Origin of the sequence: Microbacterium sp. lyk4-40-TSB-66, assembly GCF_030209475.1 — a bacterium.
Lineage (GTDB): Bacteria > Actinomycetota > Actinomycetes > Actinomycetales > Microbacteriaceae > Microbacterium.
This window is the reverse complement of record NZ_JARVRW010000002.1, coordinates 169,807-284,110: the sequence shown is the minus strand read 5'-3', so window position 1 is coordinate 284,110 and position 114,304 is coordinate 169,807. Positions and strand designations below refer to the sequence as shown.

At 71.1% G+C, this 114,304-nt stretch carries 102 protein-coding genes, 3 tRNA genes and 1 other RNA gene (2 of these 106 running past the window's edge); 72 read left to right on the top strand and 34 right to left on the bottom strand.

Annotation, left to right across the window (positions count from 1 at the left end; translation table 11 throughout):
* Positions 1-372, bottom strand: the 5' portion of a protein-coding gene (locus QRO03_RS03440) for an Hsp20/alpha crystallin family protein (protein WP_285136120.1). Its footprint begins 84 nt before the window's first position; only the first 372 of its 456 coding nucleotides appear in the window; the start codon lies at positions 370-372; the stop codon falls past the left edge of the window.
* 284 nt (positions 373-656) lie between these two features.
* Here QRO03_RS03440 and QRO03_RS03435 point away from each other — a divergent pair, with 284 nt between their 5' ends.
* Entirely contained in the window at positions 657-1,217 is a 561-nt protein-coding gene (locus tag QRO03_RS03435; RefSeq protein ID WP_285136119.1) for a DUF2231 domain-containing protein, read from the top strand.
* A 152-nt stretch (positions 1,218-1,369) separates the two neighbouring features.
* Here the strand turns inward: QRO03_RS03435 and QRO03_RS03430 are convergent, their stop codons facing one another.
* Positions 1,370-2,305, bottom strand: coding sequence for an SDR family NAD(P)-dependent oxidoreductase (locus QRO03_RS03430; protein WP_285136118.1), 936 nt, complete (start codon positions 2,303-2,305; stop codon positions 1,370-1,372).
* A gap of 171 nt (positions 2,306-2,476) precedes the next feature.
* Here QRO03_RS03430 and QRO03_RS03425 point away from each other — a divergent pair, with 171 nt between their 5' ends.
* Positions 2,477-3,334 (top strand): UbiA family prenyltransferase, encoded by an 858-nt coding sequence (locus tag QRO03_RS03425; RefSeq protein ID WP_285136117.1) that lies wholly within the window; start codon positions 2,477-2,479, stop codon positions 3,332-3,334.
* A gap of 114 nt (positions 3,335-3,448) precedes the next feature.
* Here the strand turns inward: QRO03_RS03425 and QRO03_RS03420 are convergent, their stop codons facing one another.
* Genes QRO03_RS03420 through QRO03_RS03395 form a run of 6 tightly spaced genes read right to left on the bottom strand, consistent with a single transcriptional unit; the run spans position 3,449 to position 8,440 of the window.
* Positions 3,449-4,204 carry an SDR family NAD(P)-dependent oxidoreductase gene (locus QRO03_RS03420; protein ID WP_285136116.1) on the bottom strand — a complete coding sequence of 252 codons (756 nt, stop codon included), beginning with the start codon at positions 4,202-4,204 and terminating at the stop codon, positions 3,449-3,451.
* A complete protein-coding gene (locus QRO03_RS03415; RefSeq protein ID WP_285136115.1) occupies positions 4,201-5,052 on the bottom strand; it encodes a fumarylacetoacetate hydrolase family protein in 852 nt (283 codons plus the stop codon). The genes QRO03_RS03420 and QRO03_RS03415 overlap by 4 nt, the downstream gene beginning before the upstream one ends.
* Positions 5,053-5,074: 22 nt before the next feature.
* The gene (locus QRO03_RS03410; protein WP_285136114.1) at positions 5,075-6,016 is read right to left on the bottom strand and encodes a sugar kinase; all 942 of its coding nucleotides are present in this window, start codon (positions 6,014-6,016) and stop codon (positions 5,075-5,077) included.
* A complete protein-coding gene (locus QRO03_RS03405) occupies positions 6,013-6,657 on the bottom strand; it encodes a bifunctional 4-hydroxy-2-oxoglutarate aldolase/2-dehydro-3-deoxy-phosphogluconate aldolase (protein ID WP_285136113.1) in 645 nt (214 codons plus the stop codon). The genes QRO03_RS03410 and QRO03_RS03405 overlap by 4 nt, the downstream gene beginning before the upstream one ends.
* Before the next feature lie 5 nt (positions 6,658-6,662).
* Positions 6,663-7,421, bottom strand: a complete 759-nt coding sequence (locus QRO03_RS03400) for an SDR family oxidoreductase (protein WP_285136112.1) — start codon at positions 7,419-7,421, stop codon at positions 6,663-6,665.
* Positions 7,418-8,440: a zinc-dependent alcohol dehydrogenase gene (locus QRO03_RS03395; RefSeq protein WP_285136111.1), complete on the bottom strand. Its 1,023-nt coding sequence runs from the start codon at positions 8,438-8,440 to the stop codon at positions 7,418-7,420. The genes QRO03_RS03400 and QRO03_RS03395 overlap by 4 nt, the downstream gene beginning before the upstream one ends.
* A 158-nt stretch (positions 8,441-8,598) precedes the next feature.
* On the opposite strand from QRO03_RS03395, the gene QRO03_RS03390 reads away from it, so the two are divergent.
* From QRO03_RS03390 to QRO03_RS03365, 6 genes are all read left to right on the top strand, one after another.
* Positions 8,599-9,822, top strand: coding sequence for a CaiB/BaiF CoA transferase family protein (locus QRO03_RS03390; protein WP_285136110.1), 1,224 nt, complete (start codon positions 8,599-8,601; stop codon positions 9,820-9,822).
* Positions 9,819-10,952 (top strand): extracellular solute-binding protein, encoded by a 1,134-nt coding sequence (locus tag QRO03_RS03385; RefSeq protein WP_285136109.1) that lies wholly within the window; start codon positions 9,819-9,821, stop codon positions 10,950-10,952. Before QRO03_RS03390 ends, QRO03_RS03385 begins: the two co-directional genes overlap by 4 nt.
* Positions 10,949-11,422: a MaoC family dehydratase gene (locus tag QRO03_RS03380; protein ID WP_285136108.1), complete on the top strand. Its 474-nt coding sequence runs from the start codon at positions 10,949-10,951 to the stop codon at positions 11,420-11,422. The genes QRO03_RS03385 and QRO03_RS03380 overlap by 4 nt, the downstream gene beginning before the upstream one ends.
* Before the next feature lie 45 nt (positions 11,423-11,467).
* Entirely contained in the window at positions 11,468-12,484 is a 1,017-nt protein-coding gene (locus tag QRO03_RS03375; RefSeq protein ID WP_285136107.1) for a LacI family DNA-binding transcriptional regulator, read from the top strand.
* A 101-nt stretch (positions 12,485-12,585) separates the two neighbouring features.
* Positions 12,586-13,563: an aldo/keto reductase gene (locus QRO03_RS03370; RefSeq protein ID WP_285136106.1), complete on the top strand. Its 978-nt coding sequence runs from the start codon at positions 12,586-12,588 to the stop codon at positions 13,561-13,563.
* Positions 13,560-14,861 carry an L-fuconate dehydratase gene (locus tag QRO03_RS03365; protein WP_285136105.1) on the top strand — a complete coding sequence of 434 codons (1,302 nt, stop codon included), beginning with the start codon at positions 13,560-13,562 and terminating at the stop codon, positions 14,859-14,861. The genes QRO03_RS03370 and QRO03_RS03365 overlap by 4 nt, the downstream gene beginning before the upstream one ends.
* Positions 14,862-14,864: 3 nt before the next feature.
* Here QRO03_RS03365 and QRO03_RS03360 read toward each other — a convergent pair whose 3' ends face one another.
* Positions 14,865-15,602, bottom strand: a complete 738-nt coding sequence (locus QRO03_RS03360; RefSeq protein WP_285136104.1) for a FadR/GntR family transcriptional regulator — start codon at positions 15,600-15,602, stop codon at positions 14,865-14,867.
* A 120-nt stretch (positions 15,603-15,722) separates the two neighbouring features.
* On the opposite strand from QRO03_RS03360, the gene QRO03_RS03355 reads away from it, so the two are divergent.
* From QRO03_RS03355 to QRO03_RS03330, 6 genes are all read left to right on the top strand, one after another.
* Positions 15,723-16,595 (top strand): amidohydrolase family protein, encoded by an 873-nt coding sequence (locus QRO03_RS03355; protein WP_285136103.1) that lies wholly within the window; start codon positions 15,723-15,725, stop codon positions 16,593-16,595.
* 200 nt (positions 16,596-16,795) lie between these two features.
* Positions 16,796-18,109, top strand: a complete 1,314-nt coding sequence (locus QRO03_RS03350) for an ABC transporter substrate-binding protein (RefSeq protein ID WP_285136102.1) — start codon at positions 16,796-16,798, stop codon at positions 18,107-18,109.
* A gap of 78 nt (positions 18,110-18,187) precedes the next feature.
* Positions 18,188-19,165, top strand: a complete 978-nt coding sequence (locus QRO03_RS03345; protein ID WP_285136101.1) for a carbohydrate ABC transporter permease — start codon at positions 18,188-18,190, stop codon at positions 19,163-19,165.
* Entirely contained in the window at positions 19,162-20,103 is a 942-nt protein-coding gene (locus QRO03_RS03340) for a carbohydrate ABC transporter permease (RefSeq protein ID WP_285136100.1), read from the top strand. Before QRO03_RS03345 ends, QRO03_RS03340 begins: the two co-directional genes overlap by 4 nt.
* A 3-nt stretch (positions 20,104-20,106) precedes the next feature.
* Positions 20,107-21,219 (top strand): Gfo/Idh/MocA family protein, encoded by a 1,113-nt coding sequence (locus tag QRO03_RS03335; RefSeq protein WP_285136099.1) that lies wholly within the window; start codon positions 20,107-20,109, stop codon positions 21,217-21,219.
* A complete protein-coding gene (locus QRO03_RS03330) occupies positions 21,216-21,539 on the top strand; it encodes an L-rhamnose mutarotase (RefSeq protein ID WP_285136098.1) in 324 nt (107 codons plus the stop codon). Before QRO03_RS03335 ends, QRO03_RS03330 begins: the two co-directional genes overlap by 4 nt.
* 30 nt (positions 21,540-21,569) lie before the next feature.
* On the opposite strand, the gene QRO03_RS03325 is transcribed toward QRO03_RS03330, so the two are convergent.
* The 4 genes from QRO03_RS03325 to QRO03_RS03310 all read right to left on the bottom strand — a co-directional run bounded on the left by QRO03_RS03325 (position 21,570) and on the right by QRO03_RS03310 (position 25,624).
* Positions 21,570-22,691 carry an FAD-dependent oxidoreductase gene (locus tag QRO03_RS03325; RefSeq protein ID WP_285136097.1) on the bottom strand — a complete coding sequence of 374 codons (1,122 nt, stop codon included), beginning with the start codon at positions 22,689-22,691 and terminating at the stop codon, positions 21,570-21,572.
* Positions 22,684-23,463, bottom strand: a complete 780-nt coding sequence (locus QRO03_RS03320; protein WP_285136096.1) for a methyltransferase domain-containing protein — start codon at positions 23,461-23,463, stop codon at positions 22,684-22,686. Before QRO03_RS03320 ends, QRO03_RS03325 begins: the two co-directional genes overlap by 8 nt.
* Positions 23,460-24,554, bottom strand: a complete 1,095-nt coding sequence (locus QRO03_RS03315; RefSeq protein ID WP_285136095.1) for a type III polyketide synthase — start codon at positions 24,552-24,554, stop codon at positions 23,460-23,462. Before QRO03_RS03315 ends, QRO03_RS03320 begins: the two co-directional genes overlap by 4 nt.
* Before the next feature lie 62 nt (positions 24,555-24,616).
* Positions 24,617-25,624, bottom strand: a complete 1,008-nt coding sequence (locus QRO03_RS03310; RefSeq protein WP_285136094.1) for a hypothetical protein — start codon at positions 25,622-25,624, stop codon at positions 24,617-24,619.
* 205 nt (positions 25,625-25,829) lie between these two features.
* Here QRO03_RS03310 and QRO03_RS03305 point away from each other — a divergent pair, with 205 nt between their 5' ends.
* Both QRO03_RS03305 and QRO03_RS03300 read left to right on the top strand, forming a co-directional pair.
* The gene (locus QRO03_RS03305) at positions 25,830-26,243 is read left to right on the top strand and encodes a nuclear transport factor 2 family protein (RefSeq protein ID WP_285136093.1); all 414 of its coding nucleotides are present in this window, start codon (positions 25,830-25,832) and stop codon (positions 26,241-26,243) included.
* Positions 26,244-26,349: 106 nt separating this feature from the next.
* A complete protein-coding gene (locus QRO03_RS03300) occupies positions 26,350-27,546 on the top strand; it encodes an MFS transporter (RefSeq protein WP_285136092.1) in 1,197 nt (398 codons plus the stop codon).
* A gap of 48 nt (positions 27,547-27,594) precedes the next feature.
* Here the strand turns inward: QRO03_RS03300 and QRO03_RS03295 are convergent, their stop codons facing one another.
* Positions 27,595-28,791, bottom strand: coding sequence for a glycosyltransferase (locus tag QRO03_RS03295; RefSeq protein ID WP_285136091.1), 1,197 nt, complete (start codon positions 28,789-28,791; stop codon positions 27,595-27,597).
* Positions 28,792-29,106: 315 nt separating this feature from the next.
* Here QRO03_RS03295 and QRO03_RS03290 point away from each other — a divergent pair, with 315 nt between their 5' ends.
* Complete coding sequence (locus tag QRO03_RS03290) at positions 29,107-29,991, top strand: alpha/beta hydrolase fold domain-containing protein (RefSeq protein WP_285136090.1); 885 nt, start codon at positions 29,107-29,109, stop codon at positions 29,989-29,991.
* A gap of 126 nt (positions 29,992-30,117) precedes the next feature.
* Here QRO03_RS03290 and QRO03_RS03285 read toward each other — a convergent pair whose 3' ends face one another.
* Positions 30,118-30,303, bottom strand: a complete 186-nt coding sequence (locus QRO03_RS03285; protein ID WP_285136089.1) for a hypothetical protein — start codon at positions 30,301-30,303, stop codon at positions 30,118-30,120.
* A 228-nt stretch (positions 30,304-30,531) separates the two neighbouring features.
* Between QRO03_RS03285 and QRO03_RS03280 the strand changes: the two genes are divergently transcribed.
* A complete protein-coding gene (locus tag QRO03_RS03280) occupies positions 30,532-30,984 on the top strand; it encodes a MarR family transcriptional regulator (protein WP_285136088.1) in 453 nt (150 codons plus the stop codon).
* Between the two features lie 113 nt (positions 30,985-31,097).
* Here QRO03_RS03280 and QRO03_RS03275 read toward each other — a convergent pair whose 3' ends face one another.
* Positions 31,098-31,445: a hypothetical protein gene (locus tag QRO03_RS03275; protein ID WP_285136087.1), complete on the bottom strand. Its 348-nt coding sequence runs from the start codon at positions 31,443-31,445 to the stop codon at positions 31,098-31,100.
* A gap of 419 nt (positions 31,446-31,864) precedes the next feature.
* Here QRO03_RS03275 and QRO03_RS03270 point away from each other — a divergent pair, with 419 nt between their 5' ends.
* Positions 31,865-32,800: an AraC family transcriptional regulator gene (locus QRO03_RS03270; RefSeq protein ID WP_285136086.1), complete on the top strand. Its 936-nt coding sequence runs from the start codon at positions 31,865-31,867 to the stop codon at positions 32,798-32,800.
* A gap of 270 nt (positions 32,801-33,070) precedes the next feature.
* Here the strand turns inward: QRO03_RS03270 and QRO03_RS03265 are convergent, their stop codons facing one another.
* Positions 33,071-34,564, bottom strand: a complete 1,494-nt coding sequence (locus QRO03_RS03265; RefSeq protein ID WP_285136085.1) for a SulP family inorganic anion transporter — start codon at positions 34,562-34,564, stop codon at positions 33,071-33,073.
* A 116-nt stretch (positions 34,565-34,680) separates the two neighbouring features.
* On the opposite strand from QRO03_RS03265, the gene QRO03_RS03260 reads away from it, so the two are divergent.
* From QRO03_RS03260 to QRO03_RS03245, 4 genes are all read left to right on the top strand, one after another.
* The gene (locus QRO03_RS03260; protein WP_285136084.1) at positions 34,681-35,052 is read left to right on the top strand and encodes a MerR family transcriptional regulator; all 372 of its coding nucleotides are present in this window, start codon (positions 34,681-34,683) and stop codon (positions 35,050-35,052) included.
* On the top strand, positions 35,049-35,621 hold the full coding sequence (locus tag QRO03_RS03255; RefSeq protein ID WP_285136083.1) for a GNAT family N-acetyltransferase: 573 nt from the start codon (positions 35,049-35,051) through the stop codon (positions 35,619-35,621). Before QRO03_RS03260 ends, QRO03_RS03255 begins: the two co-directional genes overlap by 4 nt.
* A 206-nt stretch (positions 35,622-35,827) precedes the next feature.
* Entirely contained in the window at positions 35,828-36,304 is a 477-nt protein-coding gene (locus tag QRO03_RS03250) for an NUDIX hydrolase (RefSeq protein ID WP_285136082.1), read from the top strand.
* A gap of 56 nt (positions 36,305-36,360) precedes the next feature.
* A tRNA-Ser gene (locus QRO03_RS03245) sits at positions 36,361-36,452 on the top strand.
* Between the two features lie 78 nt (positions 36,453-36,530).
* Here QRO03_RS03245 and QRO03_RS03240 read toward each other — a convergent pair.
* From QRO03_RS03240 to QRO03_RS03230, 3 genes are read right to left on the bottom strand one after another with little or no spacing between them, the layout of a single operon-like run.
* Positions 36,531-38,831, bottom strand: a complete 2,301-nt coding sequence (locus QRO03_RS03240) for a transglutaminase TgpA family protein (RefSeq protein ID WP_285136081.1) — start codon at positions 38,829-38,831, stop codon at positions 36,531-36,533.
* Positions 38,818-40,074, bottom strand: coding sequence for a DUF58 domain-containing protein (locus tag QRO03_RS03235; RefSeq protein ID WP_285136080.1), 1,257 nt, complete (start codon positions 40,072-40,074; stop codon positions 38,818-38,820). Before QRO03_RS03235 ends, QRO03_RS03240 begins: the two co-directional genes overlap by 14 nt.
* On the bottom strand, positions 40,071-41,117 hold the full coding sequence (locus QRO03_RS03230; RefSeq protein ID WP_285136079.1) for an AAA family ATPase: 1,047 nt from the start codon (positions 41,115-41,117) through the stop codon (positions 40,071-40,073). Before QRO03_RS03230 ends, QRO03_RS03235 begins: the two co-directional genes overlap by 4 nt.
* Positions 41,118-41,301: 184 nt before the next feature.
* Here QRO03_RS03230 and QRO03_RS03225 point away from each other — a divergent pair, with 184 nt between their 5' ends.
* The 6 genes from QRO03_RS03225 (at position 41,302) to QRO03_RS03200 (ending at position 49,929) form a co-directional block, all read left to right on the top strand.
* Positions 41,302-42,234 (top strand): ROK family protein, encoded by a 933-nt coding sequence (locus QRO03_RS03225; protein ID WP_285136078.1) that lies wholly within the window; start codon positions 41,302-41,304, stop codon positions 42,232-42,234.
* Between the two features lie 96 nt (positions 42,235-42,330).
* Complete coding sequence (locus tag QRO03_RS03220) at positions 42,331-43,536, top strand: ROK family transcriptional regulator (protein ID WP_350224117.1); 1,206 nt, start codon at positions 42,331-42,333, stop codon at positions 43,534-43,536.
* Between the two features lie 137 nt (positions 43,537-43,673).
* Entirely contained in the window at positions 43,674-45,032 is a 1,359-nt protein-coding gene (locus QRO03_RS03215; protein ID WP_285136077.1) for an extracellular solute-binding protein, read from the top strand.
* 2 nt (positions 45,033-45,034) lie between these two features.
* Positions 45,035-45,967, top strand: coding sequence for a carbohydrate ABC transporter permease (locus QRO03_RS03210; RefSeq protein WP_285136076.1), 933 nt, complete (start codon positions 45,035-45,037; stop codon positions 45,965-45,967).
* Positions 45,964-46,872: a carbohydrate ABC transporter permease gene (locus QRO03_RS03205; RefSeq protein WP_285136075.1), complete on the top strand. Its 909-nt coding sequence runs from the start codon at positions 45,964-45,966 to the stop codon at positions 46,870-46,872. The genes QRO03_RS03210 and QRO03_RS03205 overlap by 4 nt, the downstream gene beginning before the upstream one ends.
* 30 nt (positions 46,873-46,902) lie before the next feature.
* Complete coding sequence (locus QRO03_RS03200) at positions 46,903-49,929, top strand: alpha-mannosidase (RefSeq protein WP_285136074.1); 3,027 nt, start codon at positions 46,903-46,905, stop codon at positions 49,927-49,929.
* A 292-nt stretch (positions 49,930-50,221) separates the two neighbouring features.
* Here the strand turns inward: QRO03_RS03200 and QRO03_RS03195 are convergent, their stop codons facing one another.
* The 3 genes from QRO03_RS03195 to QRO03_RS03185 form a co-directional block, all read right to left on the bottom strand.
* Positions 50,222-50,710, bottom strand: coding sequence for a hypothetical protein (locus QRO03_RS03195; protein WP_285136073.1), 489 nt, complete (start codon positions 50,708-50,710; stop codon positions 50,222-50,224).
* Between the two features lie 4 nt (positions 50,711-50,714).
* Positions 50,715-52,703 carry a primary-amine oxidase gene (locus QRO03_RS03190; RefSeq protein ID WP_285136072.1) on the bottom strand — a complete coding sequence of 663 codons (1,989 nt, stop codon included), beginning with the start codon at positions 52,701-52,703 and terminating at the stop codon, positions 50,715-50,717.
* A gap of 112 nt (positions 52,704-52,815) precedes the next feature.
* Entirely contained in the window at positions 52,816-54,288 is a 1,473-nt protein-coding gene (locus tag QRO03_RS03185; RefSeq protein WP_285136071.1) for an APC family permease, read from the bottom strand.
* Between the two features lie 201 nt (positions 54,289-54,489).
* Here QRO03_RS03185 and QRO03_RS03180 point away from each other — a divergent pair, with 201 nt between their 5' ends.
* The 3 genes from QRO03_RS03180 to ffs all read left to right on the top strand — a co-directional run bounded on the left by QRO03_RS03180 (position 54,490) and on the right by ffs (position 57,063).
* Positions 54,490-55,989, top strand: a complete 1,500-nt coding sequence (locus tag QRO03_RS03180) for an APC family permease (protein WP_285136070.1) — start codon at positions 54,490-54,492, stop codon at positions 55,987-55,989.
* Complete coding sequence (locus tag QRO03_RS03175; RefSeq protein WP_285136069.1) at positions 55,982-56,686, top strand: helix-turn-helix domain-containing protein; 705 nt, start codon at positions 55,982-55,984, stop codon at positions 56,684-56,686. The genes QRO03_RS03180 and QRO03_RS03175 overlap by 8 nt, the downstream gene beginning before the upstream one ends.
* Before the next feature lie 280 nt (positions 56,687-56,966).
* Positions 56,967-57,063, top strand: an RNA gene (ffs, locus tag QRO03_RS03170) — signal recognition particle sRNA small type.
* A 45-nt stretch (positions 57,064-57,108) separates the two neighbouring features.
* Here the strand turns inward: ffs and QRO03_RS03165 are convergent.
* Entirely contained in the window at positions 57,109-58,155 is a 1,047-nt protein-coding gene (locus QRO03_RS03165; RefSeq protein ID WP_285136068.1) for a LacI family DNA-binding transcriptional regulator, read from the bottom strand.
* 124 nt (positions 58,156-58,279) lie between these two features.
* Here QRO03_RS03165 and QRO03_RS03160 point away from each other — a divergent pair, with 124 nt between their 5' ends.
* From QRO03_RS03160 to QRO03_RS03140, 5 genes are all read left to right on the top strand, one after another.
* Positions 58,280-59,389: a substrate-binding domain-containing protein gene (locus QRO03_RS03160; protein ID WP_285136067.1), complete on the top strand. Its 1,110-nt coding sequence runs from the start codon at positions 58,280-58,282 to the stop codon at positions 59,387-59,389.
* A gap of 62 nt (positions 59,390-59,451) precedes the next feature.
* A complete protein-coding gene (locus tag QRO03_RS03155; RefSeq protein ID WP_285136066.1) occupies positions 59,452-60,501 on the top strand; it encodes an ABC transporter permease in 1,050 nt (349 codons plus the stop codon).
* A complete protein-coding gene (locus tag QRO03_RS03150) occupies positions 60,498-61,277 on the top strand; it encodes an ATP-binding cassette domain-containing protein (RefSeq protein ID WP_285136065.1) in 780 nt (259 codons plus the stop codon). Before QRO03_RS03155 ends, QRO03_RS03150 begins: the two co-directional genes overlap by 4 nt.
* Positions 61,274-61,570 (top strand): putative quinol monooxygenase, encoded by a 297-nt coding sequence (locus QRO03_RS03145; protein WP_285136064.1) that lies wholly within the window; start codon positions 61,274-61,276, stop codon positions 61,568-61,570. The genes QRO03_RS03150 and QRO03_RS03145 overlap by 4 nt, the downstream gene beginning before the upstream one ends.
* Entirely contained in the window at positions 61,567-62,511 is a 945-nt protein-coding gene (locus QRO03_RS03140; protein WP_285136063.1) for a carbohydrate kinase family protein, read from the top strand. Before QRO03_RS03145 ends, QRO03_RS03140 begins: the two co-directional genes overlap by 4 nt.
* Before the next feature lie 108 nt (positions 62,512-62,619).
* Here the strand turns inward: QRO03_RS03140 and QRO03_RS03135 are convergent, their stop codons facing one another.
* Entirely contained in the window at positions 62,620-63,237 is a 618-nt protein-coding gene (locus QRO03_RS03135; protein ID WP_285136062.1) for an NUDIX domain-containing protein, read from the bottom strand.
* Positions 63,238-63,280: 43 nt separating this feature from the next.
* Here QRO03_RS03135 and QRO03_RS03130 point away from each other — a divergent pair, with 43 nt between their 5' ends.
* The 3 genes from QRO03_RS03130 to QRO03_RS03120 are packed head-to-tail and all read left to right on the top strand — an operon-like array spanning position 63,281 to position 67,532.
* Entirely contained in the window at positions 63,281-64,039 is a 759-nt protein-coding gene (locus tag QRO03_RS03130; protein WP_285136440.1) for a DeoR/GlpR family DNA-binding transcription regulator, read from the top strand.
* Between the two features lie 59 nt (positions 64,040-64,098).
* The gene (gene pta, locus QRO03_RS03125) at positions 64,099-66,285 is read left to right on the top strand and encodes a phosphate acetyltransferase (RefSeq protein WP_285136061.1); all 2,187 of its coding nucleotides are present in this window, start codon (positions 64,099-64,101) and stop codon (positions 66,283-66,285) included.
* Complete coding sequence (locus tag QRO03_RS03120) at positions 66,282-67,532, top strand: acetate/propionate family kinase (protein WP_285136060.1); 1,251 nt, start codon at positions 66,282-66,284, stop codon at positions 67,530-67,532. The genes pta and QRO03_RS03120 overlap by 4 nt, the downstream gene beginning before the upstream one ends.
* Positions 67,533-67,541: 9 nt before the next feature.
* On the opposite strand, the gene QRO03_RS03115 is transcribed toward QRO03_RS03120, so the two are convergent.
* Positions 67,542-68,291 (bottom strand): GntR family transcriptional regulator, encoded by a 750-nt coding sequence (locus QRO03_RS03115; RefSeq protein WP_285136059.1) that lies wholly within the window; start codon positions 68,289-68,291, stop codon positions 67,542-67,544.
* Positions 68,292-68,462: 171 nt separating this feature from the next.
* Between QRO03_RS03115 and QRO03_RS03110 the strand changes: the two genes are divergently transcribed.
* From QRO03_RS03110 to recR, 8 genes are all read left to right on the top strand, one after another.
* On the top strand, positions 68,463-68,912 hold the full coding sequence (locus QRO03_RS03110) for a PTS sugar transporter subunit IIA (RefSeq protein ID WP_285136058.1): 450 nt from the start codon (positions 68,463-68,465) through the stop codon (positions 68,910-68,912).
* Positions 68,913-68,944: 32 nt separating this feature from the next.
* Positions 68,945-70,519 (top strand): PTS transporter subunit EIIC, encoded by a 1,575-nt coding sequence (locus QRO03_RS03105; RefSeq protein WP_285136057.1) that lies wholly within the window; start codon positions 68,945-68,947, stop codon positions 70,517-70,519.
* Positions 70,519-71,304, top strand: a complete 786-nt coding sequence (locus QRO03_RS03100) for a glucosamine-6-phosphate deaminase (protein WP_285136056.1) — start codon at positions 70,519-70,521, stop codon at positions 71,302-71,304. The genes QRO03_RS03105 and QRO03_RS03100 overlap by 1 nt, the downstream gene beginning before the upstream one ends.
* Positions 71,304-72,461: an N-acetylglucosamine-6-phosphate deacetylase gene (locus QRO03_RS03095; RefSeq protein WP_285136055.1), complete on the top strand. Its 1,158-nt coding sequence runs from the start codon at positions 71,304-71,306 to the stop codon at positions 72,459-72,461. The genes QRO03_RS03100 and QRO03_RS03095 overlap by 1 nt, the downstream gene beginning before the upstream one ends.
* A gap of 83 nt (positions 72,462-72,544) precedes the next feature.
* A complete protein-coding gene (locus tag QRO03_RS03090; RefSeq protein WP_285136054.1) occupies positions 72,545-73,279 on the top strand; it encodes an HAD family hydrolase in 735 nt (244 codons plus the stop codon).
* Positions 73,280-73,400: 121 nt separating this feature from the next.
* Complete coding sequence (locus QRO03_RS03085; protein ID WP_285136053.1) at positions 73,401-75,938, top strand: glycoside hydrolase family 65 protein; 2,538 nt, start codon at positions 73,401-73,403, stop codon at positions 75,936-75,938.
* 246 nt (positions 75,939-76,184) lie between these two features.
* Positions 76,185-79,220, top strand: coding sequence for a DNA polymerase III subunit gamma and tau (locus QRO03_RS03080; RefSeq protein WP_285136052.1), 3,036 nt, complete (start codon positions 76,185-76,187; stop codon positions 79,218-79,220).
* Positions 79,220-79,813: a recombination mediator RecR gene (recR, locus tag QRO03_RS03075; RefSeq protein ID WP_192014194.1), complete on the top strand. Its 594-nt coding sequence runs from the start codon at positions 79,220-79,222 to the stop codon at positions 79,811-79,813. Before QRO03_RS03080 ends, recR begins: the two co-directional genes overlap by 1 nt.
* Before the next feature lie 308 nt (positions 79,814-80,121).
* On the opposite strand, the gene QRO03_RS03070 is transcribed toward recR, so the two are convergent.
* Complete coding sequence (locus tag QRO03_RS03070; RefSeq protein ID WP_285136051.1) at positions 80,122-81,519, bottom strand: threonine/serine exporter family protein; 1,398 nt, start codon at positions 81,517-81,519, stop codon at positions 80,122-80,124.
* Between the two features lie 211 nt (positions 81,520-81,730).
* On the opposite strand from QRO03_RS03070, the gene QRO03_RS03065 reads away from it, so the two are divergent.
* The 7 genes from QRO03_RS03065 (at position 81,731) to QRO03_RS03035 (ending at position 89,223) form a co-directional block, all read left to right on the top strand.
* Positions 81,731-83,017: an aspartate kinase gene (locus tag QRO03_RS03065; protein WP_285136050.1), complete on the top strand. Its 1,287-nt coding sequence runs from the start codon at positions 81,731-81,733 to the stop codon at positions 83,015-83,017.
* 220 nt (positions 83,018-83,237) lie between these two features.
* Positions 83,238-84,308, top strand: a complete 1,071-nt coding sequence (locus tag QRO03_RS03060; RefSeq protein ID WP_285136049.1) for an aspartate-semialdehyde dehydrogenase — start codon at positions 83,238-83,240, stop codon at positions 84,306-84,308.
* A gap of 102 nt (positions 84,309-84,410) precedes the next feature.
* Positions 84,411-85,883, top strand: coding sequence for a malate:quinone oxidoreductase (locus tag QRO03_RS03055; RefSeq protein WP_285136048.1), 1,473 nt, complete (start codon positions 84,411-84,413; stop codon positions 85,881-85,883).
* Positions 85,884-85,890: 7 nt separating this feature from the next.
* Positions 85,891-86,496 (top strand): thymidine kinase, encoded by a 606-nt coding sequence (locus tag QRO03_RS03050; protein WP_285136047.1) that lies wholly within the window; start codon positions 85,891-85,893, stop codon positions 86,494-86,496.
* Between the two features lie 69 nt (positions 86,497-86,565).
* Positions 86,566-87,594, top strand: coding sequence for a UDP-glucose 4-epimerase GalE (gene galE / locus QRO03_RS03045; RefSeq protein ID WP_285136046.1), 1,029 nt, complete (start codon positions 86,566-86,568; stop codon positions 87,592-87,594).
* Between the two features lie 62 nt (positions 87,595-87,656).
* Complete coding sequence (locus tag QRO03_RS03040) at positions 87,657-88,391, top strand: FadR/GntR family transcriptional regulator (RefSeq protein ID WP_285136045.1); 735 nt, start codon at positions 87,657-87,659, stop codon at positions 88,389-88,391.
* 10 nt (positions 88,392-88,401) lie between these two features.
* Positions 88,402-89,223, top strand: a complete 822-nt coding sequence (locus QRO03_RS03035; RefSeq protein ID WP_285136044.1) for a siderophore-interacting protein — start codon at positions 88,402-88,404, stop codon at positions 89,221-89,223.
* 271 nt (positions 89,224-89,494) lie between these two features.
* On the opposite strand, the gene QRO03_RS03030 is transcribed toward QRO03_RS03035, so the two are convergent.
* The 5 genes from QRO03_RS03030 to QRO03_RS03010 all read right to left on the bottom strand — a co-directional run bounded on the left by QRO03_RS03030 (position 89,495) and on the right by QRO03_RS03010 (position 96,158).
* A complete protein-coding gene (locus tag QRO03_RS03030) occupies positions 89,495-90,274 on the bottom strand; it encodes an HAD-IIB family hydrolase (RefSeq protein ID WP_285136043.1) in 780 nt (259 codons plus the stop codon).
* Between the two features lie 309 nt (positions 90,275-90,583).
* Positions 90,584-90,660 (bottom strand) — tRNA-Pro (locus tag QRO03_RS03025).
* Positions 90,661-90,910: 250 nt separating this feature from the next.
* Complete coding sequence (locus tag QRO03_RS03020; protein WP_285136042.1) at positions 90,911-92,419, bottom strand: hypothetical protein; 1,509 nt, start codon at positions 92,417-92,419, stop codon at positions 90,911-90,913.
* Positions 92,420-92,535: 116 nt separating this feature from the next.
* Positions 92,536-93,465 (bottom strand): metallophosphoesterase, encoded by a 930-nt coding sequence (locus QRO03_RS03015; RefSeq protein WP_285136041.1) that lies wholly within the window; start codon positions 93,463-93,465, stop codon positions 92,536-92,538.
* Complete coding sequence (locus QRO03_RS03010) at positions 93,456-96,158, bottom strand: transglycosylase domain-containing protein (RefSeq protein ID WP_285136040.1); 2,703 nt, start codon at positions 96,156-96,158, stop codon at positions 93,456-93,458. The genes QRO03_RS03015 and QRO03_RS03010 overlap by 10 nt, the downstream gene beginning before the upstream one ends.
* 119 nt (positions 96,159-96,277) lie before the next feature.
* Between QRO03_RS03010 and sp36 the strand changes: the two genes are divergently transcribed.
* The 3 genes from sp36 to QRO03_RS02995 all read left to right on the top strand — a co-directional run bounded on the left by sp36 (position 96,278) and on the right by QRO03_RS02995 (position 97,935).
* Positions 96,278-96,496, top strand: coding sequence for a Sp36 family protein (gene sp36, locus QRO03_RS03005; RefSeq protein WP_285136039.1), 219 nt, complete (start codon positions 96,278-96,280; stop codon positions 96,494-96,496).
* Positions 96,493-96,960: a RidA family protein gene (locus QRO03_RS03000; protein ID WP_285136038.1), complete on the top strand. Its 468-nt coding sequence runs from the start codon at positions 96,493-96,495 to the stop codon at positions 96,958-96,960. Before sp36 ends, QRO03_RS03000 begins: the two co-directional genes overlap by 4 nt.
* A gap of 159 nt (positions 96,961-97,119) precedes the next feature.
* Positions 97,120-97,935, top strand: a complete 816-nt coding sequence (locus QRO03_RS02995) for a hypothetical protein (RefSeq protein WP_285136037.1) — start codon at positions 97,120-97,122, stop codon at positions 97,933-97,935.
* Positions 97,936-98,053: 118 nt separating this feature from the next.
* Here the strand turns inward: QRO03_RS02995 and acs are convergent, their stop codons facing one another.
* Positions 98,054-100,021: an acetate--CoA ligase gene (gene acs / locus QRO03_RS02990; RefSeq protein WP_285136036.1), complete on the bottom strand. Its 1,968-nt coding sequence runs from the start codon at positions 100,019-100,021 to the stop codon at positions 98,054-98,056.
* 441 nt (positions 100,022-100,462) lie between these two features.
* Here acs and QRO03_RS02985 point away from each other — a divergent pair, with 441 nt between their 5' ends.
* The 14 genes from QRO03_RS02985 to QRO03_RS02920 all read left to right on the top strand — a co-directional run bounded on the left by QRO03_RS02985 (position 100,463) and on the right by QRO03_RS02920 (position 114,288).
* Positions 100,463-101,446, top strand: coding sequence for a TadA family conjugal transfer-associated ATPase (locus tag QRO03_RS02985; protein ID WP_285136035.1), 984 nt, complete (start codon positions 100,463-100,465; stop codon positions 101,444-101,446).
* A gap of 56 nt (positions 101,447-101,502) precedes the next feature.
* Positions 101,503-102,342, top strand: a complete 840-nt coding sequence (locus QRO03_RS02980; RefSeq protein WP_285136034.1) for a type II secretion system F family protein — start codon at positions 101,503-101,505, stop codon at positions 102,340-102,342.
* 95 nt (positions 102,343-102,437) lie between these two features.
* On the top strand, positions 102,438-102,674 hold the full coding sequence (locus QRO03_RS02975; protein ID WP_285136033.1) for a DUF4244 domain-containing protein: 237 nt from the start codon (positions 102,438-102,440) through the stop codon (positions 102,672-102,674).
* On the top strand, positions 102,671-103,000 hold the full coding sequence (locus tag QRO03_RS02970; RefSeq protein WP_285136032.1) for a TadE family type IV pilus minor pilin: 330 nt from the start codon (positions 102,671-102,673) through the stop codon (positions 102,998-103,000). Before QRO03_RS02975 ends, QRO03_RS02970 begins: the two co-directional genes overlap by 4 nt.
* A complete protein-coding gene (locus QRO03_RS02965; RefSeq protein ID WP_285136031.1) occupies positions 103,000-103,329 on the top strand; it encodes an Rv3654c family TadE-like protein in 330 nt (109 codons plus the stop codon). The genes QRO03_RS02970 and QRO03_RS02965 overlap by 1 nt, the downstream gene beginning before the upstream one ends.
* 60 nt (positions 103,330-103,389) lie before the next feature.
* Positions 103,390-106,281 (top strand): type I DNA topoisomerase, encoded by a 2,892-nt coding sequence (gene topA, locus QRO03_RS02960; protein ID WP_285136030.1) that lies wholly within the window; start codon positions 103,390-103,392, stop codon positions 106,279-106,281.
* Complete coding sequence (gene tmk / locus QRO03_RS02955; protein WP_285136029.1) at positions 106,278-106,952, top strand: dTMP kinase; 675 nt, start codon at positions 106,278-106,280, stop codon at positions 106,950-106,952. Before topA ends, tmk begins: the two co-directional genes overlap by 4 nt.
* 228 nt (positions 106,953-107,180) lie before the next feature.
* Positions 107,181-108,359, top strand: coding sequence for a DNA polymerase III subunit delta' (locus tag QRO03_RS02950; RefSeq protein WP_285136028.1), 1,179 nt, complete (start codon positions 107,181-107,183; stop codon positions 108,357-108,359).
* A 14-nt stretch (positions 108,360-108,373) separates the two neighbouring features.
* Positions 108,374-109,897, top strand: coding sequence for an alpha/beta hydrolase (locus QRO03_RS02945; RefSeq protein WP_285136027.1), 1,524 nt, complete (start codon positions 108,374-108,376; stop codon positions 109,895-109,897).
* Positions 109,898-109,941: 44 nt separating this feature from the next.
* Positions 109,942-110,613 (top strand): deoxyribose-phosphate aldolase, encoded by a 672-nt coding sequence (deoC, locus tag QRO03_RS02940; protein ID WP_285136026.1) that lies wholly within the window; start codon positions 109,942-109,944, stop codon positions 110,611-110,613.
* Between the two features lie 77 nt (positions 110,614-110,690).
* Positions 110,691-110,763, top strand: a tRNA-Thr gene (locus tag QRO03_RS02935).
* Between the two features lie 224 nt (positions 110,764-110,987).
* Positions 110,988-111,383, top strand: coding sequence for a hypothetical protein (locus QRO03_RS02930; protein WP_285136025.1), 396 nt, complete (start codon positions 110,988-110,990; stop codon positions 111,381-111,383).
* 41 nt (positions 111,384-111,424) lie between these two features.
* Complete coding sequence (locus QRO03_RS02925; protein WP_285136024.1) at positions 111,425-113,713, top strand: MMPL family transporter; 2,289 nt, start codon at positions 111,425-111,427, stop codon at positions 113,711-113,713.
* On the top strand, positions 113,710-114,288 hold the full coding sequence (locus QRO03_RS02920; RefSeq protein ID WP_285136023.1) for an isochorismatase family protein: 579 nt from the start codon (positions 113,710-113,712) through the stop codon (positions 114,286-114,288). The genes QRO03_RS02925 and QRO03_RS02920 overlap by 4 nt, the downstream gene beginning before the upstream one ends.
* Before the next feature lie 7 nt (positions 114,289-114,295).
* On the opposite strand, the gene QRO03_RS02915 is transcribed toward QRO03_RS02920, so the two are convergent.
* Positions 114,296-114,304, bottom strand: the 3' portion of a protein-coding gene (locus tag QRO03_RS02915; protein WP_285136022.1) for an ATP-binding protein. It continues 1,092 nt past the right edge of the window; the window shows 9 of its 1,101 coding nt (coding positions 1,093-1,101); its start codon lies off the right edge, out of view; the stop codon is at positions 114,296-114,298.

The window sequence follows — 114,304 nt, the reverse complement described above, 5'->3', positions numbered from 1 at the left end:
CTTCGCCTTCTCGCTGACCGGGATCGTCACGCTCAACACGCCGTTGCGGTACGACGCGCTGATGCGCTCGGTGTCGATGCCCTGGCCGAGGTTGAGCTGGCGGACGAAGGATGCCGTCTCGCGCTCCCGCGTGATCCACTTCACGCCGTCGCCGGAACCCAGCGTGCGTTCGGCGCGGATCGTCAGCAGCTGGCCGTCGACGTCGATGTCGACCGAACCGGGGTCGACGCCGGGCAGATCGGCGGCGAGGACGTAGTGGTCGCCGTCACGGTAGAGGTCCATCGGCATGCGCCGAGGTCCGCCGCCGCGGCGCGCGTCGAGAAGGGTCGACGCCAGACGGTCGAGGTCGCGGAAGGGGTCGTAAGTGGCCATTGTCGTTCTCCTTGTCGATCGGTCGGGATGCGGCATCCCGGATGTTCGATGAAGTTGAGTCATGTCGGCTCAACCGCGATCAGATTAGCACTCGGGTATCGAGAGTGCCAAGGGCCGACGTGCGATTGTGGTGCTCGGGGGAGCAAGGCGCAACCCCCGTGCAGACCCGTGCGACCGGGCCTTACGTGTGACCGACGCACCGCCGCGGTCGACCGACCGCTCACCGGTGCGACGCCGTGAGGAGACACGATGACCTTCCACCCGACACGACCCCGGAGCCGGCGATGAGCGGGGCTGACGCCGCGACTCCCGGTCCGGGCACGGCTGTGCACAGCGGGGCGAGCTTCCCCGCGATGCGTCACGCGAAGGTTCCGCGTTCGATCATCGCGGGGCCGTACGGGCACCCGTTCCATCCCGTCGCGGTGACGATCCCGATCGGGGCGTGGTCGTCGAGTCTCGTGTTCGACCTGCTCGGAATCGCGTCCGACGACCCCAGATCGTTCGCGACCGGGTCGCGCTGGCTCATCGCGATCGGTCTCGGCGGAGCCGTCGGCGCGTCGGCGCTCGGCCTGCTCGACATGTCGCGCATCCCTCGCGGGACGCCCGCGCGACGAACGGCCGTGGCGCACCTCGTGATCAACGTCACGGCCATGGTGCTCTTCTCCCTCAGCCTCGTGCTGCGGATGCTCGATCTCGCCCGCGTGCCGGTCGTCGCCTTCGGGCTGAGCCTCGTGGCATCCGTGGGTCTGAGCGTGTCGGGCTGGCTCGGCGGCAAGCTCGCGTACCGCTGGGGCGTGCGCGTGGCCGACGAGAACACGCAGCGCGAGGGCTTCGAGACGGCGTGATCGTCCGGGCCCCTGCCGTCCGGGGCGGTGCTGAGGTGGCATCCACGCATGAACGCGATCCGTGTCGATGAACGCGCCGACAGCGTGTTTCTGCGCAGGAATCGTGTAATGCGTGCGGTCACACAGGTCAGCGGGGTGCCGAATCACACGGGTCAGCGGGGTGCCGCGGCCCTCGGGCCGACGGTGTCGGCGCGGCCCCGGCGCGGCCACCGGAGCGGGATGCGGGGCCAGCCACCGCTGACCGCGCCGGGGTCGTGCTGTGCGTCGAGCACGGCGCCCGGTGTGGGCGCGTTCGGCCGGCGGCGCAGACCGAGCACGTGCTGCAGCGTGCGGATGAACCGGTCGTACACGCGCGGCGCGAAGAACTGCAGCGGTCTCGTGAGGAATTGCGCGGCCCCCACCCCCACCTCGTGGCGGGGCCCGCGGGCGACTTGCACGATGGCCCGCGCGACGCGGTCGGCGGCGACCACGGGCGGGAGGGGAAACGCGGTGCGGCCGGTGTAGTTCGCTGCGCGCTGATAGATCGGAGTGTCGATGCTGGCAGGCAGGACGATCGTGATCCGGATGCCCCGGTGCGCGAGCATCTCCTGACGCAGCGACCGGGTGAAGCCCAGCAACCCGTGCTTCGCTGCCACGTACGACGACACGTACGGCCCTGCGACCTGCGAGTAGAGCGAACCGACGAACACGATGGTTCCGTGGCCGCGTGCACGGAAGTGGGGGATGACGGCTCGGGCCGCGCGCATGTGACCGACGAGGTTGGTCTGGATGACCCGATCGCGCACCGCGTCCGGGGTGTCCTCGACCGAGCCGTAGGAGAAGACGGACGCCGACGCCACCCACACATCGATGCGACCGAATCGTCCGACCACCGCGCCGACCGCACGCTCCGGTCCGTCGGGGAGGGCGAGGTCGATCGAGAGTGTGAGCACCTCGGCGCCGAGCGCACGGCAGTCGGCCGCGGCGGACGCGAGGGCGACCTCGTCGCGGGCGACGAGGACGATGTCGGCGCCCTCCGCGGCGAAGCGCAGCGCAGCGGCGCGGCCGATGCCGCGCGAGCCTCCGGTGACGACGACGACTTGGCGCATGCGGTTCCTTTCGATGGTTCCCCGGCGAGCGAGGACGCGAGGGACGCTATGCGCGCGCACGGGGGGCGCGACGGGGGTTGACGCCGGGCTGGAGCGAGCGATCGACGGATCGGCGGTGCCGACTGCGGCCCGCACGGGCGGACGCGGGACCGAGCGCGGTAGCGTCATCGGGTGACGGATGCCGCGGCGAAGCCGCCCCTCGCCCCCGCGCCCCGTGGGCGGGCGGGTGTCGTCGGGGCGTTGTGGGAGTCGACCCACCCCGGACCCACGCTCGTCGTCACCGTCCTGTCGCTCGCGCTCGGCATCGCCGCCGGTGTCGATCCGGGACGCCTCGTGCTGCTGGTGGCCGCCGTCTTCGCGGGGCAGGTGTCGGTGGGGCTCTCGAACGACGCCATCGACGGAGCGCGCGACGCCGCGGTCGGGCGCACCGACAAGCCGATCGCCGGGGGAGCGGTGACCGCGGGCAGGGCGCTCGCCGTGGCGGTGGGCGCCGTCGTCGTCGCCCTCGCCCTCTCGGTGCCGCTGGGGCCGGGTCTGGTCGCGGCCCACGCGATCGCCCTCGCCTCGGCCTGGGCCTACAACGCGGGGCTGAAGTCGACGCCGCTCTCGATCGTCCCGTTCCTGGTGAGCTTCGGTCTGTTCCCCTCGTTCGCGACCCTCTCGACCGCGGCCCCCGCGCTCGCCGCGGTGTGGGCGACGGTCGCGGGCGCCGCGTTGGGGGCGGCCGTGCACCTGACGAACGTCGTCCGCGACCTCGACGACGATCGGCGGACCGGAGTGCGGGGTCTGCCGCACCGCCTCGGGGCGCGCGCGTCGGTCGTCCTCGCCGCCGCGGGGATCGTCGTCGGGGCGGTGGCGGTGCTGCTCGGAACGGATGCCACGGTCGTCGGGCTGGTCTTCTCCGTCGCCGTCGCGGCGGTCGCGGTCGCGGCCGTCGTCCTGGTGCTCCTGCGCCCCCCGGGGCGCGCGGTGTTCCAGTTGACGATGCTCGCCGCCCTGCTGCTCGCCGCGCAACTCGTCGTGACGTGACGCGCCGCGTCGAGATCACCCGTGCGTGACGAACGCACACGCTCCGCGGAGGCGGGAGCGTGTGCGTTCGAACCGGCCGTGCGATCTCGACGATCGGATGCCGTCGGACGGCCCCTACTGCGGCCGCACGCGCAGGTGGGTGACGCCCCCGTCGACCTCGAGGGCGGTGCCCGTGGTGGAGCCGGCACTCGGGCTCGCGAGGTAGAGGATGGCCCCGGCGACCTCGTCGGGCGTCACCATGCGGCCCGTCGCCTGGCGCGCGTCGAGAGCCGCGCGCTCGGCCACCGGGTCGGGGAAGTTCTGCAGCATGCGTTCGACGAAGGGGGTCGAGACCGTGCCCGGGCTCACGCAGTTCACCCGGACGCCTTCGCGGACGTGATCCGTCGCCATCGCGTAGGTGAGCGACAGGATCGCGCCCTTCGACGCGTTGTAGACCGCGCGCTGCGGGAGCCCGTTGAGGGCCCCGATCGAGCAGACGTTCACGATCGCCGCGTGCGCAGACCCCTTCAGGTGGGGGAGGGCGGCCGCGCACGCGCGCGCCGTCCCGCGCACGTTGATGTTCAGCACGCGCTCCCAGTCGGCCTCGGTCGCCTCCTCGACCGTGCCCACGCAGCTGACCCCGGCGCTGTTGACGAGCACGTCCAGGCCGCCGAAGCGTTCCGCGACGGCCGCCATCGCGGCATCCACCGAGTCCCGGTCGGTCACATCGGCGCGGAACCCCTCCAGGCCGTCGGCGAGACCGTCGGTGACGAGGTCGAGGACCGCCACCCGGGCACCGCGCGCGGCGAACGCGCTCGCCGTCGCGAGACCGATCCCCGATGCCCCGCCGGTGACCGCGACGACGAGGCCGTCGAACTCACCGGCGCTCATGCCTGCACCATCGTCTGACGCGCGCGACCGAGGCCGTCGATCTCGAGCTCGACCACGTCGCCGGCCCGGAGGTACGGCTTGTCGGGCAGCCCGAGGGCCACCCCCGCGGGCGTCCCGGTGTTCACCAGATCGCCCGGGCGCAGCACCATGAACTGCGAGAGGTACCACACCACGTGCGCGACGGAGAAGATCTGCGAGGCGGTCGTCCCGTTCTGCCGCTCGACCCCGTTCACCCACAGGCGCAGGCCCAGGGCCTGCGGGTCGGCGACCTCCGCGGCGGGCACGAGGTCGGGACCGAGGGGGTTGAACGTCTCACAGCTCTTGCCCTTGTCCCACTGCCCCCCGCGCTCGAGCTGGAACTCGCGCTCCGACACGTCGTGCGAGAGGACGAAGCCGGCCACGTGGGCGAGCGCCTCCTCGGGGGAGGAGAGGTAGCGCGCGGTCGCGCCGATGACGACGCCGAGCTCGACCTCCCAGTCGGTCTTGGTCGAGGATCGCGGGATGAGCACGTCGTCGAACGGGCCCACGATCGTCGAGGGGTCCTTCATGAAGACGACGGGCTCCGCCGGCACGGCGGCGCCGGTCTCGGCGGCGTGGTCGTGGTAGTTCAACCCGATGCACACGATCTTGCCGGGGGCGGCGATCGGTGCTCCCACGCGCCGTGAACCGGCGTCGGCGAGCGGGGTCAGCTCCCCTCGTTCCGCGGCGGCCCGGGCGCGGGCGAGCCCGTCGGCGGAGAGGAAGGCGCCGTCGATGTCGGCGGTGAGCGGGCGCAGGTCGTACACCGTGTCGCCGTGCCGGAACACGGGGATCTCGGAACCGGGGGCGCCGAGGCGGGCGAAGGTCATGGGGTCTCCTCAGGGTGGAAGGTCAGCGGGTCACGGGGTCGGTGGATCCGGCGCTCGCGAGCTCGGATCGACGGATGCCGCCCTGCCAGTCGCCGGGATGCAGGCAGGCGTAGGCGCCGGCGACGGCGGCAGTGCGCATCCTGGTCGCGGCGCTGGCGGCGACGAGGCGCTCGGACAGATATCCGGCGGCGAAGGCATCGCCCGCGCCGACGGTGTCGACGGGGGTGATGGGCAGGGCCGCCACCCGGTGCACCTCGCCGTCGATGACGGCGACCGCACCGTCGCCCCCGAGGGTGACGATCGCTTCGGCCGGGCCGGTGGACGACAGTGCGCGGGCGAGGTCCTCGGGGTCGACGTGGGGGTGCATCATCCGCGCCTCGTCGTCGCTGGCGAAGAGGATGTCGGTGCGCTCGATCACGTGCGCGTAGGCGGCGACGGCCTCGGCATGGCCCCACAGACGGCTGCGGTGATTGATCGCGAACGACACGAGCGCGCCGACCTCCCGTGCACGGTCGACGGCGGCGACGACCGCCTCGCGCGCCGAGGCCGACAGGGCGAGCGTCACACCCGTGACGTGGAGGATGTCGCCGGCCGAGAGTGGCAGGTCGTCGAGATCGGCGCGATGGAGCCGGCTCCCGGCGCTTCCCCGACGGTAGTAATCCACGGTCGTCGCACCGGCGCGGGGGGTCGACTTCAGCATGAGCCCGGTCGGCGCCTCTGCGTCTGTGTGCGCGCGCACGTCGACGCCCTCCGCGCGCAGGTCGCCCACGACGCGTCGTCCGAGGGCGTCGTCGCCGACCCGCCCGATCCAGGTCACGTCGACGCCGAGGCGGGAGAGCCCGATGGCGGTGTTGCCCTCGGCTCCGCCGGTGACCACACGGGCGTGGTGCTGGTTCTCCCAGCCCCCGACGCCGTCGCCGAGGATCAGCCCCATGCTCTCGCCGAGGGTGACGACGCGGCTCATCGTGCGGCCCGTGCGGCGTCGCGGATCCGCGCGCATTCCGCCGCGGCGGCGGCGATCGTGTCGAAGTCGCCGCGCGCGATCGCGTCTCGCGGCACCATCCAGCTCCCGCTCGCCGCGAGGACCCAGGAGCGGCGCAGGTAATCGCCGAGGTTGTCCGGTGCGACCCCGCCGCTCGGGATGAACCGCATGTCGGGAAACGGCCCGTGCAGGGCGTCGAGGTAGCCCGCGCCGCCGAGGTGGCTCGCCGGAAAGACCTTCACATCGTGGAACCCGTCACCGAGGGCGCGCTGGACCTCGGTCGGGGTCGCCACCCCGGGAACGACCGTGACCCCGCCCGCTCGGAGGCGGTCGGCGACGGCGGGGTCGTATCCCGGTGTGACGGCGAACCGGGCGCCCGCGTCGACGGCGGCATCCGCCTGTGCGACGGTCAGGACGGTGCCCGCCCCCGCCAGAAACCCGTCGACCGCGGCGGCCGCGGCGATCGCCGCGAGCCCGGCGGGCGTGCGCAGCGTGAATTCCGCGCATCCCACACCGCCCTCGCGGAGCGCTACGGCGAGGTCGCGCGCTCGACCCGCGTCGTCGAGCACGACGACCGGGACGATGCCGACCTCGGCGATCAGGGTCGGGATCTCGGATGCCACGGCCGTCATCGTCCGAGCCATCCCCCGTCGACCGGGAGGGTGATGCCCGAGACGTAATCCGACGCGCGCGAGGCGAGGAAGACCGTCGCCCCGGCGAGATCGGACGCCTCCCCCCAGCGGCCCGCGGGGATGCGGTCGAGGATGGCCGAGGAACGAGCGGAGTCCGCGCGCAGCGCCTCGGTGTTGTCGGTGGCGATGTAGCCCGGCGCGATCGCGTTGACGTTGACGCCCTTCGCCGCCCACTCGTTCGCGAGGGCCTTGGTGAGACCGGCGATGCCGGACTTGGCCGCCGTGTACCCGGGCACGTTGATCCCGCCCTGGAAGCTCAGCAGAGAGGCGGTGAAGATGATCTTGCCGCGACCGCGCTCGATCATCTGCGGGGCCACGGCGCGGGTCAGGCGGAACGGGCTGCTGAGGTTGATCTGCACCACCCGATCCCAGGCGTCGAGCGGGTGGACGTCGGCGGGGGCGCGCTCGATGGTTCCGGCGTTGTTCACGAGGACGTCGATGCGGCGAGCGGCCAGGTCGGTGCCGAGGGCGTCGACGGCGGCGGGATCGCCGAAGTCGCACGCGATGCCGGTGAAGGAGCGACCGGCGGCCGTGACGGCATCCTCGATCTCGCTCCCCGAGGTCGTCTGCGACGCGCTCACGCCGATGATGTCGGCCCCGGCCCGGGCGAGGCCGAGGGCCATCGCGAAGCCGATGCCGCGGCGCGCGCCGGTGACGACGGCCGTGGTGCCCTCGAGGGAGAAGAGGTCGCTCACGCCTGGCCCCCCACATCGACGAGGATCTTCATGGCGCGGCCGGCCTCGAGGTCGGCGAAGGCCTCGGCCGTGGCGCTCAGCGGCACGATGCGCGTGATGAGGAGGTCCGTGGGGATGACGCCGTCGGCCACGAGGTCGACGGCGGTCTCGAAGTCGGGGCGCTGGTAGACGCGCGCGCCGAGCAGGCGCAGCTCGCGCCAGAACATGCGCTGCAGGTCGATCTCGCGGGGCGTGGGGTGGATGGCGACGACGACGATCGTGCCGCGGACCTTCGCCAGCCCGGTGGCGCCGCGGACCGCCGCGGCGGCCCCCGAGACCTCGAAGACCACGTCGGCCCCGGCGCCCTGGGTCCAGTCCTCGACGACCGCGACCTGGTCGGCCTCGCGCGGGTCGAGGGTCGGGAAGCCGAGTTCCTCGATCTGCGCGCGACGCTTCTCGTCGAGCTCGATGACGAGCACCTCGGCGCCGACGTGGCGCGCGACGCAGGCGATCAGTACGCCGATCGGCCCGCCGCCGATGACGACGGCCTTGTCGCCGGGGGCGAGTTCGGCTCGTCGCACGTCGTGGACGGCGACGGCGACCGGCTCCACGAGGGCGGCGTGGTCGAGCGCGATGCCCTCGGGGAGGCGCACGAGCGTCTCGGCCGGGACGCTCCACAGGCCCTGGAGCGAGCCGGGGGAGTCGATGCCGATGAAGTCGAGGTTCTGGCAGATGTGCTCGTTGCCGGCGCGGCACGCGGGACACGTGCCGTCCCATGCGAGGGGCATGACGGTGACGCCGTCGCCGACGGTCCATCCCTCGACGCCGTCGCCGAGGGCGGCGACCGTGCCGCTCATCTCGTGCCCGAAGACGAGCGGGGTCGACACCCGGGCGTCCATGGATCCGTGCAGGATGTGCAGGTCGGTTCCGCACAGGCCCGTGTAGGCCACGCGGATCTGCACCTGGCCCGGTGCGGGAGGCGCGGCCTCCGCTTCCACCACGTCGATCGTGCGATCGCCCACGTAGGTCGCTGTCAGCATTGACTCTCCCAAAGGTCTGATGAATTCTTCGTCCATCATGCCTCAGAACGCCGCAGATGTCTCGGTTGCGCTCGAGGAGCCTGCTCGGTACGGTGAGCAAACGATTGATCATGGCGTCTTCGGGCGTTTCCACCCTCGACGTGAAAGTGTGCAGCCGCATGGCACAAGAGATCATCAGACCCCTGGAGGGCCTCCTCGTTCTGGACTTCAGCCAGTTCCTCGCCGGACCCGTCGCCGCGCTCCGCCTCGCCGATCTGGGCGCGCGCGTCATCAAGATCGAGCGTCCCGGTGTCGGCGACATCGGGCGGACGCTGGCGTTCGCGGGTCGCGCCCTCGACGGCGACACGGTGTCGTTCCACGCGATGAACCGCAACAAGGAGTCCGTCACGGCCGATCTGAAGAACCCCGACGACCTGGCCTACGTGCGCGAACTCGTCGCGCGGGCCGACGTCGTCATCCAGAACTTCCGCCCCGGGGTGATGGAGCGGATCGGTCTCGACTACGCCTCCGTCAAGGAGCTCAACCCGTCGATCGTCTACGCGAGCGCGAGCGGATACGGCGACGAGGGGCCGTGGCGGGATCGCCCCGGTCAGGACCTGCTCGCGCAGTCGATCGCGGGGCTGCCCTGGCTCAGCGGGTCGCGCCACGATGGCCCCGTCCCCCTCGGCCTCTCGATCGCCGACCACCTGCTGAGCTGCCACATCGCCCAGGGGGTGACCGCCCTCCTCGTTCGGCGGTTCCGCACGGGGAAGGGGGGCCTCGTGCAGTCGAGCCTGCTCGAAGCCGTGCTCGACCTGCAGTTCGAGCTGCTCAGCACCAAGCTCAACGACGACACGATCCAGGTGCAGCGCCACGGCGAGCACTCCGCCCACGCCTTCCTCGCCGCCCCCTACGGCACCTACCCGACGAGCGACGGACACCTGGCCCTCGCCATGAATCCGATCCCCGAACTCGGTCGGCTCCTCGAACTCCCCGCGCTGGAGGCCCTCACCGATCCGCAGGACGCGTGGGACCGCCAGGAGGAGATCGAGGGGATCCTCGCCGCCCGCTTCGCCACCGGCACCACGGCGCACTGGCTCGGCATCCTGGACGCGGCCGACGTCTGGTGCGCACCGGTCCTGACCCTCGACGAACTGCTGGCCTCCGAGGGATTCGCCGCGATCGACATGACGCAGGAGGTCGCCCGCCGCGGGACGACGGTCGCGACCACGAGGAGCCCCCTGCGCATCGACGGCCAGGTGCTGCGCAGCGAGAAGGCCGCGCCGCTGCTCGGCGAGGACGACGACCGCATCCGGGCCGAGTTCCCGCCCCGCTCCGCCGGCGCGCCGCTCGAGGCCGTCGCCGCGGCGGGCGTCGACGGCGACGTCGGGGTGCGCGCGTGAGCGTCGTCCTGCGGGGGATGACGTGGGAGCACGCCCGCGGGTACGGCAGCGTGTCCGCCGCGGCGGCCGCCTATCGCGCCGTGGCCCCCGACGTCGAGGTGCACTGGGACCAGCGCTCGCTGCAGGCGTTCGCCGATCAGCCGCTCGAAGAGCTCGTGCGCGAGTACGACCTGCTCGTCATCGATCATCCGCACATCCCCCAGGCGGCGGAGGAGGGCCTGTTCGCGCGGCTCGACGGCGCCGGCCACGACGACGAGCTCGCCCTCCTCGCCGAGCAGTCCGTCGGCCGGTCGCACGCCTCTTACGCGCACGCCGGGGGGCAGTGGGGCCTCGCGACGGACGCGGCCGCCCAGGTCGCCGCCTACCGACCCGACCTCCTGCCCGAACCTCCCCGCGACTGGGCGGGTGTGCTGGCGCTCGCCGAGGAGGGGCGGGTGCTCTGGCCGTACAAGCCCGTCGACGCGTACTCGAGCCTCATCACCGTCGCCGCCGGAAACGGGGAGGACGCCCTGCGCGCACCCGGGGTCTTCCTCTCGCGCGCCGCGCTGGGCGAGGCGATGCAGACGCTCCGGGCGCTGGCTCGGGCCGTCCCCGCGTCGTGCGCCGGGTGGAACCCCATCCAGACGGCGGACGCCCTGAGCGAGGGCGACCGCTTCTGCTACGCGCCTCTGCTGTTCGGCTACACGAATTACAGCCGCGCGGGCTTCCGGCCGCACCGGCTGCGCTACGTCGACATCCCGGCGTCGCGCCGCGGGGTCGACGGGTCGCTGCTGGGCGGGGCGGGCGTCGTGGTCTCGGCGCAGACGGAGCACCCCGACGAAGCCATCGCGCACGCCTTCTGGCTCGCTTCCGCCGAGGTGCAGGCGGGTGCCTACTTCGACGGCGGGGGGCAGCCCGGCAACGCCGTCGCCTGGGATGACGAGCGCACCAACGCCGACACCCTCGACTTCTTCCGCGCGACCCGCGCGACCCTCGAGGGAGCGTACGTCCGGCCCCGGTGGACGAACTACATCGACGTGCAGAACGCCCTGTCGCCGCTGGTGACGGCGGCGCTGCGCGGCGACCTGGACGACGACGAGCTGCGCGCGCGGCTCGATGCGGGCGTGCGCGCCCACGAGGAGGGGAAATGAAGACGACCGAGCGGTGGTACGAGGACCACGAGGTGGGCGAGCTCCGCGAGACCACCGGTCGCACGATCACCGAGGCCGACATCGTGCTCCATGCCGGACAGACCGGTGATTTCTTCCCGCACCACATGGACGCCGAGTGGATGGCCACCCAGCCCGCCGGTCAGCGGATCGCGCACGGAACGCTTGTGCTCTCGGTCGCCGTGGGGATGACCGCCGGCGACATCAACCCGCAGTCCATGAGCTACGGCTACGACCGGATCCGTTTCATCCGCCCGGTCTTCATCGGCGACACGCTCAGGGTGACCGCCGAGATCGTCGCCCTGCGTCCGCACGTGAAGGTCCCGGATGCCGCGGGCTACATCGACGAACTCGTCACCGCGCGCAATCAGCGCGGTGAGACGGTCATGGTCCTCACCCACGTGTACCTCGTGAACCGTCGCGCGGCCGACGCCGAGGCTCCGCCGTCGTGAGTTCGTCGCGCCGACGGTGACCCGCGGCATCCCTACACTGGGCGGATGGTCAGGCTCAGCGACGTCGCCGCGCGCGCCGGGGTGTCGGTGTCGGCCGTCTCGCGCGTGCTCCGCGACGCTCCGCACACGCGGGTCAGCGAGAGCACCCGCGTACGCATCCAGGAGGCCGCCGCCGAGCTGGGCTACCGCCCCAACTTCGCCGCGCGCGCGCTGAAGTCGGCGCGGACGAACGTCGTCGGTCTCGTGGTCCCCGACGTCACGAACGCGATCTTCACCGATCTGCTGCGCGGCGTCGAGGACGAGGCCTACCGGCAGGGGTACGTCGTGCTGCTGGCCCGCGCCGACGGCCTCCCCGACGGCGTGGACGTCATCGGTCGTCTGATCGGCGAGGGGCGCGTCGACGGACTCCTCGTCCAGGTGGGCGACACGAGCGACGCGAACGACATCGACCGACTGATCGCCTCCCGGCTGCCGGTGGTCTTCGTCAACTCCATCCATCCCGAGGGCGTCGGCTCCGTGGTGCTGGACGACGAGGAGGGAACCCGCATCGCGACCGCCCACCTCATCGGCCTCGGTCACCGCCGCATCGCGCTGATCAACGGGGTGGCATCCTCCGACACCGCACGACGACGCGAGGCGGGCTTCCGTCGTGCGTCGGCGGACTCGGGCCTCTCGGTCGACGACGACCTCATCACTCGCCGGGGCTACGAACCGCGGCAGGGCGCGGAGGCGCTGGGCGCGCTCTGGGAGCGGCCCGAGCGACCGACGGCCGTGGTCGTCGCCAACATCAACGCGTCCTACGGGGTGCTCGCCGAAGCGCGTCGCCTCGGGGTCGATGTGCCGGCCGACCTGTCGGTGGTGGCGATCCACGACGCGTGGACGGCCGATCACGCCTGGCCACCCCTCACGACGGTGCGGATGCCGTTGCGCGAGCTGGGGGCGACGGCGCTACGGGCGGTGGTCGAGAACATCTCCTCCGGCGTGACGGTGGACGCGGTGGTGCGCGATCCCGCTCCCGTCCTCGTCGAGCGCTCGTCGACGGCACCACCGCGAAAGACCTGATCTTTTCCGGCCCAGTAGGGCTGAGACGTAAGAAAAATCCCCTTCCATCTCCTAGTCATCAGATGAATCTGTTGTAGGCTGGCCGGGAAGAAGGAGGCTCCATGCGCGCTCGTGCACTGCGGCACGGGCTGCGGCTCACCGAGATCGGTCTCGGCGCGGCGCAGCTCGGCAACCTCTACCGCGAGACCACCGAAGTCGAGGTCGACGAGACGGTCGACGCCGCCTGGGACGGCGGCATCCGCTATTTCGACACGGCCCCCCACTACGGCGTGGGTCTCTCCGAGCGGCGACTGGGAGCGCGCCTGCGCACCCGCCCGCGCGACGAGATCGTCGTCTCGACGAAGGTCGGCCGCGTGCTCGAGGCGAGCCCCGAGACCGCTCACCTGCGTGACCCCGACGGATTCGACGTGCCGCGCGACGTCGTGCGGCGATGGGATTTCAGTCGCGACGGCATCCTGCGTTCCGTCGAGGACTCCCTCCGGCGCACGGGGCTCGACCGCTTCGACATCCTCTACCTCCACGACCCCGACGACCATTTCGCCCAGGCGTCGGGCGAGGGGATCGGCGCGCTCATCGAGCTGCGCGAACAGGGCGTCGTCGCAGCCGTCGGGGCCGGAATGAACGCGGCCGATCCGCTCGCCGAGCTCATCCGGCGAGCGGATGTCGACGTCGTGATGTGCGCCGGGCGTCACACGCTGCTCGACGACTCGGCGGCCACCGACCTGTTGCCGCTCGCGCTCGAGCGCGGGGTGGGCGTGGTCGCCGCGGGTGTCTTCAACTCCGGCTTGCTGAGCAGGCCACGGCCCCCGGCCGACGCGACCTACGACTATCGGCCCGCCCCTCCCGCGTTGCTCGCCCGCGCGCACGCGATCGCCGACGTCAGCGAGCGCCACGGCGTGACCCTGCCCGACGTGGCCGTCGCCTTCGCGCTGCGTCACCCCGCCGTCGTGTCGGTCGTCCTCGGCGGGCGAGGCCATCGCCAGGTGACGCAGAACCTCGAACGCGCCCACACTCCCATCCCCGACGACCTCTGGCGCGACCTCGCCGAGAACGACCTGATCTCCAAGGAAGACGCATGACCACCATCACCGCTGTCACCGCGCACGACGTGCGCTTCCCCACGTCGCTGAGCATGGACGGCTCGGATGCCATGAACAAGGACGGCGACTACTCCGCCGCCTACGTCGTGGTGCACACCGACGACCCCGAGCTCAAGGGTTACGGGTTCACGTTCACGATCGGCCGCGGCAACGACCTCTGCGTTGAGGCGGCGCGTCAACGTGGACTGCCGCTCGTCGGACGCTCGGTCGAAGACGCCGTCGCCGATCTGGGCGGGGTGTACCGCGACCTCGCGTCCGACTCGCAGCTGCGCTGGCTCGGTCCCGAGAAGGGCGTCGTACACCTCGGCATGGCGGCGGTCATGAACGCCATGTGGGACCTCGCCGCCCGCGTCGCGCAGAAGCCGCTGTGGCGCCTGCTCGCCGACATGACGCCCGAGCAGCTCGTCGACGTCGCCGATCTGCGGTACCTCTCCGACGCTCTCACGCGCGAGGAGGCCATCGGCATCCTGACCGAGCTCGCCCCCACGCGCGCCGCGCGCATCGCCGAACTCGAGCAACGCGGGGGCTACCCCTGTTACACCACGAGCGCCGGATGGCTCGGCTACAGCGACGACAAGCTTCGCCGTCTGCTGCAGGAGGCCGTCGACGAGGGCTACCGTCACGTCAAGTTGAAGGTCGGGGCGAGCCTCGACGACGACATCCGGCGCCTGCGGATCGCGCGAGAGGTGATCGGGTGGGATGCCAACCTGATGATCGATGCGAACCAGGTGTGGGACGTGCCGGAGGCCATCGAATGGATGGGCCACCTCGCCGAGTTCAAGCCGCTGTGGATCGAGGAGCCGACGAGCCCCGACGACGTGCTCGGCCACGCGGCGGTGCGTCGCGCCGTCGCCCCGATCGGCGTTGCCACCGGTGAGCACGGCATGAACCGCGTGCTCTTCAAGCAGATGTTCCAGGCCGAGGCGATCGACTTCTGCCAGCTCGACTCCGCTCGCCTGGCGAGCGTGAACGAGATCATCGCCGTCTACCTGATGGCGGCGAAATTCGGCGTGCCGGTGTGCCCTCACGCGGGAGGCGTGGGGCTGTGCGAGCTCGTCCAGCACCTGTCGATCTTCGACTTCGTCTGCGTCTCGGGGACGCTCGAGAACCGTGTCACCGAGTTCGTCGATCACCTGCACGAGCACTTCGTCGACCCGTGCATCGTCGAGAACGGCGCGTACGTCCTGCCGTCGATGCCCGGCTACAGCGCGGAGATGCACGATGGCTCGCTCGCCGAGTTCAGCTTCCCCGGGGGGACGTACTGGGCGGGTCGGTGACGACTACTGGGCCTCGGGGTCTTCGTCGGCGTGCGCGGCGCTGAACTCCTCGACGCCCAGGAGGTGCACCTGCATGCGGATGCGAGCCCGGGCGGGATCGCGACGGACGAGTTCGTCGAGGATCGCCCGGTGCTCCGCCTGCGTCTCGCGCACCGAACCGCGGTGCGTGATCGCGCGCCAGAGCCGGGCGCGGAACGTGCGTCCGACCAGGGTGTCGATGATGGCCGCGAGCGCGGGGTTGCCGCTGGCCCGGGCGATGATCCGGTGGAACTCGGTGTCGGCGTCGATGAAGCCTTCGAGGTCCATGTCGGGGTCGTTCTGCAGGATCGTGTCGACGACCCCGAGCGTACGGTCCAGTTGGGCGAGCTCCTCGTCGGTGAGACGGGTGGCGGCGAGCGACACCGTCTCGGCCTCGAGCATCCGCCGGACCGCGAGCAGATCGGCCGCGTGCGCGGGCTGTTGGAGGTCGGCGAGGAAACCCAGGGGACTGAGCAGGGTTCGCGGGTCGAGGGCCGTGACGTACGTCCCGTCTCCCTGACGCGTCTCGAGGACGCCCAGGGTGGCGAGGGCGCGAACACCCTCGCGAAGCGATCCGCGCGAGACGCCGAGCTGCGCGGCCAGGTCCTTCTCGATGGGGAGACGCGAACCGGGGCCCAGTTCGCCGCGGGTCAGCATCGCCTTGATCCCGCCGATGACGACGTCCGTCTGGGAGCGCGGCACGGAGACGAAGTCGTCGATCATGGCGGTCAGTCTACGGACTGCCATCATTCATCGGAGGAATCACCGGGATTCGACCGATTCCCTCGTCATCCGGGGCGGAGACCTCCGATGATGAAGACCACACCCCCTCAGGAGGCCCGCATGACCTTTCCCGTGATCGACGCCCACCAGCACGTGTGGGACCCGACCCGCGCGGAGTACGACTGGCTCGGTCCGGAGTCCGCCCCCATCGACGGGGTCATGACCTTCGCCGACGTCGCACCCGAGCTGCGCGCCGCCGGCGTCGACTTCACCGTGCAGGTGCAGTCGGCCGACAACGCCGAGGACACCGGGCTCATGCGCGAGTCCGCGGCCGCGCACCGCGAGGTGGCCGGCATCGTCGGTTACGCCCCCCTCCACGATCCCGCCGCCACGGAGCGCACGCTCGCATCGTGGGAGGGCGATCCCCTCCTTGTCGGGGTGCGCACGCTCATCCACAATCAGCCGGACCCCGACTGGCTGCTGCGACCCGAGGTGAACGCCTCGCTGGGGCTGCTGGAGGAGAGGGACCTCCCCTTCGACGTGGTCGCGGTCCTCCCGCGTCACGTCGAGATCATCCCGCTCGTCGCGGAGCGCCACCCTCGCCTTCGCATGGTGATCGACCACCTGGCGAAGCCTCCGATCGGCGTGGGCGACGGTGCGCAGTGGAGTCGTCTGATGAGTGCGGCGGCCCGGAGCGAGAACGTGTTCGCCAAGGTGAGCGGGCTCTATTCGGCGGCGGACGACAGCTCGGCGTGGACCACCGAGCAGATCCGGCCGTTCCTCGACCGGGCGCTGGAGATGTTCGGTCCCGCGCGACTGATGTACGGCGGTGACTGGCCGATCTCGGTGCTCTCCGGCGGATACACCCGCGTGTGGCGGGGGCTGCAGCCGCTCTTCGACGAACTGGATCCCGACGCGCGGGAGCGCGTCCTGGGGCGGACGGCGGCGGAGTTCTACCGCCTCGACCCGCGCCGTCTCGCGCTGTCCGACTGAGCGGGGGGAGTTTCCGCAGAATTCGCTGGAATCTGCAATTCGTCTGATGTATTCTCGGGGAGAGCCTGGCGCTCTTAGATCAGATACCCAAGCAAACGTTTGATCAAAGAGAGATCTCGGGATAACGTTTGACCAATCCGACCGGGTCGTCACAGCTCCCGATCCGCCGTCGGAGCGGCCGTCCACACGAAGGAGTGTCAATGAAGACCACACGCATCCTCGCGGCGAGTGCGGCCGTCGCCGTCGCCGCGCTCGCCCTCGCCGGGTGTTCCGGCGACGCGACGGGCGGGGCCCCGCAGGCGCAGACCGACTCGGGGGGAAAGATCACCGTCTGGGTCGACCCGCCGCGCGTCCCCGCGGCCGAGGCTTTCCAGCAGGCGTACCCCGACATCCCGATCGACGTCGTCCAGATCGACGGCACGGTCGGCGGCAAGACCGTCAAGCAGTCGTTCGCGAACTTCGACGCCGCCGGCTCCGGCTGGCCCGACGCGATCTTCTTCCCCTCGAACGACGACATCGCGTGGGCCACGAACTCGACGAGCAACTACGCCGCCGACCTGACCGACATCATGGCCGACACCATCGAGGGCTACGACCCGGCCGTACTGTCGTTCTGCGACATCGACGGCAAGATCCGCTGCCTGCGCAACGACGCCGCACCCGACGTGTTCTGGTACAACAAGGCCTTCTTCGACGAGAACGGCTACACCCTGCCCACCACGTGGGAGGAGTACGGCGACCTCGCCGTCAAGATCGCGGCCGAGCACCCGGGCAAGATCAGCGGCTTCCTCGGCGACGCCTACGCGATCAACCGCTACCTGCAGTCCTCGGGCTGCCCGACCAACGATCGCGTCTCCGAGAGCGAGGCGCACATCGACCTCGCCGATGCGACCTGCACCCGGGCGACCGACCTGCTCGACAAGATGTACGCGGGCAAGGCGCTCAGCACGCAGGGCATCTTCGACGGCGACGCCGCCGCCGAGGGCCAGAACCTCGTGATGAGCCCCGGAGCCGTGTGGTGGGGCAACTACCTCTTCCGTGACACCTGGAAGATCCCCGCCGGGCAGATGACCGCGGCGGCTCCGCTGCCCTGGGACGGCGAGTCGGAGCCCTCCACCGGCAACGAGGGTGGCGGCCTGTGGGGTGCGTCCTCGCACATCACCGGCAAGCAGCTCGAGAACACGCTGACGTTCATGAAGTTCGTCAACACCGACCCGCGCTGGCAGGTCGACCTGAGCACGGGCCTGCCCGGCTACGGCCCCGTGCAGGACCAGTGGCTCGAGAAGCTCCAGGCCGACGCGTACTTCGCCGACGTGGCGACGACGCAGGAGTCCTTCAAGTCCGCCCTGTCGGTCGTGCAGCCGTACTCGTACATGCTCTACGACACCGGTTCGGTCTGGACCGAGACGGTCAGCCCGACGCTCATCTCGGGCGGCAACGTGACCGATGCGATCACCAAGTTCGGCGACGAGCTGGTGAACCAGGCCAAGTCGGTCGGCTACACCGTCCAGTGAACCCGTGGCCAGGGCGTCGGTGAGAACCGACGCCCTGGCCCGTGCTCTCCCCGGAACCCGATTCCCCAGGAAGAAGTCATGACCGTCACCGCCACAGAAACGCTCACCACGGCCGAGCGACGCGGGGCCGCGCCCCGCCGCGTCTCGGGGCGTCGACGTGCGCCCCATCGTGTCGAGGCCCGCGGGGCCTGGATCCTCATGGCGCCCTACGCGATCCTCTTCCTCGTCGCCGCGGCCATCCCGATCGGGTACGCCTTCTGGATCTCGCTCCAGCGGGCACCGACGATGGTCAATCCTGCATCCGGTTTCGGTGGTCTCGACGCCTACATCACCGCGGTCTCCGACTACCGCTTCTTCGACACCTTCATCAACATCTTCACCGTCATGATCGTGTGGTTGCCGTTGATGATCGTCGGCATCGTCGGTCTCGCCCTCCTCGTGCACGCCAGCCCCGGTCGCTTCGGCGGCGCGATGCGCTTCGTCTACTTCCTCCCCGGGGCCCTCGCCGGCATCGCCAACTTCGTGCTCTGGGTGTACTTGCTCAATCCCTCGATCTCGCCGATCGCCTTCCTCTGGCAAGGCTTGGGCGTCACCAACCTCAAAGAGGTCACGACCACCGAGAACCTGCCGTTGATCCTGACCGCGATGCTGTTCTTCCAGGGCGTCGGCACGTGGATCGTCATCGTCAACGGCGGTTTGAACGGCATCGCCGAAGAGGTCTTCGAGGCCGCGAAGATCGACGGCGCGAACGCCTGGCAGCTGGCCTGGAACATCAAGCTGCCCCTCATCCGGCCGTGGATCGGGTACGCCGCGCTGATGAACCTCGCGTACGGCTTCCAGCTCTTCCTCGAGCCATATCTGCTCCGGCAGATCTCCTCGGGATCCGTGGATGCCGAGTGGGCACCCACCCAACTCGGATACGCCTTCGCCTTCACCAACCGCAACTTCCCCGCCGCGGCGGCGATGTCGATCATCCTCCTGGTGATCACGCTCGCGATCGGCATGTTCATCGTGTTCAAGAGCGGCCTGTTCGGCGAAGAGGAGAAGTCCAAGTGAGCGTCGCGACCCGCACCCCGTCCGGCAACAAGTCCACGTCGACACGGTGGAGCGTCGGACGCGTCTCACGTGTGACCGTGATGCTCGTGGTGGCCGCGATGTTCGTCATCCCCATCGTCGGCTTCATCGCCATGGCCTTCCGCGACCAGGACAACGTCGCCGCCGGCACCGACGGCTTCCTCGGCCTCGGCGGGCTGTCGTGGGACCACGCGGTCTACAGCTGGTCGCAGATCACCGGTTTCGGACCGTCGGGTGGCGGGCTCTTCCAGAAGTGGATCCTGAACTCCCTCATCCTCGCGGTGGCCGGCGGCATCCTGGCCCTGGCCGCGGCGCTGCCCGCGGGCTACGCCCTCGCCCGGCTGCGCTTCCGCTGGCGCAAGGCCTGGCTGTTCGCGACGCTGTTGGCGATGGTCATGCCCAACACGGTGCTGGTCATCCCGCTGTTCCTCGAGGTCAACGCGATCGGGGCGGTGGGTCAGCTGTGGCCCGTCGCGGTCATCATGGGCTTCTTCCCGTTCGGGGTGTACCTCAGTTACATCCACTTCATGACGACGATGCCGCCCGAGCTCGTGGAGGCCGCCCGCATCGACGGTCTCGGTGAGCTGGCGATCTTCTTCAAGATCGGCCTGCCCATCTCGAAGCAGGCGATCGCCCTCGTGGCGTTCTTCTCCTTCGTGGCGAACTGGACGAACTTCTTCCTGCCCCTCGCCCTGCTGACCTCGAATCAGCAGAACAAGACGATCTCGATCGGCATCCAGGAGCTCATCGGCGCCAGCCCGCTGTTCAACGCGACGGTCGCCGCCGGTCTCGACGTGAAGCTGTACATGCCCCAGCTCGCCCTGGCCACCGTCATCTCGATGATCCCGTTGCTGGTCGTGTTCATCGGCGCGCAGCGCTTCCTGGTGCGCGGACAGACCGTCGGCGCGGTCAAGGGCTAGCGCATGGAGGACCGGCCCGAGTCTCACCCCGCCGCGGCGTACACCGTCCGCCCGGTGGAGCATCCGCGACCCATCGTGATCATCGGCACCGGCGGCATCGTCAAGGACGCCCACCTGCCGGCGTACCGCAAGGCGGGACTGCCCGTGTGGGGGCTCGTGAACCGGACGGTCTCGCGCGCCCAGGCGCTCGCCGACGAGTACGGCATCGACCACGTCTTCGCCACGGTGGCCGAGGCCGTCGCGAGCGCACCCGTCGACGCGGTGTACGACATCGCGCTGATGCCCGAGCAGTACCTCGACGCGCTCGAGGCGCTGCCCGACGGAGCGCCGGTGCTCATCCAGAAGCCGCTCGGTCACTCCCTGAGCGAGGGCGTCGCGCTGCGCGAGGTCTGCCGACGCAAGGGCCTCGTCGCCGCCGTCAACACGCAACTGCGTTTCGCCCCGTACATCGCCGAGGCCCGGCGCCTGATCGCCGAGGGCGCGATCGGCGAGGTCTACGACATGCAGGTGCGTGTCGCGGTCGACACCCCGTGGCACCTGTTCCCGCACGTCTTCGGTCTCGATCGTCTCGAGATCACGATGCACAGCGTGCACTACCTCGACCTGGTGCGCTCGTTCTTCGGCGACCCCGACGCGGTCAGCGCCGTGACGGTGCGGCATCCGGAGAAGACGGACGTCGCCACCACGCGCTCGACGATCCTGCTCCGCTACCGCGATCGGCCCCTGCGCGTCACGGTCAGCACCAATCACGACCACGCCTTCGGACCCGGCCACGAAGAGAGCTTCGTGCAGTGGGAGGGCACGCGGGGTGCCATCCGCGCGCAGATGGGTCTGCTGCTGGACTACCCCGACGGCGGGCCCGACCGGCTCGAGATGGTGCTGCTCGACGACAAGGCGGCGGGATGGCAGCCGGTTCCCTTCGAGGGATCGTGGTTCCCCGACGCGTTCATCGGGTCGATGGGCGCCGTGCAGCGCTTCGTCGACGGGACCGTGCCCACCCTGCCGACATCGGTCGAAGACGTGCTGCACACCATGGCCGTCGTGGAGGCCGCCTACGCCTCCGAGGATCACGAGGGCGTCCCCGTGACCGCGCCCGACCCGCAGGAGGGCGAATGAGAAGGTTCGCGTCCGTCATCGGCGTCTCACCCGAGAATCGCGAGGAGTACGAGCGCTATCACGCCGCGGTGTGGCCGGGGGTGCTCGAGCAGATCACGCGCAGCAACATCCGCAACTACTCGATCTACCGCTACGGGGAGCTGTTGTTCTCGTACTACGAGTACGTCGGAGACGACTACGAGGCCGATATGGCCGCGATGGCCGCGGACCCCGAGACCCAGCGTTGGTGGTCGGTTCAGGAGCCGCTGCAGAGCCCCGTGCCGGACCGGCGCGAGGGCGAGTGGTGGCACGATCTGCCCGAGATCTTCCACCTCGACTGACCCGCGCCGTCCGTCTCGCCGTCCGCGCGGTCAGGTGCCCCGCGCCGCCCGATCGAACCGCATCGCGTAGGCGCGGGTGAAGGCCGCACCGCCGGGTCCTCGCAGCAGTGTCCGCAGCGCACCCGTCCGCACGGCGTGCGCCGTCGGGCCCGCCGCGCGCCCGAGCAGGGTGTTGAGGAACGCCAGCCGTGCCGCGTGCCGGGCGGATGAGAGGCGGTCGCGTTCCCAGCGAGCGAGACCGGCGTCGTCGCCTCGGCGCACCCACGGCGCGAGCAGCGGTGACAGGGTCAGCGCGTCGAGCAGACCGAGGTTCATCCCCTGCCCACCTATCGGACTCACCTCGTGCCCGGCATCGCCCACGACGACGATGCGCCCGCGCCGCAGGGCCGGGGCGACGGCACGGCGCACACCGAAGGTCGAGGCGCCGGCGACGTCGATCTCGATCCCGGTACGGGCGGCGACCGCCTCGCGCAGGAAGGCGTCGGCATCGCCCACCTCGTCCGATCCGGCCCACGCGACGAGCCTCCGGCGCCCGCCGGGCAGCGGGAACGACTCCACCACACCGCCGCGTTCGAGATGCACGCGGGCGACCGGACCCCCGGATGCCACGACGTCGGCCATGACGTAGCGGTCGGGGTAGTGGTGCGTGCGGACGGCACCGTGGCGGTACACGAGCTCGCGTCCCGCCCACCCGGACGCCACCACGACGACCGCGGCCCGGATCTCGCGCCGGCCGTCCGGCCCCGACACCTCGGCCCGCACGCCGGCGCCGTCGTGCCGCAGCGCGTGGACCGCGGTTCCGTTCCGGACCGTCGGGGCCAGGGCGGTGAGCACGCGCATCGTGTCGTGCTGGGGGAGCGCGGCGACATAGGGATGCCGGGCGCGCAGACTCTCGAACCGGATCTCGGCGAGCACCCGTCCGTCGGCCCGCGCTTGACCACGGTCGATCCTCACGGCCTCGGCCCGGATGCCGTCGGTCGCGCCGCACGCCTCGAGCAGCGTCAGGGCGGGGGAGTGGATGCCGATGGCCCGCGTCCCCCCGCCGACGTCGACGCGTCGCTCTACAACCTCGACGTCGACGCCCCGCGCATCCAGGTCGGCGGCGAGGGCGAGGCCCACGGGCCCCGCGCCGACGACGAGCACCTCAGGCATCGGCATCCGTTCCGGCTGTCGCCGCCCTCCCGGCGGGCACGGCGCCGGCCGCGGCGTCGTCCGCTCGTCCTCGCGCGACCGCGAGCACGCGGAACGGGGCGGGCGACTCCACGCTCCACGGGGAGCCGAGCGCGGCGGAGAGCTCGGGCGCGCGGTAGCTCCGCCGAATGGAGCGCAGCCCGTCGACGCGCAGGAAGGTACCGGGCGAGAGAGGGGTGATGCCCACGGCGTACAGGGCGTACGCCCGTCGCCCGCGTGCGATGTCGGCGTGCAGCACCGTGCCGCGGGAGAGGGCGAGCGAGTCGTCGGCGAACGAGCGGAGGCCCTCGGCATCGAGATGGTGCAGCACGTGGTTGCTCACGACGAGGTCGAAGCTCTCGCCCGCCGCGAGCAGCTCGCGCGAGCCCGCCGCGACGAACCGCACCCCCGATCGCCGTCGCGCGCGGGCGGCGTCGTGCGCCCGGGGGTCGGGGTCGGCGCCCACCCACTCGACATCGAGACCGTCGCGTGCGGCCAGGGCGGCCAGGCGGACGACGACATCGCCGCCGCCGGAGCCGAGGTCGAGCACACGCGCGGGGCGACCGAGCGCGCGGAGCTCGGGAGCCAGGCGCGTGCGGTAGACCCGCCCCCACGCCGACACGAGACGGTTGACCACGCCGAACCGGCGGTAGGTGGCGGCCAGGGCCCGCGGATCGCAGTCGGGGTCGTCCATGAGCTCGGTGAGCTCCGTGTCGCGCCGAGCGAGTCCGCGCGGGCGCACGGCGCGGTTCACGCCCCCGGGCGGCGCACGGTGATCTTCGCCGCCTCGACAGTGAGACCCGGGCCGAAGGCCAGGGCAGCGACCCGGTCGCCCTCGACGCGGTCGGCGTCGGCGAGCAGGTCGCGGAGGATGAACATCAGTGTCGCGCTCGACATGTTGCCGTGGCGGCGCAGCACGTCGCGCGAGGCGGCGAGGGCCGTGGCATCCAGGCCGAGGGCGTTCTCGACCCGATCGAGGATGCTCCGCCCTCCCGGGTGCACGGCCCACGCGTCGACGTCGGCGAGGTCGCCGACCACATCGGCGGCGATGGCCGAGATCTCGCGTCCGATGATGCGCGGCACCTCGGGGGTCAGGGTCATCTGGAATCCCGAATCGCCCACGGTCCAGGCCATGTCCTTCTCGCCCTCGTCGGTGACGTGGGTGGCGAAATCGTCGAGGTCGAGACCGTCGTGCGAAGAGTCTCCGGATGCCACGACCGCGGCGCCCGCGCCGTCGGCGAACACGGAGGCGGCGACGATCTGGTCGGGGTGCGACGAGGTCTGCCAGTGCAGCGAGCACAGCTCCGCACAGGCGACGAGCACGACCGCCGACGGGTCGGCGCCGACGATGCGCGCCGCCAGCCGCAGCGCGGGGATGGCCGCGGCGCACCCGATGAAGCCCAGGTGATAGCGCTCGACCGTCGGCGAGAGACCGAGATCGCGCACGAGGTGATAGTCGGGGCCGGGAGCGAACATGCCGGTGCACGAGACCGTCACGACGTGCGTCACGGCAGCCTCGTCGTAGCCCGATCCGGCGATCGCGACGCGAGAGGCCTCCGCGAACAGGGCCGGTGCGGTGCGGCGGTACTCGTCATTGCGGGCACCGGTGGACGGCATGAGCAGCGTGTCGCCCTCGCGCACGCCGAGGCCGTCGCCGTCGCGTCCGGCCAGCTGCGGCAGCACCACATGGCGGGTGTCGATCGCGGCGGCGTCGAACGCCGCTCCCACGAGTCGTCGGCTCATGCGGTCGAATCCGGGTTGGGCCGCGAACAGGTCGCGCAGGCCGGACTGCTCGACGCGCGTATCGGGGAGGGCCGTGCCGATCGAGAGGATGCGCGCGGTCATGTCTCACCTTAGGCACGGTGCCGGGCACCCGGCGCGGGGATGGCGCACCATGTGAACGGCGTCTATGGTGCGGCGGGGCCGGGGAGCGGCGGGGGCGAGGCGGTGCCGTGACCGCTTCCCGCCGCGGCGGTGCCGTCCGCGCCCGCGGCCGCCCACGCGGAGGCGAGTTCGAACAGGGTCCTGGTCTCGTAGTGATCCATCGCGGCGGCCACCCGGCGGCGACCCGTCCGGGCGTTGATGCCGAGGTGGTAGGAGGCCCCGTCGAGGGTGTGCCCCTCGCGCATGAGCTGCAGGATCGAGGTCCAGGGTTCCTGTTTCGCCCCCACGGGTGTGGCCCGTCGCCAGAGCTCGTCGAAGAACGCGCGCATCAGGTTCGCCAGTCCCGCATGCCGCACGCCGAGCACGCCCGTCGGAGTGGCCTCGCCCCACGTGTGCGGGAGCGCGACGAAGTCGCCGTGCACCCAGAACCACCCCGGCACGTCGCTCAGCGACCGGTACTGCAGCCCGACGCGGCCGTAGAGGGTCATCCGCTCGCGCCGGAGGGGATCGGTGGCCGCGGAGGTGGGGACGATGACGCGCACCGCGTCGCCCTCACTGAGCGATTCGCTGAAGCGCGCCGCGCGTTCGGCCGGTGCGTCCACCAGGTGATCGATGCTCGTGAAGACCGCGACGAGGTCGCCCGACGGTCGCCCGGAGAGCTCCCACCGCAGATCCTCCGACGCGTACGGGCCGTAGCGCACCACCATGTAGACCTCGTCGGTCGCCGCCTCGCCGACCGCCCAGGCGCGCAGCGCGGTGGGCAGGGCGTCGAGGATCGTCTCGATGCTCGTCAGCGCCTCCTCGGTGGCGGCGCGCAGCTGCCGGGTGTGCGCCGCCACGGCCTCGGTCGCCCATCCGGCCGGAGCGGGGTAGGTCAGGGTGTCGCCGTCGCCGCCGACGAGTCCGCGCTCCCGGAACCCCCGGATCTTGGCGGCCGCCTGCGCGACGTCGAGACGCACCGCGGATGCCGCGGCGGCGACGCTCGTCGGACGCTCCCTCAGGAGGATCTCGAGCAGGACGTCGTCATCCATTCGTCCCTCCGGGTTCGATCATCACGGAGGCGCCCGAACCGACCCGTTCTGGGGGCGGGGAGGGCCGGTCCGGGTGTGCTCCCGGTACGAACGTAGGACCCCGGGCGCGTCCGAGTACGGACATGTCCGCAAGCGGGCGTCGCCGCTCGCGTTCCGCGACGGATTTCACGCCGACATCCGGCCCCGCCGGTGCCATAGTTCACTCATGAGCGACTCCACCCGCGACGACGGCTTCAGCGACATGACCCCCGACATCCTGGCGGCGTTCAGCGACGCCTGGACCCGCCGCGATCTCGACGCATTGATGAGTCACGTCACCGACGACTGCGTCTACAGTGCTTCGGTCGGGCCCGAGCCGGGGCGCACCTGGACGGGGAGAGAGCAGGTGCGCGAGGGATTCGCGCTCATGCTGGCCTTCGACACCGGACAGGAACGGCACGAAGAGGAGCACCCGATCATCGCGGGACGCCGGGGAGCGGCCACCTGGTCGTTCACCGGACCCGGCCCCGACGGGACGATCCTCACCACGCGCGGCTGCGACATCTACGAGTTCCGCGGCGGCAAGATCGCGCGCAAGGACGCGTTCCGCAAGGTCCACCAGCCCGACACCCAGGACTGACCGCCCGGCGACCGCCGGGCGGGCGCGGGTGCGTCGATCGCGCCCGACCGCGCCGGCGCAGGGCGACGCCCCGCGGCATACGCCGCACACACGCGAGAGAGGCCCCGTGACCGACGTCCGTCCCACCCGGTCGTGGCTCCTCGTCGCCCCGGCCCTGATCGTCCTGGGCTGGGGCGGCAACCACTTCCTGCCGCTCATGCAGTACTACCGGCTCGTGCAGGGGTTCTCCCAGGTGCAGGTCGACATCCTGCTCGGTGCCTACGTCTTCGGGATCGTGCCCGGATTCGCGCTGTCGGGCGCCTGGTCCGACCGGTACGGTCGGCGCCCGGTGCTGCTGGCGGGTCTGGTGCTCGGCATCCTCGGGAGCATCGTCCTCGCCTGCTCCAGCTCGAGCTTCGCCGGACTCTGCGTCGGTCGCTTCATCTGCGGACTCAGTGTCGCGGCCGGCATGGTCGTCGGCACCTCGTGGATCAAGGAGCTGTCGATCGCGGAGGGACGCTCGACCGCGGGCGCCCGCCGCGCGGCGGGCATGCTCACCATCGGCTTCGGGGGCGGGGCCGGCATCGGGGGAGCCCTCGCCCAATGGGCGCCCTTGCCCGCGGTGCTGCCGTACCTCGTGCAGATCGCCGCCTGCGTGGTCGCGTTCCTGGTGGTGCTGCGCGCGTCGGAGACACGCCCGCCCGACCGCGGCGTGACGCGGCTCCTCGGCAACCTCCGGGTGCCGCGCACGGCACGATCGACGTTCTTCCAGGTCGTTCTCCCTCTCGCGCCCTGGGTGTTCGCGGCGCCGGCGCTGTCGTTCGCGGTCGGCCCGAGCCTCGTGAGCGATCGCATCCCGGGGTTCACCGTCGGCTTCGCCACCGTCGTGACGGTCATCACCCTCGGCGTCGGCTGGGTGACGCAGTTCTTCTCCGGTCACCTCGCGACCCTCCTGCGCGGGAGGATGGGCCTCGTCGGAGGGCCGCTCATCGCCACGGGCGCTCTCCTGCTGCTCGTCGTCGCCTCCTCGCAGCAGGTGTGGATCGTGCTCGTCGCCGCGCCCGTCTTCGGCGCGGGCTACGGGCTCGCGATGGTCTTCGGCCTGTCCACCACCCAGTCCTTGGCGTCACCTCAGGATCTCGCGGGCATCACGGCGGCGTACTACTCGCTGACCTACCTCGGATTCCTCCTGCCGGCCGCGCTCGCCGCCCTCAGCGCGTTCGCGCCGATGTGGGTGCTGCTCGGCGCGACGGCCGCCGTCTGCGCGCTCTGCACCGCGGTGGCGGCGCGCGGCATCCGCCGCGCCGGCGCGCCGACCCCGTGATGCCGTCCCGCGCTGTGGGTGTGGCCGACCCGGGGGCCGGACGGGGACTCAGGCGGCCAGGGCGGCGGGCTGGAGCAGGCCCGTGATCGCCCCGCGGTAGTCGTCGATCATGCGGCGCCGGTCGAGACGCCCGCGCGCGGCGAGCGCTGCCGCGCGCAGCGTCGACCGTCGCTCCAGCACGTCGTCCCATGCCGCGACGATCGCTCCCTCGTCACGCGCGGTGACCACGCCGAAGCCGGCGACCACGCGCGCGGCGTCGCCGACGTCGGTGGTCACCGGAACGGCTCCGGATGCCGCGCCTTCGACGAGGCACAGGGGCGAGGCCTCACCGTATGCACTGGTGAGGGCGACGATGTCGGCGGCGCGGAACAGCTCGGGCACGTCGTCGCGCAGACCCAGGGCGTGGACGGGCACGTCCGGTCCGACACCGCTCTCGGCCCGCAGCGCGAGGAAGGCGGGGTTGTCGGACGTCATGCCCGCCCCGCACACGACGTAGTGCGCCTCGGGGGTGCGCCGCGCGTGCTGCGCGACGGCCCGCAGGAACAGCCCCGGATCCTTCATCGCGTCGAACCGCGCGGCCAGGACGATCACGGGCGCCGATTCCGGGATGCCGAGCCCGGCGCGGATGCGGGCGCGTTCGGCGCGCGTCCCGGGACGGAAACGCCGGGTGTCGATGCCGTTGTCGATGACCCATGAGGTCGCGGCGGCGACTCCGGCGCGCGAGTACGCGATCGAGGTGGACTCGGCGCACGCGATCGTGGCCGTCACGGCGCCGGAGGCGGCCGAATCGGCCAGCCACCCGAGGGCCGGGCCGGAGTGGGTCGGGTCGGAGCGGTGCAGGCACGCCGCGATCGGACGGTCGGGCAGCAGGCCCGCACGCCGCAGCGCGACGACGAGACTGAGCGGCTGCTCCTTCAGCGAGAGCACCACGTCGGCCTCGGCGAAGAGCGACGCCGCGTGGGCCAGTTCGGCGTCGGTGAAGTCCTCGGGTGCGAGGGGGCGGTCCCCGGCGACGCGATCGAACGTGTCGATCCCCACGCCCGCGGTGCGCAGGCGTCGGAAGCGGCCGTCGTCACGAGCGAGCTGGAGAGACGCGTCGCGGCGCGCGGCCGAGGTCAGCGAGAGCACGCGGTGCTGCTGCGACCCGTCGCGGGTCAGGCCCGCCACGACGTCGGAGTGCAGGATGCGCGCCCCTCCGGCGAAGAAGCCCTCGTACAGCGACAGCACACGGACGGGTCGGGTCATCGGGTCGCCTCCGGGTCGGGATGCCAGCACCGCGGTCGCGGTCGTCCCATGCTGAAGGGTCCGACCCGGGTCGTGGGTTACGCACGAGCGACCATCGAATGAACGCCCGCGCACGCGGATCCGGACGCCGTCCTCCCGCCGACCGCCCGAGCAGACGGTCGCCGGCCGCCCGTCCGCCGCGGCCGATCGACCGCGCCGCACGGCGCCCGGACCACGTGGCGGGTGATCCGGGCCGACGTCTGACACAATCAGCGCACGCTCACGTCCCCCGCGTTCCCCGGGGCCGACCTGTCACCCCCGACGAAGGAGACGGCGATGTACCTTCCCGAGACGATCATCCCCGCCTTCCTGCGACTCACCCATGCGAACCGGCCGTTCCGCACCGTCGAGGGTGCTCACGAGGCCATCCGCGAGCGAGCGCTCCGACCCGCCGCCTACGGCCCGCCCGCGCGGATCCCACCCGACGTGTCGGTCACCGTCTACCGCGACGGAGCGACGCCGGTGTACACCGTGTCGCCCACGTCGGGCGGCTCTTCGGGTCACGTCGTCTACACCCACGGCGGCGGGTGGATCAACACCATCCGCTCACAGCACTGGGCCCTGATCTTCCAGATCGCGGCCGAGGCCGGTGTCACCGTGACCGTGCCCATCTGGCGTCTGCTCCCGTACGGCGACGCACGGGAGGCGAACGCGCTCGTGCGTCGCCTGCATACGGACCTGCGGCGGTCGGGAAAGCCCGTGCATCTCGCCGGGGACTCCGCCGGGGGCCAGATCGCCCTCTCGGCCGCACTCGCCCTGCGAGACGCCGGCGTCTCGGGGATCCGCACGGTCCTCATCGCTCCGGCCCTCGACCTCACGATCTCGAACCCGCGCATCCCGGATGTCCTGCCGACCGACCCCTGGCTGGGTGTCGACGGGTGCCGCGTGCTCGCGGAGAAGTGGGCGGGCGACCTCCCCCTCACCGACCCCGTCGTGAGCCCGCTCTTCGGCGAATTGCACGACCTCGGTCCCCTGCTGATCGCGTCGGGCACACGCGACATCCTGAACCCCGACGCCCATCTGCTGGTCGAGAAGGCGCGGGCGGCAGCGGTCGAGGTCACCTTCCTCGAGCGCGCGGGTGCCGTACACGATTACCCGCTTCTTCCGACCCGGGTGGGGGCGATCGCGCGCTCGCGCATCGTCGATGCCCTGCGCGGATAGGCGCTCACACCGCGGGTGAGACGTCGGGGATCCCGGCGGTGCGCGCTCGATCCCCTCGCAACGAGCCGACGCGCCGACTCCACGGGGGGTGGGAGCCGACGCGCCGGGGGGATGGGGCTGCGGTCTTCAGGCGCGGGGCGCTGCCTCCGACGCCGTGCCCGCGTCGCGCATGCGCGACCAGGGCCAGCGCGCCGCGGTGCGCCCCCGGGGCTCTTCCGTCGAACGCGGGACGATGCCGCTGCCCATGGCGGCCGACATGGCGGTGCTCCACCCTGAGCGTGCCTGCTGTCCGCCGTGCTGTCCGTAGATCATGGTGTTCTCCTCGCTCCCGTCTCCCGACGGGATGTCCGCCCGTCTCCCGACGGGTCGAGCCCCCGTCTCGTCGCGGGGTGCTGTTGGACACAGTCATATCCCCGCCCATCTCCGCCCGCGGCCCGCTTGACATCGGCGACGAGCTGCGCAGGGGGCCCATCGCTCCCCGCGACGCGCGGAAGGCGAGGACGCACGCGAACATCGGGGAACTGGGTACGATCGTGGGTCGTGCAGACCTCATCCGAGACCTCCTCGTCGCCCCTGACCGGGTCGGCGCTCGGTCGATCCCTGCTGGCCTACGGCGAAGCGCGACGAACGGCCGCGGCCGCGGCGCGTCGCGCGTTGGGCGTGAACGAACTCGACGCGCGCGCTCTGCTGTTCGTCGCGGAGAATCCGGGAGCTCGACCCTCGCACGTCCGCGATCACCTCGGCATCACCTCGGCGGGGGTGACGACCCTCATCGACCGCCTCGTGCAGCGAGGCGCCGTACGTCGCGACCTCGACGACGACGACCGCCGCGTCAACCACATCACGGCGACCGTCGACCTCGATGCGCCGCCGTGGTCGTCGTTGCGGGCGTTCGACGCAGAAATCGAGTCCGCGATCGCCGCGGTCGATCCGGCCGAGGCTCGACGCGCGGCGCAGCTGCTCGAGCGCATCGTCGCCGCGGTCGCGGGCTGAACCGCCGGACATCCATCGCAGACTGCACGTCGACGGGGCCCCCGACCGGCTGCCTTCATCCTGCCGTCGTGCCCCCTGGCCGCTCGCTTGTCGCCGGCAGCAGCCGCGCGGACTCAGGCGTCGCGGGCGGCGACGAAGGCCTCGGACCGCGCCTGCAAGAAGGAGCACAGCGCCGCGAGTGTCGCCAGCTCGCCCGACAGGGCCATGACGCGACCGGCGGGAAGGGGGGCCGCGTCTTCGCGCGGCTCGAAGGTCACCGCCCACTCGGTCGACCCTTCGGCGGCGCCCGGTGCGACGTAGAACGTCGTCGACACGCTGCGAAGGCGGGCCGCGATCAATCCCGCGTCCTCGCTCTCCCCGACGTCCTGCGGAATGACGCGAAGAATGTCGGCGTCGTCGTACCCGAGGGCGCGAAAATCATCGACCCAGGACTGCAGCGTCGTCATGGTGCGAAACGGCATCCGGCATCCCTTCGAGAATGGGCGCCGAAAGGCGACCCCCCTCATTATGGCGGGCGTCGAGCGTCTCGGCGCGGGGTCACGAGCTCCGCGCCGAGACGACGTGCGACCACCCACGCCGGGGAACGACGACGGTGCGGTGCCCGGCAGCTCCGCTGCCTGCGAAAGCCTCCTCCTCCGACCCGCGCACGCAAATATCGCGAACGGACAGTGCGTCTGGCGGATGAAACGGCGCGCGTTGCGGCCGAACATGCGAAATGCGCACCACAGCCATTTCAAAGGTTACGGTGGAGTGCGGGTGCGGGGGCATCGATGTCGATCGCTGGCCGTTTCGCCGACCACGTGAGAGCGTTCCCATATGTCCTCGGGTCGGACGGCGCAATGGTCTTGCCGCACATTCTCGGACGATTTAGGAAGCACTCGTGGAGCACACCAACATCGAAACCCGTGACGCGGAGACCGTCGAGCACCTCTGGCAGACGATCGTCCCGGGTGCGCGGATCGCGCGCGCCGAGGCCATTCAGCCGGCGCTCGCCTGGCATGCCGCGTCCGAACCCGGTTTCGGGTTCTGCGACTACACCATGGGGTCCACGATGATGGTCGAGTCCGACCCGCTCGATCAGGTCGTGGTCGGCCGTATCGCGGGTCCCCGCGTGACGGGCACGTACCGACGCGAACGCATCGACACCGCGGTGCCGTTCATGGTGGTCGACCGCCCGATCGAGTTCGCGTTCACCGGTCGTATCGCCGGCACCGCCGTGTCCTTCGCCCGGTCGGAGTTCGACGAGGCCGCGCGTCGACTCTCCGGCGACGACACGCTGCGCGTCCGGGCCACCGGCTACGCGCCGGTCAACGAGCAGCGCCTGCGCTACTGGACGCGCACCTGGGAGTACACCCGCGACGTGCTGCTGCGCTCGCCCGAGCGCACCCCGATCATCGAGCAGCAGGCCCGCACGCTCATGCTCGAGGCGTCGCTGCTGGCCTTCCCCACCACCTTCACCGATGCGCTCGCCGCGGGCCGTCCGGCGCGCCCGCTGCCCGCCCCGGTCCGCCGCGCGAAGGCCTACGTCGAAGCGCACGCCGCCGAGCCCGTCGTGCTGGCCGACATCGCCCAGGCGGCGCGGTTGTCCCCGCGGGGTCTGCAGTACGCCTTCCGCGCGGCGACCGGACGCACGCCGATGCAGTACCTGCGTCGGGTGCGCCTCGATGCCGCGCGCGCGGAGTTGCGCAGCGCCGACCCGTCGGTCGAGACGGTCGCCGCCATCGCCGCGCGCTGGGGCTTCTCGAACCTCGGACGCTTCGCCGCGATGTACCGCGGCGAGTTCGGCGAGACGCCCTCCACCACGCTGCGCTCCTGACACCGCCGCGGCACCCGCCCGCGCGGGCGCGGCGACGCGGAGCGGAGGGGATCCGGTGAGCGGAGGACGCTGGCGGGCAACGGCATCCTCCCGTCCCGGTATCTCCTCCCGTCGCCGGCCGCGGCGCGGCGGACGCGGAGCGGAGGGGATCCGGCGAGCGGAGGACGCTGCCGGGTGCCGGCGTCCTCCCGTCCCGGTATCTCCTCCCGCCGCCGACCTGTCCGGCGTCGGTCGGCGGGCTCACGCAGGGTCGCGCGCGACGCGTCGCGGTCAGTGGCCCGCGCCGAGCCCTCCGGTGAGGCGCCCGTGGAAGCGGCGGGCGGCGGCGTTCATGCCCTCGAGCTCCACGGCCGTGCCCAGGTGCGCGTACTTCGTCTGCACGGCATCCAGCGCCGCCACCGTCGAGGCGTCCCACACGTGCGAGCGCGACAGGTCGATGACGACCCGCGCCGGGTCGCGGTGATAGGCGAACTTCGTGGTCAGGTCGTTGCTCGAGGCGAAGAAGAGCTCGCCCTCCACGACGTAGCGGGCGGTGTCGCCCTCGACGGAGCGGGTGACGCTCGTGAGGCTCGCCACGCGCCGGGCGAACAGCACGGCCGCGGCGATCACGCCCACGCCCACCCCGATGGCGAGGTTGTGCGTCCAGACCGTGACCGCCACCGTCAGCACCATCACGACCGTCTCGCTCAACGGCATCCGGCGCAAGGTCGACGGGCGGATGCTGTGCCAGTCGAAGGTCGCGACGGACACGACGATCATCACGGCCACGAGCACCGCCATCGGGATGACGGCCACGACGTCGCCGAACGCCAGCACGAGCACGAGCAGGAAGACGCCGGCGAGGAAGGTCGAGATGCGGGTGCGGGCGCCCGACGCCTTGACGTTGATCATCGTCTGGCCGATCATCGCGCAGCCGCCCATCCCTCCGAAGAGGCCCGACAGCACGTTGGCCGCGCCCTGGCCGAGCGATTCCCGCGTCTTCGACGAGGGGGTGTCGGTGATGTCGTCGACGAGTGCCGCGGTCATCAGCGACTCGAGCAGCCCCACGATCGCCATCGCGACCGCGAACGGGAAGATGATGCCGAGGGTGTCGAGGGTGAAGGGCACGTTCGGGATCAACAGGTTCGGAAGACTTTCGGGCAGCGCTCCCTGATCGCCGACCGTCGGTACGGAGATGCCGAAGACGACGACGGCGCCGGTGAGGAGCACGATCGCCACCAATGGCGCGGGGACGACCCGGGTGAGGCGGGGGAGCAGGTACATGATCAGCAGTCCCGCCGCGGCGATCGGGTACACGGCCCACGGCACACCGATGAGCTGCGGCACCTGGGCGGTGAAGATGAGGATCGCCAGCGCGTTGACGAAGCCGACCATGACGCTGCGAGGGATGTAGCGCATGAGCTTGGCGACACCGAGGAGTCCGAGGGCCACCTGCAGGATGCCGCCGAGGATCACCGTCGCGAGAAGGTAGTCGACGCCGTGCTCGCGGGCGACCGGGGCGATCACGAGGGCGATCGCGCCGGTGGCGGCGGAGATCATCGCGGGGCGCCCGCCGAGGAACGCGATGGCGACGGCCATCACGAACGACGAGAACAATCCGAGGCGCGGGTCGACGCCGGCGATGATCGAGAACGCGATGGCCTCGGGGATGAGTGCGATGGCCACGACGAGGCCGGCGAGCACCTCGCGTGTGAGCAGTCGTGGCGAACGCAGGGCCTGCAGCACGGTCGGTTCGGGGCGCGGGCGCGCGAGGACATCGGTCATGGAGGTGCTCCGAGAGAGAGGAGGGAACCCGCGTCGGTACGGGGAAGAATAGAGGGGTCGCGATCGCGACCGCTACGAACTCTACCGTAACGAGAGGGTTGCGGAACGGGGATGCCATGAAAGCCCACCGACCGATGCAGATCGGCGAACTCGCCGAGCGCACCGGGCTGTCGATCCGCACCCTCCGCCACTACGACGAGATCGGCCTGCTGCGGCCCTCGGCGCGCAGCGACGGCGGCTTCCGCCTCTACACCGCCGACGACGAGTCGCGGCTCCTGCTCATCCGCCGCATGAAGCCGCTGGGGTACTCGCTCGAGCAGATGGGGGAGCTGCTCGCCGTCGTCGACGGGCTCGACGCCGACCCCGCCGACGCGGCGCTCTCCGCGCGCCTGGGCGACATCCGCGACGAGGCCCGCACGCGGCGTGACGACCTGCGACGCAAGCTCGCCGCCGCCGACGAGTTCGTCGCGCAGCTGGAGGCACGGTGACCGCCCACGACCTCGAGCTCGAGGGCCACGGCATCCGTCTCACCCCCGCGCATCCCGACGACGCCGCCGAGGCGTGGGCGCTCACCGACGCCGCGCTCTGGGGCGGGATGACGACGCCCTGGCCCGACTCGACGCAGGCCTACGCCGACCGTGTCGCGCAGCAGCGCGAGACGCCGGGGATGTTCGCGTTCACCGTCCGGGATGCCGAGACCGGCGGCATCCGCGGATCGACGACCTTCTACGACTATGCGCCGGCGCAGGGGCGGGTCGAGGTCGGGACGACGTGGTACGGCCGTGCCTTTCAGGGCGGGCGGACGAACCCCGCGACGAAGCTGCTGCTTTTCGGACAGGCCTTCGACGCGTGGGGTCTGAACCGCGTGGCGCTGCGGTGCGACGCGCGCAACGCGCGCAGCGCCCGGGCCATCGAGCGTCTCGGTGCCACGCCCGAGGGGCGGTTGCGTCACCACCGGATCGCATCCGACGGCAGTGTCGGCGACACGCTGTACTTCTCGATCCTCCGCGGCGAGTGGCCGGCCGTTCGCGCGGGTCTCGAGGAGCGCCTGGACTGACCCCGCCGGGCCGCGGCCGCGCGGGGCGTCGTGACTGACTCCGCCGGGCCGGGTCGCGTCCCCGGCCGGGAGGAGATCCGGTGAGCGGAGGATGCCGCGGACTCGATCGGTCCTCCTTTCGCAGATCCTCCTCCCGTCGAGCCGCGACCGTGGCATCGGGGTAGCTTCCGGGACCGTTCCCCCGCGCGCTCTGGGAGACTTCTGAGGTGAGCGATGACACGACGGCGGGCGAGCCGAAGACCCGCAGAACGGCCCGCATCCTCGTCTTCGACGACGACGGAGCCCTGCTGCTCATGAAGCAGCACTGGGGGCGGCGCGTGCGGCCCGCGCGATGGCTGACGGTCGGCGGCGGGATCGACCCGGGGGAGGATGCCGAGACCGCCGCGATCCGCGAGCTCTTCGAGGAGACGGGCCTGCGCGCGCCGGCGCTCGGCGCTCCGGTCGCCTACCGCGAGATCGACCTGCCGCCGGCCGAGGAGTACGAGCGTCGAACCGCCTCGTACTTCGTGCTGCGCACCGCACGCTTCGAGATCGCCCGCGACGCGTGGACCGAGACCGAGCGCGACGACATCGTCGACGTGCGTTGGTTCTCGCCGGCCGAGCTCGCCGCCTCCACCGACGCCTTCGATCCCGAAGACGTCCGGAGCATCGTGGCCGGGCTCGCGCCGACCGATTCCGTCTGACGCCACCGCCCGGCCGCGGCGGGGGAGCGGTCCGTCGCCGTGTAAGCTTTCCTGTTGGAAGTGTGTCCGAGCGGCCTAAGGAGCATGGCTGGAATCCATGTAGGCGGGGTAACTCGCCTCGCAGGTTCAAATCCTGTCACTTCCGCCACCGGATGAGCCTCACCCCTTAGGGGTGGGGCTCATCGTCTTTCCGGCTGACATCGGCGACGTGCTTCGGAGGACGCCGTCAGCCGGCGACGGTCTCGCGCTCCGCGTCGACCGCGCCCGAGCGCACGACCAGCGAGCGCGGGAACAGGCTCGCCAGGAGGCGACGCGCGGGTGAGGCACCCGACCGCAGGCGTGCGCGGATCCTCTCGACCGCGGACACCAGCGCGGGCCCGCTCGCGGGGTCCACGGCGTCCTCGGCGTAGCTGACGCGTTCCACCGCGGCCCGCAGCAGACCGACGTCATCGGCGTCGACACCGTGATCGCCCATCAGACGCGCAGCGAACGCGCGGGGCGACTCGGCTCCGGAGGCCGGGATGCCGAGGTCCACCGCCTCCTCCTGCAGAGCGCGCCAGGCCGCGACCGGGTCGCCCGCGCCCGCGGCCGCGAGCCGGCGCCGTCGGCGCACCACCCGCACGACCGAGGGCACGAAGACCAGCAGCGCCAGGGCGAGGGCGATCAGAGCGGGCGCGACCCACGTCGTCGACGACCGCTGTCCGGCGGAGACGCCGGGGCCGTTCTGCTCGCCCAGGTCGGGGCGGCCGGCCTGCGACGGCGCCGTCGAGGGCTGCGCGTCGGGGGAGGCGGCATTCTGATCCGGGGCGTCGGTCGCCGCCGACCCGCCCGAACCCGATCCCGACGCGAAGTTCGTCGGCACGCCGAGACTGTTGGTGGGCTCGAAGGGCACCCATCCGATGCCCTCGAACGACACCTCGGGCCACGCGTGCAACTGGCTGGAGCTCACCGTGTACTCGGTGCCGCCCTGCTGCGCGGTGCTCGACGCGGTTCCCGGCAGGTAGCCGATGACGATGCGCGCGGGGATGCCGAGCGAGCGCGCCATCACCGCGAAGGCGGAGGCGTAGTGCACGCAGTAGCCCGCGCGCACCTCGAGGAAGTCGGCGACGGCATCCACTCCCGCGCCGTCGAAGCCCGACTCCACGGGGGCGTCGAGCGAGTAGCGGAACTCGCTGCTGCGGAACCACGTCTGCAGCGCCAGCAGTTGGTCGTAGGGCGACTGAGCGCCCGCGGTCACCTCGCGTGCGGTGTCGCCGATGACGGCGGGCACGTCGTCGGGCAACGACGTCAAAGACGGGTCGAGGTTGGGTCCCCCCACCGCGCTCGAGCGGATCTGCTCGAGCGTCGGCCGCGGCACGTCGGCCTGCACCTGATAGACCTGCTCGCGGGTGGACCCCGCGCGGGTGACGACCGTGCGGTTCTGCGGCATCCCGAGCCAGTCGCCGGTGAGCCCGGTCACGGTGGACGCGGGGTAAGGCACCGGCAGCCACGGGCTGTCGAGCTGGTCGACGGTCACCGTGGTGTCGTAGTCCGCGACGGTGACGCCCTCGGCGACGGTGACCGGATCGAAGACGGCGCCCTCGGCGGGGACGGGCACGGTGTCGGAGCTGTCGGGCTGCCACACGGCGCCGTCGAAACGCGAGAGGGTCACCGCGCGCAGGTACGGGGCCGTGGGTGCCGTGGTGCGCACCGAGAGCACCTCGACCTCGCGCGGTTGGCGCAGGTCGTTGCCGAGCTCGAGGTTGGGGTTGATGGTCGTGCCGATGCCGCCGGTGCCACCTGTCGCGAAGCGCAGGTCCGGTTGGGGGAGCAGCGGGGTGGCGACCACCGCGACGATCACGGCGACCGCGGCGACACCCAGAGCGGTGGCCGAGACGCCCCGCACAGGCGGCGCCTCGTCGCGCGACGACGAGGTCGCCGTGCGGGCGCGCGTGTCGACGCGCAGGAGGAACATCAGCGCCGCCGCCAACAGCACGAACCCCACGATGTCGATGTCGGAGGGGATGGCGATCGTGGGGATCAACGACACAGCGACGAGACCGACGCCGGCGAGCAGCGGCATCCTCGCGGTCAGGACGACGTGATCGAGCACTACCGCGAGGCCGGCGATGGCGGCGACCAGCAGGAACGACAGGCCCGTCTGCGCGTCGACGGGAGCGACACCCGTGCGGATCTCCTCGGATGCCGCGGCGAGCAGATCGGGGACCGACGCGAAGGTCGCCGGTGTCGGGATGACCCCGAGCAGGGCGGTCGGTCGGCCGAAGATGGCTGTCAGCAGCACGATGGCCACCGCGACCTCGACGACGCTGGCGAGGACCGCCGGCAGTCGCCCGACGCGCACGATGAGCCCCGCGCCCAGCACGGCGGCGGTGACGAAGACGGCCCCCACGACCCACGGCCCCGGGGCGATGACCGAGGACACCGGCAGCATGGCGCTCGCGATCGCGGCGAACAGCCCGACGGTCAGCAGCGTCGCATCGCGCCGGCGCCGTGGCGTGCGCAGCACCGTCACATCAGCGGTCGACACGGGCGTGCCCCTGTTCCATCGCGTCGTCCCACGCGGCGGCGACGTCGCCCCCGGGCCACAGGACGGCGGCCCTCCATCCACCGGCCCGCAGGCCCTGGATCTCGGCCCGCTCGGCCACCACGAGCAGCACCGGCAGCGCCGAGTGGTGGGCCACGGCCCCCAGTGCGGTGCGGTCGTCGGGCTCCAGCGCGCCCGTGATCACCACGACGGGCCCGGACAGGGCGGCGGCGGATGCCGGCACCACGCGGCGCGCGGGATCATCGGCGCGTGCACGCAGGGTGGCGAAACCGGCCGCGGCGGCCCGCGCCTCCCCGTCGTCGCCGCCCTCGACCGGGTCGATCAGCAGACTGCCGTCGCTGTCGACGACGTCGACGGTGTACCCCTCGTGCACGAGGCGCGCGATCACGGAGACGCAGGCGGTCACCGCTGTCTCGAACGCCTCATCGGCACCCGGGGCGCCGGCAGCGTTCGGGGTCCACCGCGAGAGCGCGCGGTCGAGCACCACGGTGGCCGCCGGGCTCGACTCCTGCTCCTCCTGACGCACCATGAGCGTGTCGCGGTGGGCGGTCGCGCGCCAGTGGATGCGACGCATCGAGTCGCCCGGGGCGTACGGGCGCGCGACGAGGTTGTCGGACCCCTGCCCCAGCTGCAGCGTGGTCGTCTGGCGACTGCCGCCGGCCTCACCCGAGGCGCGGGGGAGCGGGGCGAGGTCGACGATCGCCGGTGCGACGGTCACGGGCGTCGTGCGCCCCAGTGCGAGACGTCGCCGCAGCAGCCCGAACGGATCGGTGGTCGTCACCTCGAGGGGCCCCAGAGCATGGATGCCACGCGTCACGCCGACCATGTCGTAGTGCACCTGCACGGCGGCTCCGGTTCCCGACAGCGCCGACCCGGTGGCCGGAGAGGTGCCCTCGGCTCGACCCGTGACGCCCGGGGGGAGGGAATCGGACCACCGGCCGGGGCCGCTGGGCAGGGCGCTGCGCAGGCCCGCCCGCACGGTCACCGACGCGGTGCCGCCCACCTCGGGCACGTCGGGGGAGACGACGCGGGTGACGGTGCCCGCCCCCCGCGTCAGCAGGAGCGCGATCGCCGCGGCCACCAGGAGCGCCGCCAGCAGGGTCGCGAAGTACAGCAGTTCGGGGATGCCGGCCCTTTCGGCGATCACGAACGCCGCGGCCGTGAGCAGCAGCGCCCCCGTCCCGCGCAGGGTGAAGGGCCACCGCCGTCGCACCGCCGACCTCACGGGCGCGACGCGAGGGGCACCCGCACGCTCGCGGCGATGCGCTCGAGCGCATCGACCACGACGGCGGCCCCGGCCCGCCCGCCCGCGGCGGACCGGTTCGGGATCAGGCGGTGCGCGAACACCGGCGACAGCAGCTCGGTGATGTCATCGGGGATCACGTACGAGCGGGCGTCGAGGGCCGCGCGCACCTTCGCGGCGCGCACCAGCTGCAGGGTCGCGCGCGGGCTCGCGCCGAGGCGGATGTCGGGGTGGCTGCGCGTGGCCTGCGCGAGGGCCACGACGTACTCCTCGAGCGCGGGGGCGACGTGCACGCCGCGCGCCCAGGCGATCATCGCGGTGACCTCGCGCGCCGAGGCGACCGGGGTCAGGCCGTCGAGCGGGTTGACCGCGTCGCGCTGGCGGAGCATGAGCGCTTCCGCCGCGGCATCCGGATACCCCATCGAGATGCGCATGAGGAACCGGTCGCGCTGCGCCTCGGGGAGGGCGTAGGTGCCCTCCATCTCGTACGGGTTCTGGGTCGCCACGACGAGGAAGGGCGAGGGCAGCACGTGCGTGCGACCGTCGACGGTCACCTGACGCTCCTCCATCGCCTCGAGCAGCGAGGACTGCGTCTTGGGGGAGGAGCGGTTGATCTCGTCGGCGATGACGATGTGCGCGAACACCGCGCCGGGCGTGAACTCGAAGTGCCGCTGCACCGGATTGAACACCGACACGCCGGTGATGTCGCCCGGCAGCAGATCGGGGGTGAATTGGATGCGGCGGACGTCGGCGTCGATCGTGGCCGCCAGCGCCCGGGCGAGCATCGTCTTGCCGACCCCCGGCACGTCTTCGATGAGCAGGTGTCCCTCGGCCAGGAGGGCGATGAGGGCGCTGCGCACGGCGTGCGGCTTGCCGTCGATGACCCGGCCGACCGAGGCGAGGATCTTCCCGGTCAGGCGTGCGAAATCGTCCGCGTCCAGCGGGGCGTCGAGCACCGCTCGGGCGGGGGCGGAGTCTCCGCGGCGCAACCGCGATGCCGCCTCGGGCGTGACCGTCTCGTCCATGGCATCCCTTGTCTCGCGGGGCAGAGGTGTGTCGCGGGTAGAGGCGCATCCTCGCCGCCGTGACCTGATCGTAACCCGCGCCACGGGTAGCGGGGCTCGATTCCGCGGGACCTTCAGGGGTCACTCGGCGGATGCACCGGCCCCTAGGATCGGGGAGCGTTGGTCCACCCGAGGAGCCCCGCGCATGTCCGATGCCACCCCGTCCCTTCCCGCGTCCACCCACGTGCTCGCCGTCGACATCGGCGGGACCAAGGTCGACGCGGCCCTCGTGTCCCTCGACGGCGAGGTCGTCCGCGAGAGCGTCTCGCGGCGGACGACCGGACGCCACGCCGACCGCGACGAGGTGGCGCGTCACGTGCGCGAGGCCGCGATCGCGGCCCTCGCCGCAGCCCCCGACGCCCGCGTCGGTGCGATCGGCGTCGGCAGCGCCGGTCCGGTCGACCTGCCCTCGCGCTCGGTGTCGCCGCTGAACCTCCCCCTGGCCGCGGGCCTCGCGATCGACGACGTGCTCGAGGGCCTCGTCGACGGTCCGATCCACCTCGCCCTCGACGGCACGTGCATCGCGCTCGCCGAGCACTGGCGCGGGGCCCTCGTCGGCTGCGACGACGCCATGGCGATCGTGGTGTCCACGGGAGTGGGCGGCGGGTTCGTCATGGGCGGCCGGCCCGTCACGGGCGCGAGCGGCAACGCCGGTCACCTGGGCCAGATCTTCGTGCGCACCATCGAGGACGACGAGGTCGTGGCATCCACTCTCGAGGCCGTCGCGGCCGGCCCCGGCACCGTCGCGTGGGCCCGCACGCAGGGCTGGGAGGGCGAGACGGGCCTCGATCTCGCGGCCTCGCACGCGGCCGGCGACCCCGTCGCCGTCGCCGCCGTGTCGCGCTCGGCCACCGCGGTCGGCCAGGCCATCGCCGCGGCGGCGACCCTGTGCGACCTCGAGGCCGTCGCCATCGCCGGCGGCTTCTCGCACGTGGCGCCCGACTACATCGATCAGGTGCGGGCCGCTGCCCAGGCGGCGTCGTTGCACGCGTACGCGCGTCGATGCCGCGTGGTCGGTTCCGGCCTCGACGGCGACGGGCCGCTGCTGGGGGCCGCGGCCCTCGCGCTGCAGTCCTGACGCGGCGCCCCGCCGAGCGGCCCGGAGCCCGCGCGGGGCGGGCGTACGCTGAACGGCGAGGGCCGCGCCGCGGGCCGGCGAACGAAGGCGGGGGCCATGCGTACGGGATCCAACCTGCCCGCGGTGGGTGAGTACAACCAGACGCTGGTGCTCGACCTGATCCGCCGCTCGCCCGAGGGGCTCAGCCGCGTGGAACTCTCGGCGCGCACGGGCCTGAGCGCCCAGACGCTGAGCAACGTCACCCGGCGCCTCGCCGACGAGGGGCTCATCGTCGAGGCGGGCAAGGTCATCTCCGGCCCCGGCAAGCCCCGGACGCTGCTGAAGCTCGACCCCCGCTCCCGTTTCGCCGTGGGCGTGCACCTCGATCCCGTGGTCGACACGATCGTCGTCGTCGACATGGCGGGAGAGGTCATCGTGCACGACGAGATCCCGCGCGCACCTCACGCCACCCCCGCCGAACTGGTGGATGCCGTGGGTGCCGCCGTCGACACGATCGTCGAGCGCGCGGGCATCTCGCGCGACCTCGTGCTCGGTGTGGGCGTCGCCGCCCCCGGTCCCTTCGACGCCCGAGGCGGACGCCTGCTCGATCCGCCGCTGCTTCCGCAGTGGCACAACGTCAATGTGCGCGAAGACCTCGGCGCGGTGACCGGCCTGCCGGTCCTCGTCGAGAAGGACGTCACCGCGGCGATGGTCGGCGAGATGTGGTTCGACCGCTCCGACCGGCTGACCGACGCGATGTTCCTGTACTACGGCGCCGGTGTGGGTCTCGGCGTGGCCATCGCCGGTGCGCCGGTGCGCGGGCGCACCGGCAACGCCGGCGGCATCGCCCATGTCGTGGTCGACCCCGACGGACCGCGATGCGAGTGCGGCTCTCGCGGGTGCCTCGGTGTGTCGATCGAACCGCGCGTGCTCCTCGCCGAAGCCGGGGTCGATCCGGGAGATGCGGGCGACACGCGCCCCCACCTCGACCGTCTCGTCGCCGACGCGCGCCGCGGCGACCCGCGGGCCATGGCGGTGCTCGAGCGCGCGGGGGAGCGGATCGCGCGTGCCCTGGTGGTGACCAACAACCTCCTCGACGTCGACGAGGTCGTGCTCGGCGGCCCCGTCTGGGAGCGACTCGCGGAGGTGCTCGGCGACACCGTCGCAGCCCGGGTGGCGAGTGATCCGGTGTCGACGTCGACGCGGGCGATCGTCGTCCGCCGTTCCCTCGTCGGCGTCGACGTGGCCGCGGTGGGAGCCGCGTGCCTCCTGCTCGACGGTGCTTTCGCCGCGCGGCCCGCCCGCATGATGATCGCCCTCTGAGGCGGTTTTCCGCGGTTCACAGCGGTCCGTGGCTGGATCGTTACCGAGAGGACCACACCCGGACTTGCCGAGTTAGTCCATTTGATTTATAAAAGTTCCTGGCGACGCGGTGTCTCCACCCGAGCAAGGGAGCTTCCATGAAGAAACTGACGATGGCGACCGGTCTTCTGACCGCCACCGCCCTGACCGTGGCTCTGGCCGGCTGCTCCGGCGGCAGCGCCGACGCGGGCGACAGCACGACCATCCGAGTGGCCTACCAGACCACGGCGACCTTCAACGCGATGCAGACGCTGATGGAGACGGCGAAGGAGCAGTACGAGGCCGCCCACGAGGGCATGACCGTCGAGCTCGTCCCGATCCAGGCCGAGGGTGCCGACTACTACACGAAGCTCGCGCTGATGAACAAGTCGGCCAGCACCGCTCCCGACGTGCAGTACGAAGACACGTTCAAGATCCAGTCCGACGCGGCCGCCGGCTACCTGCTGCCCCTCGACGACTATCTCGCGAAGTGGGAGGACTGGTCGCAGTTCGCCGAGGGTGCCAAGCAGGCCGGCCTCGGCCCCGACGGCAAGACCTACGGCGTCTCTCTCGGAACCGACACCCGCGGCCTCTGGTACAACAAGGCCGTCTTCAGCGCCGCCGGCATCCCGGTGCCGTGGCAGCCCGAGACCTGGGACGACGTGCTCTCCGCCGCCGAGAAGGTCAAGGCGTCCACCCCCGACGTCATCCCCCTCAACGTCTACTCGGGGAAGACGGCCGGTGAGGCCGCGTCCATGCAGGGCCTCGAGATGCTGCTCTACGGCACCGAGGACACCCTCTACGACACCGACAGCAAGAAGTGGGTCGTCGGCAGCCAGGGCTTCAAGGACTCGCTGCAGTTCGTCTCCGACGTCTACCAGGGCGGCCTCGGCCCGTCGCTGCAGCAGGCGCTCGACCCCAACATCTTCACCAGCGTGACCGCCGACTGGCTGCCCTCGGGCAAGCTCGCCATGGCACTCGACGGCTCGTGGCAGTCGGCCGCGTGGGTCGAAGGCGGTTCGGCCGCCTGGCCCGAGTGGAGCGACGCCCTCGGCATCGCCGCCATGCCGACGCAGGACGGCCAGGCTCCCGGCTCGACGAGCATGTCGGGCGGTTGGACCCTCGCCATCGGCAAGAACACCAAGAACGCCGACGCCGCGTGGGACTTCCTCTCGACCGCGGTCAACAAGGACAACGCCACCGCCTACGGCATCGACAACAGCCAGATCGCCGTGCGCGCCGACGTCGCCGAGTCCAGCGAGTACCTCGACGCGAACCCCAGCTTCGAGACCTTCTCGAGCTTCGTCGACACCACGCACTTCCGTCCCGCGACGGAGGACTACGACAAGATCTCGAACCAGATCCAGGTCGCCATGGAGGCCGTCATGACCGGTCAGTCCAGCGTCTCCGACGCGGCCGCCGCCTACGACCAGGCCGTCATCGGCATCGTCGGCGAAGAGAACACCCAGAAGGGCTGACCGTGACCGCCCTGGCGCAGACCGGGGCGACCGGCACCGGCCGGGGGTCGCGCGTGAAGACGCGCGGCCTCCGGTCGTCGGCCCGGGCGCTCCCCCTCCTGCCGGCAGCCCTGCTGCTGGCCGTGTTCCTGCTCGGCCCGATCCTGGTGTCGCTGTGGGGCTCGCTCACCAACGCCACCCTGTCGGGTTCGACCGCCGTGGCGAGCGAGTTCATCGGACTCGACAACTACACCCAGCTCTTCAAGGCCCCCGACTTCCCCGTCTCGGTCGTCAACACGATCGTCTTCGTGTTCTTCTCCGCCGTGATCGGGCAGAACGTGCTCGGCCTCGCGCTGGCCCTCATGATGCGCTCGGGCAACCGCGTCGTCACCGCCGTCGTCGGCACCATCGTCGTCACGGCGTGGGTGCTCCCCGAGATCGTCGCGGCCTTCGCCGCCTACGCCTTCTTCCGTGACAACGGCACCCTCAACGCCATCCTCGCCGTCTTCGGCGCCGAGCCGGTGAGCTGGCTGTTCACGCTGCCCGTGCTCATGGTCATCTTCGCCAACATCTGGCGGGGGACGGCGTTCTCGATGATGGTGTACTCCGCCGCCCTCGCCGACGTGCCGCCCGAGATCACCGAGGCCGCCGAGGTCGACGGGGCCAGCGGCATCAAGCGCCTCGTGTTCATCACCATCCCGATGATCCGCTCGACCATCGGCACCAACTCCATGATCGTGACCCTGCAGACCCTCTCGGTCTTCACGCTGATCTTCGTCATGACCGGCGGAGGCCCCGGCAACGCGAGCACGACCCTGCCGATCCTCGCCTACCAGCAGGGTCTGAAGTTCGGCGAGCTGGGCTACGGCACCGCGATCGCCACGATCATGCTGCTCATCGGTGCGGTGTTCTCGTTCTTCTACGTGCGCGCGCTGCGCGAGGAGGTCTCCTCATGACCACCACGACCCTCCCCGAGGTCACCGGCACCCGCCGCGGCCAGGGCCCCGCGTCCGCGCGGAAGAAGGCCTCGCTCTCGTCGCCGCGCACCCGCGCGCTGAGCGCGCTGTCGAACACGTTGATGATCGTCATCGGCATCCTGTTCGTCGTCCCGCTCATCTGGCTCGTCACCGCCTCTCTCGACGCGCAGCCGACACTCGCGATCAAGATGCCCGAGGTCGTCACCCTCGACAACTTCGCGGCCGTGATGAAGCCCGACCTGCTGTTCCTGCCGCTGTGGAACAGCGTGCTGCTCGCGGGTGGCACGTCCATCGCCACGGTGGTGCTCGCGTCGCTCGCGGCCTACCCGCTGTCGCGCTACAAGATGCGCGTCGGCAAGCCGTTCCTCTACGCGGTGCTGTTCGGCACGTGCCTGCCCATCACGGCGATCATGGTGCCGGTCTACAGCCTGTTCGTGCAGTTGAACCTCATCGACTCCGTCGGCGGCACGATCCTCTTCCTCACCGCGAGCGCGCTGCCGATCGCGATCTGGATGATGAAGAACTTCATGGACGGCGTACCCGTCGAACTCGAGCACGCGGCCTGGATGGACGGCGCGGGATCCATGCGCACCCTCGTGCAGATCGTGCTCCCGCTGATGCGTCCCGGGATCGCCGTGGTGTTCATCTTCACGTTCATCCAGGCGTGGGGGAACTTCTTCGTGCCCTTCGTGCTGCTGCTCAGCCCCGACTACCAGCCGGCCGCCGTCAGCATCTTCAACTTCTTCGGGTCGTTCGGGGCCGTGGCCTACGGCCAGCTCGCCGCCTACTCGATCGTCTACTCCCTCCCCGTCCTCGGTCTGTACGTCCTCGTGCAGCGCGGCCTCGGTGGCCCGTCGGCACTCGCCGGCGCGGTCAAGGGCTGACCCGTCCCCCCCAGACAAGGAATCGATTCCATGCACGACCGCACCGCACTCATCGAGATGCGCATCGAACGCTTCATCCGCGAGCGTCTCGCCGGCGCCGTCTACCGCTCCCGCCAGCCCCTGACGGTCTCCGCGTGGGAGGCTCCGGGCGAGCCCGTGACCTTCGCCGAGGCGCAGGATGCCACCTACCGCCCCTTCGCGATCGGCACACCGTGGGGGCGTGCGTGGGGGACCACCTGGTTCGCCGTGTCGGGGGAGGTCCCGGCCGACTGGCGCGACTCCTCGGGTGAGCTTCCCGCGGGCACCGTCGCCGAACTCGTGATCGACCTCGGCTTCACGGCCGGTCAGAGCGGCTTCCAGTGCGAGGCGCTCGTGTGGAACCGCGAGGGCGCGCCGATCAAGGGCGTCTCACCGTTCAACAACGCCACGCCCGCGGCGATCGACGCCGAGGGCCGCGTCGACGTTCTCGTCGAGGCCGCCTCGAACCCCGACGTGGGGAGCCTCTTCACCTTCGAGCCAACCCCCGTGGGCGATCCGGCCACCGCGGGCGACGCCCCCCTCTACACGCTGCGCGACATCTCGATCGGTCTGCGCGACCTCGTGGTGTGGGAGCTGTTGCAGGACTTCCGCCTCCTCCACGGCCTGATCGCCGAGCTCGACGCCACGTCCGCGCGGCGCGCGACCCTGCTCGAAGCGATGGATGCCGCGATCGACGCGATCGATCCCCACGACGTCGCCGGCACCGCGTCGGCCGGCCGCGACGTGCTGGCACCGCTGATGGCCGCGCCCGCGGCATCCAGTGCCCACGTGCTGCACGCGGTCGGTCACGCGCACATCGACTCGGCGTGGCTCTGGCCGGTGCGCGAGACCGCCCGAAAGGTCTCGCGCACCTTCAGCAACGTCCTCTCGCTCATGGACGAAGATCCCGAGTTCGTCTTCGCGAGCTCGTCGGCGCAGCAGTTCGCGTGGATGAAGGAGCACTACCCGGCGCTCTGGGAGCGCCTCAAGGCCCGCGTCGCCGAGGGGCGATTCGTGCCCGTGGGCGGCATGTGGGTCGAATCCGACACCAACATGGTCGGCGGTGAGGCGATGGCCCGTCAGTTCGTGGAGGGCAAGACGTTCTTCCTCGACGAGTTCGGCATCGACACCGAAGAGGTGTGGCTGCCCGACTCGTTCGGCTACAGCGGCGCCCTGCCGCAGATCATGAAGGCCGCGGGAGCGCGCTGGTTCCTCACGCAGAAGATCTCGTGGAACGAGACCAACCGCATCCCGCACCACACCTTCCGCTGGGAGGGCATCGACGGCTCGCGCATCTTCACGCACTTCCCGCCGGTCGACAAGTACAACTCCGAGGTCACCGCGGCCGACCTCGCCCACGCCGAGCGCAACTTCGCCGACAAGGGCCGGGCGCGCACGTCACTGCTGCCGTACGGCTTCGGCGACGGCGGCGGCGGCCCCACCCGCGAGATGACCGCGACCATCGCGCGGACGCACTCGCTCGAGGGCGCGCCGATCGTCAAGCACTCCACCCCGCGCGAGTTCTTCGAGACCGCCGAGGCCGAGTACGCCGATCCCGCCGTCTGGGCGGGTGAGCTGTACCTCGAGTTCCACCGCGGCACCTACACCAGCCAGCTGCGCACCAAGCAGGGCAACCGCCGCAGCGAGCACCTGTTGCGCGAGGCGGAGCTGTGGGCGGCGACCGCCACCGTCCGCACGGGGGCCGACTACCCGGCCGAGACGTTCCAACGCCTGTGGCGTCTGGTGCTGCTGCAGCAGTTCCACGACATCCTGCCGGGCACCTCGATCGCCTGGGTGCACCGCGACGCCGAGCGCAACTACGAGGCCATCGCGGCCGAGTTGGAGCAGGTCATCGCGGACAGCCTCCGGGCGCTCGTCGGTCACGGCGATTGCGTGGTCACCGCCAACGCCGCCCCCCACCGTCGGGCGGGGACCCCCGCGCTGGCGATCGCGCCGACGACCCCCGCGGGAGACGTCGCTCCCCGCGCCGAGGGCGAGGGCTGGGTGCTCGACAACGGCATCGTCCGCGCCGAGGTCGACGGCCGCGGCCTGATCACCTCGCTCGTGGACGTGGCATCCGGTCGTGAGGTGGTCCCCGCCGGCCAGGTGGCCGGCCAGTTCGAGGTCTTCCGCGACACCCCCACCCAGTGGGACGCGTGGGACATCGACGAGACCTACCGCCGCCATGCGACCGCCCTCGAGGCGGCCGACCGCGTCGCGGTCGACGGGAACGCGATCCTCGTGGAGCGCACCGTCGGCGACTCCGCCATCGTGCAGCGCGTCGCGCTGGCCGAGGGTTCGCGCGCGGTGCGTCTGTCGCTGGACGTCGACTGGCACGAGCAGCAGAAGCTGCTCAAGCTCCGCGTCCCCGTCGACGTGCACACCGACCGCGCGGCATCCGAGATCCAGTTCGGCCACATCGTGCGCCCGACCCACACGAACACCTCGTGGGACTCGGCGCGCTTCGAGACGGCCGCGCACCGCTGGGTGCGGGTCGCCGAGAGCGACTTCGGGGTCGCCGTGACCAACGACTCCACGTACGGTCACGACATCACCCGCCACGAGCGCGAGACCGGGGGCACGTACTCGCTCGTGCGGCTGTCGATCATCCGCTCGGCGATGTTCCCCGACCCGGGTCAGGACCAGGGCGCGCACCACCTCGAGGTGGGCATCGTCGTGGGCGCCGACGTCGTCGACGCCGTGGCCGAGGGCTACCGCACCAACCTGCCCGCGCGCGTCGTCGCGGATGCGGCCGGGGAATCGGTCGCGCCGCTGGTGACGATCGACGAGCCGGGTGTGGTCGTCGAGGCGATCAAGCTCGCCCAGGACGGCTCGGGAGACGTCGTCGTGCGCCTGTACGAGGCACTCGGTCAGCGTGCGCACGCGCGGCTGGAGGCCGGGTTCGAGATCTCGGGCGTCGTCGAGACCGACCTCCTCGAACGCGAGGTCGACGTCGCGGCGGTGTCCGGCGTCTCGGGCGGCGTGGCCCAGCTCGACCTGCGTCCCTTCCAGCTGGTGACGCTGCGCCTGAAGCGCTGATCCGCGAGAAGGCGATGCGGCCGGGGGAGTGCCCCCGGCCGCACCGTCGTTTTCGTCGGGTGTGCGCCATCGCCGAACCCACCCCATACGGTGTCGGAGTCGGGGCCCATTCCCTACTTCTCCCCGCGCCACGCGGGGGCAGGGAGCGGAGGAGATTCCGGGAGGGGAGGGGGGATGCCGCTGGCCACATCCTCCCGTCCCGGAATCTCCTCCGTCGCGTCCCGGTCTCTTGCCCCTTGCGCGTCCGCTCGTCCGCTGAGGGCCCACGGTCACCGAGTGAGCGGCGGCCGTCTCACACGGACGCCACCGTCATGAGGACGACGGATGCCGCCATCGCGGCGATCTGCGCGCGGTCCAGCAGGGCCGGCATCCGTCGTCCCGCCATGACGGACAGGGAGACATAGCCCAGTACGGCGACGATGAGCACTGGCGTGAGGGCGACGCCGTGCGCGTGCGCGGCGGCGTGCCCGCCCATGCCGAGCTGCAGTGCCGCCATCACGACCATGCCGAGCGTCGTGTGCAGGGTCATCAGCGCGGGCACGCGCGGGGCGCGGCGCTGTCGCGGACGCCGCCACACGGCGAGGGCCAGCGCGGCGACGAGCAAGAGGGCTGTCCAGAACACCGGCGCGACGACGCCCGAGACCGCGGCATCCAGCATCGCCAGCAGCATGAGCGCGGAGGCCACGACCTCGGGCGGCCGCACCCGCGCGCGATCGGCTGCCAGACAGCAGGCGCCGACCGCCGCGGGCGCGACCGCCCAGGCGTGGAGGATCTCGCTCATTGCCTCAGCAGTGGCATCCGGATGCCGACGACTCGCCGTGCCCGCTCGGGTGCGCCGCGGGTGCGCAGTGCGTGTCGGCCGGGGCGGGGACGTTGAGCACCGGGTTGCGCTCGAAGAAGTTGTAGGGCTTGAGCGTGAACTTGGCGTAGTCCATCGGCATGACGGGCCAGTCCTCGTTGCGCGGGAAGTGCGTGAGGCCGAAGGTGTGCCAGAGCACGACGTCCTCTCCGACGAGCGGCTCGTCGCCCGCGATGAAGGCCGGGATGCCGGCCCCGCCCGGGTGCTGGTTGACGAAGTCGCCGGCGGCGTAGCGCTCGTCGGGGTCGTACTTCGTCACGAACAGGTTCTTCGTGGCGAAGGCGGCGCGCGCGGCGATCGAGGAGTCGTCGTCGGCGAGCAGCACGGGCGTCTCGGTGGGGAAGAGCATGTACGACGTCGCCTGCCCGCGCTCGGTGGTCTTCTCGGTCGAGGCGATCTGCCAGACACGGCTCACCGCGCCGTCGGCGAGACGACCCGACACCTTCTCGGAGGCGATCGGCGTCACCTTCTTGGTGAAGGCGTTGCCGGCGGGGTTGGTCTCCGAGATCGGCACGCGCACGGCGTCGATCTCGTTGACCACGTTCGCGACGCCGTCGACGGTCATGTCCAACCGTGCCGAGAACAGGTGCTGGTGGTAGGGGGCGCCGAGTCCCGGTGCGACCTCCGACGCGAACGGGTAGCCCGCGCCCGGGTAGGCCGACGTGAACAGGATGCCGGTGAGCTTGGCCTCGCACTCGATGGTGCCGTCGAGGTAGAGGTACCAGTAGAAGCCGTAGTCGTAGTTGCCCACGGTGGTGAAGAACGAGATCACCAGACGCCGGGAGCGGCGCACCTCGCTCGCGCCCGTGAAGATGTCGGTGTGCTTCCAGAGGGTGCCGAAGTCCTCCTCGTGCATGCACACCGCGTTGCGGACGGTTCGCGGCATCCCGTTCTCGTCCGACAGCACGGCGTCGACGTAGGTGATGTCGCCCACGCAGTCGCATCCGAGTTCGAGTTCGTTCGTGTACCGGCCGAACAGGTACTCGCCGGTGTCGAAGTAGTTCTGCCAGAAGCGGTTGGGGGCGGGGTCGGCGTAGGGCACGACCATCTCGCTGATCGAACCGCGGTACATCACGGGGCGCCCCGCGAACGACAGCTGACGCAGGATCAGTCCCTCGCGGGTGTCGAAGCCGATGCGCAGATCCCACTCGCCCCACGTGACGTGCTCTCCGTCGACGGTGAAGCTCGACCCCTCGGGCTGGGTGATGACGATGGGCGTGAGCCCCTCCAACGGCGGGCCCTGAAGCTCGGGATCGTCGTAGTTGCCGTGCGTCTCGGGCACGGTGAAACCGGGGGTGTCGACGACCTCGATCACGCGACGGTCGGCGATGTCGATGTAGGCGGTGAGGCCGTCGACGGGGTGGGCCCACGGGTGGTCGGCGGGGTGGTCCTGGCGGAACGCGAAGGTGCGCAGCACCCGGCGACCCACCTCGTTCTCATAGCCGTAGTGCCCCGCCGACAGCGGCACGAGCACGACGTCGGCGGTGGTCAGGCCCCGCGCGGCGAGGGCGGCGACCCAGACCTCGCTCTCGTTCGCGATGACGCCGACCTCCTCGAACTCGGCGTCGAGGATGGGGAGCTGTCCGTCGGAGCCGTCGAGCTCGGTCTCGCGCAGCACGGCTCCCGTGGCGAGCGAGACGACGAGGTCGAGCGAGTGGGCCGTGCGCAGGTTCAGCAACTGCACGCGGGCGCGCCGCTCGGGGGCGGGGGCCTCGCCGCGCTCCCACGCCAGCACCTCGCCCTTGGGTGCCTCTTCGAGGCCGACGTAGGCGAAACGGGTGGCCTCGTCGACGCCGGGGAGCCCGGCGACGATCGCGTGGACGGCCGTGATCTCGGCGGCGGCGAGGGAGGAGAGGGGGTGTGCGGGCGCCGCGGGGGCGGCGAAGGCGGCGATGGTCGGATCGGTGAGGGTCATGGTGTCTCTCTCGGGTGGAACGGTCGGAACGGTCGGAACGGGGTCGGGCGGGAACAGCGGGGACGGATGCCGCGGCGCCGGGGGAGGGAGCACGGGCGCCGCGGCATCCGGATCACCCGGCGATGGTGTCGGTGAGCTTGGCGTAGGCGGCGGGACGCCGGCGGCGGATCCACGCGGCTTGCGCGTATCCGAGCAGCGGGAAGACGACGACCAGTCCGAGCAGCGACCACGTCACGGCGCCGAAGACCGGTGCCCCGTCGCCGTCGACGTCGCCGACCATGATCGGGAAGTAGACGACGATGATCACCGCCGAGGCGAGGAGTCCGAGGAAGCCCAGCGCGGGGGCGACGACGGTGTTCCACACCCGGCGATCGGCGCGGGTGCGGGCGAAGTAGAGGATCACGGCGACGGAGGTCGCCGCCATCAGCACCGCGATGGCGAGGGTCGCCACACCGGCGAACCAGGTGAACACCTGCAGCAGCGGGTCGAGATTCAGCACGGCGAAGACCACCGTGAGCACGCCCGCGGTCGCGGTCTGCACGATCGACGACACGTGGGGCGAGAGGTGACGGGCGTGCACGGCGCCCACGCGGTCGGGCAGCACCCCCGCACCCGCCATCGCGTGCTGGTAGCGGGTGAGAACGTTGTGGAACGACAGCACGCACGCGAACATCGACGTCAGCAGCAGCACGTTGACGACGATCTCGCCGACGGTCCCGAGATAGAGCGCGACCGTGCGGAGCATCAGGGTGCCGGGATCGGCCGCTGCCTCCATGATCCCGCCGGGGCCCCACGCCATCACCAGGCCCCACGAGGCCAGCGTGTAGAAGATGCCGATGCCGATGACCGCACCGTACGTGGCGCGGGGGATGGTGCGATCGGGATCGCGTGCCTCGTCGCGGAAGATCGCCGTCGCCTCGAACCCGATGAACGCCGCGATGGCGAACATGAGTCCCACTCCCGGAGAGCCGCTGAAGACGTTGGTCGGCTCGAAGGGAGCGGCGCTCAGCCCCTCGGGTCCGCCGTCGACCACCACGGCGGCGACGAGCGCGAGCACGATGGCGACCTCGGCCACCAGCAGCACGCCCAGCACCTTGCTGGAGAGGTCGATGTGCCGGTAGCCCAGGATGCCGACGAGTCCGACCGTCAGCAGCGCGTACAGCCACCAGGCCACGGCGGGTCCGCCCAGCGACTCGACCGTGATGCTCAGGAGGTAGCCGATGTAGCCGTACACCGACACCTGGATGGTCGTGTAGGTCAGCATCGCCGTCCACGCCGCGGCGAGGCCCGACGGCCGACCCAGGCCGTAGCCGATGTAGGTGAAGAAGGCACCGGGGCGCGGCACGTGCCGGGTCATGGCGGCCAGTCCCACCGCGAACAGCAGCAGGACGACGGCGCTCACGGCGTACAGCGTTGGGAAGCCCGCGCCGTTTCCGATCAGGATGCCGAGGGGGGCGGCGCCGCCGACGACGGTGAGCGGTGAGGCCGCGGCGACGACCATGAAGACGATGGCGGTGACGCCGAGGGAGCCCTGCAGGGTCCGCTTCGCCGACGCCGCCACCCCCTGCGATTCGAGCTGGGTCATATCGGTTCCTCCGGGTTCGGGTGTGCAACCGACAGTGCCCCTCGACCGTTGCGCGACCGTGAGGAGCGCGTGAAGGTGTCGTTGCCGCGACTGAGACCGGCGGCCGCGACCGTCTCATTCGGAGGACATGCCCCCGAAACACGGGTGTCGCCCTGCCGCAACCGCCGCGGCGTACCGTCGGCTGATCCCGACGGAGATGACATGACCGCACTCTCCCGCGCCATCGCGAGGCCCGCTCCGGTCGCCGGTTTCGGCGAGCGCTCGCCGCTGCACGGCCTGGAGCGGCGCCGTATCGGGGTCCTCGACCTGGCGGCGCAGTCGGTGGCGGCCGTGGCCCCCGCGGCCGCCGCCACCACGGTGGTCCTTCTGGTCGCCGGGGTGGCTCCCGGTATGACCGTGGCGGCCATCGTCGCCGCCGCCATGCTGAGCCTGGGCGTCGCCCGCACGGTCGCACAGTTCGCGCGACGGTTCGCCGCAGCCGGAGGGCTCTACACCTACACGGCCCGCGGCCTCGGCACCCGCGCGGGGCTGGCCGCCGGAGCAGCGATCGTCACCGGGTACGCGGCCGTGGCGATGTTCGCGCTGCTCGGCGGCGCCTACTACGGCACGTACCTGCTCGCCGGACTCTGGCCCGCACTCGATCGACCGCTGGTCGCGGCGGGCGCCATCGTCGTCGAGGCGGCGATCGTGGCGTTCGTGCTCGTGCGCGGCATCCATGTCTCGGCGCGCGTCGCCCTCGTCGTGGAGGTGTTGTCGGTCGCGCTGATCGTGGTCCTGCTCGGTGTGCTCCTGGTGTACGTCGGCCCGCTCGACGTCGGCGCGGTGCTCGCGGTGCCCTCGACCGGCGGCGAGGCCGTCGCCCTCGCGGCGGGCGCGGTCATCGCGGTCACCGCGTTCGTCGGGTTCGAGTCGGCCACGACGCTGGGGGTGGAGGCCGTCTCCCCGTTGCGCAACGTGCCGCGCGCGATCACGGGCACCGTCGTCATCTCGGGTGCGCTCTTCGTGCTCGCGGCCGTGACCCAGGTCGCGGGCTTCGACGCGCTGGGGGCGGACCTCGCCGCCTCCGCCTCGCCGCTGAACGACCTCGCCGCCGCCTACGGTCTCGGCGGGTGGGGGGTCGTCGCCGACGTCGGCATCGCGGCGTCGTTCCTCGCGTGCGCCATCGGCTCCACCACCGCGCTCGTGCGCGTGCTGTTCGCGCTGAGCCGCGACGGTGTGCTCCCGGCGCGCTTCGGCGACACGCACCGCCGCTTCGGAACACCCGCGGCCGCCGTCTCACTCGCGCTCCCGCTCATCGCGGCCGTGCCGCTGCTGCTGGTGGGCGGGGGTGTCGACATGCGCGACGCGATGCACGCGACGCTGTCGGTCGGGGCGGCGGGGTACATCGTGGCCTACATCCTGGTCTGCGTGGCCGCGCCGGCGTTCCTGCGCCGGATCGGCGAGCTGACGCCTCTGCCGGCTGTCGTGGCCGCTCTCTCGGCCGCTGCCCTCACGGCGGCCCTGGTCGCCTTCTTCGTCGACGACACGGCGACCGGGGGTCCGGGCCTCGCCGTGGTCAGCGTGATCGCGGTGGTGTTCGCGGTGATCGTGATGATGCTCCGGCGTCGGCACGGGTCGGGATCGATCGGCGCGTACGACGAGCCGACCGCGTCCGAGGTCCTCGGGGGAGTGCCCTCGCCGAGGCCGTCGAGCGATGCGTGAGCGTACGGCGCCCGCCCTCGGCGCACGCCAACCGGGCGCTGTGCACTCGGCGCTGTCGGTACTCGAGGCCGTCGCGCACCTCGGGGCCGGCGTCACGGCGCAACGCCTGTCGGCCGAGCTGGGGCTGCCCCGCGCGACGACCTACCGGTTGCTGAACCTGCTGGTCGAAGACGAGTTCCTCGTGCGTACTCCGGATCTCGCGGGGTTCGCGCTCGGGGCCAAGGTCGCGCAGCTGGCCGCGGTGGCGGCTCCACCCGTGCGCTTGTCGTCGGCCGCGCGCGCGGTGGTCGACGATGCCCGTCACCGTGTGCGCGGCGGCGTGCACGTCGTCCTCTTCGTCGACGGACGCGTCGTCGTCGTCGACGCCGACCCCGACTTCCCGCTGTCGGACCACGCCCGACTCACGCGGGAGCCCGGACGTTTCGCACTCGGTCGCCTGATGCTCCTCGACGATCCGTCGGCGCAGGGCGCGGCAGCCGACGCCGCCCGTGCGGATCTCGCGCGGTGGGGCGCGACGCGCCAGAGCGGCGAGTTGGCGGCGGGCTCCGGGTGTCTGGCGGTTCCGCTGCGCGACGACGCGGGTCGACTGGCGGGGGCACTGGGCTTCTCGGGACCCCGACATCGCGTCGACGAGCCCGACACCGTGCTGGCGGCACTCCGTCCGGCGGCCGACGCCCTCGCTCCCCTCGTGGTGTGACGGGCTGCGCACCGTCCGTGATCGTGCCGCCCCGGCGCCGCGAGGATCGCTCTCGCGCCGGGCGCCGCGCAGCGCTCTTCGCGTTCGGCGAGGTGTGATCCGCCGTCGCGAGCGTGACCGGGGGGAGGGCGAGAAAATGGATGCCGAGGATTCATCCTCGACTCACCCCTGGGCCGCTGCTCGTCACACGCACCGCGCGGCTCGGATCACCCGTGAACGGTGCGCGACCTCCCGCCCGACGCCTCGGACGGGAGGAGGTTCGCCGGTCGGGTAAGCTGTACTCGGCTCTCCGCGTGGCGGCATCCAGGCCAACTCCCCCAGGACGGAAACGTAGCAAGGGTAACCAGGCTCTACCGGGTGCGCGGAGGGTCTTTTCTTTGCCCGCGCGACATCCTCGACGCGCTTCCCGTTCGACGGCGCGCTCAGTGAGGGCGGATCTCTCCCGAACCGCGGGGGATGAGGTCGACGGGCACGACGACCCGGCGCGGCGACATGCGCGCGACGCCGTCGAGGGTCTCGAACAGCATCTCGGCGGCGCGCACCCCGATCTCCTGCGGGCGCTGGGCGATGACGCTGATCCCGGGCTCCATCAAATCGGCGAGATCGACGTCGTCGAACCCGATGAGAGCCACATCGTGGTGCCGACCCAGCCGTCGGAGGGCGTGCACGGCGCCGATCGTGATGAGGTTCTGCCCGCTGACGATCGCCGTCGGGGGAGTGGGCAAGGCCATCAGCTCCAGCACGGCGCGCTCCGCCGCAGCCTGGTCGGTCAGGTCGCGGACGATGACGGTCGACGATTCGGGCAGCCCGAACTCGGCGGTGGCCTCGCGGAACCCCCGCTCGCGCTCGCGGGCGGTCCAGATGTCGTGGCGGTCGAGCAGCAGAGCGATCGTGCGGTGTCCATAACCGAGCACGTGACGGGTGGCCAGGGCGGCGCCGCCGACGTTGTCGGCGTGTACGAGGTCGGCGGCGAGGTCGGCGGGCTCGCGGTCGATGAAGACCACGGGCATCTTCTCGGGGATCAGTTCGCCCAGGTACGCCTGGCTCCCGGCGATGCAGGTCAGGATGAGGCCGTCGACCTTGCGGCGCACGAAGGCCCCCACCGCGGCGATCTCGCGGTCGGGGTCGTCGTCGAGGCTCGAGGCGAAGACCGCCACATCACGGTGGATGGCCAGGTCTTCGATCGCGCGGTGGATCGTCGCCGAGAACGGGTTCGCGACGTTTCCGAGCAGCAGCCCGAGGGTCTGCGTGCGCGTCATCGTGCGGCGGAGGTTCGCCGCATACGCGTCGGGTTCCCACTGGAGCTCGGCGATCGACGCGCGGATGCGGGCGGCCGTGGCCGTGGCCACGTTGGGCTCGTTGTTGATGACGCGGGAGACGGTCTTGATCCCGACGCCGGCGTGAAGCGCGACGTCGCGAATCGTGACTGATCCTCCGCGGGCATCGGGTTTACCTGATAACGGTGTCATCGTCCCGGACTCGCTCGATCGATTGGTTCTTGCACTCTACAACGGCATGCGGTACACCTGTCACTGACACCGTTGTCAGTCTGGTTTCGACAAAGCAGTCCCCGACCACCAAAGGACCACATCCATGCCGCAGCACTCGAAGTCCCGCGCCCTTTTCACGGCAGCCTCGATCGCCGCCGTCGCAGCCCTCGCCCTCACCGGCTGCGCCTCTCCCGCGGGTTCCGCGACCTCCGCCGCTCCCGCCGGCGCCGATGAGCAGGTGGGCGTGACCCTCATCGTCAAGACCACGAGCAACCCCTTCTTCGTCTCGATGGAGGAAGCCGCTCAGGCCGATGCCGAGAAGGCCAACGTCAAGCTGACGCTCGCCGCCGGCAAGAAGGACGGCGACACCGACAGCCAGATCCAGGCCATCGAGAACGCCATCTCGCGCGGTGACAAGGGCATCCTCATCACCCCGAACGGCTCCGCGGTCATCAACGAGATCGAGAAGGCGCGCAAGGCCGGTCTGTACGTCATCGCGCTGGACACCGTGCCCGACCCCGCCGACTCCGTCGACATCACCTTCGCCACCGACAACTTCGCGGCCGGAGAGCTGATCGGCCAGTGGACCGCCGAGAAGCTGGCGGGCGCGACCGCCAACATCGCGATGCTCGACCTCTTCAGCGACCAGATCGTCACCGTCGACACCGCGCGCGACCAGGGCTTCCTGAAGGGGATGGGCATCGATGTGCCCGACCCCAGCAAGAACGGCTCGGAGGCCCCCTCGGGTTCCTACACCGGCGGACAGGGCGGCTCGTACACGATCGCCGGTCACCAGGCCACGCAGGGCGCGGAGGACGGTGGACGCTCCGCGATGGAGACGCTGCTGTCGAAGGACCCCAACATCAACGTCGTCTACACGATCAACGAGCCCGCCGCCTACGGCGCGTACCAGGCTCTGAAGGCCGCCGGCAAGGAGAAGGACGTCATCATCGTCTCGGTCGACGGCGGCTGCACGGGCGTCGGCTACGTCAAGGACGGCATCATCGGCGCGACCGCTCAGCAGTACCCGTCGAAGATGGCCTCCCTCGGCATGGAAGCCATCGCCACGATCGCCCGCGGTGGCGAGGCCCCGAAGCCGACCGATGGCCTCGACTTCTTCAGCACCGGACAGCAGCTCGTCACCGACCAGCCGCAGACGGGTCTCGAGAGCCTCACTTCCGCCGACGCCTCCAGCACCTGCTGGGGCAAGTGATCACCCGGGGGCGCGCCGGACGGCGCGCCCCCGTCCTCTCACCTGCGACCGGGAAGACCGTCATGTCACAAACACCCTCCACCCCCCAGACCGCACCGCCGACCTCGGCCCTGCACCTGGCCGACGAGTTCATCTCGCGCCAGACGCCCATGCAGCGCGTGCGCAACGTCCTCTACCGCTACCCGGCCGTCAGCCCGGCCATCGTCCTCGTCGTCGCCGTCATCGTCTTCGGCATCATCAACCCCCGCTTCCTCGCCCCGGCCAACCTCTCGCTCATCACGCAGCAGGTGGCCGTCATCGGCACCCTGGGCGTCGCGCAGACGCTCGTCATCCTGACCGCGGGCATCGACCTCTCGGTCGGTGCGGCGATGATCCTCAGCTCGGTCGTGATGGGCAACGCCGCCGCTGGGCTCGGCATCCCGGGCCCCCTCGCTCTCATCATCGGGCTGATCGCCGGTGTGCTGACCGGCCTCGTCAACGGCATGCTGGTGACCCGCCTGAACCTGCCGCCCTTCATCGTGACCCTGGGCACGCTCAGCATCTTCACCGCGCTCCTGCTGCTGCTCTCCAACGGTGCGACCGTGCAGGGAAGCGACCTGCCCGAGATCATCACCTTCACGGGGACGACCTTCCACATCGGCGTCGACGTGACGTTCGGGGTGTTCCTGATGATCCTCGTCTACGCCGTCGTCTCCTACGCCCTCGGACGCACCGCCTGGGGACGCCACGTGTACGCGGTCGGTGACGACAAGGAAGCCGCCCGCCTCAGCGGCATCCGGGTCAACCGCGTGCTGCTGAGCGTGTATCTCGCGGCCGGCGCCATCGTCGCCATCGCCGCCTGGATCCAGATCGGCCGCGACTTCGGTTCGAGCCCCAACGCCGCCGTCGACGCCAACCTCAACGCGATCACGGCCGTGGTCATCGGCGGCATCAGCCTGTTCGGCGGACGCGGCAACGTGTGGGGCACCCTGCTCGGTGCGCTCATCGTCGGCGTCTTCCGCAACGGACTTGCCCTCGCCGGCCTCGACGTGCTCTACCAGACCCTCGCCGTCGGTGTGCTCGTCATCGTCGCCGTCTCGATCGACCAGTGGATTCGGAAGGTTCGCAAGTGAACGCCGCAGCAACCGACACGCGCACGCCCGTCCTCTCGGCCACGCGCCTCGTCAAGACCTATGGGCACGTCGTCGGGCTCGACGGCGTCAGCCTCGACCTCTACGCCGGTGAGGTGCTCGCCATCATCGGCGACAACGGAGCCGGCAAGACCACGCTCATCAAGTGCCTGACGGGGGCCGAGATCCCCGACGGGGGCGAACTTCGCCTCGACGGCAAAACGGTGAGCTTCCGCCGCCCGCAGGATGCACGGGATGCCGGCATCGAGACGGTCTACCAGTCGCTCGCGGTCTCGCCCGCTCTCGACGTGGCGGCCAACATGTACCTCGGCCGCGAGATCCGTCGCCCGGGCCCGCTCGGATCGTTCTTCCGCATGCTCGACACCAAGACCATGCGCAAGAACGCCCGCGACGAGCTCACGCGCCTGGGCATCTCGACCCTGCAGGACGTTACGGTCGCGATCGAGAACCTCTCCGGTGGTCAGCGTCAGGCCGTCGCGGTCGCCCGCGCCGCGGCGTTCGGGTCCAAGGTCGTCGTGCTCGACGAGCCCACCGCGGCCCTCGGCGTGCGCGAGAGCAACCAGGTGCTCGAGCTCATCAAGCGTCTGCGCGACAACGGGGTGCCCGTCATCCTGATCAGCCACAACATGCCCCACGTGTTCGAGGTGGCCGACCGCATCCACATCCAGCGTCTCGGTAAGCGCGCCGGCACCATCACCCCTTCCTCGCACACCATGAGCGAGGCCGTGGCGATCATGACGGGCGCGCAGACACTGTGACCGGAAAGTACCTCTACGCGCAGTTCACCGCGGAGGAGGGCCGGGGCGACATCGTCGCCGCCCTCCTCCGGGGGTACGGCGACGACGTCTCGGCCGAACCCGGCAACGTGCGCTTCGACGCCCACCGCCTCGCCGACGACCGCGACAGCTTCTTCGTCTACGAGGAGTACGAGGACGAAGACGCGTTCCAGGCGCACCTGGCGACGCCCCACTGCGCGGCGTTCAATGACGCCTTCGCGCCCCATGTCGTCGGCGGCGGGTCCACGCTGACGTGGTTGGAGAGGGTGGCGTGACCGCGTCCGTTTCCCCGCCCCGCGCCCTCGTCATCGGTGAGGCCCTGATTGACATCGTTGATCGCGGCGGAGCCGAGAGCGCGTACGTGGGCGGCAGTCCGCTGAACGTGGCCGTAGGGCTGTCGCGCCTGGGTGTCGAGACGACCTTCGCCACCGAGTTCGCCGGCGACGACCACGGCCGCCTCATCGCCGAGCACGTCGACGCCGCTCACGTCGCCGTCGTCCAGACGGCGGTGGAGGCGACACGAACCTCGACCGCTCGCGCGCGCATCGGCGCCGACGGCTCGGCCACCTATGACTTCGACCTGTCGTGGGAGTTCGCGCGCCCGCCGCGCACCGACGGCTTCTCGATCGTGCACGTCGGTTCGGTGGGGGCCCTGCGGTCGCCGGGTGCCGACCGCGTCGTCGAGCTGGTCGAGGCGCTGCCGCGCGACGTGCTCGTGAGCTTCGACCCCAACGTGCGACCGGCCCTCCTGGCCTCGGTGGATGCGACGCGCGACCTCGTGCACCGCTACGCCGCCCGCGCGAACGTCGTGAAGCTAAGCGACGAAGACGCCGAGTGGCTCTACCCCGATGACCCGTCGTCGGCGGCGGGCCGGTTGCTCGAGCAGGGCGCGGCGATCGTCGTGGTGACGCGCGGTGAGCAGGGGAGCACCCTCTCGACGCGCGCCGGCGACCTGCACGTGCCCGGCCACGCCGTCGACGTCGTCGACACGATCGGCGCGGGCGACTCGTACATGTCAGGCCTGATCGCGGCCCTCGTCCGCGGGATCGGGCTCGAACGGCTCATCGAGGGGCGCTTCGTCGACGCCGACCTCGCCGCCGCGGGGCGCGCCGCCGCGGTGGCGGCGGGCATCACCGTCAGTCGCGCGGGCGCCGCACCGCCGACGACGGTCGAGCTCGACGCCGCGCTGGCGCTCACGGGCGTCGGCGCCTCGTGACTCCGTTCGGTGCGACGCGCTCCACCCGAGGGGCGCGTCGCACCGGAGGGCCGGTCAGTCGCGGGCGAACGGCCCGTCGAGCACGGCCCACTGCAGCAGCATGATGGTCTAGGCATCCTGGATCGACCCCGAGCGGATCATCGCCATCGCCTCGTCGATCCCGTATTCGAGGATCTCGATCTCCTCGCCCTCGTCGATGAGACCGCCGCGGTCGCCCACGCGCGTCGAGCCGTCGTAGGCCGCGGCGAAGAAGTGCAGGCGCTCGGTCACCGAGCCCGGGCTCATGTAGACGTCGAACACGTGCTGCACGTCGTCGACGCGCACGCCCGTCTCCTCCTCGGTCTCGCGGCGGATCGCGGTGACCGGGTCGTCGTCGTCGAGGAGGCCCGCGGCGGTCTCGATCAGCATCCCGTCGGGGTGGTCGTTGACGTAGACGGGGTAGCGGAACTGCCGGGTGAGCAGCACGGTGCGCCGCGCGGGGTCGTAGAGCAGGATCGTCGCGCCGTTGCCCCGGTCGTACGTCTCGCGCGTCTGCGCGACCCACCGGCCGTCGTCGCCGCGATAACGGAAGGTGGTCGCGCGCAGCACGTGCCATCCGGCCGCGAGCAGCTCGACGTCGTCGACCCTCACGCGGGGGTTGCGGTCGAGGTCGCGGCCGGTCAGGTGCAGGTCGGTGCGCCCGCGACGGTCGGGGACGGTGGTTCCGGGGCGGGGAGACGCGCTCATGAATCGGAACGATAGTGCAGAAACGTGCAAGAGTGTGTACGTGATGCTCGCCGCCGCTCGAAAAGACGCGCTCCTCGACCGCCTACGCCGTGACGGACGACTCGTCGTCAAAGACGTCGCCGTCGAACTCGGCCTCTCCGAAGACAGCATCCGTCGCGATCTCCGAGAATTGGATGCCGCGGGCCTCGCCGTCCGCGTCTACGGCGGCGCCCTGCCCGCCTCGCCGGCCGTCGCCGACTACGCGGCGCGACGCGAAGTCGCCCGCGACAGCAAGGCGCGCGTGGCCGCCGCGGCGGTCGCGCTCATCGAGCCCGGTGCGACCGTGCTGCTGGACGGGGGGACGACGACACTCGCGCTCGTCGACGCGCTGCCGCGCACCTTCGCCGGCACCGTCATCACGCACTCGCCCACGATCGCCGCGGCGCTGCTCCACCACGACGCCGAGGTCATCGTGATCGGCGGTCGGGTGTTCAAGCACTCCGCGGTGGCGTGCGGCGCCGCCGCCGTCGAGGCCGCCCAGAACCTCAGCGCCGACGCGTTCTTCCTGGGCGTCACGGGCGTGCACCCCTCGGCGGGGCTGACGACGGGGGATGCCGACGAGGCGGCCATGAAGCGCGTGCTCGCCGAGCGCGCCGCCGAGACGTTCGTGCTGGCGAGCGCGGAGAAGTTGGGGGCGGCGTCGCGTTTCGGCATCCTGCCGCTCGACGGCGTGAGCGGGATCATCGCCGATCTCGAGGGCGACGACCCCCTCGCGGCCCAGCTGCGGTCGGCGGGCGCCCGCGTGATCCCCACCCACCCCTGATCACTCGACGACGAAACAACCCCCCGGCGTCGCGGGGCCCCCGCAATAGGCTGGAACGCGTGACGCAGAGCATCTACATCACGTCGGCCGAAGGTCATTCGGGCAAGTCCTCCGTGGCGCTGGGCGTGCTCGACGCGCTCAGCCGGGTCACACCGCGCGCGGGGGTGTTCCGGCCCATCGCGCGCTCCACCGCCGAACGCGACTACGTGCTCGAGATGCTGCTCGACCACGACAGCGTCGACCTCGCGTACGACGACTGCGTCGGCGTCACCTACGACGACGTGCGCGACGACGCCGATGCGGCTCTCGCGCGCATCGTCGAGCGCTACAAGGCCGTCGAGGCGCAGTGCGACGCCGTGGTCGTCATCGGCAGCGACTACACCGACGTGGGCAGCCCCGCAGAACTCGCCTTCAACGCCCGCATCGCGGCCAACCTCGGTGCGCCGGTGCTGCTCGTGCTCGGGGGTCGGGCGCAGCAGGGGCACAGCGAGACGCTGGGCCTGTCCGTGGCGCGCACCCCGCAGGAGGTCGGCCAGATCGCCTCCCTGGCCATCTCCGAGCTGCAGCACGAGCGGGCGGCGCTGTTCGCCGTCATCGCCAACCGCGCCGACGCCGATCGCCTCGACGAGGTGGTGGCATCCGTCCGTCACGTCGTCGACGCGGCCGCGGTCGACACCGCCGTCGTCGGAGCAACCGCCGAGCGGACCGTGCCCGTGTGGGCCCTTCCCGAGGACCGCTTCCTCATCGCCCCCTCGATGCGCGGAGTGCTGCGCTCGGTCGAGGGCGAGCTCATCAAGGGCGACCCGGCACTGCTCACCCGCGAGGTCCTGGGTGTCGTCGTCGCCGGCATGTCGATGGTCAACGTGCTGCCGCGCCTGAAGGAATCCGCGGTCGTGGTCATCCCCGCCGATCGCACCGAAGTGCTGCTCGCGGCGCTCCTCGCCAACGCCTCCGGTACCTTCCCCTCGCTCGCCGGGATCGTGCTCAACGGCGGGTTCGAGCTCCCCGACGCGATCGTGCGCCTCATCGACGGCCTCGGATCGCCCCTGCCGATCATCGCCACCGACCTCGGCACGTACGACACGGCTGTGCGCATCATGAACACCCGAGGGCGCCTGGCCGCCGACTCGCAGCACCGGTACGACACCGCCCTCGCGCTGTTCGAGCGCCACGTCGACACCGAACAGCTCACGCGCGAGCTGGGCGTCGCCCGCCCGAGCGTGGTCACCCCGCTGATGTTCGAGTACGGCCTCGTCGACCGCGCCCGCACCGACAAGCGCCGCATCGTCCTGCCCGAAGGCAGCGACGACCGGGTGCTCCGCGCCGCCGCCACCGTGCTCGCGCGCGGCATCGCCGATCTCACGATCCTCGGCGAGCCGATCGAGGTGCGCGGGCGCGCGATCGAGCTCGGAATCGACATCCGTGACGCCGAGGTGCTGAGTCCCTTCGACGCCGTGCACGTCGAGAAGTTCGCCACCGAGTACGCGCGGCTGCGCGCCCACAAGGGCGTCACCCACGCCCAGGCCGCCGACACGGTCACCGACGTGTCGTACTTCGGCACCCTCATGGTGCACCTGGGTCTCGCCGACGGCATGGTCTCGGGCGCGGCGCACACCACGGCCCACACGATCCGGCCGGCGTTCGAGATCATCAAGACCGCCCCGGGCGTCTCGGTGGTCTCGAGCGTCTTCCTCATGGCGCTCGCCGATCGCGTGCTCGTCTACGGCGACTGCGCCGTCATCCCCGATCCCACCAGCGAGCAGCTCGCCGACATCGCGGTGTCGTCGGCGGCGACGGCCGAGCAGTTCGGCATCGACCCCCGAGTGGCGATGCTGTCGTACTCCACGGGCGAATCGGGCACAGGTGCCGACGTCGAGAAGGTGCGCAGCGCCACCGCGCTCGTGCGCGAACGCGCCCCCGAACTCCTGGTCGAGGGGCCGATCCAGTACGACGCCGCCGCCGACGCGGCCGTCGCACGGGCCAAGATGCCCGGCTCAGCGGTCGCGGGACGCGCGACGGTGTTCGTCTTCCCCGATCTGAACACCGGCAACAACACGTACAAGGCCGTGCAGCGCTCCGCGGGCGCGGTGGCGATCGGACCCGTCCTGCAGGGCCTGAACAAGCCCATCAACGACCTCTCGCGGGGCGCGCTCGTCGATGACATCGTCAACACGATCGCGATCACGGCGATCCAGGCCCAGGGAAGCTCGGCCATCGAGGCACCCGCGGAAGGGAGCGCGTCGTGAGCGTCGTCCTCGTCGTCAACAGCGGCTCGTCGTCGTTCAAGTACCAGCTGCTCGACATGGAGCACGAACGCGTGCTCGCGTCGGGTCTGGTCGAGCGCATCGGCGACCCCTCGACGGGCTCGGGGACCGGGGGCACGGCCACGCACACCGTGAAGGCGGCGGCCCTCGCCGACGCCGGCGGCCCCGCGCCGACTGTGACCGACGCCACGTACACGATCGAGCGCGAGATCCCCGACCACACCGCGGGTTTCGCCGTCATGCTCGAGGCCTTCGCCGCGCACGGTCCCTCGCTCGAGGAGCGGGCGCCCGTCGCCGTCGGCCACCGCGTCGTGCACGGCGGTGCGCGTTTCTTCGAGCCCACCGTCGTCACCCCGCTCGTCGAGATCAACATCGACGAACTCTCGGTGCTCGCACCGCTTCACAACCCGGCCAACCTGGCGGGCATCGTCGCGGCCAAGAAGGCGTTCCCCGACGTCCCGCACGTCGCGGTCTTCGACACCGCGTTCCATCAGTCGCTCGCGCCCGAGGCGTACACGTACGCCATCGACCGCGAGGTCGCCGAGGCCCATCGCATCCGCCGCTACGGCTTCCACGGCACGAGCCACAAGTTCGTCAGCGAGGCCGCCGCCGCCTTCGTGGGGCGGCCGCTGGGCGAGCTGAAGCAGATCGTCTTCCACCTCGGCAACGGTGCGTCGGTCGCGGCGATCGAGGGGGGACGCTCGGTCGACACGTCGATGGGTCTCACCCCGCTCGAGGGTCTCGTGATGGGCACCCGTTCGGGCGACCTCGACCCGGCCGTGCTGCTGCAGTTGGCGCGTCGCGCCGACATGTCGACCGCGGACCTCGACGCCCTCCTCAACAAGCGCTCGGGCCTGTTGGGCCTCGCCGGGGTGTCGGACATGCGCGACATCGGACAGCGCCGTGAGGCCGGCGATCCGGCCGCCCAGCTCGCGTTCGACGTCTACATCCACCGCCTCCGCGCCTACGCGGGTGCCTATCTCGCGCAGCTCGACGGCGTCGACGTCATCTCGTTCACCGCGGGTGTGGGGGAGAACGCGGCCCCGGTGCGCCAGGAGGCGATGGCCACGCTCGGTTTCGCGGGCGTCGAGATCGATCCCGAACGCAACGCCCGTCGCGAGCGCGGCATCCGTCGCATCTCCACGGATTCCTCGCGCGTGGAGGTGCTGGTGGTCCCCACCGACGAAGAACTCGAGATCGCCCGTCAGACCCTGTCCGTGACGGCCTGACCACGATCGTCAGGAGCCGGCCAGCGCCATGTGCACCTGGTAACGGTCCCCGCGGTACCACGAGGTGACGTTCTCGACGGGGACGCCGCCCGCGCGCGACGTGCGGCGGAACACGAGCACCGCCGACCCGGGCGCGACGCCGAGCGTCGAGGCGGTGGCGCCGGCGACGGTCTCCGCCCACACCGTCTGCTCGGCGGAGTCGATGCGTACGCCGTAGTGCTCGGACAGCACGCCGTACAGCGAGGTGTTCAGATCGCGCTCGCCGAGGTCGCCCGCGACACGGGGGGAGTACCACCCGAGTTCGAGGGCCATCGGGATGCCGTTCGCCAGACGCAGGCGCTCGATGGACCACGCGTGTTCGCCCTCGTCGAGTCCGAGCGCCGCGCGCACCTCGAGGGGTGGCGCCGCCTTCTCGGAGCGACGCACGAGCGTCGTCGCCACCATGCCGCGGCGGCGCATGTCCTCGGTGAAGGAGGCGAGGTGCAGCTGCGACTGCACGCGCTCGCCGGCGACGAAGGTGCCCTTCCCCTGCACGGTGTAGAGCTTCTGCTCCTCGATGAGCTGGCGCAGCGCCTCGCGGACGGTCGCCCGACTGACGCCGTGTCGGGCCGAGAGGTCCCGCTCCGACGGGATGACCGCGTGCGCGGGCCAGGTGGTGCCGATGTCGGAGAGCAGGATGGCGCGCAGTTGCGCGTGCTTGGGGACGGGGCCGGGCGTGACGGCGGCGGTCGGGGCGTCGGCCTCGCGGAGACGGGTCATGACGGCGGCGGCTTTCGGTGTTGACACGATCGGCTCCGGCGGCTATTTTCACTGGTACGTACCAGTATGACCCAGTGGACTGAACGTGGCGGGCGGGCGGGTGCTTCCCTCCCAGCTTATGCGCGTTCGGTGGTGCGTACCGCTGACCCGCCGTCTCATCGAGGAGTGCCCGTGCCCGACATCCTGTCCCCGCTCGTGGGAACCGTCCTGCCCCTCTCGGCCGTTCCCGACCAGCTCTTCGCGCAGGGCGCGATGGGGCCCGGCGTCGCGATCGACCCGCCGGCCGAGATGGTCGACGCCGTCGCCCCCATCGACGGCACCCTCCTGCAGGTGTTCCCGCACGCGTTCGTCGTCGTCTCCGACGACGGTCTCGCCGTCCTCGTCCACCTCGGCCTCGACACCGTCCAGCTCCAGGGGCAGGGGTTCACGGCCTTCGCAGCCAAGGGCGACCGCGTGAGCGCGGGCGCCCCCGTCATCGCCTACGACGTGCCCGCCATCCGTGCCGCGGGGCTCTCCAGCGTGGTCCCCGTCGTCGTGCTCGAGCGCTCCGCCGACGAGGTCACCGTCGTCGGTGCCGAGGGCGCAAAGATCCTGACCGGCGCCCGACTCCTGTCCGTCTGACCCGCTCCTTCGCCGTCGAGAGAGAACCCTCCATGACCGCCACCGCCCCCGTCGCCCGCCGCCGCGGCATCCCCGGGTTCGCCCAGATGCAGCGTCTCGGCAAGAGCCTGATGCTGCCCATCGCCGTGCTGCCCGCAGCCGGCATCCTGCTCCGACTCGGTCAACCCGACCTTCTCGGTCAGATCGACCTGCCGGTCATCGGTCCGTTCTTCCAGGCGATGAGCGCCGCGGGAGGCGCACTCTTCGACAACCTCGGGCTGCTGTTCGCGGTCGGTGTGGCCATCGGCTTCGCCAAAAAGGCCGACGGTTCCACCGCGCTATCCGCGGTGGTCGGCTACCTCGTACTCGCGAACGTGTTCACCGTGATGTCACCGGTCGTGCTCGCGGGGCAGACGACGGCCGCCGGCGACCAGGTGCAGATCAACTACAGCGTCTTCGGCGGCATCGTCATCGGACTGCTCGCCGCGTGGCTCTTCGACCGGTACCACACCATCGAACTGCCCTCTTATCTGGGCTTCTTCGGCGGTCGCCGGTTCGTCCCTATCGTCGTCTCGCTCGCGAGCCTCGTCGTGGCGTTCGGACTGAGCTACTTCTACCCGATCTTCAACACCGGGCTCTCGGGTCTGGGAGCCTTCATCGGCGGCACCGGCGCGATCGGCGCCTTCGTCTACGGCTTCACCAACCGCATGCTGATCCCGGTGGGTCTGCACCACATCCTCAACTCCTACGTCTGGTTCCTGCAGGGGTCGTACACCGAGGCCGACGGGAGCGTCGTGACGGGGGAGCTCACCCGCTTCGCCGCCGGGGATCCCACCGCCGGCGCGCTCACCGCGGGGTTCTATCCCGTGCTGATGTTCGGTCTGCCGGCCGCGGCGCTCGCGATGATCCACCTCGCCAACCCCGCGCAGCGCAAGGCGGCCATCGGCATCCTGGGCGCGGCGGGTCTGACGGCCTTCCTCACCGGTGTCACGGAGCCGCTCGAGTTCGCGTTCATGTTCGCCGCGTTCCCCCTGTACGTCGTCCACGCGCTGCTCACCGGCATCTCCCTCGCCGTGGCCTACCTGCTCGACATCCACCTCGGCTTCTCCTTCTCGGCGGGACTGTTCGACCTGCTCCTGTACGGGACCGCCCCCGCGGCCAACAACGTCTGGCTCCTGGTGGTCATGGGCGTCGTCTACTTCGGCGTGTACTACCTGCTCTTCCGCTTCGTCATCAAGAAGTGGAACCTGCGCACCCCGGGCCGCGAAGACCTCTCCGCCCCGACGGCGGACGCGCCCGCGGTGGATGCCGACACCGCCCCCGTGGCGGGCACGTCGCAGCCCGTCACGGCATCCGCACCCGAGACGCGACCCGCGTCGACGGCGACGGCCTCGGAGCAATCGACCACGGAGCAGCTGATCGCCGCGTTCGGCGGACGCGACAACCTCGTCCACGTCGACGCGTGCATCACGCGGCTGCGCATGGAGGTCGCGGACCGCGCCCTCGTCGACCACGCGCGTCTGAAGCAGCTCGGAGCCGCCGGCGTGCTGGAGGTGGGCGACAACGTCCAGGCCGTGTTCGGCACCCGCGCGGAGTCGCTGAAGAACGACATCCTCGAGGCGCTCTGATGGAGGTCGTCGTCGTCGAGTCCCCCGAAGAGGCGGCGCGCGTCGTCGCCGACGCCTACACCGCCCTCCTGCGACGCACGCCCACGGCGGTGCTGGGCCTGGCCACCGGCTCGACCCCGCTGCCGGTCTACCGCGAGCTCGCGCGACGCCACCGTGAAGAGGGACTCCGCTTCGCCGAGGCGCGGGCGTTCCTGCTCGACGAATACGTGGGCCTGCCCCCCGGACACCCCGAGAGGTATCGCGAGTTCATCCGCGCCGAACTCGAGCGGCACGTCGATTTCGCGCCCGGGGCGATCGTCGGACCGGGTGATCTCGACGTCGCCCCCCTCGACGCGGGGCCCGCTTACGAACGGATGATCCGGGATGCCGGGGGCATCGACCTGCAGATCCTCGGCATCGGGAGCGACGGGCACCTCGCCTTCAACATGCCGATGTCGAGCCTGGCCAGCCGCACCCGCGTGAAGACCCTGACCTCCCGCACCCGGCAGGACAACGCGCGCTTCTTCGGCGGCGACATCGAGCAGGTCCCCACCCACTGCCTCACCCAGGGGCTCGCGACTATCATCGACAGCCGCCACGCCGTCATGCTCGGTTTCGGCCGTGGCAAGGCGCAGGCGGTCCGCGAGGCCGTGGAGGGTCCGCTGTCGTCGCGGTGGCCGGCGTCGGTGCTCCAGCTCCACCCGCACGCGACCGTCGTGGTCGATGAGGACGCCGCCGGCCAGCTCGCCTTCGTCGACTACTACCGCACGACCTACGCCGGCAAGCCGGTGGGGCAGGGGCTGTGATGCGCGTGCGGGCCGCCCGCGCCCTGATCGGCGGGGCGTTCGTCGGTCCCGTCGTCATCGAGGTCGCCGCCGGACGCATCGGCCGCATCCGCCCCGCGACGGGTGAGGAGAGCGTCGATCACGACGTCGTCGACGGGGTCGTGACGGCGGGCCTGCTCGACCTGCAGGTCAACGGGTCGTTCGGCATCGACGTCGCGGGAGCCGATGAGTCCGGGTGGCGCACGCTCCTGACCGGCCTCGCCACGCGTGGCGTGACCGGCATCGAGCCCACGGTCATCACCGCACCCCTGCCCGACACCGTCGCCGCCCTCGAGCGCATCGGACGAGCGCGTGACGCGTTCGCCGACGAGCCCGTCACGAGGATCCTCGGCGCGCACCTCGAGGGACCGTTCCTCTCGCCCGCGCGCAAGGGCGCGCACCGCGCCGAGCACATGCTGGTGCCCGAGCGCCCGCACCTCGACACCCTGCTCGCGCGCCCGGCGGCGCGCGAGGCCCTCCGCACGGTGACCCTCGCCCCGGAGCTACCCGGCGCCCTCGACGCCACCCGCCGCCTGACGGGCGAGGGGTACGTCGTCGCCGTCGGCCACAGCGACGCCACCGCCGCCCAGGTGCACGCCGCGGGTGACGCGGGAGCCACTATGACCACCCACGTCTTCAACGCGCAGCGGCCGCTGAAGCCCCGCGAACCGGGCGTGCCCGGAGCGGTGCTGGCCGACGACCGGTTCTTCGTGGGCACGATCATCGACGGGCAGCACCTCGATCCTCGCGTCGTCTCGCTCGTGCTCGCCTCGGCCGGTCGGCGTACCGTCGGCGTCACCGACGCGATCGTCACGGCGGGTCTCGACGCCGGTCACTGGCTCGACTTCGGCGGCCAGCCGGTGGCCAACGACGAACACGGCCTCGGCCGGCGACGCGACGGGACGATCGCCGGGGCCGGCATCGTGCTCGACGAGGGCGTGCGCCGCATGATCGGAGCCGGAATCGACCCCGCCGCCGTGCTGACCGCCTGCACCGAGACCGCCGCGCGCTCCCTCGGACGCACCGACATCGGTCACGTCGCCGAGGGCGCGGTCGCCGACCTCGTGCAGTGGGATGCCGGGTGGCATCCGGCTCAGGTCTGGATCGGCGGACGCGCACTGTCGGTGACGACCCGCTGAAGCCCGGGCGCCGCACCCGCCAGTACGCTGGGAGGGCGGCGCTCCGGGCGCCCGCGCCACCGCACCCCGATCTGGAGCCCGCCGTGACCGACAGCCGCGACCTGCCCGACCTCACGACCTTCGAGGGCGTCCTCTTCGACCTCGACGGGGTGCTCACCCCCACGGCCGAGGTGCACATGCGCGCGTGGAAAGAGATGTTCGACGAGCTCTTCGCCGCGTGGCGGATCGAGCCGGCGTACACCGATCGCGACTACTTCGAGTACGTCGACGGCAAGAAGCGCTACGACGGCGTCGCCTCGCTCCTGCGCAGCCGCGACGTCGAGGTGCCCTGGGGAGACCCCTCCGACGACCCGTCCGAAGACACCGTCTGCGGCGTCGGCAATCGCAAGAACGTCGTGTTCTCGCGCATCCTGCGCAGCGAGGGCATCCAGCCCTATCCGGGCTCGATCGCCCTGCTCGACGAGCTCCAGGCGGCGGGCACTCCGATCGCCGTCGTCTCCAGCTCCAAGAACGCCGTCGAGGTGCTCGAGGCCGCCGGCATCCGCGACCGGTTCCCCGTCGTCATGGACGGCGTGGTGGCCGAGCGCGATCACCTGGCATCCAAGCCCGCCCCCGACGTGTTCGCCGAGGCCGCCCGCATGCTCGGCGTCGACCCGGCCCGCTCGGCCGCCGTCGAAGACGCCCTGAGCGGCGTGCGCTCCGCCGCGGCGGCCGGCTACGTCGTCGTCGTCGGCGTCGATCGCGGTGTCGGGGCGGACGACCTCACCGCCGCCGGTGCGACGGTGGTCGTCGACGACCTCGCCGCGTTCGTAGACTGAGCCGTCGCCTGCACGCGACACCCCCGCGCCGTCCCCGAGCGGCGAACCCGAGCTCCACCCGCGCGAGCGGCATGCCGTCGTCTCGCGCCGACTCAGAACCTGCCACCGGAAGGCACCCCCGATGATCGATCGCGATCGTTTCCCCGTCGACGAATGGCGCCTCGTCGAGACAGAGTTCTCGCTCGACGACGTGGGGGTCACCGAGACCCTCTTCGCCGTCGGCAACGGCTATCTGGGCTTGCGCGGCAACTCGATCGAGGGTCGCTTCGCCCTCGAACAGGGCACCTACATCAACGGGTTCCACGAGACGTTCCCCATCCGCCACGCCGAGCAGGCCTACGGCTTCGCCGAGGTCGGCCAGACCATCATCAACGCACCCGACGCCAAGGTCCTGCGCGTCTACGTCGACGACGAGCCGCTCTCGCTCGACGTCGCCGACGTGCGCGAGTACGAGCGCGTGCTCGACATGCGCCAGGGCATCCTGCGTCGAAACCTCCTGTGGGTCACCCCCTCGGGCAAGCGCGTCCGCATCGAAGACGAACGCTTCGTCTCGTTCGACGAGAAGCACCTCGCGGTGCTCCGCCTCACCGTCACGGTGCTCGACGCCGACGCTCCCGTCACCGTCAGCAGCCAGTTGCTGAACCGGCAGGACGGCGAGGGCATCTACGGCGGCTCGCCGATGGCATCCGGGAAGGCCGGATTCGACCCGCGCAAGACCGAGAAGCTCAGCGACCGCGTGCTGCAGCCGCGCGAGTACTGGCAGGACGGCGACCGCTCGGCCCTGAGCTACGAGGTCAGCGAGTCGAACATGACGCTCGCCGTGATCGCCGACCATCTCGTCGACACGCAGAACGAGTACACCGCACGGCGTCTCATCGAGCCCGACATCGCCAAGAACGTCTATCGCGTGCAGGCGCGCGCGGGCGTCCCGACCACGATCACCAAGCTGGTCAGCTACCACACGTCGCGGGGCGTCCCCACGGGTGAACTGCTCGACCGGTGCCGCCGCACGCTCGACCGCGCGGTCGAGACCGGCATCGAGGGTCTGTTCGCCCAGCAGATCGACTGGTACGCGGACTTCTGGGAGCGGTCCGACGTGCGCATCGGCGGACACGGCGACCTGCAGCAGGCGACGCGCTGGTGCCTCTTCCAGCTCGCGCAGGCGGCGGCCCGCGCCGACGGCCAGGGCGTTCCCGCCAAGGGCGTCACCGGCTCGGGATACAGCGGGCACTACTTCTGGGACACCGAGGTGTACGTGCTGCCGTTCCTGGCGTACACGTCGCCCCTCTGGGCGCGCAACGCCCTGCGCATGCGCTACCTGATGCTGCCCGCGGCGCGGAAGCGCGCGCACCAGCTCAACGAGGCCGGCGCGCTCTTCCCCTGGCGCACGATCAACGGCGAAGAGGCGTCCGCCTACTACGCCGCCGGCACCGCGCAGTACCACATCAACGCCGACGTCGCCTTCGCCCTGGCGAAGTACGTCCGCGCCACGGGCGACGAGGAATTCCTCGCGCGCGAGGGCGTGGACATCGCCGTCGACACCGCGCGGCTGTGGTCGACGCTGGGCTTCTGGCGATCGAGCGACTCGGCCGACGACGGCGAGCACGACTCGTTCCACATCCACGGCGTCACGGGTCCCGACGAGTACACCACCGTCGTCAACGACAACCTCTTCACCAATGTGATGGCGCGCTTCAACCTGCGCTTCGCCGCCCGCACGGTCCGCGACCTCGCCGACAACGACCCCGACGCGTACGCGCACATGGCCGAGCGCATGAACCTCGACCCCTCCGAGCCCGAGCGCTGGGACCGCGCGGCCGAGGCGATGCACATCCCCTTCAGCGAGGCCCTCGGCATCCATCCGCAGGACGCCGTGTTCCTCGAGCGCGAGATCTGGGACCTCGAGAACACCCCGCCCGACCAGCGCCCTCTGCTGCTGCACTTCCACCCGCTGGTGATCTACCGCTACCAGGTGCTCAAGCAGGCCGACGTGGTGCTCGCGCTGTTCCTGCAGGGCAACCACTTCACGGATGCCGAGAAGCTCGCCGACTTCGAGTACTACGACCCGCTGACCACCGGTGACTCGACCCTGTCGGCGGTCGTGCAGTCGATCCTCGCCGCCGAGGTGGGCTATCAGGACCTGGCGCTGGAGTACTTCCGCCAGGCCGCGTTCGTCGACCTCGGCGATCTGCACCACAACGCCTCCGACGGTGTGCACGTGGCCTCGGCCGGCGGTGTGTGGACGGCACTCGTCAGCGGCTTCGGCGGCATGCGCGATCACTTCGGACGACTCACGTTCGACCCGCGCCTCCCGGCCGACTGGCCCGAGCTGTCGTACGTGCTGCACTGGCACGGGACGCGGCTCAATGTCACCCTCACCACGAACGCGCTCACACTGCGCGCGGGGGAGGAGGGCGCGCCCGTCGCGTTCGCGGTGCGCGACGTCGATTACACGGTCGCCCCCGGCGAGACGGTGCGCGTGGCGCTGCACGGGCAGGGGCCGGTGCGTCCGGGCCGCCCCTCGATCCGCCAGCTCGAGGGCTCGGTGCGCGAGGACGGCACGCTGCTGTCGGCCTCGGTGCCCATCGTCACGGCCACGATCCCGGTCGTGAACGACGACGACGCCCCCATCGCGGTCGGGCTCGACGGGGGTTTCTGACCCCGCGCGCACGCGGCGGCTCCCCGTGCGGGGGTCGCCGCGTGCGGCGTTTCCGGCCCTGTCCAGGGAGAACGCTCGGCGTCGTCGAGCCCGCTCGGCTCGGCCCGGGGAGGAGGATATGGGAGGGGAGGATGCCGTGGCCCGGTTCGGTCCTCCGCAGCCTGGATCTCCTCTCTTCGCCGGGGAGCGGTGGTGGTCGTCCGGGGCTACGGAGGCGATGTCGGAGGGACGCCGTAGGCTGTTCGAGTGACGACAGCCCTGTACCGCCGATACCGCCCCGAGGCGTTCGGCGAGATGATCGGGCAGTCGCAGGTGACCGAGCCGTTGATGACCGCGCTGCGCAGTGACCGCGTGGGTCACGCGTATCTGTTCTCGGGCCCGCGCGGCTGCGGAAAGACCACGTCGGCCCGCATCCTCGCCCGTTGCCTCAACTGCGCGGCCGGCCCCACCGACACCCCCTGCGGCACGTGCGACAGCTGCGTCGAGCTGGGTCGCGGCGGCGGCGGGTCGCTCGACGTGGTCGAGATCGACGCGGCCAGCCACAACGGTGTCGACGACGCCCGTGATCTGCGCGAGCGTGCGATCTTCGCCCCCGCCCGCGACCGGTTCAAGATCTTCATCCTCGACGAGGCCCACATGGTCACGCAGCAGGGCTTCAACGCCCTGCTCAAGCTCGTCGAAGAGCCGCCCGCCCACGTGAAGTTCATCTTCGCCACGACCGAGCCCGAGAAGGTGCTCGGCACCATCCGCTCCCGCACGCACCACTACCCGTTCCGTCTCGTCCCGCCCGCGGCCATGCTCGAGTACGTCCAAGAGCTGTGCGAGACCGAGGGGGTGAGCGTCGAGGCCGGCGTGCTGCCGCTCGTCGTACGCGCCGGCGGCGGATCGCCGCGAGACACGCTCTCGCTCCTCGATCAGCTCATCGCCGGGTCCGACCCCTCGACCGGTTCGGAGACCGAGACGGTCGGTCACGTCCTCGTCCGTTACGAGCGGGCCGTCGCGTTGCTGGGCTACACCCACTCCGAACTCCTCGACGAGGTCGTCGACGCGTTCGCGTCGAACGACGGCGGGGGAGCCTTCGCCGCGGTCGACCGGGTCGTGCAGACCGGGCAGGATCCCCGCCGTTTCGTCGACGACCTGCTCGAGCGGCTCCGCGACCTGATCATCGTCGCGGCGACCGGCGCCGGGGCGTCCGCCGTGCTGCGCGGGGTGCCCGACGACGAACTGGAGCGCATGGCGCGGCAGGCGACGGCGTTCGGCGTGCACCGCCTCTCGCGCACGGCCGACCTCGTGGTCGCCGCGCTCGACGAGATGACGGGTGCCACCTCGCCGCGCCTGCAGCTCGAGCTGCTCGTCGCGCGCGTGCTCACCCACGCGGGCGTGTCGCAGGGCACCTCACCCGCGGCGGCCCACGACCTCGAGGCGTCGCGCGGCGCCTCGTCGGCCCCGCCGCAGCTCGCCCCGGCCACGGGCCGCCCCGCATCGCCCGCCGCCGACATCGCCGCACCCGAGAGAACGGATGCCGTTCCGGCATCGCCGCGGGTCGCGTCTCCGGCGATCGCATCTCCCGCCGTCGCGTCTCCTGGCGCCGCGGGTATGTCGCCTCCGCGTGTCGCGTCGACGTCCACCACGTCGCCGTCCACCACGTCGGCCTCGACCCTGTCGACCCCCACCCCCTCGCCGGCGATCGCGTCGCCCGGCGCCGCCTCCGCGGGTGCGTCGACGGCCGCTCCGTCCGCGCCCCGCATCGCGGCGCCCGCCGTCGCCTCGCCGGGTGTCGCCGCACCGTCCATCGCCTCGCCCGGTGCGACCCCGCCGACCTCCTCCGCGCCGGCGACGGCGGCCGAGTCCACTTCACCGCAGTCGTCGGAGGCGCCCTCGCGGCCGTCGACAGCGCCCGCGCGCCCCGGGGCGACGCCCGCACCGGGAGCGTTCGACGACGATGCGCCGCCACTCACCGACGACGATGCGCCGCCGCCTTTCGACGAGCCCGAACCGTCCACCGAGCCGGGCCGCGGGCGCACGCCCGCCGCGCGCGTCGATGTCGAGGCGCACCCGTTCGACACCGCGCCCACTCCCGAGACGGCGACGACCTCGGAACCCACTTCTCCCGTCGACTCGACCCCGGCGTCGGGCTCGGCCGCTCCCGACGCGGCGGCGACCCGGGGGGACTCGTCCGATTCCGCCGTCCAGACGCCGGAGACGGCCGGTCCTGCGTCGAGCGCGCTCCCCTCCGGCGACGGTCGAACGACTGCAGCGCCCGCGCGTTCGGCGGACGCGGCGACGGACGCCGGCGACGCCGCGCCGCCCCGCGGCTCGAGCGACGCCGCGCCGCCCCGCGCCGTCGCCGACGTCACCGCACCGGCTGCCGGGACCGCCGCGTCGGAGGGTGTGGCCGACGATGTCTCACCGCTCGAGTCCGCCGCCCCGACCCCGCCGGTCACCCCCGTCGGGCCGATCGAACTCGGTCATCTGCGCGATGCCTGGCCCGAGATCCTCGCCCAGCTCGAGGTCGCGAGCCGCGCGTCGTGGCTCGTCGTGTCGACGGCCACCGTGCGCGCCTTCGACGACGACGTGCTGACGCTGTCGTTCCGCGCCGCGGGCGACCTGAACGCCTTCAAAACGCGCACGCCCGACGGGGGCGCGAGCGAAGACCTCCGTCAGGCCATTCAGACGGTCCTCGGTGTCCGCGTGAAGTATCTCGCCCGTCTCGACGGTGACGGTCCGGGCGGTTCCGGCCCCGGAGCTCCTCCGCGCGGCCCCGCGGCCGGATCCGACGCCCCTCGCGGCGGGGCATCCGCGGGCGATCCCGCCGCCCCGCGAGCGGCGGCGCCGTACACCGCATCGGTCACCGAGTGGGCCGTCGCACCGATCCCGTCCGCCGACGTCGCCGGGGCAGGGGCCTCCGGGTCGATGGCGCCCCCTGCCGCATCGCCCCTCGGTGGCGACGTCGCTCCGTCCGGTCTCGCGAGCACGGCTCTCGCCGTCGACGACGAGCCCGACGAGGCCGCCGCAACGCCCGAGACCTTCGCCGTCCACCCCGGCGTCGTGCTCCCGCCGCGTGAGGTGACCCCCTCGGTGCCCGCACCCGACGAGGTCGACGACGACGACGTCATCCCGCCGGCCGACGACGTCGAGGCACCTCTACCCCCCGTGGTCGTCCCCCGCATGGCTCCGCTCCGCGGCGGCGTCCAGCGGTACGGCGAGGCGGTCGTCCGCCAGATGCTCGACGCCACGTACGTGCGCGACGAGCCCTACGAGCCCCCGACGAGGTTCAGCTGATGTACGACGGCATCGTTCAAGACCTGATCGACGAGTTCGGGCGTCTCCCGGGGATCGGCCCGAAGTCGGCTCAGCGCATCGCGTTCCACATCCTGCAGTCACCGTCGTTCGACGTGTCGCGCTTGTCGACGCTGCTGGGCGAGATCCGCGACAAAGTGAAGTTCTGCGAGATCTGCGGCAACGTGTCCGAGCAGGATCGCTGCTCGATCTGCCGCGACCCGCGACGCAACCCGGCCCTCATCTGCGTCGTCGAAGACGCCAAGGACGTCGCGGCGATCGAGCGCACACGTGAGTTCCGCGGGCTCTACCACGTGCTCGGCGGTGCGATCAGCCCCATCGCCGGCATCGGTCCCGACGACCTGCGCGTCACGCAACTCATGCAGCGGCTCGCAGACGGAACGGTGCAGGAGGTCATCCTCGCCACCAACCCCAACCTCGAGGGCGAGGCCACGGCCACCTACCTCAGCCGACTCCTCCACACTCTCGAGATCCGCGTCACCCGCTTGGCATCCGGACTACCGGTCGGCGGTGATCTCGAGTACGCCGACGAGGTCACCCTCGGTCGCGCGTTCGAAGGGCGCCGCACGCTTTGACCGGGCCCGTCCCGTCGCGCTCCGATCGGACCGTGTCCGACGACGTGCCCATCCGCGGCCGGTGAGCTCGGGCCGGCCCGCTCCCGCGCTCACCTCCCTCGCGCGCGCGCGTCCGCGCTCGATCCGCGCGTACCTGCGCCCGATCCGCGCGCACCCGAGCCCGATCCACGCGTACCCGAGCCCGATCCGCGCGCACCCGAGCACCATCCACGCGCACCGGGCTCATCCACACGCCCGCGCCCACGCGCCCGCGCCCACGCGCCCACGCCCACGCGCCCACGCCCACGCGCCCCATGCGCGCCCGCGCCCTACCCGCGCGCCCGCGCCCTGACCCGGGTGACGCTCGACAGTGTCGCGCGCACGGGCTGCCCTAGGTAGATGCCGAGCGAGGCTCCCACGGCGAGGGCGATGCCGATGGTCGCCGCCCCCGCGAGGGTCGTGACCCCGGTCATGAGCACGGCGGCGTCGTCGCCCGACTCCACGATGCCGAGCAGTCCGCGGAACACCGCGGCACCGGGCACGAGCGGCAGGATGGCGGCGGTCGTGATGGCCACCGACGGCACGTGCAGGCGATAGGCGACCACGATGCCCGCGAAGCTGCCGACGAACGCGCCCACCCCACTGGCGGCGGCCACCTCGAAGCCCAGGGCCGTCGCGCCGACGTATCCCGCCCACGCGACGAGGCTGAGGGCGGCGGAGACGACGATGATCCGGGTGCCGGCGCCGTTGTAGACGGCGACCGCGATCGCGATCACCGCGGCACCGATGAACTGCACGGTGAGCGGACCCAGCGGCAGCGCGTTCGACGGCGGCGACATGCCGAGCCCGATCACGCGCACGGTCTCGAGCCCGGCCAGGATGCCGAGCACCACACCCAGGGTCTGCGTCGTGAGTTCGAGGATGCGTCCGGTCGCGGTGAGCGCGAAGCCGTCGATGGCATCCTGCGCCGCCCCCACCACGGTGAGCCCCGCGAGCATCAGGACGATGCCGGATGCCACGATCACCGACGGACGGATGTCGACCGCGGCATCCAGGCCGGTGTAGCGCAGTAAGGGGGAGAGCGCGGCGACGACGGTGAGGACGAAACCCCCCGCGATCTGCGCGAAGAAGTACGGCACTCGCGCACGGGCCATCACGTGCTGCGTGGTGGCGGCGAGGGCGGCGGCGATGAACGACAGAACGAGCGCGAGCCAGTTGGCGCCGAACATGATCGCGACGCCGGCGGCGAGAGACGCCTGCGAGAGGATCACGATGGCCGGGCGGTAGCGGAACGGCAGCCGGCGGATGGCGCGGCACCTCGAGATCGCGTCGTCGAGGGGGAGGCCTTCGGTGACCTCGGTCACCAGTGCCTGCAGACGCTGCAGCTTGGCGTGGTCGGGCACCGACCCGCGCACCACGCGCAGGAGCGTGGTCGGGTGGCTCGCCCCCGGGCGGCTGTGCGCGATGGTGATCGAGTTGTAGGTGACGTCCACGTGCACGGGGTCGAGTCCGTACGCCCCGCACACCCGCACGATCGTCAGGGTCACCTCGTTCGCGGGGGCGCCGACGACGAGCATCGTCTCGCCGATGCGGATGGCGAGGTCGAGGATGCGGGTCGCCAGCGCCTCGTCGACGACTGGGAGGAGGGTCGTGTCGAGGGATGCCGCGTCGGCGGCGTGCGTGAGGCGTCGCAGCGAGGACAGCCAGGTACCGGGGGTGAGCGGCATGAGATCGCTCCAGGGGGGAGGGGGTGGAACCCGACGATCCTATCCGCGAGCGCTCGGGAGTCGGCCCTGAGGGCTCGGGGTCGATCGCGAGCCGGGGCGGGGGATCATGTACGGGCGCGTATACGGCGTTCCGTAAGATGATCCCTCGGGCGCGGCATCCGGGCGCCCCGTCGTGGTATCCCGACGCACGCCCCTCCCGGGAGTTCTCCTCATGGCTCTGATCGTCCAGAAATACGGCGGTTCGTCCGTCGCCGACGCCGAGAGCATCAAGCGGGTCGCCAAGCGCATCGTCGACACGCGTCGCGCCGGGCACGAGGTCGTCGTCGCGGTCAGCGCGATGGGCGACACCACCGACGAACTGCTCGACCTCGCGGGCCAGGTGGCGCCGATCCCCGCTCCCCGCGAACTCGACATGCTGCTGTCCAGCGGTGAGCGCATCTCGATGGCTCTGCTCGCCATGGCGATCCACTCGATGGGGTTCGAGGCGCGCTCGTTCACCGGCAGCCAGGCCGGCATGATCACCGACGCCACGCACGGCGCGGCCCGCATCGTCGACGTGACCCCCGTACGCCTGCGCGAGGCGCTCGACGAGGGTGCGATCGTCATCGTCGCCGGCTTCCAAGGCTTCAACCGCGACACCCGCGACATCACGACGCTCGGCCGCGGCGGTTCCGACACGACGGCCGTCGCGCTCGCCGCGGCGCTCAAGGCCGACGTGTGCGAGATCTACAGCGACGTCGACGGCATCTTCACCGCCGACCCACGCGTCGTCCCCCTCGCCCGCAAGCTCGCCCGCGTCGGCAGCGAAGAGATGCTCGAGCTCGCCGCCAACGGCGCGAAGGTCCTCTACATCCGCGCGGTCGAGTACGCCCGTCGCCACGGCGTGCTCATCCACGCGCGCTCCACCTTCAGCTCGGGGGAGGGCACCTGGGTGCTCGACGCCTCGAAGACCTCACCGCTCGTCCCCGAGGGAGACACCATGGAAGAGCCCATCGTCGCCGGCGTCGCCACCGACCTCAGCCAGGCGAAGATCACCGTCATCGGCGTTCCCGACGTGCCCGGCAAGGCCGCGGACATCTTCAAGATCGTCGCCAAGTCCGGCGCCAACGTCGACATGATCGTGCAGAACGTCTCCGCCGCCGCGACGAGCCGCACCGACATCTCCTTCACGCTCCCCAAGACCGATGCGGCGACCGCCCTTCGCGCTCTCGCCGCCGAGCAGTCCGAGGTCGGATTCGAGAGCCTCGTCCACGACGACCAGATCGGCAAGCTGTCGGTCGTGGGCGCCGGCATGCGCACGCACTCCGGCGTCTCGGCGACGCTGTTCGAGGCGCTGAGCATGGCGGGTGTGAACATCGAGATGATCTCGACCTCCGAGATCCGCATCTCGGTCGTCGTGCGCGGCGTCGACCTCGCCGAGGCCGCCCGTCTCGTGCACACCGCGTACGGTCTCGACGGCGACGACGAAGTGACCGTCCACGCCGGCACCGGCCGCTGAGCTCCGCTCCCGCCCGGCTCCGTCCGTTCGCCGCCGTATCGAACTCCTGGTTCCTCCACCGACGGCCCGGCTCGTCGGTGCGATCCGGCCATCCTGCGGCACATCCCGGTCGGTTTCCCGAGTTCGCCCCGCTCGCGGCGACCCCGCACGGCCGGGCACGCTACCCTGACCCGAACGCCGTCGTCGCGGCATCCGCTCCCGAACACCCGAGGTACTTCGCATGACCCGCATCTCCGATTCCGGAATCTCCCTCGCCGTCGTCGGCGCCACCGGCCAGGTCGGCACCGTCATGCTCGAGATCCTCAGCGAGCGGTCGTTCCCGATCCGCGAGCTGCGCCTGTTCGCCACGGCCCGCTCCGCCGGCACCGCGGTCGACTTCGGGGGCCACTCGGTCATCGTCGAAGACGTCGCCACGGCCGACCCCGCGGGTGTCGAGGTCGCGCTGTTCTCGGCGGGTGCCACCGGCAGCCGCGCGCACGCCCCCCGCTTCGCCGAGGCGGGCGCGCTCGTCATCGACAACTCCAGCGCATGGCGCATGGATGCCGAGGTGCCCCTCGTCGTGAGCGAGGTCAACCCGCACGCGATCGACCAGGCCGTGAAGGGCATCGTCGCCAACCCCAACTGCACCACCATGGCGGCCATGCCCGTCCTCAAGGTGCTCGACGCCGAGGCGGGACTCGAGCGTCTCATCGTGAGCACCTACCAGGCCGTCTCCGGCTCCGGTCTCGCCGGCGCCCGCGAGCTCCTCGGGCAGGTCGAGGGCGTGCTCGCGCAGGGCGACGTGGAGCGCCTCGTGCGCGACGGTTCGGCGCTGGACTTCCCCGCGCCCGAGAAGTACGTCGCCCCCATCGCCTTCGACGTCATCCCCTTCGCGGGCAACCTCGTCGACGACGGCCAGAACGAGACCGACGAAGAGAAGAAGCTGCGCAACGAGAGCCGCAAGATCCTCGAGCTGCCCGACCTCCGTGTCGCGGGCACCTGCGTGCGCGTCCCCGTCTTCACGGGTCACTCGCTCAGCATCAACGCCGAGTTCGCGCGCGACCTGTCGCCCGAGCGCGCGCGCGAGCTGCTCGCCGACGCCCCCGGTGTGCGCCTCGAGGAGGTGCCCACCCCCCTCCAGGCAGCCGGCACCGACCCCAGCTACGTCGGCCGCATCCGCGCCGACCAGTCCGCGCCCGACGGCAAGGGTCTCGTGCTGTTCATCAGCAACGACAACCTGCGCAAGGGTGCGGCGCTGAACGCCGTGCAGATCGCCGAGATCGTCGCGCAGAAACTCTCCGCGCGCGTCTGAGCAGACGGCATCCGGATGCCGTGGAGCCGGGGTTGTCTCGACATCGAACCGACCGATCTCTCGATGTCGAGACACCTCACGGCTCGCACCTAGAATCATCGAGTGACTGAAAACGTCGATGTTCTCCTCATCGGTGGCGGCATCATGTCCGCCACTCTCGGCACGCTGCTGAAGGACCTCCAGCCCGATCTGAAGATCGCGGTGCTGGAGCGTTTGAGCGATGTCGCGCAGGAGAGCTCGAACGCCTGGAACAACGCCGGCACCGGCCACGCGGCCCTCTGCGAGCTGAACTACATGCCCGAGGGTAAAGACGGAGTGCTCGACCCGGCCAAGGCCGTCGCGATCAATGAGCAGTTCCAGCAGAGCCGCCAGCTGTGGGCCTCGCTCGTCGCCGAGGGTGTGCTCGACGAGCCGTCGACCTTCATCAACGCGACCCCGCACATGACCTTCGTCCGCGGTGAGAAAGACGTCGCGTTCCTCCGCAAGCGCTATGAGGTGCTCAAGCAGCAGCCGCTGTTCGAGGGCATCGAGTACAGCGAGGACTCCCGCGTCATCAACCAGTGGGCGCCCCTGCTCATGCAGAAGCGGCGCAAGGGCGAGCCCTTCGCCGCGACCCGCGTGCCCGCCGGCACCGACGTCGACTTCGGCTCGCTGACGCGCCAGCTCCTGGCGAACCTGCGCGAGAAGGGCGTCGACGTCGCCACCAACCACGACGTCAAGAAGCTGAAGAGGCAGAAGGACGGCACGTGGGAGGTCACCTACCGCCACGTCATCGGCGGCACCCCCGGCTCGATCAACGCGAAGTTCGTGTTCGTCGGCGCGGGCGGCTGGGCGCTGAAGCTCCTGCAGCGCTCCGGCATCCCCGAGATCAAGGGCTACGGCGTCTTCCCCATCGGAGGACAGTGGCTGAAGACGTCCAACCCCGACATCGTCGCCCAGCACCGCGCGAAGGTCTACTCGCAGGCGTCGGTCGGCGCCCCGCCCATGTCGGTGCCGCACCTCGACACGCGCGTCGTCGACGGTGAGGCGTCGGTCATGTTCGGTCCGTTCGCCACCTTCAGCCCGAAGTTCCTCAAGAACGGCTCGATGCTCGACATCGTCACGCAGGTGCGCCCGCACAACATCCTCCCCATGCTCAAGGTCGCCGTCGACAACCCGGGCCTCATCAAGTACCTGATGGGCGAGCTGCTCAAGACGCACGCGAAGAAGGTCGACAGCCTCCGCGACTTCATGCCCACGGCCAAAGACGAGGACTGGGAGCTGCTCGACGCCGGTCAGCGCGCCCAGGTCATGAAGCGCGACAAGGCCAAGGGGGGAGTGCTCCAGTTCGGCACCGAGGTCATCACCTCCGAAGACCGCTCGATCGCCGGTCTCCTCGGGGCGTCGCCGGGTGCGTCGACGGCCGTGTCGATCATGCTGGGCCTGATCAAGACCTGCTTCCCCGACCGCATGGCGGACTGGGAGCCGCGTCTTCGCGACCTGATCCCCAGCTACGGCGAGACGTTGAACACGCGTCCGGAGGTGGCTCGCAAAGAGCTGGATGCCACGGCCCGCGCGCTCGCGATCAACGCCTGAGTCCCACGTGGCGAAGCTGTACTTCCGCTACGGGGCGATGAACTCGGGTAAGTCCACGGCCCTGCTGCAGGCGGCGTACAACTACGAGGAGCGCGGTCAGCGCGTGCTGCTGGCCAAGCCCGAGATCGACACCAAGGGTGCCGGTCAGATCGAGAGTCGCCTGGGTGTTTCGCGCGCGGTCGACTTCCTCGTGCGCGCCGACGACGACCTGCGCGCGGTGTTCCACGCCGCCGCCGGCCCCGCGCCCGTCGCCTGCCTGCTCGTCGACGAGGCGCAGTTCTTCACCCCCGGTCAGGTCGACGACCTTCTGCGGGTCGCCGTGCTCGACGGCATCCCGGTGCTCGCCTACGGCATCCGCACCGACTTCCGCACCGAGGCCTTCCCCGGGTCGGCACGCCTGCTCGAGATCGCCCATAGCCTCGAAGAGCTCAAGACCATCTGCCGCTGCGGTCGCAAGGCGATCTTCAACGCGCGTCTGGTCGGCGGCCGGTTCGTCTTCGACGGCGACCAGGTCGCCATCGACGAGGGGCAGATCCAGGGCGAGGTCACGTACGAGTCCATGTGCGCGGTCTGCTACCTGCGCGAATCCGGCGGGCGGCTCGACGGGCGCTGACCCGGAGGCGGGTGCCGACCATCCGGTCGCCGCGCGGGCGGTGTCCTTGACGACCGATAGCCTGGAGGCATGCGCGTACTCCTGGCCGGCGGTGCCGGTTACATCGGAACTCACACGGCCGTGGCCCTCCTCGAAGCCGGCCACGACGTCGTCCTGCTCGACGACCTGTCGGGGACGCACGCCGTCGCCGCCGAGCGTGTCGAACGGATCACCGGCAAGCCCGCGCCGCTGGTCGTCGGAGACGCCGCCGACGACGCCGTGGTCGCCTCCGCGTTCGACGAGCACGGCCCGATCGACGCGATCATCCACCTCGCCGCGTTCAAGGCCGTCGGCGAGTCGACGCAGAAGCCGCTGGCCTACTACTCCAACAACCTCGACACCACGTTCGCACTCCTGCGGGTGGGGCTCGCGCACGGCATCCGGTCGTTCGTGTTCTCGAGCACCGGGACCGTTTACTCCGACCCCGCCGACCTGCCCTTCACCGAGGAGTCGACCACGAGCGTCGATCTCTCGAACGCGTACAGCAAGTCCAAGCGCATGAACGAGGTCGTGCTCGCGGACGTCGCCCGCGTGAACCCCGAGCTCAACGTCACGGTGCTGCGCTACTTCAACCCGGTGGGTGCGCACCCGTCGGGCCTCATCGGCGAAGATCCGGCCGGCATCCCGAACAACCTCATGCCCTACGTCTCGCGGGTCGCGATCGGCACGCTCGACGAGATCGGCGTCTTCGGTGACGACTACGACACCCCCGACGGCACCGGCCTGCGCGACTACATCCACGTCGTCGACCTCGCCGAGGGGCACGTCGCCGCTCTCGAACGCGCGCAGCCCGGGCACCAGGTGTTCAACCTCGGCACGGGCAAACCGGTGAGCGTGCTCGAACTGGTCGCATCGTTCGAGAAGGCGGTGGGTCACGACCTGCCGAAGAAGATCCTCGATCGTCGCCCCGGAGACGTCGCCGCCACGTACTGCGACCCGACGAAAGCCGGCGAGCTGTTGGGGTGGCGCACGCGCCTGTCGATCGACGACGCGTGCCGCGACTACTGGAACTGGCAGACCACCAACCCCGCCGGGTACGTCACGACCGCCGACGCCTGATCATCCGCGCGTAGGGTGGTGTGGTCCGGCCACACCGCACGACCGGCCGAACAGGGGATGCCATGGCCAGCACCGCACCGCGCGCGTGGCAGGTCGTCCTCGAGCGGATCGAGAACGACCTGCGCGACGGGCGCCTGGCCGCCGGCGACCGGCTGACGCCCGAGCGCGAGCTCGCGACGCAGCTCGGCGTGGGCCGATCGAGCGTCCGCGAAGCGGTCCGCGTGCTCGAGGTGCTCGGCGTCGTGCGCACCGCGACCGGCTCGGGACCCACCGCAGGAGCCATGATCGTCACCACCCCCCGCGGGGGCCTCGCGGCCTTCCTGCGACTGCAGGTGGCCGCCAACGGTTTCCCGCTGGTAGATGTCGTGCGCACGCGTATCGTGCTCGAGTGCGACGTCGCGGAGCGCCTCGCACAGGCGGACGTCGACCTGTCCGACGTGCACGACCTCCTGGGGGCGATGGATGCCGACGAGCTCACGCCCGAGGAGTTCCTCGCCCTCGACGCGCGGTTCCACCAGAGCCTGGCTGAGGTGTCGGGCAATGCGGTGATCTCGGCCATGATGGCCGGGCTCCGCAGCTCGATCGAGGCGTACACGGGGGCCGGGGCCGCTCGACTGGACGCGTGGCCGGCGGTGGTGGACCGGCTCCGGCGCGAGCACCGGCACATCGTCGACGCGGTGTCGCGCGGCGAGGCCGTCGAGGCGCGAGAGGCCGTCCGCGCCCACATCACCCGCTACTACACCGAGGTGGCGCAGGCTCAGCGTGCCGACGCCACCGACTCCGTGACCACCGCCTGAGGAGGGCCCCGTGACAGATCGACCCGCGCGTCCGCCGCGCCCCCAGCACATCCTGCACGTCGTCGCGACCGAGCGGCTGAGTCCGCATCTCGTGCGCATCCACGCCCGCGGCGAAGACCTCGCCGCGTTCCGCCAGAGCCCCCACACCGATCGCTACGTGAAGATCACTTTCGCGAAGCCGGAGCTCGGTCTCGAACCGCCCTACGATCTCGCCGCGCTCCGTGAGACCCTCGCCCCCGCGGACCTCCCCGTGACCCGCACCTATACGGTCCGTGCGGTGGACGGCGACCAGCTGACCATCGACTTCGTCGTGCACGGCGACGAGGGGCTCGCGGGCCCCTGGGCCGCGCGTGCGCAGGTCGGTGATCGTCTGGTCGTGTCCTCTCCCGGCGGCGGATACGCGCCCGACCCCGCCGCGACCTGGCACCTGTTCGTCGGTGACGAGTCGGCGATCCCGGCCATCGCGGCGGCTCTCGAAGCCCTGGCCCCGGATGCCACCGGCATCGCGTTCCTCGAAGTGCAGTCCGCCGACGAGCAGCTCGATCTGGTCGCCCCGGCCGGAGTGCGCATCGTGTGGGTGCACCGCGGCGACGCCGAGGCCGGTGCGACGCCGGTGCTGGCCGATGCAGTGGCCGACTGGCATCCGTTGGACGGACGCGGTCAGGTGTTCGCGCACGGGGAGCGCGAGAGCATGAAGGCGCTGCGCGACATCGTCTTCGGCCGATGGGGTCTGGCGCGCGATCAGGTGTCGCTGTCGGGGTACTGGGCCTACGGGCGCACCGAAGACCGCTTCCAGGCCGAGAAGCGCGAGCCGATCGGCCAGATCATCTGAGGTCGTCGAGGTCTCGCGCGGCGGGTGGCCCCGCGATGTCGGGCGCCTCCGCAGCCGCGACGCCACCCGGTGATGGCGCGGGGGATGTCAGTGCTGCTCGTGATCGCGCGCGGGATGCCGCGCCGTTCGGTGATCGCGCGGGGCCGCTGTTTCGGTGGTCGCACGGGGAGCCGTCGGCGCCCTCGATCACCCCGACCGGGGTGACGGAGCCGGACGGAGCGGCTGCGAGCAGTCGCCCGCAGCGGCGCGGCGGGGTTCTGCTCTTCCCGTCCTACTCGCCGGCGCGTTCGGGCAGCGTGGGCAGCAGCTTCTCGAGGAACGCGGCCGTGTCTTCCCAGCCATGCACGGCGTGGCATTCGACGCCCATGGCGAGCACGGGGTAGTCGTTGCCGTCGGGGTCGAGTCGGTCGCCCACGAAGAGCATGTCGTCGAGAGGGATTCCGGTGGCCTCGACGAGCTTGGTCATGCCGTAGGCCTTGTCGATGCCACGGTGGGTGATGTCGACCGACGTGGAACCGCCCGAGCGCACCTCGAGGTCGGAGATGCGGGAGGCCACGGCCTCGCGAAGGCTGTTCTTCTTCTCGCCGGTGGGGTCCCACGCCATCTTCGCCTCGAGCGGAGCGGACTGCCCGAGGGCCGAGAAGGTGATCTGCGAGCCGCGGTCCTCGAGGATGTCGCCCCACGGTTCGGCTTCCCACAAGCCCAGTCGTTCGGCTTCTTCGCGGACGGCCGAGAGGGCGCGCTGCTTCTCGTCGTCGGTGAGGGAGTGGGCGTAGACCGTCTCCACGCCCGCGGGGGTCAGGCGGTAGTACTGCGTGCCGCAGGTGGGCATGAGGTGGAAGTGCGCGAGCAGCGCCGGTGCGGCCTGCGGTAGACGCTCGACGACCTGCGTGCGGAACTGCTGCAGCTGCCCGCCCGAGATGATGGCGACCTCCACGCGGTCCGCGAGGGCGAGGAGCAGATCGCCGATGCGGGGGTCGATGGCCGACTTCGACGGGGCGAGCGTGTCGTCGAGGTCGAAGGCGACGAGGCGGGGCGAGGCGTCGGACACGTTTCTCCTGGAGGTCTCGGGGTCGCGGTGATCAACGCCCGTCGGGCGCACACGGCGTGGAGCCGCAGACGGCCCCCGCACGATTCTACGGGGGGTGCGTCACCGCCCCCGCCGGGTGAATTACGGGCGAGGAGGAGTGAGGCGGGCGCACCGTTCGCCAGTGGGGCTCAGGGTGCCACGGGGATGAGCGCGTGCCGTGGCGCTGCCGCCCGGACGGCGTCGATCTTCGTCCATCGACAGGGGAACGGCGGCCACTCACGCAAGAGAGCCCCCCGCGATCCGCGGGAGGCTCTCTGTCGATTCATGCACTGGTCGGGGTGACAGGATTTGAACCTGCGGCCTCGTCGTCCCGAACGACGCGCGCTACCAAGCTGCGCCACACCCCGTGAGCAACTTGAAAAGTCTACCCTGTTCCGACCCCTGCGACGAACCAGAGTGAAGGTTCGGGCGCGTCGCGGGGAGTCAGCCGGCCCCGGCGGGCGCGTGCGCGGTGGGGAGACCATCCGCGGCCGTCCTCGACGTGGTGACGAGGACGACCGCGGGTGCGGCGTCATCGGCGTGACGGTTGCGGACCCGGATGGCTGAGGCGGGGCCGCCGGCGAGTTCCGGTCGCCCGACCCGATCCGTCGCTCGAATTCAGATCCTCGGAGTGGACCGACGCCGAGCGACACCCCAGGCGATCACACCGATCCCGACCACCGCCGCAGCCGCCCCGCCCGCGCCGCCCAGCGACGCCGCGGACATCCCCGTCGTGGCCAGGGCCGCGGGGGCGGCGGGCGTGGACGGCGCGGGAGCCGGTGGGGGAGTGACGGCGGCGGGAGGCGTGGGAGACGGTTTCGGATCTACGGGAGGCGGCGTGGGGGCGAGCTGCTCGGTCTGCGCGGGGGAGGCGAAGCGCTCCTGCCACAGGTAGTCGGCCGGCAGATGGGCGAGTGCGTCGGCATCCTGATCCGCTCGAGCGACGCGCCACACGGCCGTGTAGACCCCCGGACCGGGCAGGTGCTCCGACCGGACCTCGTAGGCTCCGGCGCCGGCGGTCGGGTCCGTTCGCAGGTCGAGTCGCATCACCGGAGTGAGGTTCGACGGGATCTCGGCCGATTCGGCCGGATAGGCGCCCGTTCGATAGACATCGGCTGTCGCGGCGATCACCACGAACGAACCGTCCGCGTGGCGCGGCCAGACGCCGTCGGCGGTCGACACGGTGACGCGATCGGCGAAGCGACCGTCCTCGATGCGCGCGGTCGTTTCGATGCGGGGCGAGAACCGGACGAGACGAGGAGCGGCGTCCTGTGCCGACAGCGTGAACGTCGTCGGGCCGGCGGGCCCGGCCGACTCCTGCTGACCGGGAGTGGAGAAGTAGTGGACGGCGGCGGAGCCCACCGAGAAGGTCCCCGTCGCCCGGACGCTGTACGGACGGCCGTCATCGGACGAGGACGCGGGCGCGATGATGTCGTAGCCCTGCCCGGCGTGCACGTCCGCACGATCAGCTCGACCGGTGTCGGCGAAGACCGCGTTCTCGAGGTGCAGGGTGCCCGTCGCGGAGGAGTCCACGTCGGCGGTCACGGTGCCACGGGTCGGATCGTCGTCACGTGTCGTCCGCGCCAGCGCCCCTCCGACGCGCGGAACGGGGATGCTCTCGGCCTCGGCGAGATAACGCACCGCCCGTTCCTGCACGGCCGCGCTGTTCTCGGGGCTGGCCCGACGCATGATGTAGTCGATCGCCTCGGGCAGGCTGTCGCCGGTGTACCCCCACGAGTGCAGGGTCGTGTCACGATCGACGATGGCCTTCACGGCCCACCCGACGCCGGCCGCCTGCACGGGATCGTCGGTCTGTCCGTAGGTGGTGACGAGGTGGTTGATCGACACCAGCTGCTGCGGGCTCAGGCCGTTGACGTCCGATGAGACACCGCGGTCGGTGGTCGCATCGGTGGCGACGGGAAGCCCGGGATGGATGCAGTAGGTGTGCACATCGCCCACGCGCATCGAACCGTGCCAGCCCGTGCGCGACAGTGGCGCCCACGTGCCGAAGCCGGTGCCGCGCTCGGCGGCATGGGCGGCCGGGGCCATGCCGAGGCCGCCGAGCAGCGCGGCGATGACGGTGAACGCGGCGAGGGTTCGTCGACGTGACGGAGGAGGATGGTGCATGCGAGGAGTCCCTTCGTTCGAGGAGACTCGATCGTCCGACACGTCGCCCCCGCGGAAACGGCACAAGGGACCGATCCGTGGATGGATCAGCCCCTTGTGCGGGTGGGGAGGATGCCTCAGCGGGGCAGCAGCGTCAGCAGCGTCGCCTCGGGGCGGCACCCGAACCGCACGGGCGCGTAGATCGAATGGCCGAGACCCGCGCTCACGTTCAACGGCACCGTGCGTCCGTCGTGCGTCCACTCGCTGAGGCCTCGGGCCTGGTCGAGCGGGATATCGCAGTTCGAGACGAGTGCGTTGGGGCTGAACGGCACGCGCACCTGCCCGCCGTGTGTGTGGCCCGCCAGCAGCACGTCGGCGCCGAGGCCGGTGAACGTGTCGAGCGTGCGCCGGTAGGGCGCGTGCATCACGCCGAGGGTGATGTCGGCGGCATCCAGGGTCTCGAGGACCGGTGGGATCAGCTCGGGGTGGTCCCACCCGCGGTGTCCGTCGTTGACACCGAGGGCGTTCACGCGCAGCCCCTTGATCTCCACCGACACGGCCGTGTCGTCCAGGATGCTCCACCCGAGGTCGTCGGTGAAGAACCGGTCGAGCGCGTCCACATCGAGGTGCTTGTGCGCCGGAAGATGCCCCGACGGCCCGATGAAGTAGCGGAACGGGTTACGCGGAGCCGGCTCCTGGTAGTCGTTCGAGCCGTGCACGACGAGGCCCGGCACACCGCGGAGGGGGGAGAGGGCGGTTCGGATGCCGGTGAGTCCGTCGCGGTGACCCAGGTTGTCGCCCGTGTTGATGACGAGATCGGGGGAGAGCTCCGCCAGCCGCGCCATCCACTCCTGCTTGCGGTGCTGCCACGGCGCCATGTGGGCGTCGGACACGTGGAGGACGCGCAGGGGTTCCGCACCCTTGGGCAGCAATCGGAGCGCGTGGTAGCGCACCGTGAAGAGATAGCGCTCGACACCGACACCCCAGGCAGCGGCCCCGACGACCGCCGCCCCCGCGACCCCGAGGGGCGCGAGGGCGGCGGTCACGAGGGGGCGCGTCACGGGCATTCCTTCGCCACGACCGACAGAGCGATCGCCGTGTTCCTGTTGGCGGCGGTGCCACCGGCCGGGTTGGTGCTGACGACCTGACCCTCGGCCGGGGCGTTGGCGTCACGCTGGCATCCCCCGATGGAGATGTTGGTGTAGCCCGCGCCCGCCAGCGACGCCTGGGCGGCGGTCACCGTCTGCCCGTCCACGTTCGGCACGGTGCCGGTCTGGCCGTTGCCGGGGTTGATCGTGATGGTCGATCCGGCCGGAGCGGAGCCGCCGTTGGGGCTCTGCGCGGCCACGGTGTCGGTGCCGGACGCGGAGTCGACGGGATCTCCCACGGTGACGCGGAAGCCGGCGCCGGTCAGGGTCGACCGGGCACTGTCGATGCTCTGACCCACGACGTTGGGCAGATCGCGCTGCTGCGTGCGCAGGAGGTTCGACACCGGATCCGGGAACCGGTCGCCGCCGTAGAACTCGTTCGCGGCGCTCTGGATGTCATTGGCCAGGACGTACCGCATGCTGCTCAGCTCGTTGCCCTTGGCATACTCCCCGAACAGGTCCTTGTCGCCGTCGTAGTTCCCGACCCAGACAGCGGTCGTCGCGTTCGTCGACGACTCGATCATCCAGGTCTGGAAGCCTTCGTGCGTGCCGGTCTTGCCCATGACGGGGGTGCCGTCGAAGGGGTTGGCGTCGACACCGGTGCCGCCGCGCTGCATGACGCCCTGAAGGGCATAGGCGGTGGTCGCTGCGATCTCGGGCGTGAGCACCGGCGCGCACGTCCGCTCGGGGATGCGTCGCTCCTCGCCGTCTGCCGTCGTCACCTTGTCGATGACCTTGGGCTGGCAGCGGTTCCCGCCGTTGGCGACCGTGGCGAAGGCGCTGGCCATGGCGAGGGGCGAGACGTTGTCGCTTCCGATGACCTCATTCGCGTTCTCCATGAGGATGTCGCTTCCGTCACCTCGCGTCACGCCCATCTTCTTCACGACCTTGGAGATGTCGCACAGGTCGAGTTCGGCCGCCATCGCGAGGTAGCCGGTGTTCAGCGAATCGCGCGTGAACATCATGGGCGTGCCTACGTAGCCCCGGTTCTGCGCGAAGTTGTTGATGGTGGTGTTCTCCTGGTTGACCCAGTTCCCCGAACACGAGTTCGTCATGTTCGGAACCGGTCGGAGGCGGCCGTTGAGCGACTCGTTCAGAGAGTGGCCCTTCTCGAGCCAGTCGACCAGGGTGAACAGCTTGAACGTCGATCCGACGGGGAACCCGATCGAGCCACCGTTCGTGGAGTCGCCGGCGAAGACGATCGAGTTGTACGACGGGTCGGCCTGCGAGAGCTCCAGGTCCTGGGTGAACTTGGTGTTCTGCGCAATCGCGAGAACGCGCCCGGTCTTGGCCTCGAGACTGACGGCGGTCGACCCGAACTTCATCCCCTCGATGCTCTCGGGGGTGTTCTCGTTCATCGTGGTCTGCGCGGCGTCCTGCATACGCCAGTCCAGCGTGGTCTGGATGGTCAGGCCGTCCTGGCGGAGCGCCCGAACGCGGTCGTCGGTCTCCGCGCCGAAGGCGGGGTCGTTCAAGATCGTCGAGACGACGTACTGACAGAAGTACGGGGCGCCCGACGAGCCGCAGCCCTGCTCGGTCTCGGAGATCTGCGGCGTGATCGGCTCGACGGCGAACTGCACGTACTGTTCGTGCGTGATCTTTCCGTCGGCCTCCATGCGGCTGAGCACGTAGAGCTGACGGCCCTTGGTCTCGCTGTACCCGTCGGCGGCGGCGACGAGCTGTTCCTGCGTGATCTCGCCGTTGTCGCGCAGCGTGTAGAGCCCCTGGATCGTGCTCTGGTCGACGTCGTCGATCGAGCCGTCGGGCTGCTTGTTGTAGGCCGTTCCATCTGCGTCGACGATCGAGCCTTCGGCACGGTCGATGCGGAAGCGGTTCGGGTTCTGCACCATGCCGGCGAGGATCGCGGACTGCCCGATGTTCAGCTGGGAGGCCGAGACGTTGAAGTAGCGCTTGGCCGCGGCGTCGATGCCGTACGTCACGCCGCCGAAGTTGGCGATGTTGAGGTAGCCGAGCAGGATCTGGTCCTTCGAGAATTCCTTCTCGAGCTGGATGGCGTAGCGCATCTCCTGCAGCTTGCGCTGGTAGCCCTCGGGCCCTTCGGCCTGGACGGCCGCGAAGGCGCATTCCTGAAGTGCTTCGTCACGCGTCTTGCCCACCGGGTCGGTGTCGGTCGGCTCCACGGCTTTCGCGTCGCGCTCGCAACGCTGCACGAGAACGTTCTTCACGTACTGCTGACTGATCGAGGAGCCACCCTGCGTCGCACCGCTGGCGGCGTTGTTGAGCAACGCGCGCGTGGTGCCGATGAGGTCGACACCGCCGTGCTGGTAGTAGCGGGGGTCTTCCGACGACAGCACCGCGTCGTACATCACGGGCGCGATCTGCTCGAAGGTGACGGGGGAGCGGTTCTGGTCGTAGAACTTCGCCAGCACCCGGTCGCCGGCCATCAGCGTGGTGGGCTGCATCAGCTCGTCGGGCTGCAGGTAGCTCGGCATCTTGTCGAAGATCGTGATGGCGCTGGAGGCAGCGGCACCGGAGACGGCGATGGCCGGCGTGACAGCTGCGGTGACCAGGAGTCCGGCGACCGCGCTGAGTCCGACGAGGCCCAGGATGCCGCCGAGGGCACCGCTAGCCGTACGTTTGTTCTCGGGCATAGGGTTGATGCTAAGCGACGTTGCTGGGCGATGCCTTGAAGGCGTGCGCTCGCGCGCGTACGCCATCCGTCCGCGCGCGCATCATGTCTGCGCGCCGAGCCATCGCCGGGAGCCCGACAATGACCACGTGGGAATACCTCACCACTCCGCTGCTGATCCACAACACCGCCGCCATCCTCAACAACTGGGGGAAGCAGGGGTGGGAGCTCGTGCAGGTGGTGCCCGGGCCCGAGGGGGGCCTCGTGGCGTACCTCAAGCGTCCGACCGGCGGCGGGACCGCCAACACCGGTCTCGGCGCCGCAGAGGCTGCTGCGCGCCAGTTCGAGGGTCAGCAGTGAGCGTCTCCGAGCGCCTCGCCGCGCTCGGCGTCGACGTCCCGGCCGTCGTTCCCCCCGTCGCCGCCTACATTCCCGCGAAACGTCACGGCGATCTCGTCTACACCTCGGGCCAGCTGCCGATGGTGCAGGGTGCCCTCCCGGCGACGGGCAAAGTGGGCGAGGCCGAGGGACTCGTGACCCCGGCGGATGCGCGGTCGTGCGCGCGTCAGTGCGCGCTCAACGCCATCGCGGCAGCGGCGGCGGTCGTCGGAGGCGTCGACAACCTCGGTGGAGTGCTCAAACTCACCGGCTTCGTGGCATCCGTCCCCGAATTCACCGGTCAGCCGGCCGTGATCAACGGGGCGAGCGAATTCTTCGGCGAGGTCTTCGGAGAGGCCGGCGCCCACGCGCGTTCGGCGGTCGGAGTGCCCGTCCTGCCCCTGGACAGCCCGGTCGAGGTCGAGGTCGTCTTCACCGTCGTCTGATCGCCGAGGCACTGCCAGGAAGCGAAAGCGTAACCTAGCGTGTCATTTCGGTTTTCAGAATATGCCCATCGAATGATTAGGGTATTTACGGGGAAGCGCACCTGCGCTCGCCTTCCACGTGCTGTGGGGGGCACATTCTTTAGGGGAAAACGGGGAAAAATGAAGAAGACGACGAAATTCTGGGCGGCCGGCGCAACGGCACTCGCCCTCGCGGTCGGCGCCGGGATCAGCGTCCCCGCTGCCTACGCGGCCGACATCACGGGTGATGTGCGGGTCACGCTGGACTTCACCACGCCCAACGAGGTCGACGTCGCCGTCTGGGCGAAGAACACCTCGGCGGTCACCGCCTACGGCTCGGCGACGGTCGCCCAGACCAACGGGTGGATCGAGACCTTCAGCGAGAAGCGCTTCGCGCCCGGTGAGACGTGGACCTGGTCGGCGTCGTTCGACGGGTACGACTGCAGCGATCTGGACACCACCGCGGGTGTCGCTTTCGGTTCCTCCTCGCGCGGCGGCGACCCCGAGTGGACCTCGGGCGTCATCACGGCCTGGGACTCGCGCGTCACGGTGATCGGCTGCGACCTGCCGCCGAAGCCCACCCCGACGCCGACGCCGACCGCGACGCCGACGGCCACGCCGACCGCGACGCCCACGGCGACGCCGACGGCCACGCCGACCGCGACGCCCACCGCTCAGCCGACGTCCACGCCGACGCCGACCACGGCCCCGACCGGTGGCCCGACGCCGACCGCCACGCCGACGGCCACGTCGACGCCGACGGTCGCACCGACCGCCACCGCGACCGCCACGGCGACCGCGGTGCCCGTGCCGGCGGCCAACGGCCAGTCCGGTAAGGGTTCGCTCGCGACGACCGGTATGTCCGGCGCCGCCCTGCTGCCCATCGCGCTGATCGCCGCCGGTGTCCTCGCGGCCGGTGCGTTCATGCTGGTGCTGCGTCGCCGCCGCTCCATCTGATGACGACGAGACGGGGCCGTTCGTACGAACGGCCCCGTCTTCGTGTCTGCGGGCGCTGACCCCGCGCGCTCCGTCGTCACGTGGATGCCGGTCACCCGGCATCCACGCGACGGCGGCGCTACTTCACCTGGGCGCTGATCACGCTCATCACGGCCGTGTCCGCGAGCGTCGTGGTGTCACCGACCTCGCGACCTTCGGCCACATCGCGCAAGAGACGGCGCATGATCTTCCCCGAGCGGGTCTTGGGCAGTTCCCCGACGATGTAGACGTCCCTCGGGCGGGCGATGGGCCCGATCTGCTCGCCGACCCACCGCCGCAGCTCGTCGCCGAGGCCGTCGACGGGCTTCTGCTTCAGGTAGCGGCTCTTGATGATCACGAAGGCGACCACCGCCTGGCCCGTGGTCTCGTCGGAGGCACCCACCACGGCCGCTTCGGCCACACCCTCGTGTCCGACGAGCGCGGATTCGATCTCGGCCGTCGACAGGCGGTGCCCCGAGACGTTCATGACGTCGTCCACGCGTCCGAGGAGCCAGACGTCGCCGTCCTCGTCGAGACGGGCGCCGTCGCCGGCGAAGTAGTAGCCCTTGTCGGCGAACTTGTCCCAGTACGTCTCGCGGTAGCGGTCGGGGTCGCCCCAGATCCCGCGGAGCATGCTGGGCCACGGCTCGGTCACGACGAGCAGGCCGCCGCTGCCGTTCGCGACGGGTTCGCCGCTGTCGTCGACCACGGCGATCGAGATGCCGGGCAACGGCACCTGGGCGGAGCCGGGTTTGGTCTCGGTCACCCCCGGGAGGGCCGAGATTATGATGGCGCCGGTCTCGGTCTGCCACCACGTGTCGACGATCGGCGTCCGGTCGGCGCCGATGATCTCGCGATACCAGACCCACGCCTCGGGATTGATGGGCTCGCCCACCGACCCGAGGAGGCGGAGCGTCGACAGGTCGAACTTCTGCGGGACGTCGCGGCCGATCTTCATGAAGGAGCGGATGGCGGTGGGTGCCGTGTAGAAGATGGTCACCCCGTGCTTCTCGATGAGCTCCCACCAGCGGCCCGGGTGCGGCGTGTCGGGGGTTCCCTCGTACAGCAGCTGCGTCGCTCCATTGGCGAGGGGACCGTACGTCACGTAGGTGTGGCCCGTGATCCAGCCGATGTCCGCCGTGCACCAGTAGACGTCGGACTCGGGGTGGACGTCGTGCACGACGCGGTTGGTGAAGGCCGCCTGCGTGAGGTAGCCGCCCGAGGTGTGCAAGATGCCCTTGGGTTTACCCGTCGTACCCGAGGTGTACAGGATGAACAGCGGCGTCTCTGCCGGGAAGGCCTGTGCCTCGTGCTCGGCCGACGCCTGCGGGACGACGTCGTGCCACCAGAGGTCGCGGTCCTGCGTCCATTCGACCTCGTTCCCTCCGCGCTTGACGACGATGACGTGCTCGACGGTCTCCTGGATGCCGGAGCCGTTGCGGTCGGCGAGAGACTGGTCGACCGCGGGTTTGAGGGGGGAGACCTTGCCCTTGCGCCAACCGCCGTCGGCGGTGATCACGACCTTCGCCCCGGCGTCATCGATGCGGGCGCGGAGACTGTCGGCCGAGAATCCACCGAACACGACCGAGTGGACCGCGCCGATACGGGCGACCGCCAGCATCGAGGCGATCGCCTCGGGGATCATCGGCAGGTACAGGGCGACGCGGTCGCCCTTCTCCACGCCGAGACCGGTGAGAACGTTGGCGAGGCGCTTGACCTCGTCGGTGAGCTCGGCGTACGTGACGTTGCGCGAGTCGCCGGGTTCACCTTCCCACCGCAGCGCGACGCGATCGCCGTGACCCGCCTCGACGTGACGGTCGAGACAGTTGTAGGCGACGTTCAGCTCGCCGTCGGCGAACCACTCGGCGAACGGCGGGTTGGACCAATCCAGCACCTGCGTGAAAGGCGTGTGCCAATGCAGGTCGCGCGCCTGTTCGGCCCAGAAGCCCTCGCGGTCGGCGGCCGCGCGGTCGTACAGGCCGCGGTCGCCCACGGCATCGTCGACGAACTCGGCCGACGGCGGGAACCGGCGGGATTCGGAGAGGAGGTGGTCGATCTGGCTGCTCATCGCGGCGCTCCTTCGCGTTACGTGACGCCCGCGTCAGCGCACGGCGTCTTCACCTGGGTCACGCTATCGACCCCCTTCGACGGGGGCCACCTCCGATAGTTGGCATCCCGAATTCGGCGAAACAGGTGATATATCGCGATGAATAGGTGCGTCGAGTTGGTGCGGGCTTTTCGGCACGCGTAATCTGAGTGAGCCCGAACATCGCTTCCGGCATTTGCGTCCGGGGGGAGCCCCCCAATATTCCTCCGGCCGCACGGCGGCATCCCTCGCCCCCCACTGAAGGGATGCCGCCTCCTCCTTTCGCGGCCTCGTCGCCCGCCGTGCATCGGCGGGCGAGACAATCGGCCGGGGTCCCTCCCCAGGTGCCGATCTTCGACGGCCGTCCACGGATCGGCCCTCTTCGTCGACGACGGCGACGGCGTCATCCGTACGGTCTTCGGCATGTCCCCGCTCGCACCGGTCCATCCGATCGATCCCGACCTGGTCTCCGCCGCCTGGCGGGATCCGGCGCTGTCGTTCCTGCGCCCATTCCTCGACGACCCCGCCGTCACGGACCTCTTCATCAACGGCGACCGGGGTCTCTTCGTCGACCGGGGCGACGGCGCCGAGCGCGTACCGTCGTGGCGCGCGAGCGAGACCGAGGTGCGTCACGTCGCCGTCCGTCTGATCGCGCTCGGCGGGCGTCATCTCGATGACGCATCGCCGTGCGTCGATGTCCGCCTCGCTCGCGGTGTGCGGGTCCACGCCGTCCTGGCTCCCGTCGCGGCGAGCGGCACGGCGCTGTCGGTGCGCGTACCGCGCTGGGACGCGCCCGATCTGTCGGATCTCGAACGCAGCGGAATGCTCTCCGCGCGCCAACGCGAACGCCTCGAGAGCATGGTGGAACGCCGCGAGAACGTGCTGATCACGGGAGCCACGGGGGCCGGGAAGACGACACTGCTGTCAGCCCTGCTCTCGCACGTGCCGGCCACGCAGCGCATCATCACGGTCGAAGAGGTGGCCGAGCTGCGCCCCGCGCATCCGCACCACGTCGCCCTCGAGGCTCGACAGTCCAACATCGAGGGAACCGGGGGGATACCGCTGGCCCGGCTCGTCCGCGAGGCGCTTCGGATGCGGCCGGACCGATTGGTCGTCGGCGAATGCCGAGGCGAAGAACTTCGAGAGCTCCTCATGGCGCTCAACACCGGTCACGACGGAGGGGCCGGAACCCTGCACGCGAGCGGGCTCACCGACGTCGCGGCCCGACTCGAGGCACTCGGGGCGCTCTCGGGGATGGATGCCGCTGGCACGGCGCGGCAGACGGTCAGCGCGATCGACGCCGTGGTGCACGTCGAGCGGATCGCGGGGCAACGGCGCGTGGTCGGGTGGGGTCGACCCACCTTGCGTGCGGGACGCATCGGCATCGAGCCCGAGCGGTGGGCGTGAGAGCCGGCGCGCGGGTTCGGCCAGACGCCAGCGCGGCCGATCCGATCGAGACGATCATGCGCCTCGCGGTGCTGTTGTCGGCCGGTCTGACCCCCGCGACCGCCTGGGGGCATCTCGCGGACACCGGTGACCCCGTCTGCCGCGCCGCCGCGCGCGCTGCTGCGGTGGGCGACGACGTGGGTGCCGTGCTCGCCGCGGCCGGGGTGTCGTGGACGGACGTCGCCGCGATCTGGTCCGTCGCGGTCCATACGGGCGCACCGCTCGCCGACACCCTCCGAGCCGTGGGCGGCGCCCTCCGCGACGCCACCGAGGTCGCAGCCGACGTGGCCGTCGCCCTCGCGGAGCCCGCAGCCACGGCGAAGCTCCTGAGCTGGTTGCCGCTGCTGGGTGTGCCGATGGGCATGGCTCTCGGATTCGACTCCGTCGGCATCCTCTTCTCGGACCCGGCGGGAATGGTCTGCCTCGCGGTGGGGACCACCCTCATCGTGGTCGCACGGTCGTGGTCGCGTCGGCTCACGCACCGCGCCCGGCCGCCCACGTCGGTTCCCGGGCTCCGCGCGGAACTGTGGGCCGTCGCCCTCTCGGCCGGAGCCTCGGCCGACCGTGTGCGCTCGCTGGTGGACACCGCGCTGCGCGCCCGCTCCTCCGACGGCCCGCTCGATGACGCGGCGGACACGGTCGCGTTCGCCCACCGCGCCGGAGTCCCCGCCGCCGAGCTGCTCCGCGCCGACGCCTGGCTCGCCCGACAGCGCGCACGCACCGCGGGCCGCACCGCGGCGGCACGGTTGTCGACTCGACTGCTGCTCCCCCTGGGGATCTGCACGCTCCCCGCGTTCCTCCTCCTCGCGGTGGCCCCGATGATGCTCGGCATCCTGCGGTCCGGGGCCTTGCCGTGACGTCCACATCGCTCGCCCCTCCCTACCCTTCCCTCACCTCGACACCCCTCGCTCACCTCGACACCCCTCGCTCACCTCGACATCAGGAGTTCCCCATGACCACTGTTCCGAACCCGTTCCGTCCGCAGAGCCCGGCCGCGGGGCTGCCGCCGCTGACGACCGCGCGCGCGGGAGCGCTCTTCCTCGACGACCGCGGTGCGGCGACGGCCGAGTACGCCATCGCGACCATGGCGGCCGTCGCCTTCGCCGGTCTGCTCGTCGTCATCATGCGCAGCGACGAGGTCCGCGGCATCCTCACCGATCTGGTCCGACGAGCGCTCACCGTGCAATGACGCGGCGACTGCTCGACGACCGGGGGGCCGTCACCGCGGAGTTCGCGGTGGCGCTCCCGGCGGTGATCATCGTTCTCGCCCTCGGGGTCGGGGTCCTCGGATCGGCGGCGGCGACCGTGCGTCTGCAGCACGCCGCGTCGGAGGCCGCCCGCCTGCTCGGTCGTGGCGACACCGGCTACCTCACGGGCATCGCCGAGATCGGTGGGACGGCGTCCGTCGAACGCCACGACGGGCTGGTGTGCGTGGCCGCCGTGGCACCCGTTCCGGTGGGGCCGCCGTTGCCCGAGGTCACGGCCCGGGCGTGCGCGCTCGATGGGGGTCGGTGATGGCGGGCAGCGTCTCGGTCGTCGGCGTCGTGGCGACCCTGGTGGCCGTGACCGTATCGCTCGGGCTCGCCGGTGCCGCGGCGATCGAAGCCCAGCGAGTGGCGGGCGTGGCCGACGCGACCGCTCTCGCCGCGGCCGACGCCGCGAGCGGAGCGGTGCCCGGCGTGCCGTGCGAGCAGGCCGCCCGGGTCGCCGCGGCGCACGAGGTCCGTCTGATCCGATGCGATCTGGAGGGCTTGGTCGCCACCATCACCGTCGGCGGGGCGTACGGTGGAATTCCATTCGATGTGCGCTCCCGGGCCGGACCCCCCGACGCGTTCGCCCCGTGAGACCTCCCGGAACCCGGACAGGGAGGCGTGTGTATGGTGTGCATCGACGAAAGGACCCCAGTGGCAAACGGCAAGAAGCTCGTCATCGTCGAGTCCCCGACGAAGATGAAGTCGATCCAGGGATACCTCGGCGACGACTACGAGGTGCTCAGCTCGGTCGGTCACATCCGCGACCTGGCGTCGAAGAAAGAGATCCCGGCCGACAAGAAGGCGGCGTACGGCAAGTACTCCATCGACGTCGAGAACGACTTCGACCCGTTCTACGTCGTGAACGACCGCAAGACCAAGACGGTCGCCGAGCTGAAGCGCGCGCTCAAGGGCGCCGACGAGGTCCTGCTCGCCACTGATGGTGATCGCGAGGGCGAGGCCATCGCGTGGCACCTTCTCGAGGTGCTCAAGCCGAAGGTCCCCGTCCGTCGCATGATCTTCCACGAGATCACCAAGGACGCCATCCGCGACGCCGCGGAGCACACGCGCGACCTCGACGTCTCGCTCGTCGACGCGCAGGAGACGCGTCGCGTGCTCGACCGCCTCTACGGCTGGGACGTCTCGCCCGTGCTGTGGCGCAAGGTCGGTTCCGGCCGCGAGGGCACCGCGCTCAGCGCGGGTCGCGTGCAGTCGGCGGCGACGCGCATGGTCGTCGAGCGCGAACGCGAGCGCATGGCCTTCGTTTCGGCGTCGTACTGGGACGTCGAAGCGCTGGCTTCGCGCTCCGGTTCGTCGTTCACCACGCGTCTGAACCGCCTGGACGGCGCCCCCATCGCGCGCGGCGGCGACTACGACGACCTCGGTCAGCTCAAGAAGGCCGTCGTGGTCCTCGACGAAGCCCGGGCCCGTGCTCTGGCCGACGCCATCACCGCGGCCGGGCGCGCCACCGTCGCCAAGGTCGAGGCGAAGCCGGGCACGCGCAGCCCTCGCGCCCCCTTCACCACCTCCACCCTGCAGCAGGAGGCCGGACGCAAGCTCTCGATGAGCGCCAAGCACGCCATGGGCGTCGCTCAGCGGCTCTACGAGAAGGGCTTCATCACCTATATGCGCACCGACTCGGTCGCCCTCTCTGGTCAGGCAGTCTCGGCCGCACGTGCGCAAGCCGTGGCGCTGTACGGCGACAAGGCCGTACCGGCGAACCCCCGCGTCTACAAGAGCAAGTCGAAGAACGCGCAGGAGGCGCACGAGGCCATCCGCCCCTCGGGCGAGACCTTCCGCACCCCCGCGTCTCTCGCGTCGTCGCTCGACCGCGACGAGCAGAAGCTGTACGACCTCATCTGGAAGCGCACCGTCGCCAGCCAGATGGCGGATGCCAAGTACGAGACGACCACCGTCACCCTCACGGTGGAAGCCGGGGCCCAGGTCGCCGAGTTCACGGCATCCGGAACCGTCTACACCTTCAAGGGCTTCCTCGAGGCGTATGAAGAGGGCGCCGATGAGAAGCGCAACGACGACGACGCCGATCAGTCGCTCCCGGCTGTCGCCGTGGGCGACGAGCTCGCGGTCAGCGACGTGGAGCCCAAGGGCCACAGCACCTCGCCGAAGCCCCGCTACACCGAAGCGAGCCTGGTGAAGGCGCTCGAGGAGAAGGGGATCGGTCGCCCGTCGACCTTCGCCAGCATCATCGGCGTGATCCTCGATCGCGGGTACGTGTCCAAGCGCGGTCAGGCCCTCGTCCCGAGCTGGCTCGCGTTCAGCGTGGTGCGGCTGCTCGAGGAGCACTTCGCCGACCTCGTCGACTACGACTTCACCGCCGCCCTCGAAGACGATCTCGACGCCATCGCGCGCGGCGAGCAGCGCCGCACCGAGTGGCTGAAGTCGTTCTACTTCGGGTCGGACAAGCAGGTCGGCCTGCGCCACATCGTCGACAACCTCGGCGAGATCGACGCCCGCGAGCTGAACTCCACGCGTATCACCGACACCGCCACCCTGCGTTTCGGCAAGTACGGTCCTTACCTCGAGGTCACCGACCCGGCGGCCGATGCCGAGGCGAAGCCCCGGATCGTCAACATCCCCGAAGACCTCGCACCCGACGAACTCACCCCCGCCAAGGCGCAGGAACTCATCGACGCTCCGGTCGCCGGGGACCGGGTGCTGGGGGAGAACGCCGAGAACGGCAAGCTCGTCGTCGTGAAGGACGGTCGCTTCGGCCCCTACGTGCAAGAAGTGGATGCCGAGGAGCCCGAGGAGGTCGACCAGGCCACGGGCGAGGTCGTCGGGCAGCCCAGGAAGCGCGGGGCGAAGAAGGAAGTGGCCCCCAAGCCGCGAACCGCGTCGCTGTTCCGCTCGATGTCCGTCGACACCGTCGACCTCGACACCGCGCTGCAGCTGCTCTCGCTCCCGCGCGTCGTGGGCATTGATCCCGAGACGGGCGTGGAGATCACCGCGCAGAACGGGCGCTTCGGTCCGTACCTGAAGAAGGGGACGGATTCCCGCTCGCTCGACGACGAGAAGCAGATCTTCGACGTCACTCTCGAAGAGGCCCTCGCCAAGTACGCGGAGCCCAAGTACGGAGCCCGCCGGGCGTCGAGCGCGTTGAAGGAATTCGACGCCGACCCCGTCAGTGGCAAGCCGATCAAGCTCAAGGACGGCCGATTCGGCCCGTACGTCACCGACGGCGAGACCAACGCCACGGTGCCCCGTGGTGAGAACGCGTTGGAAATCACCTTCGAGCGCGCGATCGAGCTCATCGCCGACAAGCGGGCGAAGGGTCCGGCTCCCAAGAAGGCGGCCCCGGCGCGCAAGACCGCGGCGACCAAGACGACGGCGGCGAAGACCACGGCGGCGAAGACCACGGCGACCAAGACCACCGCGACGCGGACGACGGCGGCGAAGACCACGGCGGCCAAGACGACGGCGGCCAAGACGACGGCGACGAAGGCGGCGGCGGCGAAGACCGCTGCGACCACGGCCGCCGCGACGCCGGCGACGACCCCGCGCAAGGCGCCGGCGAAGACGTCGTGACCGACGACCTCACCCGGCCGCTGCACGCCCCTCGGGCGGCGGCGGCCGGGGGGCCGGGGCTGTTCGTCACCTTCGAGGGCGGAGACGGCGCGGGCAAGACCACGCAGGCGTCGCTACTCGAGCGCTGGCTGGGGGAGCAGGGGCGTGTGGTCGTCCGCACCCGCGAGCCGGGCGGAACCGATGTCGGCGTACGCATCCGCGACATCGTCCTGCATCACCGCGGCCACATCGACGCCCGTGCAGAGGCGCTGCTCTACGCAGCGGACCGTGCCCATCACATCGCCACGCACGTGCGTCCAGCCGTGGCACGCGGCGACGTGGTCATCCAGGACCGCTACCTCGACTCGTCCGTCGCCTATCAGGGCGCCGGTCGGGTGCTCGACGCCGACGACATCCGCGCGCTGTCGCTGTGGGCCACCGAGGGACTGCTGCCCGATCTGACGGTTCTCCTCGACCTCGACCCGGCCGCCGCGCGCCGCCGTCTCGACGCCGACGACAAGCCCTTCGACCGGCTCGAGGCCGAGAAAGAGGATTTCCACGCCCGCGTGCGCGCCGGCTTCCTCGCCCTCGCCGGGGCCGAACCCCGCCGTTTCCTCGTGCTCGACGCGGAAACGGCGCCCGACGAGCTCGCGGCCCGCGTGCGCGAGGCGGTCGCGGAGCGTCTCGGCTGAGACCCGCTGTCGCCGCTGTGCGGCGCTCCGGCGCCGCGCCGACGTCGAACGCCGACGGGACGTCCGTCATGTCGCCGTCGGACGTCGAGGCGACGTCCGACGGCGATCGACACGCTGCGGCGCGCGCCGAGATCGACGGCGCCGGGGGTGCTCGCCGCCCCGACCGTCGGGGGTTTGCACAGCCGAACGCCAGCGGCGGTGTCGGAGCCCGCGGTTAGGCTGGAGCCCATGTCCGTCGCCCTCGAACCGTCCCCGCAGGCCGTCGGCTCGGCGCCCTTCCCGTGGGACGCCGTGTGGGGGCAAGACGAGGCGGTCGCGTCGCTCCGCGCGGCGGCGTCCACCCCTTCCTCCCTCGCGCATGCCTGGCTCATCACCGGTCCGCCCGGTTCGGGGCGCTCCACCCTCGCTTACGCGTTCGCCGCCGCGCTCATCGCCGACCCGGGCGACGAGCGCGCCCAGCGGCAGGTGCTCGCGCGCACCCACCCGGATCTGACGGCCCTGCGTACGGAGCAGGTCGTGATCCGGATCGACGAGGCCCGCCGCCTCGTCGAGCGCGCGTCGTTCGCGCCGTCGCTCGGCCGGCATCGCGTGATCGTGGTCGAAGACGCCGACCGCATGTCGGAGCGCACGTCGAACGTGCTTCTCAAGGCTCTCGAGGAACCGCCCGAGAAGACCGTCTGGGTGCTCTGTGCGCCGAGCGACGCCGACCTGCTGCCGACCATCCGCTCGCGAGTGCGGGTCCTCCGGCTGCGCGAACCGTCGGTCGCCGATGTGGCGTCGCTGATCGTCGAGCGCACCGGTGTCTCCGCCGAGATCGCCGAGGAGTCGGCTCGCCACGCGCAGCGCCACATCGGCATGGCCCAGCGCCTCGCGACCGACGACGACGCACGTGCGCGCCGCGCCGAGACGCTCGCCGCCGTCCTCGCGGTGCGGGGCATCGGCGACGCCGTCGACGTGGCGGGTCGGATGGTGCGCCTCGCCACCGAGGACGCCAAAGCCCTCACCGCCACCCGAGACGAAGAAGAGCGCCGATCGCTGCTGCGCATCCTCGGTGTCGCCGAGGGGGCCGCCGTGCCGCCGTCGGTGCGCGGCCAGGTCAACGCCCTCGAAGACGACCAGAAACGCCGGGCCACCCGCAGCCTCCGCGACGGCATCGACCGGGTGCTCACCGACCTGCAGTCGCTGTTCCGCGACGTCGTGATGATCCAGTACGGCCGCGAGGGCGATCTCGTCAACAGCGAGCGGATCGACGCCCTGCGCGCCGTCGCGGCCGAGTGGACGCCCTCCCGCACCCTCGGGGTTCTCGATCGCATCTCGGTCACCCGCCGCAACCTCGAACAGAACGCCGCCCCGTTGCTCGCACTGGAAAGCCTCATGATCACCGTCGCGAACGGCTCGGCACCGTGAGCCTGCGCCGACGCATGTCCGCCGTAATCGCGGGGGTGGCGGGTCTGGCTCTCGTGCTGAGCGGGTGTCTCTACGCGCAGATCCCGCCCGTCGCGCCCGACACGGGGCGCTCGCTGGCCCCGCAGACAGACGGCGTCGAGGCGCCACTCCTGCCCTACTACGGTCAGACGCTGACGTGGAGCGATTGCGGCAGCGTCGGCTTCGACTGCACGACGGTCACCGCCCCGCGCGACTACGCCGATCCGTCGGCCGGCGACCTTCAGCTGGCGGTGATCCGCCATCGCGCGACGTCGGGTCAGCCGCTGGGGTCGTTGCTCACCAATCCCGGTGGACCGGGCGTCAGCGGGGTCGACACCGTGCGCGATTCGCTGTCGCTCGTGGCCGACGAGACCCTCACCGCCTCCTACGACGTGATCGGGTTCGACCCGAGGGGCGTCGGGCAGTCGTCCGCCGTGACCTGCTACGACGCGTCCGACATGGATGCCTTCCTCTACGACATCCCGCCGGGAAAGCGGGGGAGCGACGAACGCAACGCCGCGCTCGAGCAGCGGCAGGCCGATTTCGCTCAGGCATGCGAGGCGGGCAGCGACGGCATCCTCCCCTACATCTCGACCGAGAACGCCGCGCGCGACATGGATCTGCTGCGCGCGGTGCTGGGCGATGCGAAGCTCTCCTATCTCGGTTTCTCGTACGGTTCGCTGCTCGGAGCGACCTACGCCGGTCTGTTCCCCGAACGCGTCGGTCGGATGGTGCTCGATGGCGGCATCGATCCGAGCCTGCCCGGCAGCGCGAGCGGCATCGCTCAGGCCGTGGGTTTCGAGAACGCGTTGCGGGCCTTCATGGCCGACTGCCTGACGCGCTCGGATTGCCCGTTCGGGGGTTCCGTCGACGACGCGATGAACGATCTGACCGCGCTGCTCGAGCGGGTCGACGTCCGCCCGCTGACGAACGGCGACGGCCGCAGCCTCGGCGCGGACACACTGGTCACGGCCGTCCTCGCCGCGCTCTATAGCGACCAGAGCTGGCCGTACCTGCGGGTCGCCCTCACCGACGTGCAGAACGGCGACGCGTCCGTCGCCTTCCAACTGGCCGACTTCTACAACGGTCGAGAGAACGGGCAGTACCCGAGCAACACGCTGCAGGCGCTGCGCGCCTACAACTGCGTCGACTACCCCGACGAGGGCGACACCGATGATCCCGCTCTCGAGGCGGAGCTCGCGCAGAAGGCCCCCGTCGTCGCGCCGTACTGGGTCGGGCCCGACCCGTGCGCCGCGTGGCCCGCGCAGCCGACCGGCACCCGCGCCGAGATCACCGCGCCGGGCTCGCCGCCGATCCTCGTCCTCGGCACCACCGGAGACCCGGCCACGCCCTACACCGAGGCGCAGGCGCTCGCAGGGCAGCTCTCGCAGGGCGTGCTCGTCACCTACGTCGGCGAGGGTCACCTTGCCTACAACAAGGGCAACGCGTGCGTGAACGGCGCGGTCGACGACTACCTCGTCGACGGCACCGTGCCCGACACGGGGCTGCGCTGCGAGTAGCGCCCTCACCTACGCTTGGTTCGTCACACCCCGAGGAGACCCCTATGACCGCGCCCACCGCCGACCTGGCGACCTACATCGACCACACCCTGCTCAAGCCCGAGGCCACCCGCGCCGACGTCGAGCGACTCATCGCCGAGGGCGCCGAGCTGGGCACCTACAGCGTCTGCATCTCGCCGTCGTTCCTGCCGGTGGAGGTGCCCGCGGGACTCAAGCTGGCCGTGGTCTGCGGCTTCCCCAGTGGCAAGCACCACGCCGAGATCAAGGCGGCCGAGGCGGCGCTGTCGGTCTCGCAGGGCGCAGACGAGATCGACATGGTCATCGACGTGGGCGCCGCCGTCGAGGGGCGCTACGACCTCGTAGAGGCCGAGATCCGCGCCGTACGCGCCGCCGCCCCGGCCCCCACCGTGCTCAAGGTCATCATCGAGTCGGCGGCGCTGAGCGACGAGGCGATCGTGGCGGTGTGCGAGGCGGCGGTGGCCGCAGGCGCCGACTTCGTCAAGACCTCGACGGGGTTCCACCCGGCCGGCGGCGCGAGTGCGCACGCGGTCGCGTTGATGAAGCGCACGGTCGGCGATCGGGCCGAGGTGAAGGCTTCGGGTGGCGTGCGCACGAGGGACGCCGCCGAGCAGATGATCGCCGCGGGAGCGACGCGTCTGGGCCTGTCGTCGAGCCGCGACATCCTGGCCGACAAGGCCGCGAGCGGAGACTACTGATCGCCACGTCGGGCGTGTGCGTCCGAGGGCCCTGGAGCATGTAAACTCGATGATCGTGCACGCGACAGCGCGCACGTGCCGCCTTAGCTCAGACGGCAGAGCGATTCACTCGTAATGAATAGGTCAAGGGTTCGATTCCCTTAGGCGGCTCCGAAGGCCCCCACCCGCTTCCACCGGGTGGGGGCCTTTTCATGCTCCCTGGCCGTCGCGTGACGCCCACCCCCGAGGGCGCGCCCGGTCGACGAGAAGGCCCCGAGGCCGCCGCCCTCCCGCCCGGGTACGGACGGTTCCGGGGGACCGGCGGGCCGACCGATAGGCTGACAGCCCGCCCCCCACGACGGTCGTGCCCCGTCCGCTACCCGCTGGAGTTCCCCGTGTCGAATGCGATCGACGCCCTCATCGAGATCTTCACGTGGGTGGGCCTGGGCGCGGGGCTGCTGCTCGCCCTCGCCGCGGTTTTCCTCCTGCTCGCCGACGGCACGTGGCTGCCCGCGCGGGCTGTGGTGGAGCGCGTCGGCGAGGGACGGGTCGTGCGGTGGTTCGACCACGACGGCGGCGTGAACGAGGCGGCGCTCTCGGCGCACGACGACGCCAAGGTCGGTTCCGCCGACATGATCGACATCTTCTACCGGCGGGGGAGCGAGCACCGCATGCGCCTGACGCACTTCTCGCCGCTCGTGCGGTTCGTGTCCCTGCTCGCGGCAGGGGTCCTGGCGTTGGGGCTCGTGGCCTTCATCGTCTCCATCGTGATGCTGTTCGTCCGCGGGTGAGAAGTTGACGCGGAACCCATATCGCTAGATAAGCTAGCTATATGTCCGACTCGCCGCGCCCCGCCCTCCGCCGTTCACGGCGCTCCGCCCACGCTCCCCGCGTCTCGCGCTGGCTGCGGATCGGCATCCCGAGCCTGCTCGTGCTGCTGTGGGTGGTGGGCGGGTCGATCGGTGGGCCGTTCTTCGGAAAGGTCGACGAGGTCGCCACCAACGATCAGTCGTCGTTCCTGCCGCAGTCGGCCGACGCCACGCGGGTGAGCGAGCGGTTGACGGACTTCACCGGCGGCGACACCATTCCCGCGATCGTCATGGCCGTCACGGCCGACGGCACCGCCCTCAGCGACTCCCCGGTCGCCTCCCTCCAGACGTTGGCCACCGACATCGCCGGTATCGACGGCGTGGCGGGAGACGCGTCTCCGCCGGTCGTGTCCGACGACGGCCAGGCGGCGCAGATCTTCGTGCCGATCGACAGTTCCGGCGAAGTCCGCGAGGTGGTGGAGCAGGTGCGCGAAGCGGTCGCCGGCGACGTACCCGGCGGTGTCGACGCCTGGGTCACCGGCCCCGCGGGGTTCACCGCCGACCTCGTCAAGGGTTTCCTCGGCATCGACGGTCTTCTGCTGATCGTGGCGCTCGCGGCGGTGTTCGTCATCCTCGTCGTCGTCTACCGCTCGCCGCTGCTGCCGATCCTCGTGCTGCTGACGTCGGTGTTCGCGCTGTGCGTGGCCCTGCTGACGGTGTGGTGGCTCGCCTTCGCCGGCATCGTGGTGCTGAACGGGCAGGTGCAGGGCATCCTGTTCATCCTCGTGATCGGCGCCGCCACCGACTACGCCCTGCTCTACGTCGCGCGGTTCCGCGAGGCGATCGGATCGGGGGAGCGTCGATGGGATGCCACGGTGCGAGCGTGGAGGGGAGCGGTGGAACCCGTCCTCGCCTCGGGGGGAACGGTCATCGCGGGTCTGCTCTGCCTGCTGCTGTCGGACCTCGCGACCAACCGCGCGCTCGGACCGATCGCCTCGATCGGCATCGCGTTCGCGGTGCTCTCCGCCCTCACCTTCCTGCCCGCGCTGCTCGCCCTGTTCGGCCGCGCAGCGTTCTGGCCCTTCGCGCCGAAGCCCGGCGCCGCCTTGCTCCCCGCCGATCTCACCGCACCCGCGAAGGGCCTCTGGCCGCGCCAGGCGCGCTTCGTCGCGCGTCGCGCACGCCCGGTGTGGATCGTCTGCACCCTCGTGCTGCTGGCCGCGTGCGTCGGTGTCACGCAGCTGCGGGCTGACGGCGTGCCCGCCAGCGATCTGGTGCTCGGCGCCTCCGAGGCGCGCGATGGCCAGTCAGCGCTCGCCGAGCACTTCCCGGGCGGCTCGGGCAGCCCCGCCTACGTGCTGGTGCCGGAGGACCGTGCGGCCGAAGCGGTCGCCGTCCTCGAGCAGAGCACGGGGATCGACAGCATCGGCGTGCTCTCGTCCGAGGCGCCCGGCGGCCAGGCGCCCGTCACGATCGCCGACGGCGCTCTGCAGACCACCGCGTTCGGGCCGCCCGGAACCCCCGCCCCCGCGCCGACCGTCTCCGACGGCGACGTGCTGGTGGCGGCGACGCTGGCCGACACCGCCGACTCGGCGGCCGCCGATGACACGGTGCGCGATCTGCGCGCGAGCCTGACCGCCGAGCTCGGCCAGGACACCGCGATCGTCGGCGGGGTGACGGCGACCGACATCGATTCGGTCGACACCTCGATCCGCGACCGCACGCTCATCATCCCGATCGTGCTCGTCGTCATCCTGCTCATCCTGATGGCGCTGCTGCGCTCGGTCGTCGCTCCGCTCATCCTCATCGGAACTGTGATCGTGTCGTTCGGCGCGGCCCTCGGGGTCAGCGCGCTGGTGTTCGACGGCGTCTTCGGCTTCCCCGGCGCCGACCCGTCGGTGCCGTTGTACGGATTCGTCTTCCTCGTCGCCCTGGGCGTGGACTACAACATCTTCCTCATGTCCCGCGTGAGGGAGGAGTCCCTCGCGCACGGGACACGGCCCGGCATCCTGCGCGGTCTCGTCGCCACCGGCGGCGTCATCACGTCGGCGGGCCTCGTGCTGGCCGCGACCTTCGCCGCGCTCGGTGTCATCCCCATCCTGTTCCTCGCGCAGATCGCGTTCATCGTCGCCTTCGGCGTGCTGCTCGACACCTTCGTCGTGCGCTCGCTGCTCGTGCCGGCGCTGGCCTACGACCTCGGCCGCCGGATCTGGTGGCCGTCGGAGCTGGGGCGGAGGGATGCCGACGCCGTGGGTCGCGGCATCGCGGGGCCGGGCGCGGACGGACGGCGCGCGCGTAGGCTCGACGCATGACCCGTGCCCTGTTCATCGTCGACGTGCAGAACGACTTCACCGAGCGCGGCGCCCTCGGTGTCGAGGGCGGCGACGCGGTCGCCGAGCGCATCTCGCGCTACCTCGACGCCCACGCCGACGAGTACGCGCTCGTCGTCGCCTCTCGCGACTGGCACAACGGTGACGACGACAACGGTGGGCACTTCTCGACCGAACCCGATTTCGTCGACACGTGGCCGGTCCACTGCGTCGGCGGCACGTACGGCGCCGCCTACGACGACGTCTTCGACACCACGCGCGTCACCCACCACCTCAAGAAGGGGCAGGGCAAGCCCGCCTACTCGCTCTTCGAGGGCGTGTCCGACGACGGAGAGACCGCGGCCGGGATCCTCGACGCCCACGGCATCCGCGACATCGACGTCGTCGGTATCGCCACCGATTACTGCGTGCGGGCGTCCGCTCTCGACGCGCTGGCAGCCGGACGCCGAGTGCGCGTGCTCACCGACCTCGTCGCGGGCGTGCACCCCGTCTCGAGTGAGGCCGCGCTGACCGAGATCGCCGCCGCGGGCGCAGAGCTCGCCGTGTCCGAGGACTGAGCCCCGGTCAGCACGA

What these genes read in the sequence shown, in the direction of transcription:
- QRO03_RS03380 (WP_285136108.1), top strand. Translation starts at nt 10,949, where the DNA reads ATGAAGACGACCGAGCGGTGGTACGAGGACCACGAGGTGGGCGAGCTC.
- QRO03_RS03325 (WP_285136097.1), bottom strand. Translation starts at nt 22,691, where the DNA reads ATGCCTGAGGTGCTCGTCGTCGGCGCGGGGCCCGTGGGCCTCGCCCTC.
- QRO03_RS03375 (WP_285136107.1), top strand. Translation starts at nt 11,468, where the DNA reads ATGGTCAGGCTCAGCGACGTCGCCGCGCGCGCCGGGGTGTCGGTGTCG.
- QRO03_RS03165 (WP_285136068.1), bottom strand. Translation starts at nt 58,155, where the DNA reads ATGACACCGTTATCAGGTAAACCCGATGCCCGCGGAGGATCAGTCACG.
- deoC (WP_285136026.1), top strand. Translation starts at nt 109,942, where the DNA reads ATGACCGCGCCCACCGCCGACCTGGCGACCTACATCGACCACACCCTG.
- acs (WP_285136036.1), bottom strand. Translation starts at nt 100,021, where the DNA reads ATGAGCAGCCAGATCGACCACCTCCTCTCCGAATCCCGCCGGTTCCCG.
- QRO03_RS03365 (WP_285136105.1), top strand. Translation starts at nt 13,560, where the DNA reads ATGACCACCATCACCGCTGTCACCGCGCACGACGTGCGCTTCCCCACG.
- QRO03_RS03275 (WP_285136087.1), bottom strand. Translation starts at nt 31,445, where the DNA reads ATGCCGTTTCGCACCATGACGACGCTGCAGTCCTGGGTCGATGATTTT.
- QRO03_RS03015 (WP_285136041.1), bottom strand. Translation starts at nt 93,465, where the DNA reads ATGCCCGTGACGCGCCCCCTCGTGACCGCCGCCCTCGCGCCCCTCGGG.
- QRO03_RS03160 (WP_285136067.1), top strand. Translation starts at nt 58,280, where the DNA reads ATGCCGCAGCACTCGAAGTCCCGCGCCCTTTTCACGGCAGCCTCGATC.
- QRO03_RS02975 (WP_285136033.1), top strand. Translation starts at nt 102,438, where the DNA reads ATGACCACTGTTCCGAACCCGTTCCGTCCGCAGAGCCCGGCCGCGGGG.
- QRO03_RS03230 (WP_285136079.1), bottom strand. Translation starts at nt 41,117, where the DNA reads ATGGACGAGACGGTCACGCCCGAGGCGGCATCGCGGTTGCGCCGCGGA.
- QRO03_RS03020 (WP_285136042.1), bottom strand. Translation starts at nt 92,419, where the DNA reads ATGCACCATCCTCCTCCGTCACGTCGACGAACCCTCGCCGCGTTCACC.
- QRO03_RS03205 (WP_285136075.1), top strand. Translation starts at nt 45,964, where the DNA reads ATGACCACCACGACCCTCCCCGAGGTCACCGGCACCCGCCGCGGCCAG.
- QRO03_RS03390 (WP_285136110.1), top strand. Translation starts at nt 8,599, where the DNA reads ATGGCACAAGAGATCATCAGACCCCTGGAGGGCCTCCTCGTTCTGGAC.
- QRO03_RS02945 (WP_285136027.1), top strand. Translation starts at nt 108,374, where the DNA reads ATGTCCGCCGTAATCGCGGGGGTGGCGGGTCTGGCTCTCGTGCTGAGC.
- QRO03_RS03430 (WP_285136118.1), bottom strand. Translation starts at nt 2,305, where the DNA reads ATGCGCCAAGTCGTCGTCGTCACCGGAGGCTCGCGCGGCATCGGCCGC.
- QRO03_RS03085 (WP_285136053.1), top strand. Translation starts at nt 73,401, where the DNA reads ATGATCGATCGCGATCGTTTCCCCGTCGACGAATGGCGCCTCGTCGAG.
- QRO03_RS03310 (WP_285136094.1), bottom strand. Translation starts at nt 25,624, where the DNA reads ATGGATGACGACGTCCTGCTCGAGATCCTCCTGAGGGAGCGTCCGACG.
- QRO03_RS03410 (WP_285136114.1), bottom strand. Translation starts at nt 6,016, where the DNA reads ATGAGCCGCGTCGTCACCCTCGGCGAGAGCATGGGGCTGATCCTCGGC.
- QRO03_RS02970 (WP_285136032.1), top strand. Translation starts at nt 102,671, where the DNA reads ATGACGCGGCGACTGCTCGACGACCGGGGGGCCGTCACCGCGGAGTTC.
- QRO03_RS03420 (WP_285136116.1), bottom strand. Translation starts at nt 4,204, where the DNA reads ATGAGCGCCGGTGAGTTCGACGGCCTCGTCGTCGCGGTCACCGGCGGG.
- QRO03_RS03010 (WP_285136040.1), bottom strand. Translation starts at nt 96,158, where the DNA reads ATGCCCGAGAACAAACGTACGGCTAGCGGTGCCCTCGGCGGCATCCTG.
- QRO03_RS03040 (WP_285136045.1), top strand. Translation starts at nt 87,657, where the DNA reads ATGGCCAGCACCGCACCGCGCGCGTGGCAGGTCGTCCTCGAGCGGATC.
- QRO03_RS02950 (WP_285136028.1), top strand. Translation starts at nt 107,181, where the DNA reads ATGTCCGTCGCCCTCGAACCGTCCCCGCAGGCCGTCGGCTCGGCGCCC.
- QRO03_RS03115 (WP_285136059.1), bottom strand. Translation starts at nt 68,291, where the DNA reads ATGACCCGTCTCCGCGAGGCCGACGCCCCGACCGCCGCCGTCACGCCC.
- QRO03_RS03395 (WP_285136111.1), bottom strand. Translation starts at nt 8,440, where the DNA reads ATGCTGACAGCGACCTACGTGGGCGATCGCACGATCGACGTGGTGGAA.
- QRO03_RS03200 (WP_285136074.1), top strand. Translation starts at nt 46,903, where the DNA reads ATGCACGACCGCACCGCACTCATCGAGATGCGCATCGAACGCTTCATC.
- QRO03_RS02925 (WP_285136024.1), top strand. Translation starts at nt 111,425, where the DNA reads ATGTCCGACTCGCCGCGCCCCGCCCTCCGCCGTTCACGGCGCTCCGCC.
- QRO03_RS03185 (WP_285136071.1), bottom strand. Translation starts at nt 54,288, where the DNA reads ATGACCCAGCTCGAATCGCAGGGGGTGGCGGCGTCGGCGAAGCGGACC.
- QRO03_RS03335 (WP_285136099.1), top strand. Translation starts at nt 20,107, where the DNA reads ATGGAGGACCGGCCCGAGTCTCACCCCGCCGCGGCGTACACCGTCCGC.
- QRO03_RS03180 (WP_285136070.1), top strand. Translation starts at nt 54,490, where the DNA reads ATGACCGCACTCTCCCGCGCCATCGCGAGGCCCGCTCCGGTCGCCGGT.
- QRO03_RS03130 (WP_285136440.1), top strand. Translation starts at nt 63,281, where the DNA reads ATGCTCGCCGCCGCTCGAAAAGACGCGCTCCTCGACCGCCTACGCCGT.
- QRO03_RS02985 (WP_285136035.1), top strand. Translation starts at nt 100,463, where the DNA reads ATGTCCCCGCTCGCACCGGTCCATCCGATCGATCCCGACCTGGTCTCC.
- QRO03_RS03105 (WP_285136057.1), top strand. Translation starts at nt 68,945, where the DNA reads ATGACCGCCACCGCCCCCGTCGCCCGCCGCCGCGGCATCCCCGGGTTC.
- recR (WP_192014194.1), top strand. Translation starts at nt 79,220, where the DNA reads ATGTACGACGGCATCGTTCAAGACCTGATCGACGAGTTCGGGCGTCTC.
- QRO03_RS03345 (WP_285136101.1), top strand. Translation starts at nt 18,188, where the DNA reads ATGACCGTCACCGCCACAGAAACGCTCACCACGGCCGAGCGACGCGGG.
- QRO03_RS02995 (WP_285136037.1), top strand. Translation starts at nt 97,120, where the DNA reads ATGAAGAAGACGACGAAATTCTGGGCGGCCGGCGCAACGGCACTCGCC.
- QRO03_RS03285 (WP_285136089.1), bottom strand. Translation starts at nt 30,303, where the DNA reads ATGATCTACGGACAGCACGGCGGACAGCAGGCACGCTCAGGGTGGAGC.
- QRO03_RS03305 (WP_285136093.1), top strand. Translation starts at nt 25,830, where the DNA reads ATGAGCGACTCCACCCGCGACGACGGCTTCAGCGACATGACCCCCGAC.
- QRO03_RS03260 (WP_285136084.1), top strand. Translation starts at nt 34,681, where the DNA reads ATGAAAGCCCACCGACCGATGCAGATCGGCGAACTCGCCGAGCGCACC.
- QRO03_RS03415 (WP_285136115.1), bottom strand. Translation starts at nt 5,052, where the DNA reads ATGACCTTCGCCCGCCTCGGCGCCCCCGGTTCCGAGATCCCCGTGTTC.
- QRO03_RS03370 (WP_285136106.1), top strand. Translation starts at nt 12,586, where the DNA reads ATGCGCGCTCGTGCACTGCGGCACGGGCTGCGGCTCACCGAGATCGGT.
- QRO03_RS03225 (WP_285136078.1), top strand. Translation starts at nt 41,302, where the DNA reads ATGTCCGATGCCACCCCGTCCCTTCCCGCGTCCACCCACGTGCTCGCC.
- QRO03_RS03295 (WP_285136091.1), bottom strand. Translation starts at nt 28,791, where the DNA reads ATGACCCGACCCGTCCGTGTGCTGTCGCTGTACGAGGGCTTCTTCGCC.
- QRO03_RS03220 (WP_350224117.1), top strand. Translation starts at nt 42,331, where the DNA reads ATGCGTACGGGATCCAACCTGCCCGCGGTGGGTGAGTACAACCAGACG.
- QRO03_RS03070 (WP_285136051.1), bottom strand. Translation starts at nt 81,519, where the DNA reads ATGCCGCTCACCCCCGGTACCTGGCTGTCCTCGCTGCGACGCCTCACG.
- QRO03_RS02980 (WP_285136034.1), top strand. Translation starts at nt 101,503, where the DNA reads ATGCGCCTCGCGGTGCTGTTGTCGGCCGGTCTGACCCCCGCGACCGCC.
- QRO03_RS03355 (WP_285136103.1), top strand. Translation starts at nt 15,723, where the DNA reads ATGACCTTTCCCGTGATCGACGCCCACCAGCACGTGTGGGACCCGACC.
- QRO03_RS03095 (WP_285136055.1), top strand. Translation starts at nt 71,304, where the DNA reads ATGCGCGTGCGGGCCGCCCGCGCCCTGATCGGCGGGGCGTTCGTCGGT.
- QRO03_RS03265 (WP_285136085.1), bottom strand. Translation starts at nt 34,564, where the DNA reads ATGACCGATGTCCTCGCGCGCCCGCGCCCCGAACCGACCGTGCTGCAG.
- QRO03_RS03290 (WP_285136090.1), top strand. Translation starts at nt 29,107, where the DNA reads ATGTACCTTCCCGAGACGATCATCCCCGCCTTCCTGCGACTCACCCAT.
- QRO03_RS03350 (WP_285136102.1), top strand. Translation starts at nt 16,796, where the DNA reads ATGAAGACCACACGCATCCTCGCGGCGAGTGCGGCCGTCGCCGTCGCC.
- QRO03_RS03060 (WP_285136049.1), top strand. Translation starts at nt 83,238, where the DNA reads ATGACCCGCATCTCCGATTCCGGAATCTCCCTCGCCGTCGTCGGCGCC.
- QRO03_RS02965 (WP_285136031.1), top strand. Translation starts at nt 103,000, where the DNA reads ATGGCGGGCAGCGTCTCGGTCGTCGGCGTCGTGGCGACCCTGGTGGCC.
- QRO03_RS03435 (WP_285136119.1), top strand. Translation starts at nt 657, where the DNA reads ATGAGCGGGGCTGACGCCGCGACTCCCGGTCCGGGCACGGCTGTGCAC.
- galE (WP_285136046.1), top strand. Translation starts at nt 86,566, where the DNA reads ATGCGCGTACTCCTGGCCGGCGGTGCCGGTTACATCGGAACTCACACG.
- QRO03_RS03195 (WP_285136073.1), bottom strand. Translation starts at nt 50,710, where the DNA reads ATGAGCGAGATCCTCCACGCCTGGGCGGTCGCGCCCGCGGCGGTCGGC.
- QRO03_RS03315 (WP_285136095.1), bottom strand. Translation starts at nt 24,554, where the DNA reads ATGACCGCGCGCATCCTCTCGATCGGCACGGCCCTCCCCGATACGCGC.
- QRO03_RS03190 (WP_285136072.1), bottom strand. Translation starts at nt 52,703, where the DNA reads ATGACCCTCACCGATCCGACCATCGCCGCCTTCGCCGCCCCCGCGGCG.
- QRO03_RS03330 (WP_285136098.1), top strand. Translation starts at nt 21,216, where the DNA reads ATGAGAAGGTTCGCGTCCGTCATCGGCGTCTCACCCGAGAATCGCGAG.
- QRO03_RS03175 (WP_285136069.1), top strand. Translation starts at nt 55,982, where the DNA reads ATGCGTGAGCGTACGGCGCCCGCCCTCGGCGCACGCCAACCGGGCGCT.
- QRO03_RS03155 (WP_285136066.1), top strand. Translation starts at nt 59,452, where the DNA reads ATGTCACAAACACCCTCCACCCCCCAGACCGCACCGCCGACCTCGGCC.
- QRO03_RS03065 (WP_285136050.1), top strand. Translation starts at nt 81,731, where the DNA reads ATGGCTCTGATCGTCCAGAAATACGGCGGTTCGTCCGTCGCCGACGCC.
- QRO03_RS03360 (WP_285136104.1), bottom strand. Translation starts at nt 15,602, where the DNA reads ATGATCGACGACTTCGTCTCCGTGCCGCGCTCCCAGACGGACGTCGTC.
- QRO03_RS03215 (WP_285136077.1), top strand. Translation starts at nt 43,674, where the DNA reads ATGAAGAAACTGACGATGGCGACCGGTCTTCTGACCGCCACCGCCCTG.
- QRO03_RS03100 (WP_285136056.1), top strand. Translation starts at nt 70,519, where the DNA reads ATGGAGGTCGTCGTCGTCGAGTCCCCCGAAGAGGCGGCGCGCGTCGTC.
- QRO03_RS03135 (WP_285136062.1), bottom strand. Translation starts at nt 63,237, where the DNA reads ATGAGCGCGTCTCCCCGCCCCGGAACCACCGTCCCCGACCGTCGCGGG.
- sp36 (WP_285136039.1), top strand. Translation starts at nt 96,278, where the DNA reads ATGACCACGTGGGAATACCTCACCACTCCGCTGCTGATCCACAACACC.
- QRO03_RS02920 (WP_285136023.1), top strand. Translation starts at nt 113,710, where the DNA reads ATGACCCGTGCCCTGTTCATCGTCGACGTGCAGAACGACTTCACCGAG.